Source organism: Aeromonas sp. 5HA1 (genome assembly GCF_029237245.1).
GTDB classification, from domain to species: domain Bacteria; phylum Pseudomonadota; class Gammaproteobacteria; order Enterobacterales; family Aeromonadaceae; genus Aeromonas; species Aeromonas salmonicida.
The window spans coordinates 1-98,591 of record NZ_JAACFW010000019.1 but is presented as its reverse complement, the minus strand read 5'-3'; the positions used below and the strand labels follow the sequence as shown (position 1 = coordinate 98,591).

General features: G+C 56.8%; 106 protein-coding genes, 1 rRNA gene, 1 other RNA gene and 1 riboswitch. Of the genes, 29 read left to right on the top strand and 79 right to left on the bottom strand.

From position 1 onward, the window contains the following. Positions 1 to 246: 246 nt before the first annotated feature. The 19 genes from mutT to GWQ27_RS16760 all read right to left on the bottom strand — a co-directional run bounded on the left by mutT (position 247) and on the right by GWQ27_RS16760 (position 21,971). On the bottom strand, positions 247 to 654 hold the full coding sequence (mutT, locus tag GWQ27_RS16850; RefSeq protein WP_275907823.1) for an 8-oxo-dGTP diphosphatase MutT: 408 nt from the start codon (positions 652 to 654) through the stop codon (positions 247 to 249). A 166-nt stretch (positions 655 to 820) separates the two neighbouring features. Further along, positions 821 to 3,541: a preprotein translocase subunit SecA gene (secA, locus tag GWQ27_RS16845; RefSeq protein WP_275907822.1), complete on the bottom strand. Its 2,721-nt coding sequence runs from the start codon at positions 3,539 to 3,541 to the stop codon at positions 821 to 823. Positions 3,542 to 3,600: 59 nt separating this feature from the next. Beyond that, positions 3,601 to 4,506 (bottom strand): M23 family metallopeptidase, encoded by a 906-nt coding sequence (locus tag GWQ27_RS16840; RefSeq protein WP_021140334.1) that lies wholly within the window; start codon positions 4,504 to 4,506, stop codon positions 3,601 to 3,603. A 143-nt stretch (positions 4,507 to 4,649) separates the two neighbouring features. Next, on the bottom strand, positions 4,650 to 5,573 hold the full coding sequence (gene lpxC, locus GWQ27_RS16835) for a UDP-3-O-acyl-N-acetylglucosamine deacetylase (protein ID WP_017412296.1): 924 nt from the start codon (positions 5,571 to 5,573) through the stop codon (positions 4,650 to 4,652). Between the two features lie 101 nt (positions 5,574 to 5,674). Next, complete coding sequence (gene ftsZ / locus GWQ27_RS16830) at positions 5,675 to 6,826, bottom strand: cell division protein FtsZ (protein WP_005305686.1); 1,152 nt, start codon at positions 6,824 to 6,826, stop codon at positions 5,675 to 5,677. A gap of 40 nt (positions 6,827 to 6,866) precedes the next feature. Next, positions 6,867 to 8,126, bottom strand: a complete 1,260-nt coding sequence (gene ftsA / locus GWQ27_RS16825) for a cell division protein FtsA (RefSeq protein WP_005314183.1) — start codon at positions 8,124 to 8,126, stop codon at positions 6,867 to 6,869. Then, the gene (locus GWQ27_RS16820) at positions 8,107 to 8,859 is read right to left on the bottom strand and encodes a cell division protein FtsQ/DivIB (RefSeq protein ID WP_275907821.1); all 753 of its coding nucleotides are present in this window, start codon (positions 8,857 to 8,859) and stop codon (positions 8,107 to 8,109) included. The genes ftsA and GWQ27_RS16820 overlap by 20 nt, the downstream gene beginning before the upstream one ends. Before the next feature lie 97 nt (positions 8,860 to 8,956). Continuing rightward, positions 8,957 to 10,411, bottom strand: a complete 1,455-nt coding sequence (murC, locus tag GWQ27_RS16815; RefSeq protein ID WP_017412295.1) for a UDP-N-acetylmuramate--L-alanine ligase — start codon at positions 10,409 to 10,411, stop codon at positions 8,957 to 8,959. Continuing rightward, the gene (gene murG / locus GWQ27_RS16810) at positions 10,408 to 11,493 is read right to left on the bottom strand and encodes an undecaprenyldiphospho-muramoylpentapeptide beta-N-acetylglucosaminyltransferase (RefSeq protein WP_059169184.1); all 1,086 of its coding nucleotides are present in this window, start codon (positions 11,491 to 11,493) and stop codon (positions 10,408 to 10,410) included. The genes murC and murG overlap by 4 nt, the downstream gene beginning before the upstream one ends. Continuing rightward, entirely contained in the window at positions 11,490 to 12,674 is a 1,185-nt protein-coding gene (gene ftsW, locus GWQ27_RS16805; RefSeq protein WP_005314192.1) for a cell division protein FtsW, read from the bottom strand. Before ftsW ends, murG begins: the two co-directional genes overlap by 4 nt. Continuing rightward, the gene (gene murD, locus GWQ27_RS16800; protein WP_265420981.1) at positions 12,671 to 13,954 is read right to left on the bottom strand and encodes a UDP-N-acetylmuramoyl-L-alanine--D-glutamate ligase; all 1,284 of its coding nucleotides are present in this window, start codon (positions 13,952 to 13,954) and stop codon (positions 12,671 to 12,673) included. Before murD ends, ftsW begins: the two co-directional genes overlap by 4 nt. Positions 13,955 to 13,957: 3 nt before the next feature. Further along, the gene (mraY, locus tag GWQ27_RS16795) at positions 13,958 to 15,040 is read right to left on the bottom strand and encodes a phospho-N-acetylmuramoyl-pentapeptide-transferase (protein WP_005314196.1); all 1,083 of its coding nucleotides are present in this window, start codon (positions 15,038 to 15,040) and stop codon (positions 13,958 to 13,960) included. Further along, positions 15,034 to 16,389 (bottom strand): UDP-N-acetylmuramoyl-tripeptide--D-alanyl-D-alanine ligase, encoded by a 1,356-nt coding sequence (murF, locus tag GWQ27_RS16790; protein ID WP_265420980.1) that lies wholly within the window; start codon positions 16,387 to 16,389, stop codon positions 15,034 to 15,036. The genes mraY and murF overlap by 7 nt, the downstream gene beginning before the upstream one ends. Further along, positions 16,386 to 17,870, bottom strand: coding sequence for a UDP-N-acetylmuramoyl-L-alanyl-D-glutamate--2,6-diaminopimelate ligase (gene murE, locus GWQ27_RS16785; RefSeq protein WP_265420979.1), 1,485 nt, complete (start codon positions 17,868 to 17,870; stop codon positions 16,386 to 16,388). The genes murF and murE overlap by 4 nt, the downstream gene beginning before the upstream one ends. Before the next feature lie 98 nt (positions 17,871 to 17,968). Further along, positions 17,969 to 19,723: a penicillin-binding transpeptidase domain-containing protein gene (locus GWQ27_RS16780; protein ID WP_219597965.1), complete on the bottom strand. Its 1,755-nt coding sequence runs from the start codon at positions 19,721 to 19,723 to the stop codon at positions 17,969 to 17,971. Continuing rightward, positions 19,720 to 20,034, bottom strand: a complete 315-nt coding sequence (gene ftsL, locus GWQ27_RS16775) for a cell division protein FtsL (protein WP_005314205.1) — start codon at positions 20,032 to 20,034, stop codon at positions 19,720 to 19,722. The genes GWQ27_RS16780 and ftsL overlap by 4 nt, the downstream gene beginning before the upstream one ends. Before the next feature lie 3 nt (positions 20,035 to 20,037). Beyond that, positions 20,038 to 20,976 (bottom strand): 16S rRNA (cytosine(1402)-N(4))-methyltransferase RsmH, encoded by a 939-nt coding sequence (gene rsmH, locus GWQ27_RS16770; protein ID WP_275907820.1) that lies wholly within the window; start codon positions 20,974 to 20,976, stop codon positions 20,038 to 20,040. Beyond that, entirely contained in the window at positions 20,977 to 21,435 is a 459-nt protein-coding gene (gene mraZ, locus GWQ27_RS16765; protein ID WP_021140324.1) for a division/cell wall cluster transcriptional repressor MraZ, read from the bottom strand. It lies immediately after the preceding gene. Positions 21,436 to 21,674: 239 nt separating this feature from the next. After that, a complete protein-coding gene (locus tag GWQ27_RS16760; RefSeq protein WP_059112819.1) occupies positions 21,675 to 21,971 on the bottom strand; it encodes a hypothetical protein in 297 nt (98 codons plus the stop codon). A gap of 257 nt (positions 21,972 to 22,228) precedes the next feature. Between GWQ27_RS16760 and GWQ27_RS16755 the strand changes: the two genes are divergently transcribed. Beyond that, positions 22,229 to 23,083: a lytic transglycosylase domain-containing protein gene (locus tag GWQ27_RS16755; RefSeq protein ID WP_059112827.1), complete on the top strand. Its 855-nt coding sequence runs from the start codon at positions 22,229 to 22,231 to the stop codon at positions 23,081 to 23,083. A 380-nt stretch (positions 23,084 to 23,463) separates the two neighbouring features. Here GWQ27_RS16755 and lafU read toward each other — a convergent pair whose 3' ends face one another. From lafU to lafA (GWQ27_RS16705), 10 genes are all read right to left on the bottom strand, one after another. Beyond that, positions 23,464 to 24,411: a lateral flagellar motor protein LafU gene (lafU, locus tag GWQ27_RS16750; protein WP_059112818.1), complete on the bottom strand. Its 948-nt coding sequence runs from the start codon at positions 24,409 to 24,411 to the stop codon at positions 23,464 to 23,466. Continuing rightward, on the bottom strand, positions 24,411 to 25,268 hold the full coding sequence (gene lafT / locus GWQ27_RS16745) for a lateral flagellar motor stator protein LafT (protein ID WP_059112817.1): 858 nt from the start codon (positions 25,266 to 25,268) through the stop codon (positions 24,411 to 24,413). The genes lafU and lafT overlap by 1 nt, the downstream gene beginning before the upstream one ends. Before the next feature lie 47 nt (positions 25,269 to 25,315). After that, entirely contained in the window at positions 25,316 to 26,029 is a 714-nt protein-coding gene (lafS, locus tag GWQ27_RS16740) for a lateral flagellar system RNA polymerase sigma factor LafS (RefSeq protein WP_059112816.1), read from the bottom strand. Positions 26,030 to 26,036: 7 nt separating this feature from the next. Further along, on the bottom strand, positions 26,037 to 26,495 hold the full coding sequence (lafF, locus tag GWQ27_RS16735; RefSeq protein WP_059112815.1) for a lateral flagellar basal body-associated protein LafF: 459 nt from the start codon (positions 26,493 to 26,495) through the stop codon (positions 26,037 to 26,039). A gap of 38 nt (positions 26,496 to 26,533) precedes the next feature. Continuing rightward, complete coding sequence (gene lafE / locus GWQ27_RS16730; RefSeq protein ID WP_265452033.1) at positions 26,534 to 27,685, bottom strand: lateral flagellar hook-length control protein LafE; 1,152 nt, start codon at positions 27,683 to 27,685, stop codon at positions 26,534 to 26,536. Continuing rightward, on the bottom strand, positions 27,676 to 28,014 hold the full coding sequence (locus tag GWQ27_RS16725) for a LafX (RefSeq protein WP_275907819.1): 339 nt from the start codon (positions 28,012 to 28,014) through the stop codon (positions 27,676 to 27,678). Before GWQ27_RS16725 ends, lafE begins: the two co-directional genes overlap by 10 nt. Before the next feature lie 122 nt (positions 28,015 to 28,136). After that, a complete protein-coding gene (gene lafC / locus GWQ27_RS16720) occupies positions 28,137 to 28,529 on the bottom strand; it encodes a lateral flagellar export chaperone LafC (protein ID WP_042867958.1) in 393 nt (130 codons plus the stop codon). Between the two features lie 54 nt (positions 28,530 to 28,583). Beyond that, entirely contained in the window at positions 28,584 to 29,867 is a 1,284-nt protein-coding gene (gene lafB, locus GWQ27_RS16715; RefSeq protein ID WP_275907825.1) for a lateral flagellar capping protein LafB, read from the bottom strand. 107 nt (positions 29,868 to 29,974) lie between these two features. Beyond that, positions 29,975 to 30,838, bottom strand: coding sequence for a lateral flagellin LafA (gene lafA / locus GWQ27_RS16710; protein WP_212539605.1), 864 nt, complete (start codon positions 30,836 to 30,838; stop codon positions 29,975 to 29,977). 179 nt (positions 30,839 to 31,017) lie between these two features. Further along, positions 31,018 to 31,881, bottom strand: coding sequence for a lateral flagellin LafA (gene lafA, locus GWQ27_RS16705; protein WP_212539604.1), 864 nt, complete (start codon positions 31,879 to 31,881; stop codon positions 31,018 to 31,020). 206 nt (positions 31,882 to 32,087) lie between these two features. Here lafA (GWQ27_RS16705) and fliB point away from each other — a divergent pair, with 206 nt between their 5' ends. Next, positions 32,088 to 33,251 carry a flagellin lysine-N-methylase gene (fliB, locus tag GWQ27_RS16700; RefSeq protein WP_275907818.1) on the top strand — a complete coding sequence of 388 codons (1,164 nt, stop codon included), beginning with the start codon at positions 32,088 to 32,090 and terminating at the stop codon, positions 33,249 to 33,251. Positions 33,252 to 33,308: 57 nt separating this feature from the next. Here the strand turns inward: fliB and GWQ27_RS16695 are convergent, their stop codons facing one another. From GWQ27_RS16695 to lfgB, 12 genes are all read right to left on the bottom strand, one after another. Then, the gene (locus GWQ27_RS16695; protein WP_275907817.1) at positions 33,309 to 34,310 is read right to left on the bottom strand and encodes a hypothetical protein; all 1,002 of its coding nucleotides are present in this window, start codon (positions 34,308 to 34,310) and stop codon (positions 33,309 to 33,311) included. A gap of 21 nt (positions 34,311 to 34,331) precedes the next feature. Further along, positions 34,332 to 35,231, bottom strand: a complete 900-nt coding sequence (lfgL, locus tag GWQ27_RS16690) for a lateral flagellar hook-associated protein LfgL (protein ID WP_212539602.1) — start codon at positions 35,229 to 35,231, stop codon at positions 34,332 to 34,334. Between the two features lie 10 nt (positions 35,232 to 35,241). Further along, on the bottom strand, positions 35,242 to 36,561 hold the full coding sequence (gene lfgK, locus GWQ27_RS16685) for a lateral flagellar hook-associated protein LfgK (RefSeq protein WP_275907816.1): 1,320 nt from the start codon (positions 36,559 to 36,561) through the stop codon (positions 35,242 to 35,244). Next, complete coding sequence (locus GWQ27_RS16680) at positions 36,561 to 36,959, bottom strand: rod-binding protein (RefSeq protein ID WP_275907815.1); 399 nt, start codon at positions 36,957 to 36,959, stop codon at positions 36,561 to 36,563. The genes lfgK and GWQ27_RS16680 overlap by 1 nt, the downstream gene beginning before the upstream one ends. 8 nt (positions 36,960 to 36,967) lie before the next feature. Beyond that, the gene (gene fgIL / locus GWQ27_RS16675; protein ID WP_275907814.1) at positions 36,968 to 38,074 is read right to left on the bottom strand and encodes a lateral flagellar basal body P-ring FlgIL; all 1,107 of its coding nucleotides are present in this window, start codon (positions 38,072 to 38,074) and stop codon (positions 36,968 to 36,970) included. 8 nt (positions 38,075 to 38,082) lie between these two features. Next, entirely contained in the window at positions 38,083 to 38,754 is a 672-nt protein-coding gene (flgH, locus tag GWQ27_RS16670; protein WP_131731526.1) for a flagellar basal body L-ring protein FlgH, read from the bottom strand. Beyond that, positions 38,754 to 39,539: a lateral flagellar basal-body rod protein LfgG gene (gene lfgG, locus GWQ27_RS16665; RefSeq protein WP_005314259.1), complete on the bottom strand. Its 786-nt coding sequence runs from the start codon at positions 39,537 to 39,539 to the stop codon at positions 38,754 to 38,756. Before lfgG ends, flgH begins: the two co-directional genes overlap by 1 nt. A gap of 64 nt (positions 39,540 to 39,603) precedes the next feature. Continuing rightward, a complete protein-coding gene (gene lfgF, locus GWQ27_RS16660; RefSeq protein ID WP_042867935.1) occupies positions 39,604 to 40,338 on the bottom strand; it encodes a lateral flagellar basal-body rod protein LfgF in 735 nt (244 codons plus the stop codon). 10 nt (positions 40,339 to 40,348) lie between these two features. Then, a complete protein-coding gene (gene flgEL, locus GWQ27_RS16655) occupies positions 40,349 to 41,584 on the bottom strand; it encodes a lateral flagellar hook protein FlgEL (protein ID WP_275907813.1) in 1,236 nt (411 codons plus the stop codon). 18 nt (positions 41,585 to 41,602) lie between these two features. Continuing rightward, positions 41,603 to 42,298 (bottom strand): flagellar hook capping FlgD N-terminal domain-containing protein, encoded by a 696-nt coding sequence (locus tag GWQ27_RS16650; protein ID WP_275907812.1) that lies wholly within the window; start codon positions 42,296 to 42,298, stop codon positions 41,603 to 41,605. A 3-nt stretch (positions 42,299 to 42,301) separates the two neighbouring features. Next, the gene (flgCL, locus tag GWQ27_RS16645; protein WP_155602501.1) at positions 42,302 to 42,727 is read right to left on the bottom strand and encodes a lateral flagellar basal body rod protein FlgCL; all 426 of its coding nucleotides are present in this window, start codon (positions 42,725 to 42,727) and stop codon (positions 42,302 to 42,304) included. 2 nt (positions 42,728 to 42,729) lie between these two features. Next, complete coding sequence (lfgB, locus tag GWQ27_RS16640; protein WP_155602502.1) at positions 42,730 to 43,119, bottom strand: lateral flagellar basal body rod protein LfgB; 390 nt, start codon at positions 43,117 to 43,119, stop codon at positions 42,730 to 42,732. A 57-nt stretch (positions 43,120 to 43,176) separates the two neighbouring features. On the opposite strand from lfgB, the gene lfgA reads away from it, so the two are divergent. From lfgA to lfgN, 3 genes are all read left to right on the top strand, one after another. Beyond that, a complete protein-coding gene (gene lfgA, locus GWQ27_RS16635) occupies positions 43,177 to 43,971 on the top strand; it encodes a lateral flagellar basal body P-ring formation protein LfgA (protein WP_275907811.1) in 795 nt (264 codons plus the stop codon). A 76-nt stretch (positions 43,972 to 44,047) separates the two neighbouring features. Then, a complete protein-coding gene (gene flgM / locus GWQ27_RS16630) occupies positions 44,048 to 44,323 on the top strand; it encodes a flagellar biosynthesis anti-sigma factor FlgM (protein WP_212539596.1) in 276 nt (91 codons plus the stop codon). Continuing rightward, a complete protein-coding gene (lfgN, locus tag GWQ27_RS16625) occupies positions 44,320 to 44,763 on the top strand; it encodes a lateral flagellar protein LfgN (protein WP_275907810.1) in 444 nt (147 codons plus the stop codon). Before flgM ends, lfgN begins: the two co-directional genes overlap by 4 nt. 3 nt (positions 44,764 to 44,766) lie before the next feature. Here lfgN and lfiJ read toward each other — a convergent pair whose 3' ends face one another. The 16 genes from lfiJ to rsmI all read right to left on the bottom strand — a co-directional run bounded on the left by lfiJ (position 44,767) and on the right by rsmI (position 59,905). After that, on the bottom strand, positions 44,767 to 45,183 hold the full coding sequence (lfiJ, locus tag GWQ27_RS16620) for a lateral flagellar protein LfiJ (RefSeq protein WP_212539594.1): 417 nt from the start codon (positions 45,181 to 45,183) through the stop codon (positions 44,767 to 44,769). A gap of 9 nt (positions 45,184 to 45,192) precedes the next feature. Further along, positions 45,193 to 46,524, bottom strand: coding sequence for a lateral flagellar FliI-like assembly ATPase LfiI (gene lfiI, locus GWQ27_RS16615; RefSeq protein WP_275907809.1), 1,332 nt, complete (start codon positions 46,522 to 46,524; stop codon positions 45,193 to 45,195). Beyond that, positions 46,517 to 47,209 carry a lateral flagellar assembly protein FliH gene (gene lfiH, locus GWQ27_RS16610; RefSeq protein ID WP_275907808.1) on the bottom strand — a complete coding sequence of 231 codons (693 nt, stop codon included), beginning with the start codon at positions 47,207 to 47,209 and terminating at the stop codon, positions 46,517 to 46,519. Before lfiH ends, lfiI begins: the two co-directional genes overlap by 8 nt. Before the next feature lie 12 nt (positions 47,210 to 47,221). Further along, positions 47,222 to 48,250: a lateral flagellar motor switch protein FliGL gene (gene fliGL, locus GWQ27_RS16605; RefSeq protein ID WP_125608544.1), complete on the bottom strand. Its 1,029-nt coding sequence runs from the start codon at positions 48,248 to 48,250 to the stop codon at positions 47,222 to 47,224. Next, the gene (gene fliFL / locus GWQ27_RS16600) at positions 48,237 to 49,979 is read right to left on the bottom strand and encodes a lateral flagellar M-ring protein FliFL (RefSeq protein WP_275907824.1); all 1,743 of its coding nucleotides are present in this window, start codon (positions 49,977 to 49,979) and stop codon (positions 48,237 to 48,239) included. Before fliFL ends, fliGL begins: the two co-directional genes overlap by 14 nt. 17 nt (positions 49,980 to 49,996) lie before the next feature. After that, positions 49,997 to 50,323: a lateral flagellar hook-basal body complex protein LfiE gene (gene lfiE / locus GWQ27_RS16595; protein ID WP_005314292.1), complete on the bottom strand. Its 327-nt coding sequence runs from the start codon at positions 50,321 to 50,323 to the stop codon at positions 49,997 to 49,999. Between the two features lie 12 nt (positions 50,324 to 50,335). Further along, positions 50,336 to 51,712, bottom strand: coding sequence for a lateral flagellar response regulator transcription factor LafK (gene lafK / locus GWQ27_RS16590; RefSeq protein ID WP_275907807.1), 1,377 nt, complete (start codon positions 51,710 to 51,712; stop codon positions 50,336 to 50,338). Between the two features lie 143 nt (positions 51,713 to 51,855). Further along, positions 51,856 to 51,943, bottom strand: a riboswitch (cyclic di-GMP riboswitch). A gap of 196 nt (positions 51,944 to 52,139) precedes the next feature. Then, on the bottom strand, positions 52,140 to 54,215 hold the full coding sequence (gene lfhA / locus GWQ27_RS16585) for a lateral flagellar biosynthesis protein LfhA (RefSeq protein ID WP_275907806.1): 2,076 nt from the start codon (positions 54,213 to 54,215) through the stop codon (positions 52,140 to 52,142). Positions 54,216 to 54,218: 3 nt separating this feature from the next. After that, entirely contained in the window at positions 54,219 to 55,355 is a 1,137-nt protein-coding gene (gene flhB / locus GWQ27_RS16580; RefSeq protein ID WP_059112788.1) for a flagellar biosynthesis protein FlhB, read from the bottom strand. Further along, positions 55,352 to 56,134, bottom strand: a complete 783-nt coding sequence (lfiR, locus tag GWQ27_RS16575) for a lateral flagellar biosynthetic protein LfiR (protein ID WP_275907805.1) — start codon at positions 56,132 to 56,134, stop codon at positions 55,352 to 55,354. Before lfiR ends, flhB begins: the two co-directional genes overlap by 4 nt. Continuing rightward, positions 56,131 to 56,400: a lateral flagellar biosynthetic protein LfiQ gene (gene lfiQ / locus GWQ27_RS16570; RefSeq protein ID WP_005314303.1), complete on the bottom strand. Its 270-nt coding sequence runs from the start codon at positions 56,398 to 56,400 to the stop codon at positions 56,131 to 56,133. Before lfiQ ends, lfiR begins: the two co-directional genes overlap by 4 nt. Before the next feature lies 1 nt (position 56,401). Then, positions 56,402 to 57,136, bottom strand: a complete 735-nt coding sequence (gene fliP, locus GWQ27_RS16565) for a flagellar type III secretion system pore protein FliP (protein WP_275907804.1) — start codon at positions 57,134 to 57,136, stop codon at positions 56,402 to 56,404. After that, positions 57,136 to 57,513, bottom strand: coding sequence for a lateral flagellar motor switch protein LfiN (gene lfiN / locus GWQ27_RS16560; protein WP_042867894.1), 378 nt, complete (start codon positions 57,511 to 57,513; stop codon positions 57,136 to 57,138). The genes fliP and lfiN overlap by 1 nt, the downstream gene beginning before the upstream one ends. A 7-nt stretch (positions 57,514 to 57,520) precedes the next feature. Continuing rightward, the gene (gene lfiM / locus GWQ27_RS16555; protein ID WP_212539586.1) at positions 57,521 to 58,396 is read right to left on the bottom strand and encodes a lateral flagellar motor switch protein LfiM; all 876 of its coding nucleotides are present in this window, start codon (positions 58,394 to 58,396) and stop codon (positions 57,521 to 57,523) included. Between the two features lie 227 nt (positions 58,397 to 58,623). Then, positions 58,624 to 59,010: RNase P RNA component class A (rnpB, locus tag GWQ27_RS16550), an RNA gene on the bottom strand. 61 nt (positions 59,011 to 59,071) lie between these two features. Beyond that, the gene (gene rsmI / locus GWQ27_RS16545; RefSeq protein ID WP_005314319.1) at positions 59,072 to 59,905 is read right to left on the bottom strand and encodes a 16S rRNA (cytidine(1402)-2'-O)-methyltransferase; all 834 of its coding nucleotides are present in this window, start codon (positions 59,903 to 59,905) and stop codon (positions 59,072 to 59,074) included. A 199-nt stretch (positions 59,906 to 60,104) separates the two neighbouring features. Here rsmI and GWQ27_RS16540 point away from each other — a divergent pair, with 199 nt between their 5' ends. The 4 genes from GWQ27_RS16540 to dolP are packed head-to-tail and all read left to right on the top strand — an operon-like array spanning position 60,105 to position 63,388. Continuing rightward, complete coding sequence (locus GWQ27_RS16540; protein ID WP_275907803.1) at positions 60,105 to 61,892, top strand: penicillin-binding protein activator; 1,788 nt, start codon at positions 60,105 to 60,107, stop codon at positions 61,890 to 61,892. Further along, complete coding sequence (locus tag GWQ27_RS16535) at positions 61,813 to 62,205, top strand: YraN family protein (RefSeq protein ID WP_131731516.1); 393 nt, start codon at positions 61,813 to 61,815, stop codon at positions 62,203 to 62,205. Before GWQ27_RS16540 ends, GWQ27_RS16535 begins: the two co-directional genes overlap by 80 nt. Before the next feature lie 9 nt (positions 62,206 to 62,214). Next, entirely contained in the window at positions 62,215 to 62,805 is a 591-nt protein-coding gene (locus GWQ27_RS16530) for an SIS domain-containing protein (protein ID WP_275907802.1), read from the top strand. Between the two features lie 4 nt (positions 62,806 to 62,809). Continuing rightward, positions 62,810 to 63,388 carry a division/outer membrane stress-associated lipid-binding lipoprotein gene (dolP, locus tag GWQ27_RS16525; protein ID WP_021140321.1) on the top strand — a complete coding sequence of 193 codons (579 nt, stop codon included), beginning with the start codon at positions 62,810 to 62,812 and terminating at the stop codon, positions 63,386 to 63,388. Between the two features lie 51 nt (positions 63,389 to 63,439). Here the strand turns inward: dolP and GWQ27_RS16520 are convergent, their stop codons facing one another. The 8 genes from GWQ27_RS16520 to zapE form a co-directional block, all read right to left on the bottom strand. Further along, complete coding sequence (locus GWQ27_RS16520; protein WP_017412546.1) at positions 63,440 to 63,865, bottom strand: ClpXP protease specificity-enhancing factor; 426 nt, start codon at positions 63,863 to 63,865, stop codon at positions 63,440 to 63,442. Continuing rightward, positions 63,862 to 64,491: a stringent starvation protein SspA gene (gene sspA / locus GWQ27_RS16515; protein ID WP_005314352.1), complete on the bottom strand. Its 630-nt coding sequence runs from the start codon at positions 64,489 to 64,491 to the stop codon at positions 63,862 to 63,864. Before sspA ends, GWQ27_RS16520 begins: the two co-directional genes overlap by 4 nt. Positions 64,492 to 64,578: 87 nt before the next feature. Further along, positions 64,579 to 65,313: a cytochrome c1 gene (locus GWQ27_RS16510; RefSeq protein ID WP_219597968.1), complete on the bottom strand. Its 735-nt coding sequence runs from the start codon at positions 65,311 to 65,313 to the stop codon at positions 64,579 to 64,581. Further along, positions 65,310 to 66,527 (bottom strand): cytochrome bc complex cytochrome b subunit, encoded by a 1,218-nt coding sequence (locus GWQ27_RS16505; RefSeq protein ID WP_005314360.1) that lies wholly within the window; start codon positions 66,525 to 66,527, stop codon positions 65,310 to 65,312. The genes GWQ27_RS16510 and GWQ27_RS16505 overlap by 4 nt, the downstream gene beginning before the upstream one ends. A 2-nt stretch (positions 66,528 to 66,529) precedes the next feature. Continuing rightward, positions 66,530 to 67,123: a ubiquinol-cytochrome c reductase iron-sulfur subunit gene (petA, locus tag GWQ27_RS16500; protein WP_005314362.1), complete on the bottom strand. Its 594-nt coding sequence runs from the start codon at positions 67,121 to 67,123 to the stop codon at positions 66,530 to 66,532. A 295-nt stretch (positions 67,124 to 67,418) separates the two neighbouring features. Beyond that, positions 67,419 to 67,811, bottom strand: a complete 393-nt coding sequence (gene rpsI / locus GWQ27_RS16495) for a 30S ribosomal protein S9 (protein WP_005314365.1) — start codon at positions 67,809 to 67,811, stop codon at positions 67,419 to 67,421. 15 nt (positions 67,812 to 67,826) lie between these two features. Beyond that, positions 67,827 to 68,255 carry a 50S ribosomal protein L13 gene (gene rplM, locus GWQ27_RS16490; RefSeq protein WP_005314367.1) on the bottom strand — a complete coding sequence of 143 codons (429 nt, stop codon included), beginning with the start codon at positions 68,253 to 68,255 and terminating at the stop codon, positions 67,827 to 67,829. A 266-nt stretch (positions 68,256 to 68,521) separates the two neighbouring features. Beyond that, positions 68,522 to 69,616, bottom strand: coding sequence for a cell division protein ZapE (gene zapE / locus GWQ27_RS16485; RefSeq protein WP_275907801.1), 1,095 nt, complete (start codon positions 69,614 to 69,616; stop codon positions 68,522 to 68,524). Positions 69,617 to 69,756: 140 nt separating this feature from the next. On the opposite strand from zapE, the gene GWQ27_RS16480 reads away from it, so the two are divergent. The 12 genes from GWQ27_RS16480 to GWQ27_RS16425 all read left to right on the top strand — a co-directional run bounded on the left by GWQ27_RS16480 (position 69,757) and on the right by GWQ27_RS16425 (position 80,772). Further along, complete coding sequence (locus GWQ27_RS16480) at positions 69,757 to 70,137, top strand: YhcB family protein (RefSeq protein WP_021140223.1); 381 nt, start codon at positions 69,757 to 69,759, stop codon at positions 70,135 to 70,137. Positions 70,138 to 70,218: 81 nt separating this feature from the next. After that, the gene (locus tag GWQ27_RS16475; RefSeq protein ID WP_275907800.1) at positions 70,219 to 71,580 is read left to right on the top strand and encodes a Do family serine endopeptidase; all 1,362 of its coding nucleotides are present in this window, start codon (positions 70,219 to 70,221) and stop codon (positions 71,578 to 71,580) included. A gap of 89 nt (positions 71,581 to 71,669) precedes the next feature. Further along, on the top strand, positions 71,670 to 72,800 hold the full coding sequence (degS, locus tag GWQ27_RS16470) for an outer membrane-stress sensor serine endopeptidase DegS (protein ID WP_111588915.1): 1,131 nt from the start codon (positions 71,670 to 71,672) through the stop codon (positions 72,798 to 72,800). A 316-nt stretch (positions 72,801 to 73,116) separates the two neighbouring features. Then, positions 73,117 to 73,476, top strand: coding sequence for a transcriptional regulator (locus GWQ27_RS16465; RefSeq protein WP_021140220.1), 360 nt, complete (start codon positions 73,117 to 73,119; stop codon positions 73,474 to 73,476). Between the two features lie 17 nt (positions 73,477 to 73,493). Then, positions 73,494 to 73,859 (top strand): glycine-rich SFCGS family protein, encoded by a 366-nt coding sequence (locus GWQ27_RS16460; RefSeq protein ID WP_275907799.1) that lies wholly within the window; start codon positions 73,494 to 73,496, stop codon positions 73,857 to 73,859. Next, positions 73,859 to 74,155, top strand: a complete 297-nt coding sequence (locus GWQ27_RS16455; RefSeq protein ID WP_275907798.1) for a DUF4312 family protein — start codon at positions 73,859 to 73,861, stop codon at positions 74,153 to 74,155. Before GWQ27_RS16460 ends, GWQ27_RS16455 begins: the two co-directional genes overlap by 1 nt. A 40-nt stretch (positions 74,156 to 74,195) precedes the next feature. Then, entirely contained in the window at positions 74,196 to 74,972 is a 777-nt protein-coding gene (locus GWQ27_RS16450; protein ID WP_005314394.1) for a DUF4311 domain-containing protein, read from the top strand. 11 nt (positions 74,973 to 74,983) lie between these two features. Continuing rightward, positions 74,984 to 75,634, top strand: coding sequence for a DUF4310 family protein (locus GWQ27_RS16445; protein ID WP_021140216.1), 651 nt, complete (start codon positions 74,984 to 74,986; stop codon positions 75,632 to 75,634). A 42-nt stretch (positions 75,635 to 75,676) separates the two neighbouring features. Then, the gene (locus tag GWQ27_RS16440) at positions 75,677 to 76,816 is read left to right on the top strand and encodes an amidohydrolase/deacetylase family metallohydrolase (RefSeq protein ID WP_275907797.1); all 1,140 of its coding nucleotides are present in this window, start codon (positions 75,677 to 75,679) and stop codon (positions 76,814 to 76,816) included. Then, a complete protein-coding gene (locus GWQ27_RS16435) occupies positions 76,800 to 77,915 on the top strand; it encodes a DgaE family pyridoxal phosphate-dependent ammonia lyase (protein WP_275907796.1) in 1,116 nt (371 codons plus the stop codon). Before GWQ27_RS16440 ends, GWQ27_RS16435 begins: the two co-directional genes overlap by 17 nt. A 108-nt stretch (positions 77,916 to 78,023) precedes the next feature. Beyond that, entirely contained in the window at positions 78,024 to 78,764 is a 741-nt protein-coding gene (locus tag GWQ27_RS16430; RefSeq protein WP_275907795.1) for a KDGP aldolase family protein, read from the top strand. Positions 78,765 to 78,867: 103 nt separating this feature from the next. Further along, positions 78,868 to 80,772, top strand: a complete 1,905-nt coding sequence (locus GWQ27_RS16425; protein ID WP_275907794.1) for a PRD domain-containing protein — start codon at positions 78,868 to 78,870, stop codon at positions 80,770 to 80,772. An 18-nt stretch (positions 80,773 to 80,790) separates the two neighbouring features. Here GWQ27_RS16425 and npr read toward each other — a convergent pair whose 3' ends face one another. From npr to GWQ27_RS16375, 10 genes are all read right to left on the bottom strand, one after another. After that, a complete protein-coding gene (npr, locus tag GWQ27_RS16420) occupies positions 80,791 to 81,063 on the bottom strand; it encodes a PTS phosphocarrier protein NPr (RefSeq protein ID WP_005314403.1) in 273 nt (90 codons plus the stop codon). A 20-nt stretch (positions 81,064 to 81,083) separates the two neighbouring features. Then, a complete protein-coding gene (rapZ, locus tag GWQ27_RS16415; RefSeq protein WP_005314405.1) occupies positions 81,084 to 81,950 on the bottom strand; it encodes an RNase adapter RapZ in 867 nt (288 codons plus the stop codon). 42 nt (positions 81,951 to 81,992) lie between these two features. Beyond that, entirely contained in the window at positions 81,993 to 82,439 is a 447-nt protein-coding gene (gene ptsN, locus GWQ27_RS16410) for a PTS IIA-like nitrogen regulatory protein PtsN (protein WP_005314406.1), read from the bottom strand. 2 nt (positions 82,440 to 82,441) lie between these two features. Beyond that, a complete protein-coding gene (gene hpf / locus GWQ27_RS16405) occupies positions 82,442 to 82,729 on the bottom strand; it encodes a ribosome hibernation promoting factor (RefSeq protein WP_005305957.1) in 288 nt (95 codons plus the stop codon). A gap of 21 nt (positions 82,730 to 82,750) precedes the next feature. Further along, entirely contained in the window at positions 82,751 to 84,190 is a 1,440-nt protein-coding gene (locus GWQ27_RS16400) for an RNA polymerase factor sigma-54 (RefSeq protein WP_096119772.1), read from the bottom strand. 65 nt (positions 84,191 to 84,255) lie between these two features. After that, positions 84,256 to 84,981, bottom strand: a complete 726-nt coding sequence (lptB, locus tag GWQ27_RS16395; protein WP_005314412.1) for an LPS export ABC transporter ATP-binding protein — start codon at positions 84,979 to 84,981, stop codon at positions 84,256 to 84,258. 3 nt (positions 84,982 to 84,984) lie between these two features. After that, positions 84,985 to 85,512 carry a lipopolysaccharide transport periplasmic protein LptA gene (lptA, locus tag GWQ27_RS16390; protein WP_005314414.1) on the bottom strand — a complete coding sequence of 176 codons (528 nt, stop codon included), beginning with the start codon at positions 85,510 to 85,512 and terminating at the stop codon, positions 84,985 to 84,987. Further along, entirely contained in the window at positions 85,499 to 86,059 is a 561-nt protein-coding gene (gene lptC, locus GWQ27_RS16385; protein WP_021140208.1) for an LPS export ABC transporter periplasmic protein LptC, read from the bottom strand. The genes lptA and lptC overlap by 14 nt, the downstream gene beginning before the upstream one ends. Further along, positions 86,056 to 86,610, bottom strand: coding sequence for a 3-deoxy-manno-octulosonate-8-phosphatase KdsC (kdsC, locus tag GWQ27_RS16380; protein ID WP_169046921.1), 555 nt, complete (start codon positions 86,608 to 86,610; stop codon positions 86,056 to 86,058). The genes lptC and kdsC overlap by 4 nt, the downstream gene beginning before the upstream one ends. After that, positions 86,610 to 87,605, bottom strand: a complete 996-nt coding sequence (locus GWQ27_RS16375; protein WP_099994512.1) for a KpsF/GutQ family sugar-phosphate isomerase — start codon at positions 87,603 to 87,605, stop codon at positions 86,610 to 86,612. Before GWQ27_RS16375 ends, kdsC begins: the two co-directional genes overlap by 1 nt. Before the next feature lie 207 nt (positions 87,606 to 87,812). On the opposite strand from GWQ27_RS16375, the gene mlaF reads away from it, so the two are divergent. The 7 genes from mlaF to murA are packed head-to-tail and all read left to right on the top strand — an operon-like array spanning position 87,813 to position 92,331. Then, positions 87,813 to 88,613, top strand: a complete 801-nt coding sequence (mlaF, locus tag GWQ27_RS16370; protein WP_011898278.1) for a phospholipid ABC transporter ATP-binding protein MlaF — start codon at positions 87,813 to 87,815, stop codon at positions 88,611 to 88,613. Next, positions 88,613 to 89,392, top strand: a complete 780-nt coding sequence (gene mlaE / locus GWQ27_RS16365) for a lipid asymmetry maintenance ABC transporter permease subunit MlaE (RefSeq protein WP_005314426.1) — start codon at positions 88,613 to 88,615, stop codon at positions 89,390 to 89,392. Before mlaF ends, mlaE begins: the two co-directional genes overlap by 1 nt. Before the next feature lie 7 nt (positions 89,393 to 89,399). Further along, complete coding sequence (mlaD, locus tag GWQ27_RS16360; protein ID WP_058394617.1) at positions 89,400 to 89,891, top strand: outer membrane lipid asymmetry maintenance protein MlaD; 492 nt, start codon at positions 89,400 to 89,402, stop codon at positions 89,889 to 89,891. Positions 89,892 to 89,900: 9 nt separating this feature from the next. Then, entirely contained in the window at positions 89,901 to 90,533 is a 633-nt protein-coding gene (mlaC, locus tag GWQ27_RS16355) for a phospholipid-binding protein MlaC (protein WP_005314430.1), read from the top strand. Then, a complete protein-coding gene (locus tag GWQ27_RS16350; RefSeq protein WP_275907793.1) occupies positions 90,530 to 90,802 on the top strand; it encodes an STAS domain-containing protein in 273 nt (90 codons plus the stop codon). The genes mlaC and GWQ27_RS16350 overlap by 4 nt, the downstream gene beginning before the upstream one ends. After that, a complete protein-coding gene (ibaG, locus tag GWQ27_RS16345) occupies positions 90,802 to 91,059 on the top strand; it encodes a BolA family iron metabolism protein IbaG (RefSeq protein WP_005306001.1) in 258 nt (85 codons plus the stop codon). Before GWQ27_RS16350 ends, ibaG begins: the two co-directional genes overlap by 1 nt. Before the next feature lie 15 nt (positions 91,060 to 91,074). Beyond that, a complete protein-coding gene (murA, locus tag GWQ27_RS16340; RefSeq protein WP_275907792.1) occupies positions 91,075 to 92,331 on the top strand; it encodes a UDP-N-acetylglucosamine 1-carboxyvinyltransferase in 1,257 nt (418 codons plus the stop codon). Positions 92,332 to 92,422: 91 nt separating this feature from the next. Here the strand turns inward: murA and pmbA are convergent, their stop codons facing one another. Further along, positions 92,423 to 93,766 carry a metalloprotease PmbA gene (gene pmbA, locus GWQ27_RS16335; protein ID WP_113722070.1) on the bottom strand — a complete coding sequence of 448 codons (1,344 nt, stop codon included), beginning with the start codon at positions 93,764 to 93,766 and terminating at the stop codon, positions 92,423 to 92,425. 112 nt (positions 93,767 to 93,878) lie between these two features. On the opposite strand from pmbA, the gene yjgA reads away from it, so the two are divergent. After that, a complete protein-coding gene (gene yjgA / locus GWQ27_RS16330) occupies positions 93,879 to 94,403 on the top strand; it encodes a ribosome biogenesis factor YjgA (RefSeq protein ID WP_275907791.1) in 525 nt (174 codons plus the stop codon). An 89-nt stretch (positions 94,404 to 94,492) separates the two neighbouring features. Here the strand turns inward: yjgA and GWQ27_RS16325 are convergent, their stop codons facing one another. From GWQ27_RS16325 to rrf, 3 genes are all read right to left on the bottom strand, one after another. Next, a complete protein-coding gene (locus GWQ27_RS16325; protein WP_275907790.1) occupies positions 94,493 to 97,576 on the bottom strand; it encodes a transglycosylase domain-containing protein in 3,084 nt (1,027 codons plus the stop codon). A 217-nt stretch (positions 97,577 to 97,793) separates the two neighbouring features. Next, positions 97,794 to 98,111 (bottom strand): PTS system regulator TmaR, encoded by a 318-nt coding sequence (tmaR, locus tag GWQ27_RS16320; protein ID WP_005314445.1) that lies wholly within the window; start codon positions 98,109 to 98,111, stop codon positions 97,794 to 97,796. Between the two features lie 359 nt (positions 98,112 to 98,470). Continuing rightward, a 5S ribosomal RNA gene (rrf, locus tag GWQ27_RS16315) occupies positions 98,471 to 98,585 on the bottom strand. Between the last annotated feature and the right edge of the window lie 6 nt (positions 98,586 to 98,591).

Genomic DNA, 98,591 nt, shown 5'->3' with positions numbered 1-98,591 from the left:
GCCATATCGGGCTTGTGCTTGCTGGCAACTGAGCTCGCCTTTTTCAATCTGCTCGACCAGCGCCAGTTTAAAAGTCAGCGAGTAATCGCGCTGTGTCCGTTTCACACCTTGTCCCATCGGGCTCTCCATTTATGTGGGGGAAAGGTGTAAACCATATTCAGGACGGGACACCGCACACAAAAAAGGGCCGACAAGGCCCTTTTTTAATTGCAGTCAATTCCGTAGCGATGACTTAGCCAGGGTCAATCAGACCGCCAGAGAGGCTTGCAGCCGCCCCACGATAGGACCGTTGGCATCCGGGAACTGGTATTCATGCAGTGATGCCAGCGGCACCCACAGGCACTCCTGCCCCTCCTTGCCAAACGGCTTGCCGCTAAAGCGGGTTACCTTCCAGATATCCAGCAACACCTGCTTCTCTGGGTAGTCATGATGCAACTCCATGAAGGGAGCGCAATCCAGCACCCGGATACCGATCTCTTCCCACAGCTCCCTGTCCAGCGCGGTGAGCAGGTCTTCCCCCGCCTCTACCTTGCCACCCGGGAACTCCCAGCGATCGCCCTGATGGCGGTCTGAAGAGCGCTTGGCGATGAAGATATCGCCCTGCTCATTCTCGATGACGCCAACCGCCACCCAGATCCGTTTTTTCTGTTCCATCTTGTTACCCCTGCGCCCTCGGCTTGATCGGACCACTCGATGATGCCCGGTATCCAAAGACACTTCGCCCATCGAACCAGTAAACCGAGGCTAGCGCCTCCTCGTCTTCACCTGTTTCATAAAAACAAGGCGGGCACCGGGCCCGCCTTGTCATCGCCTCATCCAATCAGGTCAACTGACCGTGGCAATGCTTGTATTTTTTGCCGGAGCCACAGGGGCAGGGATCGTTGCGACCGATCTTCTGCTCATCCCGCACGAAGGTGGTGTGACCCTCTTCGGCAGCGGCCTCTTCATCGGCCAACTGGCTCTCTGCGGTGGCATGAGTGTAAGTGCGGGGAGCGGCTTCGGACTGCTGGCGCTGCTGCTCTTCCAGGGCTTCCACATCACGCTCCTGCACCTGAACACGGCTCAGTATGCTGACCACGTCGCGTTTGAGGGTTTCCAGCATCTGGGTGAACAGATCGAAAGACTCGCGCTTGTACTCCTGCTTGGGGTTCTTCTGGGCGTAGCCGCGCAGATGGATGCCCTGACGCAGGTGATCCATGGCCGCCAGATGCTCCTTCCACAGGCCATCCAGGGTTTGCAGCATCACCGCCTTCTCGAAGTTGCGCAGCACATCGACACCGACCAGTTCCTGCTTGTGGGCATAGAGTTTGGTGGCTTCGTCCAAGATGCGCTCGCGCAGCTTCTCTTCATACAGCTTGTCATCTTCCGCCAGCCACTGCTGCAACGGCAGATCCAGCCCGAAATCGGCTTTCAGACGTGCTTCCAGACCCGGTACATCCCACATCTCTTCCAGAGACTGGGGCGGAATGTATTCGTCGATCACGGCGCCATAGACGTCGTCACGGATAACGTGGATGGTCTCGGAGATGTCGTTGGTATCCAGCAGCTCGTTGCGCTGCTCATAGACCACCTTGCGCTGGTCGTTGGCCACGTCATCAAACTCAAGCAAGCTCTTGCGGATATCGAAGTTGCGACCCTCCACCTTGCGCTGGGCATTTTCGATGGCCTTGGTCACCCAGGGGTGCTCGATGGCCTCGCCCTCTTCCATACCCAGCTTCTTCATCATGCCGGTCACGCGATCGGAGGCGAAGATCCGCATCAGGGTATCTTCCATGGAGAGATAGAAACGGGAGGAGCCCGGGTCACCCTGACGACCGGAACGGCCGCGCAGCTGGTTGTCGATACGACGGGACTCATGACGCTCGGTACCGATAATGTGCAGACCACCTGCGGCCAGCACTTCATCGTGACGCACCTGCCAGGCCGCTTTCAGCTCGGCGATTTGCTCGTCGGCCGGGTTATCCAGCTGGGCAATCTCTGCCTGCCAGTTGCCACCCAGCACTATGTCGGTACCACGACCGGCCATGTTGGTGGCGATAGTAACGGCGCCAAGCTGACCTGCCTGAGCCACGATTTCCGCTTCCATGGCGTGGAACTTGGCGTTCAGTACCTTATGCGGAATATTCTCCTTGGTCAGGATGCCGGAGAGCAGCTCGGAGTTTTCGATGGAGACAGTACCCACCAGCACCGGCTGACCACGGGAAACGCAACCGCGAATGTCTTCGACGATGGCGGCATATTTCTCCTGGGCGGTCAGATAGACCAGATCGCCCATGTCTTTACGCACCATCGGCTTGTTGGTCGGGATAACCACTGTATCCAGGCCGTAAATCTGCTGGAATTCAAAGGCTTCGGTATCTGCCGTGCCCGTCATGCCCGCCAGCTTGTCATAGAGACGGAAGTAGTTCTGGAAGGTGATAGAGGCCAGAGTCTGGTTCTCGTTCTGGATCTTGACCCCTTCCTTCGCCTCGACGGCCTGGTGCAGGCCATCAGACCAGCGACGACCCGGCATGGTACGGCCGGTGTGTTCGTCAACGATGACGATCTCGTCTTTTTGCACTATGTAGTCGACGTTGCGCTCAAACAGAGTGTGGGCACGCAGACCGGCGTTGACGTGGTGCAGCAGGCTGATGTTGGTCGCGGAGAACAGAGAGTCCTCTTCGGCCAGCAGCCCTTCTCGCTTGAGCAGCTCCTCCACGAAAATCTGACCATTTTCGGTCAACAGGGCCTGACGATTCTTCTCGTCTACCGTGTAGTGACCTTCGCCTGTGTACTCCTCGGTATCTTCCTTGTCCTGCTTGATCAGTTGCGGGATCAGCTTGTTGACCTGGATGTAGAGGGCGGAGCTGTCTTCGGCCGGGCCTGAGATAATCAGCGGGGTACGGGCTTCATCGATGAGCACGGAGTCGACTTCATCCACCAGCGCGTAGTTGAGCGGACGCTGGACACGCTGCTCGGGCGAGAACGCCATGTTGTCACGCAGGTAATCAAAACCGAATTCGTTGTTGGTACCGTAGGTAATATCTGCAGCATAAGCGTCACGCTTCTGGGACGCATCCATGCCGGGCACGTTGCAATCGACCGTCATGCCGAGGAAAGTGAACAGGGGGCGGTTAGCCTCGGCATCACGCTTGGCCAGATAGTCGTTCACCGTCACCACGTGCACACCACGACCGCTCAGGGCATTCAGATAAGCCGGCAAGGTAGCAGTCAGCGTCTTGCCCTCACCGGTTTTCATTTCAGCGATGCGGTTGGAGTCAAGCACCATGCCGCCAATCAGCTGGACGTCGAAGTGACGCATGCCAAACACCCGCTTGGAGGCCTCACGCACGGTCGCGAATGCTTCCGGCAGCAACTGATCCAGCGTCTCACCCTGCTCCAGACGCTGACGATATTCAGCTGTCTTGGCCTGCAACTCGCTATCGGACAAAGCCTCGAACTGAGGCTCCATCGCATTGATCTGTTTTACAATTTTGCGCAAAGCCTTGAGCGTTCTGTCGTTCCGGCTGCCGATAATCTTGGTAAGCAGTGTGCTAATCATGGGTACCAACTATTTCTGGTTATATAAGTGTTCCGTCACTGGAACCTGGAGAAAAAAACCTAACCCCGTCTGGCGTTGAGAAAGCGTGCGGGGTTGACCTGACGACCGTCTTTCAATACTTCGTAATGCAAATGGACCCCGGTCGCGCGACCGGTGCGTCCCATCAAGGCAATCTTCTGACCCTGATCGACTAGCGTGCCCACTTCAACCAGCAACTTGGAGTTGTGGGCATAGCGGGTCACCAAACCATTGCCATGGTTCACTTCCACCATGTTGCCAAATTCCGGATGGCGGCCTGCCCAGCTGATGATGCCCGGGCCCGTCGCCAAAATAGGGGTACCGGGCTTGCCACGGAAATCGACCCCTTTATGCATCTTGGCGCGACCGTTGAACGGGTCGACCCGACCACCAAAGCCTGACGAGATCCAGACCCGCTCCTGTTTGACAGGCGAGCCTGAAATAAAGCCGGCATCGGCTATATGGTGATTCATGATGAAAGATTCAAGTACCGACAGCTGCTCTTCACGACTGCTGAGCTGCTGGCTGAGATGCTTCATGGAATCCTGCAATTCATTCAGGTTGACTTCCAGATCCACATCATAGGAAGGACCGCCCATAGGGGGCAGTTCCTTGAAATTGAACTCCTCGGGATCGAGGTCTGCCTGCTCGGTCAAGCGTTCACCGAGCGCATTGATACGACCCAACTGCCCCTGCATGGTGCCCACCTGGGCGGCCAGCATGGCAAGCTGTTCGCGGGCTTCATCTGCCCCTTGAGTGGATGTCTGTTGTTCGGCCATGGCCAGCGCCACTTCGAGCGCATCCATTTTCTGGTGCCAGCTCTGCCAGAGCCAGCCGCCACCCAGGGCCAATACAGAGAAGAGGATTCCGCCGACCCAGGCCAGACGTTGTTTGGGCAAATGCAACTTGCGTCGCTGCTTGCCGTTGAGGATCAGGGTAATGCTCATAGAAATCTGTCTGCTCGGTCAGGTGAGGCCAGGAGCCTGCACGGGAAATAAAACCGGGAGATAATCGGTATCGGTATCAGGATGGAAAAATGAATGACAGGACGTCGGTGCGGAGAGATGACCGACGTCCTGTTGCACAGCTATCAGGCCAGAACCAGACCGTTATCGTAGTAAGCGATAGGCGCTTTGGCACCCTCACCCTCGAAGGTGACCAGTTCCCAGGCCTCCTGCTTGGCCAGCAAGGCACGCAGCAGCTTGTTGTTCAGAGCATGGCCGGTCTTGTAGGCACGGAATTCGCCGATGATGCTGCGGTTACACATATAAAGGTCACCGATAGCATCCAACATTTTGTGTTTGACGAATTCATCTTCATAACGCAAGCCATCTTCGTTCAGTACCCGGTAGTCATCCAGCACAACGGCATTTTCCAGGCTTCCGCCCAATGCCAGGTTCTGGGAACGCAGGTACTCGATGTCACGCATGAAGCCAAAAGTACGGGCGCGACTGATCTCTTTCACGAAAGAAGCACCGGAGAAGTCCAGCACGCAACGCTGATTGCGTCCTTCAAATACCGGATGCTGGAAGTCGATCTCGAGATCCATTTTGAAGCCGTTGCGATAGGGGTGGAATTCCGCCCATTTGTCGCCGTCTTCAACCCGGATGCTCTGCTTGATCCGCACAAACTGCTTGGCAGCATTTTGCTCGCGGATACCGACTTCTTGCAGCAGGTAGATAAAGGGGTGCGCACTGCCGTCCATCACCGGGATCTCGGGTGCGTCAACCTCGACATAGAGGTTGTCGATCCCCATCCCGGCCAGCGCGGCAGAGAGGTGCTCAATGGTAGAGACACGGACACCGGCTTCGTTGACCAAAGCGGTACAAAGCACGGTATCGCGCACCTGATCGGCATTGGCTGGCAGCGCTACCACAGGATCAAGATCGGTACGCAAGTAAACGATCCCTGTGTTAACAGGCGCCGGACGGAACGTCATTGTGACTTTCCGGCCCGAATGCAGGCCAACACCAGTGGCCTGGACACTCGTTTTCAAGGTTCTTTGTCTAATCATGGGCGTATCCGCTTAACAGCTCATATTCCGGACCAGATGGTCGTTGGCAGGCCATCTTAGCACATTCCTTAAGCAACAAACAAACTAGTGCCATTAGAGGCTTAGTCAGCTTGCTTGCGCAGGAACGCAGGAATATCGAGATAATCCGGTTCACGACGAGCTTGCGGCTCGGCGTTGACCACCTTGGCCGGGGCCTCTTCCATCACGCGAGACTGCAGGGCTTCGCTGATCAGGGGCTGACGGGCCGGACGCTCTTGTACCATGTTGTTTTTGACCAGCGTGATGTCGGGCTTGCGCTCGGCACCGATACCGGTAGCCACCACGGTCACACGCAGTTCGTCGTGCATTTCCGGGTCGATTACGGTACCCACCACCACAGTGGCGTTCTCGGAAGCGAAGGCCTTGACCGCGTTACCCACGGTTTCGAACTCTTCGATGGTCATGTCCATGCCGGCGGTGATGTTGACCAGGATGCCACGGGCACCGGCCAGATCCACGTCTTCCAGCAGCGGGCTGGAGATGGCTTTCTCGGCCGCTTCTTCGGCACGATCATCACCGGAGGCGGAACCGGTACCCATCATGGCGGTACCCATTTCACGCATCACGGTACGCACGTCCGCGAAGTCGACGTTAATCAGGCCCGGACGGGTGATCAGCTCGGCGATCCCCTGTACCGCACCCAGCAGCACATCGTTGGCTGCCTTGAAGGCGTCCAGCAGGGAGATGCCACGACCCAGCACCTTCAGCAACTTGTCGTTGGGGATGGTGATCAGGGAGTCGACGTTCTTGGACAGCTCTTCGATGCCGTGGGCGGCGAAGCCCATCCGTTTTTTCCCTTCGAAGGAGAACGGCTTGGTTACGACAGCAACTGTCAGTATACCCATCTCGCGGGCCACTTCGGCCACGATCGGTGCAGCACCGGTACCGGTACCACCACCCATGCCGGCGGCGATGAACACCATGTCGGAACCGGTCAGCAGCTCACGCAGCGCTTCCCTGTCTTCCATGGCCGCATCACGACCCACTTCCGGATTGGCGCCGGCACCCAGACCCTTGGTGATGCCACCACCGATCTGCAGAGTTGTGTTGGCGCTGGAGTTACGCAGAGCCTGGGCGTCGGTGTTGACGGTAATAAATTCGACACCTTCGATGTTTTGACGAACCATGTGCTCGACTGCGTTACCGCCGCCGCCACCCACACCAATCACTTTAATGACGGCTTCGTCAGTGTGGCTATCCATAAATTCAAACATGTTGTCTCTCCGCTTTATTTGCCTGACTCAGCAAAATCTTTTAGAACTCGCCACGCAACCAGTTGCTGACCCGTTTGACCAGCCCACCTACGCTTGCCTTGGCGGCATATTCCTTGCTACTGCCTGAAGATTGATGGGTGCGGCCGTACTGCAGCAACCCGACCGCGGTCGAGTACACAGGTGCCTGCACATAATCACTCAATCCCCGTATATTCATGGGCTCTCCCACCCGGACCTGGCTCTGGAAGATCTGCTCTGCGCACTCCACAATGCCTTCGATCTGGGCAGCGCCGCCGGTCAAGACCACACCGGCTGCCAGCTGATGCTTGACCCCCTGCGCTTTCAACTCGCTTTGTACCCGCACCAGCTCATCATTCACCATGGAGAGCAACTCGGTGTAACGGGGTTCAATCACTTCAGCCAGTGTCTGCCGTTGCAGGCTACGCGCCGGACGACCGCCGACACTGGGTACTTCAATATTGTCTTCCTTGCTGACCAGACGGCCGAGGGCACAGCCATAGCGCACCTTGATCGCTTCTGCGTCAAGCGGCGGTGTGCCGAAGGCGTAGGCGATATCGCTGGTCACTGTGCTGCCGGCGTACGGGATCACCTTGGTGTGGCGCAGGGCACCGCCGGTAAACAGCGACATGTCCATGGTACCGCCACCTATGTCCACCACGCAGACACCCAGCTCCTTCTCGTCTTCGGTCAGCACGGCATAGCTGGAAGCCAGCGCGGAGAAGATCAGCTGATCCACTCGCAAGCCGACCTTCTCCACACATTTTTCAATGTTGCGGGCCATGTCGTTGTGGCAGGTGATCAGGTGCACCTTGGCCGCCATCCGCACACCGGACAGACCAACCGGGTTCTTGATCCCTTCCTGGTAGTCGATGGCAAACTCCTGGGGCAGCACATGCAGCACCCGCAGCTCATCGGACAAACGTACCGACTTGGCGGTGTGGATGACGTTGTCCACGTCCTCCTGGGTCACCTCCTCATCGGAGATGGGCACCATGCCGGTTTCGTTGCGGCAATCGATATGCTTGCCGGACAGCCCCAGATACACAGAGCTGATCTGGCAGTCGGCCATCATCTCTGCTTCTTCCACCGCACGACGCAGGGACTTGACCACGGAATCGAGATCGTTGACCCCGCCCTTATCCATGCCACGCGAGGCGTGACTGCCCATGCCGATGACATTGAGCTCACCGTCTGGCAGCACTTCGCCGACCAGAACCGCCACCTTGGTTGTGCCGATATCCAGTCCGACAATCAGATTTCTATCTGCGGTTTTGGTCATTCACTTTCTCTTCGTTCTTCTTCCAGCCAACTGCCATTCCGGTGTCATATCGAAGATCCACATAAGCAACCCGCTCACGGGGTTCGATGACCGGAAAAGCATCGATAAACCGCTGCAGTCGGAGCGCAATATCCGCGCGCCCCAAAAACAGCTGAATGTTGCCATCCAGGGTCAATTCCCAGGCATGGCGGGGAGTCAGATTCACCCCCAGCAACTTGTATCCTCTGGCCGCCAGCTGCGCCTCGTACTGACGGCTGGCTTCCAGCACCTTGGCGGCCTGGTCTTCAGGCCCGGATAGCTGCATCAGGGGGGTCTTCACCCTGTCCGGCGCACTGAACACCTCACCCTTGGTGTTGACGAAGCGGTTGCTATTCCAGCGTGCCGCTACCGCCTGTTCGGTGAGATAGACCTTGATCTTGTTTGGCCACTTCTTGCGTACAGAGACCTGGGCCACCCAAGGCAAGGCGTTCAACCGCGCCTGTAATTCGTTAACGTCCAACTCGAAGAAGTTACGCAGCTCGACACCATCCAGCACGGCGCTACGCAACTCGTCGGTTTGCAAATACTGGTGTTGCCCCTGCAGCAAGAGCTCGCTCATGGGCAACCGGTTGGCATCCGTCAGCCAACCTTTAACATCCAGCGCAGTCTGGTAGAGACCCCACATGACCAGGATGAAAAATGTCACCCCTGCAATGAAGCCACCCTTGGTGCGCCCTTGTGCACTTGCCTCCACCCGATCTTTCCCCGTTTAACGCGCCACTTTGGCCCTTTGCAGACCGGCTCGCCATTATATAGGCGCCGGCTTGGCGGTCAAAATACTCATTGGGCCCTCAGGCGCCGGATTTCATGCTGTCGATGCTCAATTTCATCTCACCGAGGCGACGGGACAAGGCACCTACATTCCCGGCCCCCTGGGTCAGCACCAAATCCCCCTCGCCAATCAGGTCCGCCAGTATTGCAGGGACATCGTCCGGAGTAGCGGCAAAGATGGGTTCCAGGCTGCCACGGGAACGGATGGAGCGGCACAACGCTCGACCATCAGCCCCGGGGATTGGCTCTTCGCCGGCGGCATAGACTTCCAGCATCACCAGCACATCCACCTTGGAGAGCACGTCCGAGAAGTCTTCATAGAGATCGCGGGTTCGGGTGTAGCGGTGTGGCTGGAACACCATGACCAGGCGCTTGTCCGGCCAACCGGCGCGTGCGGCATTGATGGTCACCTTGACTTCGCTCGGGTGGTGACCGTAGTCATCCACCAGCATGGCCTTGCCACGACCTGTCTCGAATTCACCATATTGCTGGAAGCGGCGTCCAACCCCTTCAAACTTGGCCAGCGCACATATGATGGCATCATCGCCGATCCCGTCTTCGGTAGCGACAGCAATCGCTGCGGCAGCATTTAGCGCATTGTGGATGCCAGGCAGGTTCAAGGTCACTGCCAGCTCGCCTGCATCCTTGCGACGCACCCGGAAACAGCTGCGATTGCTGGTCTGCACGAAGTCCAGTACCTGCACATCGGCGTCGTCGCTCAGACCGTAGGTGATGGTCGGGCGAGCGATCTCGGGCAACATGCCACGGATCACGGGGTCATCCACACACACCACGGCCAGACCGTAAAACGGCAGGTTGTGCAAAAAGTCGATGAAGGTGGCCTTCAGCTTGGAAAAGTCGCCACCGTAGGTTTCCATGTGATCCGCTTCGATGTTGGTCACGATGGAAACCATGGGCTGCAGATGCAGGAAGGAGGCATCGCTCTCGTCCGCTTCTGCAATCAGGTAACGGCTGCTGCCCAGACGCGCATTGGTACCGGCGCTGTTGAGCAGACCGCCAATGACGAAGGTCGGATCCCGGTCCGCTTCGGCATAGATGCTCGCCACCAGACTGGTGGTGGTGGTCTTGCCATGCGTCCCCGCTATGGCGATACCATGACGAAAACGCATCAACTCGGCCAGCATCTCGGCGCGGCGCACCACGGGTATGCGCAACTCGCGGGCAGCCAGCAACTCGGGGTTATCCTGCTTGATGGCGGTAGAGACCACCACCACGCTCGCCTCGCTCACGTGTTCGGCACTGTGCCCCACGAAGATATGGGCACCCAGCGACGCCAGTCGCTCAGTCACCGCATTTCGGGCCAGATCAGAACCGGTCACCTGATACCCTTCGTTGGCAAGCACCTCGGCGATCCCGCCCATACCGGCGCCACCTATGCCGATAAAGTGGATGCGACGCACCCGACGCATTTCAGGGATCATGGTACGCAGTTTTGCCAGTTCAACCTTGGTCATAGTTCTCTCTCATTCTGCCCGGTTGCAAGTCGCTTGCATTCATCGGCAACCCGCTCGGCGGCATCGGTAATAGCTACGCGACGGGCGGCCTGGGCCATGTTCAATAGGGTTTCCCTGCGCCCGGCAAGCCAGGAGAGACGCGCAGCCAGCGAGGCCGTGGTCAGCTCGGATTGGGGCAGGAATTCAGCAGCGCCACCATCGACCAGGGTCAGGGCGTTGCGGGTCTGGTGATCATCCACCGCATGGGGCAGTGGCACAAAAATGGCGGCGACGCCGGCAGCGGCCACTTCGGAGACGGTCAGGGCCCCCGCGCGACACACCACCAGATCGGCCCAGGCATAGGCATCGGCCATGTCCTTGATAAACTCGCTCACCTCGGCCTCGACGCCCTGTTTGGCATACGCCTGTGCGACAGATTCACGGTTGCCCTTGCCACACTGGTGACGCACTTCAATTGGCACGCCGGCAGCCGCAACCGCCGCTGGCACCTGTTCGTTGAGCACCCGGGCTCCCAGGCTGCCACCGACGATCAGCAGATGCAGCGGCTCTGTGCTGCTGCTTCGCTGCGGATCCGGCAAGGCGACCACTTCGGGTCGAACCGGGTTGCCCACCACAGCGGTGCGACGACTCGGCGCAAATGCCCCCGGGAAGGCCATCAGCACCCGTTTGGCGAGGCGCGCCAGCAGTTTGTTGGTCAGGCCGGCCGCCGCATTCTGTTCGTGCAGCAGCAGAGGAATACCGGACAGCCAGGCCGCCACGCCGCCAGGGCCTGAGGCAAAGCCGCCCATGCCGAGCACAACGTCGGGCCGTATAGTCTTGAGCACGCGGCGAGCCTGCAGCACCGACTTGACGATGCGATAGGGTGCAGCCAGCAGACGCTTGATGCCGTTGCCACGCACTCCCTGAATGTCGATGAAGGAGATGGGATAACCGTGGGCGGGCACCAGCTCGGCCTCCATACGGTCGGCGGTGCCGAGCCAGTGGATGGTCCAGCCCTGGGCCTTGAGGCGATCGGCCACGGCCAGGCCAGGGAACACATGGCCCCCGGTACCGCCTGCCATCACCAGCAGTGTCTTGCTCACGAAACCTCCCGCACTCGCGCCTGGGCACTGGCCTGACGCAACTCGAAATCGATACGAACCAGCATGCTCACCGCCACCATCATGATGATGAGACTGGAACCGCCATAACTGACCAGCGGCAGGGTCAGCCCCTTGGTGGGCATCATGCCGCTGGCGGCCCCGACGTTGACGAAGGTCTGGAAGCTGAACCAGATGCCGATGCCAATGGCCAGATAGCCTTCATACAAGCGCTCGGCAACCAGAGCCTGGTGACCCAGCTTGAGCGCCTTGAACGAGAGCGCAAAAATGAGAAACAGCGCGCCCAGCACGCCGGCATAACCCAGCTCTTCACCCAGGATCGCAAACACGAAGTCGGTATGGGCCTCCGGCAGGTACTCCATCTTCTGGATGGAGTTGCCAAGCCCCTCACCAAACCAGCTACCACGACCAAACGCCATCAACGACTGGGTCAGCTGGTAACCGCTGCCGAACGGATCGGCCCAGGGGTCAAGGAAGGAGGTTACCCGCCGCATCCGGTACGGCTCGGCGATAACCAGAGTCACTACGGCGCTCACCCCCACCAGGATAAGACCGATGAACTGGCCCAGGCGCGCCCCCGCCAGAAACAACATCCCCAGAGAGGTGACAAACATCACGACCACAGAACCCAGATCAGGCTGTGCCAGCAGCAGGATAGCCACCACGAACAGCACGGCCATCGGCTTCATGAAACCGATGAAGCGCTCGCGCACCTCGCTCTGGCGGCGCACCAGGTAGCCCGCCAGATAGACAAACAGCGCCAGCTTGCCAAACTCCGCCGGTTGCAGGTTGAAGGGGCCAAGGGGCAGCCAGCGGATAGAACCGTTGACGCTGCGCCCCACCAGCAACACCAGTACCAGCATCAGGATGGCGAGTACCAGCATGGGACCGTTGTAATGCTGCCAGCGTGCCATGGGCACCTGCAGCACAAACCAGGAGATGCCAAGGGCCATCACCAGAAACAGGCCGTGACGCTTCACGAACATGAAGGGATCGTTGTTGATGGCGATCCCCTCCGGGATCGAGGCCGAGGCCACTATCACCAGCCCCACCGCCATCAATGCCAGCGCCAGCACCACCAGCTGCCGATCGTAGAGACCCGCAGGGCGCGCCGGTAACAACCAGCGTTGCAGCAATCCTGCGACGGAGCGAAGGGCGCTCATAGTGCCAGCACCATTTTGGTGAAGTGATCACCACGGGCTTCGAACGACTTGAATTGATCCAGGCTGGCGCAGGCGGGCGCCAGCAACACCCAGTCACCCGGTCTGGCATCGGCCGCGGCCTTGGCCACGGCGGCATCGAGGTCAGATACCCGCTCGGTTTGCTCACCGAGGGCGAGCAGTATGTCTGCATCCTGACCGAAGCAATACATGTGATCAATCTGGTAACCAAGCAGTGCCTGCAGCGGACCAAAATCCTGTCCCTTGCCCTGACCACCGGCCAGCAGCAACAGGCGTCCCTTGACCGCTTCCCGCACACCGGCCACGGCAGCCAGAGTGGCGCCCACATTGGTGGCCTTGGAATCGTTGATCCAGCGCACTCCGTTCACCTCCCGCACGAAGCGGGCGCGGTGGGGCAGGCCTTCAAAACGGCGCAGCACGGCGAGTTGCGGCTCGCGGGGAATACCGACCGCATCGCACAGGGCCATGGCGGCCAGAGCATTCGCCTGATTGTGGGCACCTACGATCTTCATTTCGTCCACGGGGAGCAGCGGCTCACCGTGCAGGGTCAACCAGTGACGGCCATCCAGCAGGCAGCGGCCATAGCCGTTGCAGTCGAGACCGAAGCTCTGCCATACCTGACCCACGTCGGGCTGGGTCTGGGCATCGTCCCGGTTGACCAGAATGTGTTTGGAATGCTGGTGGATCTCCATCTTGGCGGCACGGTAATCGGCCATGCCCTGATAACGATCCATATGGTCTTCAGACAGGTTCAGCACCACGGAGGCGGCGGCACGCAGGCTGTGCGTGGTCTCCAGCTGGAAGCTGGAAAGCTCCAGCACGCAGAGATCCATCGGCTGCTTGAGCAGCTCCAGCGCTGGCGTGCCTATGTTGCCACCGACGCCAACCTTGAGGCCGGCCTCGGCAATCATCTCGCCGACCAGGGTGGTGACGGTACTCTTGCCGTTGGAACCCGTGATGGCGATCACCGGCACCTGGGTCTCGCGCACGAACAGCTCGATATCGCCAACGATACTCACCCCGAACTCGGCCGCAGCTTTCAGTTCGGGAGTGGCCAGGGCAATGCCCGGGCTCGCCACTATCATGTGCGCCTGCTTGAGCAGATCGCCATCCAGCCCATGGATCAGTTCTACCTCGGCGGGCAGTTGATCCTTGCCAGGTGGATTGGCGCGGGTATCCATCACCAGAGGCGTGACGCCACGGCCGAGGAAGTAATCGACGCAGGAGAGTCCGGTTTTACCGAGTCCTATGATGATGACCATGGCTTACCTCACCTTCAGGGTGGCGAGGCCAAGCAGCACCAGCATGAGAGTGATGATCCAGAAACGCACGATAACGCGCGGCTCCGGCCAGCCTTTCTTCTCATAATGGTGATGGATTGGCGCCATGCGGAAGATGCGCACGCCGCGCAGCTTGTAGGATCCCACCTGCAGGATCACGGAGACGGTCTCCATCACAAAGACCCCCCCCATGATCACCAGCAGAAACTCCTGGCGCACCAGCACGGCTATGGTGCCAAGCGCACCGCCGAGGGCCAGGGAACCGACGTCCCCCATGAAGACCTGGGCCGGATAGGTGTTGAACCAGAGAAAGCCCAGGCCCGCCCCGACGATGGCGGTGCAGACGATCACCAGCTCGGAGGTATAGGGCACGTAGGGAATATGCAGGTAGTTGGCAAAGTTGACGTTGCCGGTCGCCCAGGCGATCAGGGCAAAGCCCCCTGCCACCATCACGGTCGGCATGATGGCCAGCCCATCCAGACCGTCGGTCAGATTGACCGCGTTGGAGGTGCCGACGATGACGAAGTAGGTCAGCACTATGAACATCAGTCCCAGCTGCGGCATCACATCCTTGAGGAAGGGCACCACCAGCTGGGTCTGGCCGTCGTGGGTGGCCGTGGTATAGAGGAACACAGCCACCAGCAGCGCAACGGCGGATTGCCAGAAGTACTTCCAGCGGGCGATCAGGCCGTCGGTATTCTTGCGCACCACCTTGAGGTAGTCATCGGCAAAGCCGATGGCACCGTAGGCACCGAGCACGAACAGCACCAGCCAGACATAGGGGTTGTCGAGACGGCTCCAGAGCAGCACAGAGATGAAGATGGCCGCTATGATCATCAGCCCCCCCATGGTCGGGGTGCCCCGCTTGCTCAGATGAGATTCGGGGCCGTCGTTGCGGATCACTTGGCCGAATTTCAGGATCTGCAGGCGACGGATGAGGTGAGGCCCCATCCAGAGCGCCACCACCAGACCCGTGATGATCGACAAAATGGCCCGAAACGTCAGGTAGGAGAAGACGTTGAAGAAGGTGAAGTGCGGGGTGAGCAGTTCCGCCAGCCAGACTAGCATGTGGCTGACTCCTGACGGTCAACGACCATCTTGACGATATCTTCCATGCGGGAGCCGCGGGCACCTTTGACCAGAATCGAAATTTCTTGATGTGTATTTATCATTTGCGCAAGCACTTCAAACAACGACGCCTTGTTATCGAAATGTCGACCAGCCGCGGCATCTGCGGTGTGGCGACTCTGTTCCCCTACTGTCAGCACGGCGTCCAGACCGCACTCACTGGCATGGCGTCCGACCCGGGCGTGTTGCTCGGCAGACTCCTCACCCAACTCCTTCATGTCACCGAATACCAGCACCTTGTAGCCGCCCATGGCAGTCAGGGCATCGATACCCGCCAGCACGGATTCCACGCTGGCGTTATAGGTGTCATCCACCAGTGTGAGCCCACCCCAGCGCTGTACGCAAAAGCGTCCCTTGACCGGCGCCATCTGCTCCAGCCCCGCCTTGACGGAGGCAAGCGAGGCACCAAGTGCCAGACAGCCGGCAGCAGCAGCCAGGGCGTTGGCCACGTTGTGGCGACCTGGAATGGCCAGAGTCAGGCTCAATTCCCCGTTCGGCGTCACCATCACGAATTCGGCGCAGCCCTGCCCGTTGAGCGCTATGCCACAGGCATGGAAAGGCTGGTTCTGATCCTCGATGGAGAAGGCACAGTGGATCCCGGCTGCCTGCCACTTGGGCCAGAAGGCGCTATCGGCGTTGACGATGGCGGTTCCCTGCTCGCTCAGACCTTCAAAAATCTCGCTCTTGGCGTGAAAGACACCCTCAAGGGAGCCGAAGCCCTCCAGATGGGCCGCCGCCACGTTATTGATGAGGGCGGCATCGGGTCGGGCCAGCGACGTGGTCCAGGCGATCTCGCCCGGGTGGTTGGCACCCAGCTCCATCACCGCAAACTGGTGCTGCGGTTCGAGCCGCAACAGGGTCAGCGGCACGCCCACTTCATTGTTGAAGTTGCCAGCGGTGGCCAGCACTTCCCCTTCGTGCCGCAAGATGGCGGTCGCCATCTCTTTCACCGTTGTCTTGCCACAGCTACCGGTAATGGCCAGCACTTTCGGATTGATGCGCTCGCGCACCAGCTTGCCGATATGCCCCAGCCCCTTGAGGCTGTCGGTCACGACAAGCTGTGGAATGGCCAATGGCAGCTCGCGCTCCACCAGCAGGGCAGAAGCCCCTGCGGCAACGGCCTGATCGCAAAAATCGTGGGCATCGAAACGCTCACCGCGCAGCGCAACAAACAAGGCGCCCTTCCCCAAGGTGCGGGTGTCGGTACTGACAGTCGTGATCTCGCCGTCTTCACCAATTAGACGGGCATCGAGCACCTGCGCCAGGTCGGCAAGCCTGAGGGTCATCATGTGAATGACTCCAATAATGTGTGCAAGGCGGCGACGACAGTTTCCCGGTCGCTGTAGTGCCGCTTGTCGGTTCCAATGATCTGATAATCCTCGTGGCCCTTACCGGCCACCAGGATGATGTCCTGTTTGCTCGCCTGACCGAGGGCCAGTGCAATCGCCTTGACCCTGTCGTGCTCGATCTGCACGGCAGCAGGATCGCGAAGGCCCGCCACCATGTCCGCCATGATCTGGGCCGGCTCCTCGGTACGGGGGTTGTCGTCGGTGAGGATCACGCGATCCGCATGTTGCTCTGCCATGGCCGCCATCATGGGGCGCTTGCCGCGATCCCGGTCGCCACCGCACCCTACCAGACACCAGAGCTGGCCTTCGCAGTGCACCCGCAGGGCCTGCAACGCCTTCTCCAGCGCGTCTGGGGTATGGGCATAATCGACCACGGCGAGCGGTGCATTGCCGCCACCGAAGCACTCCATGCGACCGGTCACCGGCTGCAATTGAGGCGCGGTTGCCAGCAGCGCGTTGAAGTCATAACCGAGCACCAGCATGGCGCCCATGGCGGCCAGCACATTGCTGACGTTGAAGCGCCCGAGCAAGGGGGCGGATAATACACCATTCCCCCAACTGGAGTTAATCTGTGTGCGAAAACCTTGTTGGTGGAAGTGGGGATCCTGCGCCGTCAGCTGTCGACCCGGATGGTCTGCAATCGGGCCGTTTACGCTGAATGCCACCGCAGCGGGATAGGCCGCCAGCCACTGGCACCCCAGCCGGTCATCGGCATTGATGACGGCGCAAGGTTCATCGACCAGTTTGAGCAGCTCTTCCTTGGCGGCGCCATAGGCTTCCATGGTGCCGTGGTAGTCAAGATGATCCCGGCTCAGGTTGGTGAAAACGGCGGCGGCAAACGGCAGCGCCGCAACGCGATGCTGTACCAGACCATGGCTGGACACCTCCATCGCCACCAGATCCGCCCCCTGCTGTTGCAGGTCTGCAAGATTGGCCTGCACCTGCACGGCACTGCCGGTGGTGTTTTCTGCTTCAACCAGCTCACCGAACAGGCCATTGCCTATGGTGCCCATCACGCCGGCCTTGCCACCCAGCAGGGTGCGCCAGTTGGCAACCAGCAGCGCAGTGGTGCTCTTGCCGTTGGTACCAGTGATGCCCACCAGATCCAGCTTGTTGGCTGGTTGCCCGTAAAAATAGCCAGCCAGCTCGGAGAGCCTGGCTGGCAGATCACGGATCCCGATGCAGGGAATGGTCAGAGGCGGCGCGACAAATTCCCCGTCCTCCTCAAACACAATGGCGGTAGCTCCCTGAGCCACCGCCTGTTCGATAAACCTTCTGCCATCCATCTGATGCCCGCGGATAGCGATAAAGAGACAGCCTGGCCCGACCCGCCGACTGTCCAGCTGGATATCGGTGAGGCTGAGCGCCGGAGCACTGATGCCGAAGGGGCGCAGCAGTGAATCAAGTGCGCGGTGCAACATGGGAAGCCTCCGTACGGGCGAGAAGGCGGGTGCTCAAACGGTAAAGCGACATGGAAAAGGCCCCGAAAACAACAGAAACAAACAAGAAATGCAGCAGATCAAGTACGTGGCGCAGCATGGGTGGCCTCCGTACGGGCAAGTTTGGGCGGTACCGAAGGCGGTATTGCATCGGGACGAATATTGAAAAGTTGCAGCACCCCACCCATGGCCTCGGCAAACGGTGGCGTCGCCACGGCACCGCCATAGTAAGCGCTGCCCTTTGGCTCGTTGATCACCACCACCATGACGAAACGGGGATTGCTGGCCGGGGCGAAACCGGCAAACCAGGCCATGTAGTCCTTGCCGTAACCGCCGGCGACGGCGACTTTGGCGGTACCACTCTTGCCACCAACCCGATAGCCAGGGATCTGTGCTTTCGGGATGGCATTGCTGACCACATACTCCAGCGCCTGCAGCATGGCAGTGGCATTGTTGTGGTCGATGACCTGCTCACCCTTGGGCGGCGTGGTTACCTTGACGATGGAAAGCGGCACCCGCTTGCCCTTGTTGGCCAGAGTGGCATAGGCAGACGCCAGTTGCAGCGGGGTGACCCGCAGACCATAGCCAAACGAGAGGGTTGCCCGCTCGATATCGGACCAGCGGCGGCGCTGGGGCAGCATGCCGCCGCTCTCGCCCATCAGACCACTGCCCGTATCCATGCCGAAGCCAACCATGCTGAGGGTATTGATCATCTCCTGCGCCGGCATCCGCAGCGCGATGCGCGACATGCCGATGTTGGAGGAGTAGCGCAATATGTCATACAGGTTGGTCGCTTTATGGATACTCACGTCGCGGATTTGCTTGGCCCCGATAAACAGGGGCCCACCCGGAATAATGTCCTTCCAACTAGTGACCCCCGCCTGCAGGGCGCTCAACAGGATCAGGGGCTTGATGGTCGAACCCGGCTCATAGGTATCTGTCACTACACGATTGCGCACCCGAAAACTCTGGTACTGACCACGGTTGTTCGGGTTGTAGGAGGGGGTGTTGACCATGGCGAGCACCTCGCCGGTCTTGATATCCAGCATCACCATGGAGCCGGACGTCGCCTTGTTCTCGTCGGTGGCACGCTTGAGGGCACGATAGGCTAGCGCCTGTACCCGTTGGTCGATGCTCAGCTGCAGATCGTTGGCGTTCTTGCCCTCTTTGACCAGCCCGAGTCGCTCTATGACTCTGCCCTGGCGGTCTTTGCGCACCCGCATCTCGCCCGGCGTCGCCGTCAACCACTCGTTGTAGCTGCGCTCGATCCCCTCGATGCCACTGCCATCTATGTTGGTGACCCCCACCAGATGGGCGCTGATCTCGCCGGTCGGATAGAAGCGACGCGCCTCGGGACGCAGATAAATGCCGCCCAGCTTGAGGCCCTTGATGTATTCCGCCACCGCCGGTGTCACCTGCCGCTGCAGGTAGACGAAGCGCTTGCTCGGGTTGGAGATGCGGTGCTTGAGGGTATTGATGTCGAGCTTGAGCACGGCAGAGAGCGCGAGCCAGGCGCGCTCATTATGGATGGCGCCAGATTCGTGCACGGTTTTGGGGTCGGCCCAGACCGCTTCTACCGGTACTGACACCGCCAACTGTTCGCCGTTGCGATCCGTGATCATGCCACGCACAGCCTGGGTGGAGGTGGTTCGCAGGGAACGCATATCCCCTTCTTGGCGCAGTCGATCCGGGTCAATTACCTGGATCCAGGCCAGCCGCAGGATCAGGCCGGCAAACGCAATGCCGATAAAGAACACCAGCGTGCGAAAGCGCCACGGATAGAGTGACGGCGCTTTGGCTTTGGGTGGAGTCTTGGCAGATGCCTTGCGTTTCATGGTTGTGTAATTACCTTCTCGGTGGTCACCAGCGGGCGAGCCATCTGCAACTTGTCCATGGCCAGACTCGCCACTCGGGAATGCTCAGCCAGGGTGCCCTGTTCCAGCAGCAGGTGGCGCCATTCGATGTTGAGTCGATCCTCCTCGGCCATCAGATCGTTCTGCTTGGCTGTCAGACCGCGAGTCATGTTGGTCACCAGGATCACGCCAAAGGCGGTGATCAGCACGGCAAAGGCCAGTACAACCGGCAACTTGTGCCGCCAGAGATCAGCGAGGATCTCTTTGGCCAGATGAACACGCACCTCGCTCATGACTTACTCCGCCAGACGCTGGGCGACCCGCAGCACAGAGCTGCGGGATCGGCTGTTTTCGGTGACTTCGTGCTCGGAAGGCTTGAGCGCCTTGCCGACCGACTTCAATTTGCGACCACCGGCCAGTTGAGCTTCGGTCAAGGGGATGCCGCGCGGCACTTCGGGGCCTTTCTCGTGCTTGCGGATGAAGTGTTTCACCAACCGGTCTTCCAGCGAGTGGAAGCTGATGACGGAGAGGCGCCCTTCTGGCGCCAACGCCTGCAGGGCACCGTCCAGCGCTGTCTCTATCTCATCCAGTTCGCTGTTGATATAGATACGGATCGCCTGGAAGCTGCGTGTGGCGGCGTGCTTGCCCTTCTCCTTGCTCGGATTGACCCGGGCAATCATCTCAGCCAGCTGGCGGGTCCGTACGTAGGGCTCGGTGACCCGATCGTGGACGATAGCCCGGGCTATCTTCTTGGCAAAGCGCTCCTCACCGAAGGTCTTCAAGACCCAGGCGATATCATCCACATCGGCACGGGCCAGCCACTGCGCGGCACTCTGACCGGAGGTGGGATCCATGCGCATGTCGAGCGGGCCGTCCTTCATGAAACTGAAACCACGTTCGGCATCATCCAGCTGGGGTGAAGAGACACCGAGATCCAGCAGGAAGCCATCCACGTTGCCCAGCAAACCGCGCTCATCCAGATAGGAAACGATACCGGAGAAGGGACCATGCACTATTTCAAAACGCGGATCCTGGATCTTGGCCGCCTCGGCAATGGCTTGGGGATCCCGATCGATGGCGATCAACCGGCCATTGGGGCCAAGGTGCTGGAGAATGAGACGAGAGTGACCACCACGGCCAAAAGTACCGTCCACGTAGATGCCGTCCGGCTTGATGGCCAGCCCTTCAACGGCTTCGTGCAACAGCACTGTGATGTGTTCAGCGGCTTGGGTCATTTATAAAGAAAAATCCTGTAGTCGTGGCGAGCTTGCCCAGTCATCCTCAGGCAGGCCCTGAATGTCATCATTGACCTGTTGTTGCCAGCGGGCTTCATCCCACAGCTCAAACTTGTTGAGCTGGCCCACCAGCATGATCTTCTTGTCCAGCCCTGCGTGGCTGCGCAGTGGCTGGCTGAGCAGCAGACGGCCATTGCCGTCCAGCTCGCATTCGGTCGCATGGCCGAGCAACAACCGCTGCAAGCGGCGTTCTACGGGATTCATGCTGGAGAGCATCTTGAGCTTGCGCTCGATCTCTTCCCATTCGTTCAGGGGGTAAAGCAGCAGACAAGGATGGGCAATATCTATGGTGCAGACCAGCTGGCCGTCGCTTTCGTCGCGCAGCCAATCACGGTACTTGGTCGGAATCGCCAGTCGCCCTTTACTGTCCAGGCTGATGGCATGTGCACCACGCAACAAATTGCAGTCCCTGAAAATGAGTTAAGGGGGCAAATCGCCCGATAAAAACCACTTTGATCCACTTTTCCCCACCTTGAAGTTTAAGGACGTGCTGAGGGCTTTTCAAGCGAGGATATCGGGCATGGGGAACATATTGACGCAGCGTTTGGTCACTAAGGATTAAATGAGTTGATTTTCCACAGGTTATTTGTTCAGAAATAAAATCGATTAATTATGGCATGGTGTATAAACCACCATAATCAGGGAGAAATTATGAAGCGATACAGTACCACAGCACACAAAATGATGCTGACGCCTACCACAGGGTAAATAATGTAGTCATCGCCTGCTCGCCGCGCACGCAAGCAAACCAGCTGGCAAAGCAGCAGATTGTAGATGATCAGCAAAAATGTCAGCAGGAGATTCGCACCAAAGGTCAGCTCCCCAGCATGCATGACATAGAGTCCCATCAACACAAAATTGGCGAGAATCAAATAAAGTAAAAACTTCTGGATCGCCTTGCCCGATTTTGGGGTCTTTTTTACTCGTGCTATCATGCTTATCACGTCCTGGATACCACATGAACAGTCGACAGGAACTGTTAAAAACTGTTGAGATATATCATGTTTTTATTGTTCAGCTCTCCTTGCATCACCCTGGAATCATGACTCGGGCACTCTATTGGCTAGTCGGCACACTGTTACTGACTTCACCCTATTGTTATTCCTATCATAACTATCATTGGCAGGCTGGTTTTCCTACCCCTATACAAGGAAGAGGGGTCGAACTAGTTACTCAACAGACTCAGTTTTTACTGCGGCAACGCGACCATCTGCAAAAACGGATTACTCAGTCACAACCTATGATCCGATGGGTCGAGCAACAGGTTCGTGAGCGCAAGCTGCCTACCATGCTCGTTTTCCTTCCTTTAATTGAGAGCAGTTATCGACTGGATGTGGTATCTGCTGCAGGAGCTGCTGGGCCTTGGCAGTTGATGCCTGCTACCGCTGCTCGCTTCTCCATTCCCATGATTGCAGGTTTCGATGGACGCTACTCGCTACCACTCGCAACAGATGCGGCACTAACCTATCTCAGTTGGCTCTATCAATTTTTTGGTCAAGATTGGCTGCTGGCTCTGGCGGCTTATAACGCGGGCGAGGGACGAGTACTGAAAGCTATACTCGATGCTGGAACTCGCAATGTGTGGGAGCTATCGCTTCCAACAGAAACACGGCTATATGTAGCCCGGTTCATCGCGCTATCTCAACTGCTGGATCGTGCAGAACAATACCAATTCGTTTTACCATCTTGGCAGGAAGGGGAAAATTTGCAGGTAATACGGCACCCGAATGGGTGTTCATTACTCGATTGGGCAATGGCAAAAGGCGTGGCCATGAATGAGGCAAGCCGCTGGAATCCAGCCTGGCAGCTACCCAGTGCACCCGGAGTAACCAACTGTCCCATCGTCTATAGCCGTGGAAAGGTTACTCTACCACCCACAAAACATGGGTCGACTCTCCTTCAAAAAGCTATTTCGTTGGAAAGCTTGCATGATCCCTTGCTGCTGAAGGCAGCAAGGGGGCTGGATATGAGCCGTGAGGCGATCAGACTGGAGTCGTTACCGGATCCACTGGGACTGGAGACGAAGCGACCCCTCCTGACACCATGAAGCAATGTCGCCAATGGCTAAGCACTGGCGACAAGTCTACTGATTCTGGCTCTGACCAACGGGCACCATAAAAGCTCAAATATTGGCCGATTGGGCGCCGATGAGTTATCTGGCAATCAAGTACAATACGCGGGGAGAGCGACAGACTGACAATCTCGGGCAGGATAAAACGCGCAGGAGCCAGAAAACCAACGCCCCCTGGCCCTATATCCTTGATCACGGCCCTACCGATGCTCTTATCGAACAGAAGACCCGACACCATAAGACGTGCAGCAATACCGCAGCTTTGTGACTCCAGCGGAGTACTACCATCATGCAAATACCAACGGGGGACCTTACGCCGAGGATCGCTCAGCACATCTGATCCAGGCAGATCCATTTCAAGGTTTTCCATGAGAAGTGTCGTCCTTGGCTTGCTTCACTGCAGCTTGCGTTTGCGCGCTGAATAACTGTTCCAGATTTTTTTCCGCCTGGCTTGTCATTACCAACAGTTCGATGCGGCGGTTTTGGCTGCCTCGTGGATCAGCTGTATTTTCAAGCATGGTATCTGACATGGCAACGACCTGCCCCACCCGCTCGGGGGGCATGCCTCCGGCAAGCAAGACCCGCCTTGCCATCATGGCGCGATCGGACGAAAGCTCCCAGTTGCTATAGTTGTCACCCGCAAAGGGGGTACTATCGGTGTGGCCCGAGATCATGACCCGGTTCTCAACTCGCTGAAATATGGGAGCCAACGCCATCAGCATATGCCGGAAAAAGGGGCTGATCCGTGCGCTCCCACGACTGTACATCTCGCGCTCATCATCATCACGAATGAGAATCCTCAATCCTTGCGGCACCAATTGAAGCTCGAGGTTGTTTTTGGCTTGCATCTGGTCCGCCAACGAGCCAATGAACCCGGCCAGTTGCTTCATCTGCGCCTCACCTTCAATTTTCCCCACCAGCAGGTTCTCGTAACCTCCGCTGACTCCGTCAGAAAAGATGCTGCGATTTCGCTCCATATGCTTCGGCATCCGCTGCCCTTCTTCTACAAACTTGGGACTGAGCTCTTCCAGTACGGATGGGTTTCCTCCCAGATCCACTGGGTAGGGACTATTGCTGATATCGAACGGGTTCGCTTCACTGTCCATGATGCTGTAGTCACGTAAACGACTGGCCACCGCTTCACGCTCCTCCTGGCTGGAAACCGCCAAGATCCATAACACCATAAAAAATGCCATCATCGCCAAAGTGAAGTCAGCAAAGGCCACTTTCCAGGCTCCACCACCTTTAGGGGCACTACTGCGCCGTTGCTGGCGTTTGATGATGATCTGTTCGTGGTTACGCATTACATGGCCCTGTTCGTCACCCATTCTTCCAATTCAAGGAAGCTGGGTTTGACGTCTGGTTCCAGCATCTTGCGACCCGAGTCGACCGAGATGAGCGGGGTTTTGCCACGAAGCTGGGCAATCAGAATAGATTTTATGCACATCAGCAGTCCGATCCGACGCTTGACCATCTCTTCCATGGCATTGCTGATGGGCTCCAGCAAGCAGTAACAAAGGAAGATACCAATGAAGGTTCCCACTAACGCGGCAGCTACATGCACACCGATATTGCTCAAGGGACCATCCAGCTGCTGCATGGTAATGATGATCCCCATCACCGCAGCCAGGATACCGAAACCCGGGCAAGCCTCACCTGTCTTGTGCAGGGCATGTGCCGGTTTGAGCATATCCTCTTCGATGGCCATGATCTCCTGTTCCAGCATGGTATCCAGCTCATGGGGCGTAATCTTGCCCATTCCCAGTAAACGCAAGTTATCAATGATGAAACCGAGCAGTTGAGGATCTTCCGATATCTGGGGGTACATTAAAAATACTGAGCTTTGTTGCGGGTTTTCGATATGCTCATCTAGTGCCTTCATGCCCTTATTGCGAGTCTCCTCCAGCAATTGGTGCATCAAGGTCAGCAGCTCGCGGTAGATCTCTTTTTCATCCTTGTTGGATTTGAAGCACTGCTTCATCTGGTGCCACATCTCATGCATCACCTCTTTCGAGTTACCAAGAAACATGGAGCCGACCGCAGCGCCTATGATGATGATGAGCTCAGCTGGCTGCCACAAGGCAATCGGTTTGCCGCCCGCCATCATGAACCCCCCCAGCACACAAATGAAAATGACGCCAAGACCTATCTGTTTTTGCATGAACGCTCCCGCAGAATTCAAAGAGCTCCACCACAAGTGGTGAAGCATTAATATATGGAGTCGACCAAACGCTGTTTGAGCTGAAGGACGCACTGTTTGTGCAATTGGCAGACACGTGATTCAGTCAGGCCCAACACCAGCGCGATCTCCTTCATATTCAACTCTTGCTGGTAATAGAGTGAGAGCAGCAGTTGCTCCCGCTTGTCCAATGAGGTGAGAACCTTGCTGATGGTCATGGCCATATCGACATCATCAGACTCAGTGGCCGGCGCCTTGCCTCCATTCTCCAACCACTCTTCCAGACTCTGTAACGCTTCGGCTTGACTGGCATATGCCAGTTGGCGCACTTCCTCCACGGTACAATTCAGAGATACAGCCAGTTCCTGCTCAGTCGGAGCTCGTCCCAAACGGTTATACAGTTCTCGTTGGGCTTGATTGTGGCTGTGCACCTGCTGGCGTAGTTGACGGGGCCGCCAATCCAGACGCCGAAGCTCATCAAGCATGGCACCACGGATACGCTTGAAGGCGTAGCTTTCAAATTGGGGGTCCGGTTCACTATCGTAACGACGCCAGGCCTCCAGCAACCCCATCATGCCAACCTGCTCCATATCCTCCTGATCGAAGCAGGCAGAAACCTGGCTACGCAGGTGGCTGGCAGCCCGTTTCACTAACGGCAAATAACGAGTCAATATTGCCTGCTCACCCGTGCGAGGGGGCGAATGGGTAAGCTCAGGCGGTGTATCCCAATCGGCATCCATCATGTCGTTGTTATTGCACCAATACCTTGGTAATCAACACTTCATCCAGATAGGTTTTGTACCCATAGCCCTGTAGTGTCGCAACCAGTTTGCCGAGCAAAGAGCTTTGCAATGCCGTGATATTCTGCAACTCTTTTTTCACATCATCGTGTGTGCGATGACTGAAATACTGCACCATCGCATTGCGGATGAGCGGAGTCAGCTCATTGAGGGTATTAAGTTGTGCCGGATTATGAGTAACCAGAGCCAATTCCAGCACGAGATAATGAGACTCTGCCCCCCCTTCCAGACTGATGACAAAGCGCTCCATCGGTTTGAACAATGGAGTTGCACTCAACTCTGGCTTGGGTTCGGCCAGCCCCAGCCACACGGCGACCAAATCACGCTTTAGATAAACGCCATAGGCCAACACGGCTAATAGACACAGGGCCATCACGACCACCATCAACCACTTCATGACACGCCGCATAATATGAAATCACTCTTGCTATTGCCGGATAATAAAAATCAGACCAGGGTATTCAACCAATCCCGCATAGTGCTGTCAGTTGGTTCGATATCCTCTTGCCACTGCCGCCTGCCGGCCATAATTTGCTGTTGCTGCCATTTTTCCTGCTGCCCCTGCTCGCCTCCCTGACCAACATTGACCTCGACACCACCAGCATGATGGGGGGCCAAACTCATTCGCAGTCGCTCCATTGACTGGATCAATGCATCTCGCACAGCGGGATTGGTTACATTGAGCTGAACGTTGAGACGGTCACCATCGACCCGAACTGTCAGTTCAAGCCGCCCCAGCTCAGGCGGGTCAAGACGAATATGTGCTTGCTTGATCTGTTGATTGACCTGGAGCTCAACCTTGTCCTTCAACACATCTACCAGTTGCTGGCCCCAATGCGCCGGATTATCGGCCAACTTGGTGGGGGCCCATTGATACTCTGAGGGCCTGGAAAGAGGCGATGACAAGAGGTTTCCCATACCCCCCTTGAGCTCAGGCACACCAGAATCATGCTCGACTGGAACCTCAGCGCCCAGCAAGGGTTGCAAACTTGCTATCAGCTTGTCGCGTAATGGCAAGTCGCCAGTCTGGGCTGCTTGCTGCCCCACCATCATTCGTGAGAAATCGGTCACAGATAACGCAGGTTTATCCTTGCCCAACGTGGTCTGTTCAACAATATGCGGCACTTCCGTCTCCGACCGCCCATAGGCCGACAACGAACGCAATGCCACCGATATGGATGGGGCACGATCTTGAACGGCTCCTCCCTCCTTCCCGCTATGATCCGGTTGAGCAAGTATGGATGGGGCACGATCTTGAACGGCGCCGCCCTCCTTCCCGCTATTCATCTCCGCATCGGGCTGAGCAAGTCGTGCAGATGATAACCTCACAACTTCATCATTCAGGATGAAGACGGGTGGCATGTTGGTGAAGGACTCCAATTGTTCAGTCGCATCTTCTGGCGCCGTATCAACCACATCGGTGCCAGCATGAGCGTCGTCAACAACCTCTGCTGGCAGTGCAGTGAGTTCTTCTGTAAACGGGAGATCCAGGGGTTGGTACATTTCGCCTTGCTCGTCAGGCTGACGGGCAAGACGGTTGAACCCGCTCGATTCAAGGTTAGCTACGCTGTCGACACCGGAAAACTGGATCATGCCCATTCTTGTACCTCACCATAAGCCTGCAACCCCTCACGTTTCCGAGACAGATCGTGCCATTCCTGCTCACGCAGGGCCGTTTCTTGCTGACATAACAACAGGGCCTCCTGTTGCCAGTTGCGTACCTGTGCCCGGGCTGGCTCCAATGATGACCACAAGTCCGGTTGCTTGAGCATGTGTTGAATGAATTGAGCCAGACGGCTATCGGTCAGACGCACAGCTTCCCATTGACCAGCACGCGCCTGTTGCAAGATCAGGCGACCCAGCCCCAACAGCTGACGCTGGCGAGTCTCTAATTCTGTGCTGAGCGGCTTAGACCCGGTCATCGACATGATAATGGCCCCTAATTAAGATGACCTTACCGACTAGCAAGGAGCAAGCCAGATATGGAATTGAGGAATTTCAGATAATGGCTGCGGTATTGAGTTGAAACAGGGGAAGAATAACTTCCGCATTAGCGAGGATGCTGCGCCATCGCTTCCCAACCTTCCTTCAATTCCAGCAGAATACGACGAACCTCGGCAAACCCGGCGACATCGTTGGATACACTGATCTCAAACAAACGCTGACCACAGTAGTCATAAAGACGGTGCAGGTTGGCTGCAAGCTCCCCGCCCTTCTCCATGTCCAGAGCACTATCAAGTCCCCCCAAGATTTGCAGGCACTTGTTGATAGTCTGCCCCTTGCGCTCAAACTGCTTGGCAAGAATATGGCCTTCCGCCCTGGCCATCTCATCAAGCAGACCATCCATCAGCATCAGCACCAGCTGATGGGGATCGGCACTGGCAGCCTTGGCCTGAGTAGCAGCAAACTGGTAGGCATCGTAGCCATCTTGGTGTTCAAACATGTACAACTCGCTTGTTCGGGATAAGAAGCAACGAATGGTGGGACTGACTCTGGCTTAGAGTGAGCCCATCGTCTGCAACATTTGGTTCATGGTGGTGAACTGGTTGAGATAGCGCTTATACGCGGAATCCATACGACGATCCAGTGCTTCCATACGCTCATTTACACGCTTTTCACTGGCCTCCAATCCGCTCTTGCGTCCCTTCAAGGCACCATCACGTTTGGTATAAGGATCCAGAGAGTCAGTCATCCGCTTGAGCAAACCATCATCCCCCATCAGCGCCTTGCCGAGTATCTCGGGGTCCTTCTCCAGTACTTTGTTGAAATCAGTTTCACTGAAGGAGAGCTTGCCGGTCTTGTCGGTCTTGATCCCGAGACTACTGAGGCTCAAACCATTGGGCAGGTCTCGCACGCTGTTGGACAACATACTCTTGAGGCTACGCACACCACTGTCAGAGGAGAGCGCCCCCGGCGCCTTGGGATCGCTGGAGGTCATCTTGGCCAGCTCATCGACCAGTTCGTTATAACTGTCGACGAACTTCTTGAGAGAGCCAGTGACGGCCTCTTTGTCCTGATCCACTGTCACCAGCAAGGGGGCATCACCGCTCTTCTGGGCCTTGGTCAGCTGAAACGTCAGCCCATCAACCACATTTTCAATCTTGTTGCTGGCGGAGGTAATGGTCAGCGGTTTATCTCCCCCCATTTGCAACTTGGCGTCTTGTGCCTGCGTGATATTGGTCTTGCCGGCGACGGCAACCCCCAGCGCATTGGAGGCATCTCCGCTATAGTTGAGAGTGATGGCATTTTCCACCCCGCTATCCTTGCTGGTCAGCACCATACTGACCTTGCCATCGGTTCGCACCAGGGTTGCCTTCACGCCAGGATTGTCCTTGGCATTGTTGATCTCAGAGACCAGATCCTTGGCGGTAGCACCTGCCGGCAGGCTTGACAGATCGATGTCGATGGCCTTGCCCTTGACGGTCAGAGAGAGCACTCCATCTGCTGGCAGGAGAGCAGTATCACTGTCCAGTTGCAATCCGACCTGATGGGACTGTGCCAGTTGCTCCACGAAGAAGTTGTACTGGCCCGAGCTGGCCTTGCCATTACTCGTCACTGTCATGATTCCGTCTTGGGACATGGTAGCTTTCTGGGCCTGCAGGTTGGTCGCCTTGTTCAAATCCTTGAGCATGGTCTGGAAGCTAGACAACTTGGTGTTGAGCGCACTGATGGCGCTCTGCTGCCCCTTGACACTGTCCATCTGCTTCTTCAACAGCTTATCCATGTTCTGGCGCTCAATAGCTACCAGTTGCATCGCCATGCTGGCCGGATCTACTTGCATCATCACATCCTTTTATCTGTGGCATGCCTGTTGAAAACGGACGAGAGAATCACTTTTCGACAAACACGCGAAACAAGAGGCTGCCCATACGGGCAGCCAAGGAACCATCAACGCAGCAGGGAAGTGACCATGCCGGTCATCTGGTTGGAGTTGGACAGCACGGACATGCCAGCCTGCATAAGCATCTGGTTCTTGGTCATGTTGGTGCTCTCCTGGGCAAAATCGGCATCCATGATACGGCCGTTCGCCAAGTCGGTATTCTCTTTCATGTTGGAGAGGTTGTTGACGGTGTGTTCCAGACGGTTGATGTTGGCACCGAACGCGGAGCGGGCTTCACCTATTCCCTTGGAGAAGGTGTCCAGCTCGGCCATAGCTGCAGTGGCCTTAGTCTGATCATCGATCCCGGCAGCAACCGCGGTACCTTTGGTGCCTTTATCGTCGGCAATAACTCCCTTAAGGGCGGTCGCCAGGGTGCCATCGTCTTTAAGTTCCAGCTTCTCGGCGGCGGAGCCACCAATCTGGAAGGTCACGGCCTTCTGGAAACCTTGATCCTTGGCCAGCAGGGTTTGGCCACCGAAAGTAGTGTTGCTGGTGATGTTGTCCAGCTCGGCGCGCAGCTCGCCAAATTCGGCATTCATGGCCTTGCGATCGTCAGCAGTACTGGTACCGTTCGCAGACTGGGTTGCCAGATCCTTCATGCGCTGAACGATATTGCTCATCTCGTCCATGGCACCTTCGCCAGTCTGCATCATGGAGATGGCATCCTGAGCATTGCGCATGCCCACCTTCTGGCCACTGGATTGGGCTTGCAGACGGGTAGCCATCTGAAGACCGGCTGCATCATCGGCAGCAGAGTTGATACGCAGACCGGTACCCAGACGCTGCATGGCAGTGCCCAGCATCTTGTTGGTGGAATTCAGCTGGCTTTGGGTGGTCAGCGAAGCGAAATTAGTATGAATGGACAAACCCATGATCTACTCCTCAAAAGGCTGCAACGCAGCGGGTAACTCTACACAGAATGTAAAGCGACAGGTGCTAGCGAAGACTTGAATGGAGAACGAAAAATATGAGGAGGAGATGAAAAATGGAAAAAAGGGGGAGAGGGACAGTAAGAAGATGGCACTCACCCCAAGGATGAGTGCCACTGAGATTAGCGTAGCAGGGAAGTGACCATACCAGTCATCTGATTGGAGTTGGATAGCACAGACATACCAGCCTGCATCAGCATCTGGTTCTTGGTCATGTTTGTACTCTCCTGGGCGAAGTCGGCATCCATGATGCGACCGTTCGCCAGGTCGGTGTTCTCTTTCATGTTGGAGAGGTTGTTGACGGTGTGCTCCAGACGGTTGATGTTGGCACCGAAGGCGGAACGGGACTCACCGATCTTCTGGGAGAAGGTGTCCAGCTCAGCCATGGAGGCAGTTGCCTTGGCCTGATCATCGATACCAGCCTTGACGGCTGCGCCATCGGTACCCTTGCCGGTACCCACAACTTCAGCCAGCGCCTTGGCCAAGGTGCCAGTTTTTTTCAGCTCCAGCTTCTCGGCACCAGTACCACCAATCTGGAAGGTCACATCTTCCTGGAAGCCCTTGCCAGTCTTCAGCAGCTCTTGTCCGCCGAAGGTGGTGTTGTTGCTGATGTTATCCAGCTCGGCGCGTAGTTCGGTGAATTCGGCATCCATGGCTTTACGATCTTCAGCTGTGCTGGTGCCGTTCGCAGACTGAGTAGCCAGATCCTTCATGCGCTGAACGATGTTGCTCATCTCGTCCATGGCACCTTCACCGGTCTGCATCATGGAAATGGCATCCTGGGCGTTGCGCATGCCCACTTTCTGGCCGCTGGACTGGGATTGTAGACGGGTCGCCATCTGCAGACCGGCTGCGTCATCGGCGGCGGAGTTTATGCGCAGACCGGTACCCAGACGCTGCATGGCGGTACCCAGCATCTTGTTGGTGGTATTAAGCTGGCTCTGGGTGGTCAGAGACGCAAAATTGGTGTGAATGGACAAGCCCATGATGTATTCCTCGATATGTCGCTGCACTGCAGCCTGTTAGGTTGACATCAGATATAGGCGACACCTTTCTCGCAGAAATGTAGACTGGTCACTGCATATTTTTGTCTCACCGCTCTTCCGCCGTGAGCCAGCTCACCGCCGTAGAGCTGGGGTACTCGGCATGGTTATTGCTTAGAAAGCGCCATCTTCCATCACCGGACAGCGACATGGCAGCTTTCCTCTATACCCCTCACTTCGTTCAACATTTCCAGTGCATCGGCGATCGCTGCGAGGATAACTGCTGTCATAGCTGGACCATCAGCATCGACAAGAATACCTTCCGCAACTACGAGCAACACCCAGATCCTACCGTCAAATCTCTGAGTAAATTGCATATCCGCAAGGTGAAACAGAGCAACGAGCACTGGGGGGAAATCTTGCTCGATGAACAGGGAGCTTGCCCCTTCCTTGACGAGAACCGTCTGTGCCACATCCACAGCAAGGCCGGTGCGGAAGCACTGAGCCATACCTGCAAGACCTATCCCAGATCCCATTCGCGCATCGGCAACCAGGTCAGGAAGTCCCTGATGCTCTCCTGCCCCGAGGTCTGTCGGCAGCTATTACTCGACCCCATCGCGATGCAGACCGAGGTGACCGCGCTGGATCAGCGTCTACCATTCACTTCCCCGCCTTCCGCCGCAATGGCAACCCTGCACAGTCTGAGCATCCATGTGCTGGCAGCCACCGATATCCCCGTCGAAATACGACTGTGGCTGATCGGCATGCTGATCCACCGGGATCCTGCGCAGCTGTCACACGAAGACTTCCTGGATCAGGTGGCCATGCTGGCCGAGGGGGGGGAACTGCTCACCATATTCGAGCAACTGCCGGTCTTGCCGCGGCTACAGTGGTGGGGACTACGCACAATCACCCATCAGCTGCTGGCCTATTCACAGGGACGGCGGGGGCGGCAGACCATGCAGCGCTGCCTTGACAAGATCAATCTCTTGCTGGAGGGGGTATATGATGAGGAGAAACTCGTACAGCTGCAGCAAGCCTGGTACGACAAGGTCTCGCCCTTCCTAGCGGCTCGCCCCCAGATCATGAACAACTACCTACTCTACTACGTCTATCACCACAACTTTCCTCAGCAGCAGCACGCCCCGTCCCAGGCCTATCAATTTTTGGTGATCGACTACTTCCTGCTACGCAACTACCTCTGCCTGCTGGCCCTGGAGAAGGAGCTGGAAGAACAGGATGTCGTTAACTTGTTTTACAGCTACCACACCATACGTCAGCACAATGTGGGTTTTCTCAAGACCATAGAGCAAGGGTTGAGTAAATCGAGCCTCGCCTCGGATCTCAGCCTCTATGCCTTACTGAAACCCTAAAGCAAAACCGCCAGCATATCGCTGGCGGTTTCTTTATCTAGGGTCACACTCCCCGCTTCAGGTCAGCAAGGCGACCACATTCTGGCGAGAAATATTTGCCTGAGCCAGTAGGCCTGACATAGTCCCCATAAAACCGCCGTCCTTGAGCTGCTGGCTGAGCTTGACTTGCAACTGCTCCAGCTCTTCCTGTTTAAGGTTCTGACTACGCGCCTTTACTCGAACGAGCTGCTTGACCATTTTCTGGCGAAACTGTTTGAGCTCACGCACGGACTGTTCAATCTCGCCAAGCAGCCGCTTTAGGCGCTGCTGTTCCTGCTTGAGCTCACCCTTGTCGATGCCCTCGCCAAGTTGAGTCAGTTGCCCTGGTTTGGGTTTGAATTGAACCGGGATAGGATTTCCCGCAGGAATCCGGATGCCTTCTCCACTCAACAACACGGGTTCATCAAGTTTACGTCTGTGCTGGTCAGGCACACTCAATTCAAGCTTTCCGAGTTCGTTTAACCGTACCTGGATATTTTCTTTGCGCAGAGCCCGATCCAGCATGGAGACCACTTCAGCCTCATTGGCTCCGGCAGGTAATATAACTTCAGCTGCACTACTGGTTTGTGGAAAAGAGAAAACAAGACGCTCGGCACTCGCCTTGGGGGTAAGCAAATCGAGTCGCTCGGAACTGTAATGAACGCGGCTATCCGTAACAGAGGCCAGCAGGCGCGGCCTCAGCTCTGAGGTCAAGGGGGACTTAGGTTGGGTCAACTTCTCTTCTAACAATTTCAGGCGCGATACCAGATCGCCACTCACAGTACGATTTTGGCCGAGTTGCTGCTCTAGACGTTTCAACTCACCCCACACCTGGCTCAAGGCTTGTTCCCCCCCCTGGGCATGGGCAATTCGCTGCTGAGCCGTGCCGATTAGAGCCCAGCGATCCAGCCGGACAATATTGGGGTGACGTTCCGTTTTGCTGGCTGACTGGGACGTAGTTTGAGCAGTCACGCGCCCGCGCAGTCGGGGCTGAGGAGGTGTTTCGGCCACTCCGCCCAAACGGGTTTGTTGGATCTGCATCATGGCTCCCTGAACCTGAATTTATGGCATGTAGTTGAACAGGCTCAAACCGTTGACCTTGGCAAATGCCTGTTGTTGCACTTGCAAGGCCATCAGCACATGAGCTTGCTGGGTGACGGCACTGGCATAATCGAGGGACTCTATCTGATTACTCACTTCCTTGCTATAGACACCCTTCTCTGCATGCCCTTCATCCACTTGATCAAGCAAATTAATACGAGCACCAATAGAACTAACCATCTGGCTGATATCGTCCTGTAATGTCTTGCTTCTATCCAGCATGTTCCGAGCTTGATCCGCTGCATCGGGAGCACCGCTTTCCATGGCATTTACCATAGCATCCAGCTGCTTGAAGAAGTCTCCATTCTGGGTGAACAGCTGGTCTGCCGTCTGATTGAGCCCCACGGTCACGCCTTTGGCGATACTGACTTCCCGGATCAGGGCATCTCCCTGATATTGGTAATCACCAGCAGGGGTTTTAACGATCGCAGTCTGGTTCACCTGGCTGCCAGCAAAAAGGCTCGAACCACTCTCGTTTCTGGCATTGGCCAGATCCAGCAAACCATCCTTGATAACGGCAGTCTCACTGGCCACCGCGCGGCGATCATCTCCGGACAGCGAGCCAGTAGCCGCGGTTTGGGTCAGCTCACGTAATCGCATCAGCATGTTGGTCATGGATTCAAGCTGAATCTCCCCTTGGGAGAGCTGGCTCTTGGCGTTGGCAATATTTTTCTGATATTGCTCCATGGCAACCTGCTCTTTCTTCAACCCGAGCAGCCGTACGCTCCCCACGGGATCATCCGAGGGTTGCAGGATACGTTTGTTAGCCGATATCTGGCGATCAAGCCGGGCATATTCACCGAAACCATGTTGCAGATTGTCGAGCATGCTGAGTTGGATCTGGTTAGTGCTGATGCGCATGGTCACTCCGTCAGAACATGTTCAGGATGGAATTGAAGAGCTGATCGGAAGTACTGATCACTTTGGCATTGGCCTGATATGCCTTGGTATAGGCCATGATCTTGACCCCTTCTTCATCGGTGTTGACCCCACTGACACTGCTCAGTTTGGTGGCCAGCTGTTTCTCCATATTGGCATCCGCCTCCATGGTGGCCTTGGCTTGGCCACTTTGTACCGCCATCCGGCCAAGCAAGGCACTGTAGGCATCATATTGGCTATCTTTGATGGTCAGCAGCTCTTGCAAGTTGCGGTTGTCACCGCTACCGCCGCCCGCCTTGGCAAAAGCCAGATCATCGCCAGTGAAGCCATCCGCAATCTTCAGGGTTCCAGACGGATTGAGTGGATCGTACGTGAAGAGAGATTTCCCCGGGTTACCATGCAGATCGACCCCTCCGCTCTGCTTGGCATTAAAATCATCTGCCAGTTTCTTTGCTATCTGATTAAGCTCGTCACGGAGCGGGCGCAAGACTGTCGTCCTGTATTCGAGCACCCCGGCCAGACTGCCACCATGCAGCTTGGGGACATCAAAGGACTGAGGTCCAAAGCTGAGGCTGAGCGAATCACCAGCCAAAGAGAGAGTACTGCTACTACCAGCCAATACCAGTGGCTGTCCCTGAGGCAAACTTAACGAGAATGAACCGTCACTTTGTCGGTTGACCCTAACTTCCATGAAGGTCGACAACTCACGCACAATTTGCTCGCGACTATCTTCCAGTACCGAGGTGTTGACCCCCTTGGAAGCCTGCTCGCTAATCTGGGTATTCAGCTCGGCCACTTGTTTCAGGTAGCTGTTGACCTGAGAGACAGTGCTGTTCAGTTGATCGTCGATCTGTTTCTCTTGTGTCAGCATGCTCTCATTCAACTGGCCAAATCTGTTGGCCAACGCACCGGCAGAACTGACGATCTGGCTGCGCTGTGCTGGCGTTTCCGGGCTATCGAGTGCAGCACTCAAGGAGGCAAAAAAACTGTCCAGTCCCTTGGCGATATTCATCGACTCACTACCCAACAACTGCTCGGTAGTATTGATGTACTGATGAAAGGAATAAGAAGCGCCAGTGGAAGAGCGACTGCGCCAATGCTGTGAAACCAGGTAGTCATCCGTGATCCTGCGAACACCGGTTACCTCTACCCCCATACCGTTGTCCAGTCGACCAAAGCCGGACAAACTGCCCATCATGGCTTCCTGGCGGCTATAGCCTATGGTATTGACGTTGGCGATATTCTGGGCGGTGACGTTCAACGCGATCTGGGCCGCGTTAAGTCCGCTAAAACCGATATTGAGCATCGACATCAGTCAACTTTCCTCATTTTTGCCGAATTCAGAGGCTGACTGAAGGCAGCCAGGGTATGTGGTTCTGAAGCGACCACAGACTCGGCATTCTTTAATGTCGGTGCTAATTGACTGACCATCTGCTCTTTCAACCCCATACCACCACGCTTGACAAGACTCATCGCCAACTGACTGTCATACATGTCGCGGTATAGCTCCTCTCCTTTAATGATCTTGTCATCCTCATCCTGCATGGCGTCAGAGGCTGAACGCATATGTTTGAGCACTGTCTGTAAAAAGCTCACTTCAAATTGGCCCGCTGCAGCATCCAGCGCAGCACGTTGATCCGGATTGCTCTTTATCTGCTGCAATTCATTGAGATCCTGATAAAAACCAGGCTCTGACGTTATTCTGGTCATAACGATCCTTAGATGACCACCAATTCTCCCTCGAGGGCACCGGCCTCATCGAGAGCTTGTAAAATGGCCATTACATCATCTGGAGTTGCCCCGAGTGAATTAACTGCCTTGACGATCACCTCTAACGAAGTGCCATCCGGCCAGACAAACATGTTGTTTCGCTCTCTATCCACCTGGATCTTCGAGTTCGGTGTCGTCGTCGTTTGTCCATTGGAGAAAGCATTGGGTTGACTGACATTCTGGCTCTCGCCGATGGTCACGGTCAAACTACCATGGCTAACCGCAGCCTTGTGTACCTTGACCCCTTGCCCCATCACAACTGTCCCGGTCCGGCTGTTAAACACCACCCTGGGCCGCTCCTTGCCCATGTCGACCTGAATGTCTTGCAGTAGCGCCATGAAAGAGATCCGCTGACTCTCATCCTTGGGAGCCGTGACCTGGATCCGCCCCGCACTCACCGCTCTGGCTACTGGACCAAGCTGGCGGTTGATTTCCCGCTCAACATTGCGGGCCGTTTTAAAATTGGGTTGGCGCAGATTGAGCGTCACCTCGGGTTTATCCGCAAAGTTGCTGACTGCCTCGCGCTCAATGATGGCGCCATTGGGAATAATGCCTGCCGTCGGCACATTGATGGTCACAGAGGAACCGGATTGCCCCTCAGCCTTGACGCCGGCGACCACTAGATTCCCTTGAGCAACTGCGTACACGTCCCCATCGATACCACGCAATGGTGTCAACAGCAGTGAACCACCGCGCAGGCTCTTGGCATCCCCGATTGAGGTCACGGTTACATCCACCAGCTGTCCCTTGCCAGCCAAGGCTGGTAGCGTCGCCTGTACCGATACGGCAGCGACGTTCTTAAGCTTGGGATCGAGATCATCGGGTAACTGCACGCCAAACTGCTTTAGCATGTTGGCCATGGATTGGCCGGTAAATTTGACCTGGCTACGATCTCCCGTACCCGACAGGCCGACGACCAGGCCATAGCCCACCAGCTGGTTGGTTCGCATTCCCTGCACATCGGCAATATCCAGCAAAGCCCGCTTGGCAGGAGGCGCGGCATTAGCCCACCAGGGCAGGCTCAGGAAGAGCAAGGTAATAAACCATTTGTTCATGTAAACCCTCAAAAAGGTGCGAATGCGGAACTAAAGAAACGCCCCAGCCACCCCATCTGATTACTGTCGGCAAGTGCGCCCCGCCCAGCATAGGTAATGCGGGCATCAGCAATGCGCTGGGAAGAAATGCGGTTGCTCTGATCGATATCTTCCACCCTCACCATGCCACCCAGACGAATATATTCGTCTCCTTGATTAAGACGGATCCACTTTTCGCCCCTGATCCCCAGCACCCCATTTGGCATCACTTCGGCAACAGTTACCGTAATGGAACCGGCTAGCGTGTTTTGCTGGCTGGAAGTAGCGCCACCATCGAAGTCACGATCAGCACTCAAGCTCGCGCCCCAGTCGGAACGCAGTTTTCCACCAATCGAGGGCGCAGGCACGTTCATGCTGCTGTTCTTGCTCATGCTGGTGTTTGCTTTCTTGCTCGACTGAGTACGCTCTTCCAGCACCACGGTCAGAATATCGCCGATACGATAGGCTCGACGATCCTGAAACAGAGTCATCATGTAGTCGCCACGATAGAGGCTACCGTCTTCTCCCCGAGCAGAGACGGATAGCTTGGGTCGAGAAGGAGCCCACTTTTCGTCACCAGGCTCAGGGGCCTTGAGCTCATAAGTGGCACAGCCACCCAGCAGCAATACCACCCAAAGATAACGCCACATCGCCTTCATCATCACAGTGCCTGAGTGACAAACTTGAGCATCTGATCTGCGGCGGAGACTACCTTGGCATTCATCTCATAGGCGCGTTGAGTAGTGATCATGTCAACCATCTCCTCCACCACGTTGACGTTGGAACTTTCCAACGTGAACTGCTTGATGGCGCCCATCGCCTCCTCACCCGGCACCCCTTCAATGGCTTCACCTGATGCACCAGTCGCACGGTAAAGGTTGCCCCCCAGAGCTTCCAACCCAGCGGGATTCGTGAAATTGGTCAAGGTAATACGCCCCAGCTCCACGTTTTCTTGCTGGCCTGGCAGCGTCGCACTCACGGTCCCATCAGTACCGATGGAAACCTTGGTCGCATTGTCGGGGATCTGGATCTGCGGCAACATGGGCAGCCCATCCGAATTCACCAGCAAACCTTCGGCATTGCGGTGCCACTGACCATTACGGGTATAGGCCGTTTCTCCATCAGGACGTTCGACACCAAAGAAACCGGCACCGACAACCGCCATATCCAATTCCTGATTGGTATTCTGAAACTGCCCAGGGGTAAACACTTTCTGTGTGCCGACCACACGCACACCATTACCCATCTGAATGCCAATGGGTGACAGGTTTTGCTGATCCTGCTGAGCGCCCGGCTGGCGTTGTACCTGATAGAACAAGTCTTCAAAGGCCACGCGATCGCGCTTGAAGCCAACCGTATTCACGTTGGCCAAGTTGTTGGAAATGCTGGCCATCTTGGCATCTTGTGCCGACAGACCCGTTTTACTCACCCAAAGTGCTGCATGCATTTTTGCTTCTCCACCTGATTCGTTGGTGCGCTACCAAGCTGCAAGCTCGCCACGCATCTCTTTGCTAGCCCTGACCGGAAATAAGTCTGGCCCCCTGCCGGGCCTGATCATCTGCGGTTTTCATCAACTTGACCTGAAGCTCGAAATTGCGGGTCAATGACATACTGCTGATCAGCTCATCGACCGCATTGACATTGGCTCCTTCAAGAAAACCTGAGGCCAGTACCACCTGCTCACTGGTCTCGGCATCCCCCCCTTGGCGCAAGCGGAAGAGTCCATCTGGACCTTTTACCAGTTCAACCGGATCCGGGTTGACCAGCTTGAGGCGACCCACATCCAATCGGGCACCACCACCCGGTGGCGTGATACTCAGGGAGCCATCCTTGCCGAAGCTCAAATCACGATAGGCAGGCAGTACCATTTCCCCACCATCTCCCAGCACAGGGCGGCCATTGAGAGTCAATAGCCCTTCAGCATCCACTTCCAGGTTACCTGCCCGGGTATAGGCTTCTTTGCCATCGGCAGTTTGCACTGTGATAAAACCTTCACCACGTACAGCCACATCCAGTTTGCGACCCGTTTGCATCAGAGCGCCCGCCTTAAAATCCGTGCCGGCCATCTCTTCGCGCGCCATGACCCGGCTTGGATAACCATCACCGGTCAGTGCATAGGCTGAGACCCGCTCAAAATCGGCCCGAAAACCGGCGGTATTGACGTTAGCCAGGTTATTCGCCCGAATCTGCTGGGCCATCAGGGTATGTTGCGCCCCCGACATGGCGGTATAGATAAGCTTTTCCACGCATCAAGCCTTAGAAGGAGTTGAAGAGAACCTGAGTCATCTTGTCAGCTGAGCTGATGGTTTTGGCGTTGGCCTGATAGTTACGCTGGGAAGTCATCAGGCTGACCAGCTCACCGGTCAAGTCCACGTTGGAGCTTTCATAAGCCCCCGCGGTAAGTGAGCCCATGGTCCCGGTTCCTGGCGCTCCCAACACTGGCTGACCTGAGCTGAAGGATTGTTGCCAAGTGGTGTTGTTGGTTTGCATCAAGCCATTCGGGTTGGTGAAATTGGCCATCACCACCTGCCCTTGCAGCAAACTCTGACCATTGGTGAAGGTGGCATACACGCCACCATCGGTATCTACCTTGACCCCGGTCAGATCTCCGGCAGCATACCCATTGGATTGGTTGCGGGTTGCGTTGAAGTCGGAGGCATACTGGCTGACACGTGCGACATCGACGGTGAGAGTAATATCATCTGCTCCTGGCGCGGCCAACGCCAGCTTGGGCATAACGGTAGGCGACTCCAGCATGCCGTTGGACTTGAACTTTAGTGTTGTAATGGCTTCTGGTGTTGGCGCAGGTGTTGGTGCCAGAGACCCATCTTTATTTAGAAGCTGACCATCAAAAGTCCCATACACATTCCATGTGTTCTCACCGGTTTTGACAAAATACTGAGAGACTGTGTGTTCAACCCCCAGCGAATCATAAACCTTGCTGGATTGTGAATAGCTGAAACTGTCTGATTTGGCAGGATCAAAGGGATGGGCGGCCTGATCAATGACACTGGCATCTGCCTTGAGATTGGCGACGAACTCCAGCTGGTCAGATGCCTTGGCTGGCAAGCTGCCTGCCTTGACCTGAATATCGCCAACCACGCCGGATTGCAGCTCACCTGCATCATTGGTGGTATATCCTTGCAGACGAGTGCCATTGGCTGTGGTCAAATAGTTGCTGGCATCCCGTTGAAACATACCCGCACGGGTGTAGGAAGTCTGGCCATTGCTATCTTTCAGCACAAAAAAACCACTACCAGAGATGGCCAGATCCAATCCTTTACCGGTACGCATCACATCGCCATTGCGGTCAAAATTCTGGGAAACGTTGTTCATCTCGACACCACCAGCCTGCCCGCCACCATAGATGGCGGCAAACTCGGCACGGCTCGACTTGAAACCAGCCGTGCTGGCGTTAGCCACGTTGTTACTGATAACACTCAATTCCTGGTTCACGGCGCGCAGGCCGCTCAATCCGATACTGAAAGACACAATTTCGCTCCTATCTGATTACGCCGACTTACCAAACTGGATGGCACTGAAGAGAGGCACATCACCCACTCCAGCCACCTGTAACATGATCTCACCCGTGCCGGGCAAGGTGACACGCTCGACCTTGCTGGCCACAAAATTCTTGGATGTGGTCACCACACCATCGAGAGAGGCTTTTACCTCGAAGCTGTATTCACCGGCAGGCAAGGGAGGCAATTCATAATCGAGCCCCCCAGCCTTGCTATCACCCCAATTCTTGGTCGCAACCAGGGTCCCATGTTCGTCATACACCTTAAGCTCAACTTGATCCGCAGCGCCGGCCAGCTCAATCTGCCCACGAATCCCCTTTTCGGCGCTCTGGGTCAGCGTCTTGCTGGGAACCATTACTTCCTTGTCGATCAGATCCGTACTCTGCAATACCTGCTGGGTGTCCATCATATTGATCGACTTCTGCTGCAGGACTTTGAGGCTCTCAACCCCTTCCACCATGCTGAACTGCGCCAGTTGGGTGACGTACTGGGCACCATCCAGTGGATTGGTCGGGTCCTGGTTCTGGATCTGGGCAACCATCATCTGCAAGAATTCGTTGCGCAATTGCATGCCACCCTGGGGGTTCTGGCCTGCAGCCGCACTGTTGGGGGCGATATCGGGTGTAGCAACACGCTGACTGGTGCTACGTGCAGTATCCAGGCTACTCACCTGAGGCAGGCTCATGACTTATACTCCCTGGCCCAAGCGCAGCAGACCTTGCTGCATGCTATTGATACGATTGATCACTTCGACCGAGGTTTCAAAACCGCGCGAGGCGCTCATCATGTCGGCCATCTCTTCAACTGCATTGACGTTGGAGTAGTAGACGAAGCCATCCTGATCGGCCAAGGGATTGGTCGGCTCCAGGCGTTTATCCACCTGGCGATCAGACTGCACGATTCCGGCGATCTGTACCTGAGCTGCCCCTAGCGAATCAGCATCCTGTATGCGTTGATACAGCGTGGAGAACACCGGCTTGATGGCACGAAACGCGGCATCTTCACTGCCCGCTGCACTGTCCACGTTTGCCAGATTGGAGGCCACCGTATCCAGACGTACGGTTTGTGCACGCATGGCACTGCCTGCGATGTCATAGATTCGATTAAACGACATGATTAACGGCCCTCGATCGCTTTGGCGATCCCGGTAATTTTCATATTCAGGAAGGTGAGACTGGTCTGAAAGTCGGTAGCATTATTGGCAAACTTGCTTTGTTCAACACTGAGTTCGGCGGTATTGCCATCCATGGAAACCTGATAGGGAATACGGTATAGAGGATGTTGCATATCATTGGCCATGATGCCCTGACTGATGGCGGCACTCGCATCTCCCGTCGCAACTTGCTGCGCGACACGCCCCAAGATCGTCTTATAATCGACATCTCGGGCCAGATAGCCAGGGGTATCCACATTGGCCAAGTTCCCTGCCAGAATGCGTGCCCTATCCGCCCGCACATCCAGGGCATAAGGGTGTACACCAAGAGCGCTGTCAAATGAGATACTCATGCTTCATCCTTCTATGAATCTGTCAGACCAGTGCATCCTTTATCAAGACTCATGCCAATGATGAATATCCTTTATTCCCGCTGGTTACAGCATCAACAGTGGCTGATGACACTGATAAAAGGGGAAGTATTGTTTCCTGTATGGAAGCGTATTGGCCTACTGGGCCTGCTGATGCTGTCATACCCGCTGCAAGCCGTACCAACTGACTTGTCACGGTATTTAGAGACCCGACTGAAAGAGGATGCCAGTGACGCGCTGAATAGCTATTTGCAGCAACAAGGCTGGTCAGCACCTGAGGCCGACTACCAAGTCTGGATCTCCCCAGCGGTGACCCATTTGCCACCCTGTAGGCAAGCCATTCGTCTACAAGCAGGAGGTCAATATCGGCAACCCTGGGGGCGGCGTCCCTATCTGGCTGAATGCACGGAACCCGCATGGCAACTAAGGGCTCGTGTCGAAGTGACGCTCATGTTGCCAGTGTGGGTGACGGCACAAGAGATCCAGAAAGGCCAAGCCATTCGTGCCGGAGATCTCGTCGAGAAATCTCTTGATATCAGTCGATTGCAACGCGGCTTTGTTCCAAGCTCCGAATCTCTTGTGGGGAGCAAGAGCACTCGGAATCTCAGGATGGGTCAGTTGATTGGTGAACTGGATTTACAAAAGGCTTGGGCCGTTCGGGAAGGGGAGGGAGTACTGATCAGAGCCGGCCTCGACGGTTTTTCCGCAACCACCCGCGGCAAAGCATTGGCAAACGGCGCCATTGGTGACGGCATTAAGGTAAGAAATATCAGCTCAGGCAAAGAGATTCAGGCCTGGGTGATTGAGAAAGGTGAAGTCGAAACCCGTTTTTAACCCAAAGAGCTGGTTCGATTTAAGTTAGGCTGGCCTTGGGTCGCTTGTCAGAGATAGACCATCAGGAATTGACGTTATGAAAATCACACGCACCGACCCGCTCTATGTTCAAACCCAGTTGCAACGAAAGCCGGAGTCTACGACCACACAGCCACAAGCACGCGCCAGCCAGGCTGATGCCCAGATAAGCACCACTGCGCAGTTTGTAAACCAAGCAAGGGCGCAGCTTGCAACGACATCGGATGTGGATATGGAGAAGGTGAACCAGATCCGCCAAGCCATCAGCGACGGAAAGCTCGAACTCGATATGGATGCGCTGAGCCAAGCCATCCTGGATATGCATCGTCGATGAGCATGGATCCCAAGCTGCGGGTCAAGCAGTTGATCATCGGTGTCCAGCAAGATTGTGGTCGCTACACCGAGCTGCAACAACAGCTGCTACGCCAACACAGCCTGCTGGCCGCTCATGATGTCAACGGGCTGGCTGAACACAATCAGCGGCAAACCCAGCTGATGGCAGCAGTTCAGCAGCAGGCACAACAACGCTGTCAACATCTGCTCGCGTTGGGATTGAAACCGGACGAAAAAGGGATGGCGACACTGATCGCAAAACTGCCAGTCAATTTGCAAAAAAACGTTGCCAGCCAATGGCAACAGCTTGAGCAGCTGCTTCAGCAATGCTTGCGCCAGAATGAACTCAATGGTCGCCTGCTGGCCGGGCAGATCGAGACAATCAATACGCTATTGGGACAAGAACAACCCTATGGCAAACTGGAAAGCTTCCCAGACTAATTCTTATCCTTCTCTCAGCACGCGATGACGCAGACTGGATAACTCATCCAGCTGTCGCTGTTCCCGTGATTCCTGCTGCTGACGCTGGGCCAAGTTACGCTTATCCAGCAACAGTTCCAATCCTTTGACCCGACCAAATTGCTTGAGTACCTGACCTTCGTGGTGCTCCAAATCCAATCTGGCCAAGGCAGACTGCTGTACTTGGTGAACCAGCAGATGGCGCAACTGCCCCTCCATCTGCTGCTTGTTCTGCCACAGCAGGGGATGAAATGTTGCCGAACCGGTACTCAGAGAGCTGATCACATCTTGCAACCTCAGTGCCCTCTTCTCTTCTCGCATGGCCTCTTCTCGCAGACGTTGGCGCTCCTTGCCCATCACCTCCAACGCATCCTGCTGCAAACCAAGATAGGATTTCAACATGGCGGATCCTTAAGACTTTCCGAGCACTTGCTTCAGCCCTGTCATCACCTGGACAAAAGGCGTCTCCTCATGGATACCCTGTTGCAGGAAGGCTGCGATGGCAGGGTAACGCTGTACCGCCTCATCCATCTGGGGGTCAGCTCCTGGCTGATAACCGCCCAATGGCAGCAGCTCACGCACCTGTTGATAACGCCCCCACAACTGCCGCAGTGTCACCGCCAGCGTCTGCCATTCGGCCGGGACAACCTGTGGCATGACTCGGCTCACGGAGGAACCTATATCGATAGCAGGGTAATGTCCCTCCTCCGCCAAGCGGCGAGTCAGAACAATATGGCCATCAAGAATGGCGCGGGCCGCATCCACCACTGGATCCTGCTGGTCATCCCCTTCTGCCAAGACTGTGTAGAAAGCGCTCAGAGAACCGTCCTGGTGTATGCCATTACCCGCTCGCTCAACCAGCTGGGTCAGCATGCTGAACACTGACGGTGGGTAGCCACGGGTAGCAGGCGCCTCCCCTATTGCCAGCGCAATTTCGCGCTGAGCCTGCGCATAACGGGTCAAGGAGTCCATAAGCAACAACACATCCCGCCCCTGCTCACGGAAGTACTCGGCGATACGGTGACACAATTGTGCCGCACGCAGACGCATCAGCGGAGATTGATCCGCAGGGGCCGCCACGACGACAGCGCGTGCCAACCCTTCCGAGCCCAGGCTGTGCTCGATAAATTCGCGCACCTCCCGCCCTCGCTCACCAATCAGTCCCACCACCACTATCTGCGCGGTCGTATTACGGGTCATCATGCCCAACAGCATACTTTTGCCAACTCCGGAACCCGCAAACAGGCCCAGGCGCTGTCCCTTGCCGACCGTCAACAGACCATTGATGGCACGTATGCCCACATCAAGCGGCTCGCGCACTGGCGTGCGCAGCAGCGGATTGGGAGGTGAGGCGAACAGAGCAACACGCTCACCTTCATCTCGTAACGGACGGCCATCCAGGGGTTGCAACAGACCATCGACCACACGTCCCAAGAGATGCTCACCGACCTGTATTGTCTCTTCACCATCAATGGGAAGCACACGTGCACCGGCATAGAGGCCACTCATGGGTTGCAACGGCATCAGGTAGGAAATATCCCGGTTGAACCCGACTACTTCGGCCAGCAGTGGTGTCCCTGTTGCCGTATCAACTCGGCAACGCTGGCCCATCACCAGCTGACAGCCAACCACCTCCAGCGTCAAACCTGTGACTCGAACCAGCCGGCCATAACGGCGGAAACTGGGAACATCCTCAAAACTGTCCAGCGCTGAAGTGAGCGCCTGTTGCAGTGCTTCATGCATCCTGTGGCAATTCCAGCGTACTGTTTAGCTGCTCGATACAAGAGGCGAGGCGCTCGCCTGTATTGACCTCGATTACCGCAGCCCGCGTCTCTATACGGGCATCACCCACACTCAGTGCGCTATCCACCTGCAATGGCCATCCCTCACAACGGGTAACGCCTTGCTCAGCCAAACGCTGGCGATCTCCCTCACTGAGATAAATCACCAGCTCTTCTGATGCAGCTGGCAGACTCGCCAAGGCTTGCTCCACCTGATTGAGTACCTGCTGGGGATTGAGGGTAAATTCAGCCTGGATCACTCGTTTCGCAACCTGTGTCACCAGCTGGGCAACCAGCTCTTTTTGTTCCTGCATACGAGAACTGGTCAAGGACTCCCATTGCGCCTGCAGCTTGGCAAAGGGAACCAGCGCCTGATCGAACGAGGCACGCCCTTCGGCCAGTCCCTGTGAAAAACCCCGAGTTTGCCCCTGCTGCAGCCCCCTGGCTTCCCCTTCAACGAGACCACTGGTCAACCCTTGCTGATAGCCAGTCTGATACCCTTCATCATGGCCTTGCTCCAAACCCTGTTGATAGCCGAATTCGAACTGCTCCTGCTGACTCTGCGCCTCTTCTCCGCTTTGCCCCAACGAAGGAAAACGGTAAAGACGAGTGGCGCCCGTCGCCAACTTGCGGACATTGTGACTCATGAACGCCTCCTGTTAATTGACGGTAGGCTCTTCGAACAGCTGGAATTCAACTTCACCCTGCTCCACCAATTCGCGGACAAGTTGCATGACCTCTTCCCTAGCCTGCTCAACCTTGCGCAAGGAAACGCTGCCCTGCCCCTGGATTTGAACATCCAGAGCCTGGGCCATTCGTTTCGGCATGGCCCCCAACACCACTTTGCGGAAGCTGGCTTCGGTATTTTTCAGCGCCAACGCCAACAGATCGCTGGGCAGTTCCTGTACCAGACGCTGTAGAGTTTCATCAGATTGACGACGCAACGCCATGAAATCGAACATGTTCTTCTCGATTTCCAGCGCCATGTCGCCATCGTGCTCCCGTAACAGGGAGAGCATCTGCTCCTTATCGCCCTGATAACGGTTCAAGATGTCGGCAACCTGTCGTACGCCATTTACCTTGGCTCCGGACTGATCCGCCACATAGGCTAGGCAGCGGTCCAAGGTCAGGCGTAGCTCACCCAACACGTGTTCACTGACACTATTCAGGCTGGCAACCCGCACCAATAGATCGTCGTGGACAGAGCCAGGCAGAGCATCCAGTACGGCGGATGCAGTTTGAGGTGGCAAGAACGCCAGCAGAACTGCCTGCATTTGCGGATGTTCATTACGGAAGAAGCGGGCCAGCACATCGGCAGGAACCCATTGCAAACGCTGGATATCCTGGCTCATCACATCGCCATACAGACTGTCAAGCAGGCTGCGGGATAGCCGCTGTCCCAGTGCGAGATCCAGCGTCTGTTCCAGATACTCCCGGGAAGCGCTGCCAATCCCGCTCTGCTCACGGTACTGATTGAAGAACTGCTGCAAAGTCCACTTTGCCTCCATCGAGGTGACGCCAGACAGACCCGCCATCTTGGAGATGAGTCGCTGCACTTCGTCACGGGAGAGTTTCTGCATGACCTTGGCTGCCGCCTCTGTGCCCATGCTCAACAGCAAAATCGCTGCTTTTTCCAGATTATCGATGTCGATATCGACGGCATTTTGGTTCAGATTAACGTTGTTCATTGCCACTCACCCATGATCTGACCACTTCAGCTACCCGAGCGGTGTCCTTCTCAACCAGCAACTGCAGATGCTGAAGCTGTACTTCCAGTTCGGAACCCGGCTCTGGCAATGCCTCCAGATTCAAGGAGGAGAACTGGGGTTCCATCTGATTATCTGCACGGATCAGACCATTATTCATCATCGGTGCCGTCAGGGCGGCATCGTCATCACGCCGCATGGAGAGACCCACAGTTGGTTCTTGCGGTTCGTCCTGCTCTTCGGTTGGTTCCTCATCAGGCAACTGCTGGGTACGCACCAAATGCTTCACCAATGGACGAATCCCGAAGAACACCAACGTCAGGCCAAGCAGGCCACCGACCAGATAACGTAATGAGTCTTGCCAATAAGGTGTTTCCCACCAACCCGATTCAGGAGGAACAATCGGCACAGCACCGGTAAAGTCGAAGACTTGCAGGCTGATCTGATCGCCCCGCGCGTTATCAAATCCGACCGAGCGCTCCACCATCTGACGGATTTGCTCCAGTTGTTCTGCACTCCAGCCATCCTTGGGCGCACTTTGCTGATTTAGCAAAATGGATACATTCATCTTCTCCAGCCGGCCCTGTTGATAGCGGGTATGTACTATGGTCCGGCTGTTTTCATACTGTTTGCTGACCTCTTGCCGCTCGGTACGAGAGTCATTTTTCTGGGTATCCGTGTTTGCTTCTGCCTGATTCTGAGCGGGTTGCTCATTCTTGGGGGTAGTCTCAGGTGGGCGATTCGACAAGGCACCAGGAATCCCAAGTGCCAGTGCGTCTATGGTTTTATCCGACTTGGTGGACTCTTTGGTAACCACCCCTTGCGGATCCAGCTGCTGCTGGGTCTCTTCTACTGCATTGAAGTTTACATCGGCAGCAATCTGTACTCTGAAATTGCCCGTACCCAGCATGGGATAGAGCATGTCGCTGGCACGCTGGCGGATGTATTGCTCAAGCTTGCGCACATACTCCATCTGCTGCACGCTTTGCTTGCCGAAACCAGCCTTGTCACCCAGCTCGGCGCTGAGCAGCTGACCCGCCTGATCTACGATTGTCACAGCGCCCGGCTTCATGCCCGAGATGCTGCCGGCCACCAAATTGGCGATTGCCTCTACCTGCCCAGGTTCCATTGTCTGACCCGGCTGCAGATCCATCATCACAGAGGCACTGGGTTTTTCTTCATCACGACCAACAAAGAGGGTTCGCTTCGGGATCGCCAGATGAACGCGAGCGCTACGTACCGCATCAAGCGAAATAATGGTTCTCGCCAGTTCCCCTTCAAGAGCATGCCGATAGCGAGCACCCTCCATAAACTCGCTGGTACCAAGGCCGGTGACAGTATCCAGCCCTTCCAGACCAGAAGGCATGGCGGCCCTGACACCTCTGGCCGCCAGCGCCATGCGCACATGGGCAAGTTGGCTCTCGGGAACCAAGATTTGACCCGAGCTTTTTTCCAGACGGAATGGCACTTGTTCTTTCTCCAACATCTCCATGATGTTGGCAGTATCGTAAAGCTCCTGTTTTCCATATAGAGGCATGTAATTCTTGCTGGAAGTCCACAGGATCACGACGATCGTACCCGCCACAATGGCCGCTAACAGCGCGATAGTCAGAATGGATTTATTGTCGCGAGAAAGACTACGCCAATTGCGCAAGCCTTCCTGGACTCGTGTTCTGAAGGAATCCGAAGCCCCTTGTGGGGACGTTACCAGTTCAGTCATCACTTACCTCAGAGTGGCATACGCATAATGTCGTCAAAACCGGTCATCAGCTTGTTTCGTACCTGCATCAGGGCTGAAAAGCTGAGGCCCGCTTTTTGGCTGGCCACCATGGCACCAACCAGATCATCGCTCTGACCCGCATCGACGGCCGTCATCAGTTTTGAGGCTATGTTCTGCTGCTCGTTGACTCGACCGACGACATCGCGCATGGCATCGGTGAATGACACATTCGATGCATCATTTAATTCGATGGAAGGGGCTTGGTTGGCGACTCGCTGCATCTCCTGCATCTGCTGCAGGAGCGTCACCTGTGATGACATCATTTCAATCTTCACTCGGTTATCCCTTTAGTTTTGAATCTGCTGCTCAATATCTATGCCCTGCTCACGCATGGCCGCCAGCTTGTATCTCAATGCCCTGGTCGTCATTCCAAGGGCCTCTGCTGTGCGGGTCCGATGGCCGCGAAAGCGGCGCAGGGTCTCTAGTACAAATTGAAATTCTGCATACCGACGCGTCTCACTCAGTCCTTCCGGGGAGGAAAACGCTTCCGGTAACGCATCGTCTGACTCAATGGTGTAACTGGGTAGCATCAAATCGACTGCCTGAATATGCAATCCGCGAGCCATGATTAATGAACGTTGCATGACATTATCCAGCTCCCGGACATTACCAGGCCAACCATACGCCAACAGCTGCTTACGGGCATTTTCACTCAAACGATAGCCTTGCTGAGGTGCGTGCCGCTCGATGAAATATTCGGCCAGTGGCAGTATGTCATCCGGGCGCTCCCGTAGCGCAGGCCAACTCATGGGAAGCACGTCGAGGCGATAAAACAGATCTTCCCGAAAATGGCCCATGGCAACGAGAGTCCGTATATCCTTGTTGCTGGCAGCGATAATCCGCACATCCAGCGTAATAGTTTGGTGACTACCGAGCCGCTCGACTTCCTTCTCTTGCAAAACACGCAGCAGTTTGGCCTGAAGCGACAACGGCAACTCAGAAATTTCATCGAGTAGCAGCGTCCCCCCCTGTGCCAGCTCAAATTTGCCCGGTTGAGTACCTGTCGCCCCAGTGAACGCCCCCTTGTTATGGCCAAACAAGATGGACTCGAGCATGGATTCCGGAATAGCGGCGCAGTTAATAGCGATAAAAGGCTTGCCAGCACGATTGGACATATCGTGGATATAGCGAGCCAGTCGCTCCTTGCCCGTTCCCGATTCCCCACCAATGAGGATGGTGGCGGACGTCTTGGCTGCACGACGGGCAAGTTGCAGCACCTGCAGGCTCATGGCGGAGGTCGCAATCAGATTGGGAATGGATTGGCGCAGGCGCAACGCTCCCCTCACCGCATCGAGCATTTGCTGGCAGCCAAATGGTTTGACTATATAGTCAATAGCCCCTGCCCGCATGGCTTCTGCCGCGAGATAAGCCTGCTGTTCATTCACCAGAATGACGCAGTCGACATCGCAGAATTCATGCACTAATTGGGGACCAGCCTCGGTCATGACATCCATATCGAGCAAGATCAGAGCAACTGAGTTATTGGCGAGAATTAATTTAGACTTCTTGATCGAATCAACGCAGGAGACAGCGTATCCCTGCGCCAACAATATCCCCTCAATATCGTTTCCATTTGATAACGAAGGTCTGATCAATAACAAATGAGGAGTGCTCTCAATACCAATAGGTCTTGAGTTTTTCTTGATAGATAAATCCGAAAGCATATGAACCCGAACCCGTGATTGTTGACAAACCAACCAACCAACAGAACTGATGTGTCAAAAATAAAAGCGCACCATGCTAGAAATGGCACCTCTAATGGGCGTCTCATTTATGCAGAGAGTGGTATCAAGGCGGTAACAATCGCCTTGGTAACCCCGCTATCATTAGCATTACTGCTATTAGACCGGAGGCTTTGCGTCCTGACTTTTCAGTTCAGTTTGCCTTTATCATGCGACTGTCCGTATTGGGACAAGACAGCTCCACCTATCCGGTGATAGCTGTCTAACACATGTGAATTGTTATATTTGTTATTTATTTTTAACACTTTATGCGTCAAAAACAGTCACATCATAACGGCTTCCAATGACAATTCAAGTAGATATGCGGAATATCAACTTCCCGTCACCCCATAAACATGGCAGTTCAGCTTCAGCCTAATGTTCCAATAACCTCCACCCTCAGATCTTCTGGAATTTCATTATAAGAGAGCACTTTGAGACCCTTTGAAAAGGAGCGAGCATATCGTGCTATCAAGGGCCTGAGCTGCGGCATCACAACCAATACCGGAGCATGGCCTTGCTGTTGCAACTGCTCTTTCACCAACGGCATATTTTGCTGCAACTGTGCCAGCAATTGAGGATCAACCGGGAAGCTGTCTAGCTGGATCTTGCCCTGCTGCTGGGACTGGTTCATGGCGGCCAACAAAGTCTGCTCCAAACGGTCATCCAGGGTAAACGCGGCCAAAATATCGCGCGAACCTATTGCCTGTCTGACAATCTGGCGTTTCAAGGCACATCTGACATCAGATGCCAACAAGACAGGATCCTTGGTCAATTCGCTCGCATCCAGCAAGGTGGTAGCAATGGTTCGAATATCGGTGAGGCTTATCTGCTCCTTGAGCAATTGTCGGAAAACCCTCAGTTGCTGCATCTGGGTCAGCGCCAGATTAAGTTCTTCTGCCAGACGGGGTGACTGGGTAGCCAGATATTGGCCCAACTTGCCCACCTCATCATGGCCAAACAGAGAATCAAGCTGCTCTCTCAACAGCTTGCTGGCATGAGTGGCGATAACTGTCGCGGAATCGACCACGGAATAACCTAGGTTCAAGGCCTTGGCCTTGTTCTCCGGCGAGATCCAGACTGCATTCATACCATAGGCGGGATCCTGGGTCAGCTCACCATCCAAGACTCCATACGTATCTCCACTGCTGATGGCCATCAGTCGCTGACAGTCGACGTTACCAGCCGCAAGTGCCACACCGGACAACTTGATCCGGTATTGATCGGGTTGTAACTGCAAGTTGTCACGCACCCGGATCTCGGGTAACAGGAAGCCATATTGCTCGGACAGGGTCTTGCGAATACCCCTTACCCGGGCAAGCAGTTCGGCCCCCTTGTCCGCTTCTGCCAAGGGCACCAGCCGATAGCCCAGCTCAATGGCGACCGCATCGACAGGAGGCAGGTCCTGCCACTCCAGTCCCTGTGGCTCGGACTGCACCATCTGGCGTGTCAGCTCCTGGGCTGCATCAAGGTCAGGATCATTGACCCGACGCTTGCTGACACTCCAACCTGCCCATGCCAGCACTGCGGCAAAGCTGAGAAAAGCCAGCATAGGCATGCCAGGGACCAGACCCAGGATCAGCATGATGGCCGCGGCGGTATAGATAACCCGCGGCGATGCCAAGATCTGCTGACCCACCTGATCCGACATCTCGCCTTCATCGCTGACTCGAGTCACTATGATGGCGGCGGCGGTAGACATCAGCAAAGAAGGGATCTGGGCGACCAGGCCGTCACCTATGGTGAGCAGGGCATAACTCTGGAAGGCCTCGGCAACCGGTAGCGAGTGCTGGAAGATACCGATCGCCAAACCACCGAGCAGGTTGATGATCAACACCAACAAGCCGGCGATGGCATCCCCTCGCACGAACTTGGACGCGCCGTCCATCGCACCGTAAAAATCAGCCTCCCTGGCTATCTCCTCCCGCCGCGCACGTGCCTGATGCTGATCCATGGTGCCGGCATTGAGATCCGCATCGATCGCCATCTGTTTACCAGGCATAGCATCCAGGGTGAAACGAGCGGATACCTCGGATATCCGCTCGCCACCCTTGGTGATCACCACGAAGTTGATGATCATCAGGATCACGAAGACCACCAGACCGACGACATAGTTACCGCCGATGACCACTTCCCCGAAGGCCTGAATAACCTTACCGGCAGCCTCATGCCCCTCGTGACCATGCAACAAGACGACGCGGGTAGAGGCAACGTTGAGCGACAACCGCATCAGGGTTGCCACCAGCAACACTGTGGGGAAGACGGAGAAATCGAGTGGGCGACGGGCCGAGACCGAAACCAGCAGTACCAGAACCGCCAACACTATGTTGAACGTGAACAACGCATCCAGCAGCCAACCGGGCAGAGGCAAGATCATCATGGCCAGTATGGCCAGGAGCAGCATGGGGATCGCGGTATAGGATTGGGTCAATACACGCCAGTTCACAACTTACCTCTCAGGTTGACGTAACTCGGGCGGCACATGCAAAGGGGCAAGAGGAGTAGGTTTTTTCCCCTTGCCTGCCGCATAGGCCCGTAACTGCAATACATGGTTCAGCACATAAGCCACTGCGGTATAAAGACCCGCAGGCACTTCTTGGTCGACCCGGGTGGAGTAATAGATGGCCCGGGTCAGATCCGGCAGACTCATGACCATTTTGTCGTGCTGCTTTGCGACCTGGCGGATCCGTTCCGCCATGCCGTCAACCCCTTTGGCAATCACGTAAGGGGCATTTGCCCGCTCCGGATCATATTTAATGGCCACCGCATAGTGGGTCGGGTTGACGATAATCACATCTGCCTGTGGTACACGCTGTTCGATACGAGCCCGGGCAAGCATCCCTTGTACCTGGCGGATCTTGGCCTTTATCTCAGGCCGCCCTTCACTGTTTTTGTGCTCATCCTTGACCTCTTGCTTGGTCATTCGCAGTTGCTTGCTCAAGGACCAACGCTGATACGGCACGTCCAGTACTGCAATCAGCATCTGCACACTGCCAAGCAAAATAAATGCCTGAGAGAGGATCCGCAGCGCTTGCTCCATCGCGGCCTGGGGAGGCATGCGGTTCATCATCATCAGCAAGGGCCATTGGTGTTGCAGCATCAGTGCCAACGTTGAGCCAATCAGCAGGATTTTGAGCACTGACTTCAGCAGTTCCATCAGGCTGTGAGTTGAGAACATCCGCTTGAGCCCCTTGAGCGGATTGAGCTTCTCTGCGCTGGGTAGTAATTTCTTCCAAGTCAGCACCATGCCACCTGGCACTATGCTGAGCAGTACCAGCAACAACGCCAGAAAACCGAACAGAGGTAGCAGCACCCACAACATGCTGAGCAGGGCTTCAGCCGTCCAGTGAATCATCATTTGCGGATCACGGGCACCTTGCCAGTCAAAGCGTTGAGGACGTTTCATCAACTCAGCAAAGAAGTGGCCAAAGCTGGGCACCATCCATTGCATAGCTAGGCCCCCCAGCAGCAACAGCCCGGCGGAGCTCAGCTCCTTGGAGCGCGCTATCTGTCCCTCTTCCCGCGCCTTGCGCAGTTTCTGGGAAGAGGCCTCTTCAGTTTTATCCTGGGCGCTATTCTGACTCATAACGGGGTCAGAGCCCTGAGTTGCTCCAGCACATGCGTCACCAAGTCAAGATAGCGGGCCGGTACTCCACTGATGGAAATAGCCATGGTCACCAACCCGAGCAACAAGGTCATGGGAAAACCCAGCGAAAAGATGTTCAGGGATGGCGCAGTGCGGTTCATGACCCCGAAGGTCAGGTTGACCATCAACATGGCCACCACCGCTGGCAAGGTCAGGATCAATGCGGCACCGATACACCAGCCAAACAAACCTATGACCCCCTTCATATCCAGCAAGTCGAGCGAAGATCCAGGTGGCCAACTGCGCAAACTCTGTACCAGCACATCCAGAGTGACCAGATGACCATTGAGCCCGAGAAACAACAGTGAGCAGAAGATAAGCATCAGCTGGCTGACGATAGGAGCAGAATCCCCGTTGCTGGGATCATTCATCACTGCCATCGCAAGGCCCATCTGCATGGAGAGGATCTGCCCAGCCATGGTCATGATCATGAACAACATCTGGACACAGAGTCCGAACAGCAGCCCGAACAACAGTTGCTCCACAGTCAGCACCAGGGCGCCGGTGCTGAAAGGATCGACCACTGGCATATCTTTTAACATGGGAGCGATCAACAGGCTGACAATGAAGGCGAAGAGCAAACGCACTTGTGGCGGGATCCGACCATCACCAAATACCGGCATAACCCAAAATGCGGTGGCAATCCGGATGAATGGCCACCACCACTGCCCCAGCCAAGCCGTCAGGTCGGCAGCACTGAGAGACAGCAGGGAATTCATCCAATAAGCCCGGGTATCTTCAGAAACAGATCGTGGAACAGGGTCGTGATTTGGGAGAGCAACCAGTTGCCGGTGAAGATGAGCGTCATCAAGGTAACCAGAAAACGTGGCAAGAAGCTGAGTGTTTGCTCCTGGATCTGGGTAGCCGCCTGAAACACGCTGACGACCAGACCGACGATCAGGCTCGGTACAATCAGTACCGAAACCATCACCACCACCAGGTTAACGGCACCACCAATGAGCGCCACACTCTGCTCTGGTGTCACGTCAGCCTCCACTACCAAAGCTAGCTGCGAGGGTACCTACCGTCATGGACCAGCCATCCACCAGCACGAACACCATCAGCTTGAATGGTAACGAGATGATCAGAGGCGAAAGCATCATCATCCCCATCGCCATCAGTACGCTGGCAACGACCAGATCTATCACCAGAAAGGGGATAAACAACATAAATCCTATCTGGAAGGCCGTATTCAGTTCACTCAGCACAAAAGCAGGCAACAAGACCCCAAACGGGACCTCGGCCTTGGTGAGGGAGGTGGGCTCACCGGAGATCCGCAGCATCTGTTCCAGATCCGGTTCGCGGGTCTGCGCCAGCATAAAATGACGCAAGGGCTTTTCAGCCCGAGCAATCCCCTCCGACAGGCTAATTTCATTCTGGTCGTAAGGGATGAATGCATGCTGATACATGTCAGTCCACACAGGGCGCATGATCACTATCGTCAATATCAAGCTGATGCCTATCAGTACACGATTGGGAGGGCTCTGCTGCAAGCCCATCGCCTGGCGCAGAATCGCCAGCACTATGATGATCCGGGTAAAGCTGGTCATCATGAGCAATAGCGTCGGAAGGAGTCCCAAAAGGGTCATAAAGAACAGGATCTGCAACTTGATGTTGTAGTCCTCCCCACCTTCCGCCCCCGGTAAAACCGAGAACAATGTCATGTCTGCCCCCCAACTGGGCAGCGCACACAACAGCAGAGCAAACAGCAGGTGGCGCATCAGTCGTCCATGCCACCCAGCAGATTGGTGTCGATCACATCCACCAGACGCAGACCATATTTACCATTGACCACAACGACTTCTCCCTTGGCCAGCAGGCGGCCATTTACCCGGACGTCAAGCGGCTCACCAGCCAATTTATCGAGCTCGATAACAGCCCCTTCTTCTACTCGCATCAATTCCCCCAGCGAGACCTCGGTACTGGCCACTTCCAGCGTTACCTTGACCGGGATCTGGCGAAAGAAGGAGAGATCCCGCTGCTTGCTGCTACTGGTGGGAGCCATATAGTCTGCCGCACTCGGCATGCTGATATCATCACCAAACAGTTGATCCAGCCCATCCAAATCCAGCGGGTCATTCATAGTGTGCTCGTTCATAATTCGATTATTCCTCTACGACCGTCGCGACCTGATAAACCAGGCTGCCTTTATGTTCAGCGATACGTCCACTAAAGCAGGGACGGTTACCAATCAGGGCTGGCATCACTTCCGGTAAATCCAGCGAAAGCACATCGCCCACCTTGAGACACTCCAGATCGGCCAGCGTCATGGACAACTGCCCCATCACCACGCGCAAACGTGTGGGAATGTGTGTCAGTGCCTGCTCCAAGGCGCCATCTTGCAAGGTGTGCCCTGCCGCAGGACCTGTACTCTCAGCGGGTGGAACCAGCCACAACTGCCAACCATGGGAAAAGCTCCCCACCGTCAGGGTGGCAGCGGCCATCCACAGTCGTGACGCCGGGAGTACATCACGTGTAATCAAAGTCAATTGCCACTCGAGATCACCCAGCCCCAGGCAGGAAGACCAGATGTCGACCTGATATTGGCAAAGACGCAACACCAGGCGTTGCTCGGTATCCGTCAATCCTTTGCTATGAGAGGCGGTTTCTCCCTGATTGCGTAAAGAGCCGCCGAAGAAAAGCACAGCCAAACGATAGATAACTGAAGGGGATATGGAGAAATAAGCGACCCGTTGGGTATCAAGCGGACTACGGGCCTCAACCCAGATCAAGCCATCATCATGTTCCGGGGATTCAACGGCGATGAACTCCTGATAAGCAAGCTCGCAGTCAGCGCTATTAAACAACTGAGCCATGCACCCGGCAGCCTGCTGGGAAAAGGTCCCCAACTGGGCATTTACTTGTTTGAGTCGCTCCCGGTCTGCTCGTTCGCCCCCCAGAAGATCATAATGGGGAAGGGTTTTGCCCCGCTCAGCACAAAGCAACCGAGAAGGTGTGAGCATTACGCCGCTTGATGACATTAAGAATCCACCTTAGCCATTTTTATCTCGCCTTACTGCCACAGAGACATCTATCAGGCCAGCCATGTGATCGGTACAAATAGTCCAGCCGACATAGAGCGACCAGAATGGGCGAGAACTTTATTACAAAACCCTGAAAGGCGCCACGAGACAGTCTGGCAACCCAAAAATAAAAATCCCGGCACCTGTTGGTGCCGGGATTTTAAGGTACTTGCATACCTTGAAGAGGTCGGAGTCGGCCTGTAAGCCGGGTTCTGTACCGGGTTGCCCCGGGTAGCAATCATTCCTCTAGGCCAGCAATCGCTTGCTGGCTCAAGCAACCTACCCGCCCCCAACGCGGGCCGCGCCAATAGGGGCCTATTTGGTCTTGCTTCGGGTGGAGTTTACCGTGCCACGAACTGTTACCAGACGCGCGGTGCGCTCTTACCGCACCCTTTCACCCTTACCTGATCCCTTGCGGGCCATCGGCGGTTTGCTCTCTGTTGCACTGGTCGTGGGCTCACGCCCCCCAGGCGTTACCTGGCACCCTGCCCTATGAAGCCCGGACTTTCCTCCCCTCCGCCCGTCTGTCCCGAGGGACACAACGACGAAGCAGCGATTGCCCAGCCGACTCCGAGGCGCGGATTATAGCCTCGTGACACTGTGGGGTAAACCGGCAATTCCCGTTTACAGCAATTAATAGTGCTCTAATCCGTACTTGTAGAGGGCATTTTTCTTCACACCATGGATTTCTGCGGTGAGCGCCGCCGCTTTTTTCAGTGGCAACTCGGTCACCAGCAACCCTAGGGTACGGATCGCCTCGGCAGGCAGCTCTTCTTCCGTTTTGCTGGCTCCCGCGACCACCAACACTATCTCGCCACGGCAGCGATTATCATCCTGACCAAGCCAGGTCAGCATCTCGGAAGCGGGCAGACCATGGATGGATTCAAAGGTCTTGGTCAATTCGCGACACACCACCACCTGACGCTCGCCCAGAATGCGAGCAATCGCTTCTACCGTATCCTGCACCCGACGTGGGGATTCATAAAATACCAGTGAGCGAGTGTCTTCGATCACGGCCTGCAATCTGTCATCACGCCCTTTGCTTTTGGCGGGCAAAAATCCTTCGAAGGCGAAGCGGTCGGTCGGCAAACCGGCTGCGCTCAGGGCCGTGATGGCGGCACAAGGACCAGGCAGTGGTACCACCTTGACGCCTGCTTCTCGACAGCGGGTGACCAAGTGGTAGCCTGGGTCGCTGATGAGCGGAGTCCCCGCATCGGAGACCAGGGCGACGGTCTTGCCTTCCTTGATCCGGCCGATCAGCACATCGGCTTTCTGCTGCTCGTTATGATCGTGCAGCGCGAAGGTGGGTACCGAGATTTGGTAGTGGCTCAGCAGGATACCGGTATGACGCGTATCCTCGGCAGCCACCAGATCGACACTGCGTAAAATGTCCAATGCACGCTGGGTAATGTCCGCCAGATTACCGATCGGAGTGGGGACTATATACAGGGTTGGGATGTCACTCATGGGATCTCCGAGTGTCCCGACAATTGTGTCGCCATATTGGCCCGTTTACACTATGGGGAACTTCAACACTGGTCGGGGAATGAACTTGAACCGGGTTACAAAGCAGCTAAGTGTATCACGACTCTTCGGCATCATACTCGCGGCAGCACTGCTCGCCGCCTGTGCGTCGGGGCCCAATCAACCTTCCGGGCAGCCAGGTATGCCGTCGGCCTTCTCGGATCTGACCAAAAATGCCCAGTGGTATCTGGAACAGGTGGATCCTGTCAAACCTGCCGAAGCCTTTACCTGGCAGGTGATGGCGGCACGCAGCTACTTGGCACTCGGCCAGGCCAAGCCGGCATCGGCGCTATACCAGCAACTACAGAAGCAGGCCCAGAGCGCGGAGCAGAAAGCGCAGCTGCAACTGTTGCAGGCACATCTGTTGCTCGCCCAGGGCAACGCCAACCAGGCGCTGATCCTGCTGGAGGGCAAACCGGACGTGCCGCTGGATGCGGATACGCAGAAAAATTGGTATCGCCAGCGGGTAGTTCTGCAGCTGGATATCAACAACAAGTTTGGTGCAGCCAAGTCGCTGATCTTGATGGAGCCCTATCTGGCCCAGAATGAGCTGGCGACCAACCATCAGCAAATCTGGTCTCTGCTGAAGAGCATGACACCCTCCACCTTGCAGGCACTGGAAGAGGCGCCGGCCCCTGACGTGACCACAGGTTGGCTGCGACTGGCGGCACTGGTTAACGAGTTCGGTGCCCAGCCCAGTCAGCTGGCCCGTCAGCTGGCAGGATGGAAACAGGCTTTCCCTGACCACCCGGCCCAGAAAGACATGCCAGCCGGTCTGGGGGATCTCGCCACCAGCCACATCAATGCGCTGCAGCAGATCGCCGTGTTCCTGCCGCTCTCGGGCAATCTCGAGCCGCAGGGCGCCGCCATTCGCAACGGTATGTTGATGTCTTACAAGGAGAATCAGAGCCAATTTACCCTGAACTTCTACGACACCCAGACCAAGGCGATGGGCGAACTCTACAAGCAAGCCATCCAGGAAGGGGCCAACATGATCATTGGTCCGCTGCTCAAGGACAGAGTCGAGGAGCTGCTCAAGGCCAATCCGACCGTGCCCGTGCTGGCGCTGAACGAGTTGGACAAACCTATCGTCAACGACAGCACCTTCTACTTCTCGCTCTCTGCCGCTGCCGATGCAGCCCAGGCAGCGCAATATCTCTACGGTCAGGGTTACCGAAAACCGCTGCTGATCGCTGCACAGGGCCGAATTGGCTACAGCAGTATCAAGGCATTCGAGCAGGCATGGGCCACAGTGAGTCAGGACAAGCCTGTCGTGGCCACCTTTGGTGCTCGTAACGAAGTGCAGGGCATGGTCAAGAATGCTCTGAGTGGTCGCTCGACCTCACGGGCCGGGGAGGTGGTACAACTATCCGCAGCCGCGCCACGCAGCATAGATGTGGTCTACGTGGTCGCCAATAGCCTGGAGACCCGGATGATCAAGCCCTACGTGGATATCTCGGTCAATCCAATGGGCAGCCTGCCCATCTACAGCAGCTCACGCAGCTACGACAGCGCCACCACAGAGGTCGCTTCCGAGCTCAATGGTATGCACATCTCAGACATGCCGCTGCTGCTGGGTGGCTACGAGCAGCAACGGGAGCAGATCGCACTGCTCTGGCCGCAGACCCAGGGTGACCTAATGCGCCTGTTCGCACTGGGCTACGATGCCGTCAGCCTGGCAGAAAACCTGCAGCAGATGCGCAAGGTCAATGCCATGCAGCAACCAGGCATGAGCGGACAGCTGAGCGTGGATGCCAATGGCAACATTGTGCGGGTACTGGATTGGGCCACCTACCAGAATGGTGCACTGGTCAGCGACAGTGCAGCACCTCAGCTTGAGGGAGCCCCCAATGAAGGATCTATTGGCACGGATGAGCCAGCAGTGGCAAAACCTGTTTCCGTCACCGACGAGCAAGGGACAACACTTTGAGCAAGTAGCGGAACGTTGGTTGCAGGCTCGCGGCCTGCAACCCGTGACTCGCAACTACCGCTGCCGCGGCGGCGAAATCGATCTCATCATGCGCCAGGGGAATACCCTGGTGTTTGTTGAGGTCAGATACCGCGCTCATGCCAGCCATGGCGGGGCCGCCAGCTCTGTCACCCCGCGCAAACAGCACAAGATCGTGCTGGCAGCGCGCCACTATTTAACGCAACATGCCATCAACGAGGCCAGTCAGGCCTGCCGATTCGATGTAATCGCGTTTGAGGATGACCAGCCAAACTGGATCCAGAACGCATTTTAAGAGGACCCTATGACTGACCGCATCAAAGAAAACTACACCGAAAGCATCCAGACCAAAATTGCCGCCGCCGAGGCGCTGCCGGACGCTATCCATACTGCGGCCCAGATGCTGACCATCTGTCTGCTCAATGGCCACAAGGTGATGGCATGCGGTAATGGTCCCTCTGCTGCGCTGGCCCAGCTGTTCATCTCCGAGCTGGTCAACTGTTACGAGACCGAGCGCCCTTCCCTGCCCGGCATGGCACTGACCCCAGACATGGCCACCATCAGCGCCATCGCCACCGATCATGGCTTCGAAGAGATCTATGCCAAACAGATCAGAGCCCTGGGACAAGCCGGCGACATCCTGGTGGTCATCACCACCACAGGCAACAGCCGCAGCCTGATCAAGGCCGCAGAGGCCGCTCTTTCACGGGATATGACCATAGTGGTGCTCGGCGGGGGAGACGGTGGGGAAATCGCCGGGCTGCTCGGTCCCAACGATGTGGAGATCCGGGTACCATCCGCCCGACGCCCCCGTATTCTGGAGGTTAACCTGTTGACCCTGCACTGCCTGTGTGATCTCATCGACCAGACACTTTTCCCGCAACAGGAAGATTGAAACCATGAAAAAGCAAACTCTCCTGCTTGGCCTGCTGGCTGGTACCCTGCTGCTGCAAGGCTGCGCAGCCGTGGTGGTAGGCGGTGCCGCAGGTACTGCCAAGGCCTCCGGCGATCGCCGCACTCTGGGTGCCCAGTGGGATGATCAAGCCATCGAACTGAAAGCTGCCAATCTGTTGGCCGACAACAAACCCTTGAGTGCAGCCAGCAAGATCAGCGTCTACAGCAACAACGGTCGCGTACTGCTGGTCGGCCAGACACCTTCTGACGCTTACAAGCTCGAGGCTGGCAAAATAGTTGCCCGCATCGATGGCGTACGGCACGTCTACAATGAGCTGCGACTCGGCCAGCCAGTCAGCATAGGGGTACGCAGCAATGACTCCTGGATCACCTCCAAGGTCCGTGCAGACATGCTGGGGGCCAAGAACTTTGACAGCGCCAAGGTCAAGGTGGTCACCGAGAACGGCGAGGTGTTCCTGATTGGCCTGGTGACTCGCCAGGAAGGGGACCACGCCGTTGAAATAGCCCGTCACGTCAGTGGTGTGAAGCGCGTGATCAAAGCGTTCGAGTTCGCCCAGAACTGACACGCAGGTAGCAAACAGATATAAAAAACGCAGCCAGTTGGCTGCGTTTTTTTATTTGATGACTTTCAGCGTCGGCCGACCGGTCGGCCGCGGTGGTTCCGGCTCGGGCTCCACCGGTGCTTCAGCCTGCTCCAGCCAGAGGTCGTACCCTGGCTCGGGCGGGAACAGGGTACCCACGCCGTTCTCCCTGGCATGAATCGCCAGTATGGCAGCCATAGGGATATAAACCTGCTGGGAGACACCGCCAAAACGGGCGCTGAAGCTGACTGCTTCATTGTCCATGTGGAACTGCCCCACAGCACGCGGCGCTATGTTCAGGACTATCTGTCCATCCTGAACAAACTGCATCGGCACCATCACATGGGGGATATTGACGTTGACCACCAGATGCGGTGTCAGCTCGTTATCCAGCAACCAGTCAAAGAACGCCCGTAACAGATACGGGCGACTGGGTGTCATTGTTGGTTCCATGCTCATACGCCAGCGCGGATCTCACGTTCAGCTTCAGTCAATGAAGCCTGGAAGGATTCACGCTCGAACAGACGAACCATATAGGCTTTCAGCTCTTTGGCACCGCGACCGGCGAAATCGATCCCTAGACTGGGCAGACGCCACAACAGCGGTGCCATGTAGCAATCGACCAGACCGAACTCTTCGCTCATGAAATACGGCATTTCACCGAAGATAGGCGCGATGGCCAGCAGGTTGTCACGCAACTCGGCACGCGCCGCATCGACATCGGTACCTGCCATGATCTTGTCGGCCAGGGAGTACCAGTCCAGCTCGATGCGATGCATCATCAGACGGCTGTTACCACGGGCAACCGGGTAAACCGGCATCAGGGGCGGGTGCGGGAAGCGCTCGTCCAGATACTCCATGATGATGCGTGAGGTGTACAGTGCCAGCTCACGATCGACCAGAGTCGGTACAGTGTTGTACGGGTTCAGCTCGGCCAGCTCATCTGGCAAGTTGCTTGGGTCAACCTGGCAAATATCTACGCTAACACCCTTCTCCGCCAGGACAATACGCACCTGATGGCTGAACATATCGTTGGCACCGGAAAACAGCGTCATTACCGAACGCTTATTGGCAGCTACAGCCATTGAACCCTCCCGTCATTAAAAAGCAGAAACGGCAATGAAGCATCTTGGTCTTCATTGCCGTGCATTATATTACCCGGATCTGGTCGCTTAGTGAACGTCGCGCCAGAATTCCTTCTTCAACAGCACAGTGAAGATGAAGAAGATTACGATGAATCCAAGTACCCAGAAGCCCATGCGTTCGCGCTCCTGTTGTACCGGTTCAGCCGAGTAGACCAAGAAGTTTACCAGATCCAGTACCGTCTGATCATACTCTTCGTTATTCATTTCACCGTTGCCGTCAGATTTGACACTGACAACCTGCTGTACGTCCACCCCATCCACAGTGTGAGTCGCAAACTCGGCACGGGGCGTGCCTTGCAGCGGCTCCAGCACATGAGGCATGCCCACGGACGGGAAAACAGCGTTGTTCACGCCAAACGGACGAGTCTCATCCACATAGAAAGAGCGCAAATAGGTATAAACCCAGTCAGCCCCGCGCACCCTCGCTACCAGCGTCAGGTCGGGAGGCGGTGCACCAAACCACTTGGCCGCATCCTTCTCCGACATGGAGATTTTCATCAGATCGCCGATTTGGGCTCCCGTGAAGATAAGATTTTCCCTCATCAGCTCATCAGGAATCCCCAGGTCTTGCGCAACGCGGTTGTAGCGCTGGTACTGGGTAGAGTGACAACCGGCACAGTAGTTCATGAAGGTCGTGGCACCACGCTGCAGAGACGCCTTGTCACTCAAGTCATAGTCGGCCTTGTCCAGCGGGAAAGTACCGCCAGCAGCAAGCGCCAGGCTGGGCAGCAGGGCCAGCACTGCAAACATTATTCTTTTCATTTGAATGTCACCCTCTCCGGCAGCGGCTTGGTACGCTCATTCTTGCTGTAGAAGAACAGCAGGACAAAGAACCCGAAATACCCCAGCGAGCAGAACTGGGCAACCAGGGTCAAGGTCGGGGTCGATGGCAAGACGCCGAGGATACCGAGAATGACGAAGCAGACCACGAACTGGGCGATATTCAGCTTGTGCAGCGTACTGCGATAGCGAACGGAGCGCACCTTGCAGCGATCCAGCCAAGGCAGCAGGAACAGCACTACGATGGAGAGACCCATCATGATGACACCGAGCAACTTGTCCGGCACAGCCCGCAGGATGGCGTAGAAAGGAGTGAAGTACCACACAGGAGCGATATGCGCCGGCGTCTTCAGACCATTGGCCACTTCAAAGTTCGGCTTCTCGAGGAAGTAGCCCCACATATCCGGCTTAAAGAAGATGATGGCGCAGAAGAAGAACAGGAAACCGGCCACGCCGATCATGTCCTTGACGGTGAAGTAAGGGTGGAAAGCCACCGCATCCAGCGGCCAGCCGTTAGCATCCTTGTGCTTCTTGATGTCGATGCCGTCAGGGTTGTTGGAGCCCACTTCGTGCAGCGCCAATATATGCATGGCCACCAGCATCACCAGCACCAGCGGCAACGCTATGACATGGAGCGCGAAGAAGCGGTTCAGGGTCGCCCCCGAGATGACATAGTCACCACGGATCCACAGAGTCAGATCCTCTCCGATCACCGGAATGGCGCCAAACAGCGAGATGATGACCTGAGCCCCCCAGAATGACATCTGGCCCCAGGGCAGCAGATAGCCCATGAAGGCTTCCGCCATCAGCACCAGGAAGATCAGCATGCCGAAGATCCAGAGCAGCTCACGCGGCTTCTGATAAGAGCCATAGATCATGCCACGGAACATGTGCAGATACACAACGACAAAGAACGCTGAGGCCCCGGTGGAGTGCATGTAGCGCAGCAGCCAGCCGTAGTCCACATCCCGCATTATGTATTCGACTGAGGCAAAGGCGCCCTCAGCCGACGGGTTGTAGTTCATGGTCAGCCAGATGCCGGTGATGATCTGATTGACCAGTACCAACATGGCCAGCGAGCCAAAGAAGTACCAGAAATTCAGGTTCTTTGGTGCCGGGTACTTGGCCATATGGTCGTTGTACATGGCCGTGAGCGGAAAGCGATAGTCAATCCAGCCCATCAGTTTGGAAAACATGGTCAGGCCTCCTTGCCATCATCGGCACCGACCAGGATGGTGGTGTCGCTAAGATATTGGTACGGCGGAATGACCAGGTTCAAGGGTGCAGGCACCCCCTGGAACACTCGACCAGCCATGTCGAACTTGGAGCCATGGCACGGGCAGAAGAATCCGGAGGTCACGCCTTGAACCTGCTCACCGAAGTTATCCGGCAGGTAGGAAGGAGAGCATCCCAGATGGGTACAAATGCCGACCGCAACAAAGATTTCGGGTTTGATGGATCTGTAGCCGTTATGGGCATAATCCGGCTGCTGTGGTTCGTCAGATGCGGGATCCCGCAGCTGGCCATCGTGAGCCGCCAGTGCATCCAGCGTCTGCTTGGTGCGTTTCACCACCCAGACCGGTTTGCCTCGCCACTCAACACGGATGAGCTGGCCTGGTTCCAACTTACTGATATCCACTTCTACCGGAGCGCCCGCCGCTTTGGCCTTGGCACTCGGGTTCCATGACTTTATAAACGGCACTGCGGTAAAAGCAGCTCCTACCCCACCAACGGCAACCGTTGACCAGGTAAGAAATCTGCGGCGACCGGTATCAACTGGCGCATTGCTCATCCAAAAACTCTCCCATGTGGACTCCGCACATTCTTATTGTGTCCCTGTTCCCCTTTCTTCCGTGACAACAGCGGCGGAAGCGGAGTTACAATTGTCACAGAAAAACCGAGGGAATTTTAAAGAAAAGATAACAACTTGACAAGAAAGACCAGCGAAGGGCAAAAACAATAAATATACATTTTTTTGTCTTTTGTGACGTGGTGTTAGCATTGGCGTAGGTAATATTACCAATAAAAAAAGCCTGGCACATGGCCAGGCTTTTTTGACACTCGTGAGAGTGAGTACAAAAAGCGAATTAACGCTTGGAGTACTGCGGACGCTTACGAGCTTTGTGCAGACCGACTTTCTTACGCTCAACCTTACGGGCATCGCGAGTAACAAAGCCTGCTTTACGCAGTTCGGCGCGCAGGGTTTCATCGTACTGCATCAGAGCACGAGTGATACCGTGACGGATCGCACCAGCTTGACCGGAGATGCCACCACCATTAACGGTGATGTACAGATCCAGTTTCTCGGTCATCTCAACCAGTTCCAGCGGCTGACGAACTACCATGCGGGCAGTCGGACGGCCAAAGTACTGCTCCAGGGAGCGCTGGTTGATTACGATTTTACCGCTACCCGCTTTGATAAACACGCGAGCAGTGGAGCTTTTGCGACGGCCGGTACCGTAGTATTGATTTTCTGCCATGTTGCCAGTTCCCGATTAGATATCCAGTACTTGAGGTTGCTGAGCAGCATGAGCATGCTCGGCGCCTGCGTAAACTTTCAGTTTACGGAACATGGCACGGCCCAGAGGACCCTTCGGCAGCATACCTTTGACAGCAGCTTCGATTACCATTTCCGGCTTACGCTTGATCAGCTTGTCGAAGCTGATTGACTTGATACCACCCGGGAAACCGGAGTGAGAATGGTAGATTTTATCGGTAAATTTCTTACCGGTTACATGTACCTTCTCAGCGTTTACAACGATGATGTAATCACCGGTGTCAACGTGCGGAGTATATTCAGCTTTGTGCTTACCACGCAGACGAGAAGCGATCTCGGTTGCGATACGACCCAGAGTTTTACCCTCTGCGTCCACAATGTACCAGTCACGTTTTACGGTTTCTGGCTTGGCAACGAAAGTTTTCATTAAGTTAAACCCAATTACCTGTTACAGACCCAATTGCTTATGGGGGCTCTCCCACAAACAACAAACGATGGCCTACCTGTACCCCTTCGAATACAAGTAAAGCTTAAAGTGTCGCTGTCTTATCGACAGCTGTAACGTGGGCCGGGCGATTATAAGTGAAGTTGCCTTGAATATCACCTGCTAATTTCACTGCCATGAAGCTAGCAAATGTCGCCCGGCCCTACCTGCCGCAGATGCCCATCCGACTGGCAGGCGCGGTATTGTGACTAAGGAAGGTGCACTCTGGCAAGGTATTCGTGCGATTGCATTTCCTGAAGCCGTGAAAGACAACGTTTGAATTCGAAATTCAACAGCCCGTTCCCGTAGAGTTCTGTCATGGGGAGAGCCGCCGACATGATGAGTTTGACGTGCCGTTCATAGAACTCGTCCACCATGGCGATGAAGCGGCGAGCCGCGTCATCCGTGCCAGCCCCCATGGGTTGAACATTGGCAAGCAGCACAGTATGAAACAGGCGGGCCAACTCTATATAGTCGCCCTGTGAGCGAGGAGTACAGCAAAGTTGCTCGAACTCCATGTACAGCACACCTTCCCCCATTCCCAGCGACGTCAATTGACGATGATTGATCTCGACACTGCCAGCGTTGACCTGCTCCAGACCCGTTAACTGTTGGAAATATCGGTCCAGATTGGATTTTGCCTGCTGATCCAGCGGAAAGTGATATATCTCTGCCTGCTCCAGGGTACGCAAGCGATAGTCGATGCCACCATCCACGTTAAGTACCTCGCAATGACGCTCGATGAGCTCGATTGCTGGCAGAAAACGGGCTCGTTGCAGACCATTGCGATAAAGATCCTGTGGCGGGATGTTGGAGGTCGCCACCAGCACAACGCCATGACCAAACAGCTCCTGGAACAGAGTGCCAAGCAGCATGGCATCCGTGATGTCGGAGACAAAAAATTCATCGAAACAGATGACATCTGTCTCGCTGGCGAGCTTGCTGGCGATGAGCTTGAGCGGATCGGCCTGGCCGGTCAGCCCCCTGAGTTCGTCGTGCACCCTGTGCATGAAACGGTGGAAGTGGATACGCAGTTTTCGCGTCCTCGGCAGGCTCTCGAAAAAAGTATCCATCAGCCAGGTCTTGCCTCTGCCCACTCCGCCCCACATATATAGTCCGAGGACAAGCTCCTTGGCCTTGGGCTTTTGCAACCAGCCCAACAGGCCGCGGGATCTGGTCGGAGTCGGGCTTTGGCACAAATCCTGATAGAGTCGCTCCAGGCGGGTCACGGCCATCGCCTGAGCCGGGTCGGCCACAAAGCCGGGGCGCTGCAAATCCTGCTGATATTTTTGCTGCGGGGTCATCCTGTCAACCGCCTCCAAGTCCCTGAATGAAGGACAAAATGGTATCACGCTCTCGGGGTGCACGGTATAGTGCCATCAAGGCGTAGCGGCCATCCAGGCCGCCTCAACACACATTGATTTAGCTGTAACAAGGAGCATCTATGAGTCTGTTAAACGGGATCCTGCTGGCTGTCGCCGCCTTGATTATCGGTATCATCATCGGTCGCTTCACGGTGCGCAGCCGGGATGCCGGACGTCTGGAACAAGAGCTGAAAAAAGCGCACACGGAGCTGGAAAGCTACCAGGGCCAGATCAACACCCACTTTGCCGACAGCGCAGCTCTGATGGAGCAGCTTGCCGAGCAGTATCAGACCCTCTATCGCCACATGGCAGAGCAGAGCAAATTCCTGGCCAAGGCACAGGAGCCGCTGTTCCGTGAAGCACTGCTTGAAGAAAGTGCCGATACTCCGGCCAACGAAGAACCGGGCATTCCGCCCCGTGACTATGCCGGCGCCTCCGGTCTGCTCAAGCAGTCCAGTTAGTTCCCCGCGGAACTAATTGCGCTGTGTTGTGGTCAGACCTTGACGATTGCATTGCAACTTTTTCTGGGAGCTGTTTTTCATATGCGTAAACCTCTTTCTGTGCTCAGTGTGCTAGCCCTCAGTGTCGGTATCGCCATGTCTGCGGCCCCTGTGCAGGCTGCACTGCCCTCTTTGCTGGTGAACAATCAGGAGATGCCGAGCCTGGCGCCGGTTCTCGAACAGGTCACGCCTGCCGTGGTCAATATCTCCGTCTCTGGCAAGAAAATCACTCGCCAGCGTCTACCTGAACAATTCCGCTTCTTCTTCGGCCCCAACATGCCTGATGAGCAGGTGAGCGAGCAGCCCTTCCAGGCGCTGGGCTCCGGCGTCATCATAGATGCCAAGAAAGGCTACGTGATCACCAACGCCCACGTCGTGCACGAGGCAGACGAGATCAAGGTCAACCTGAAAGATGGTCGTGAATATGCGGCCAAGAAGATAGGCGAAGACAAACAGTCCGATATCGCCCTGCTGCAAATCAAGGCCGAGGATCTGGTGCAGATCAAATTTGCCGATTCAGACGAACTGAGGGTCGGCGACTATGCACTGGCCATCGGCAACCCGTTTGGCCTGGGCCAGACAGTCACCTCCGGCATCGTCAGCGCCCTGGGACGCAGTGGCCTCAACATCGAAAATCTGGAAAACTTCATCCAGACCGATGCGGCCATCAACTCCGGCAACTCGGGCGGCGCCCTGCTCAACCTGCGTGGTGAGCTGATCGGCATCAATACCGCCATTTTGGGCCCCAACGGTGGCAACATAGGTATCGGCTTCGCCATTCCGTCAAACATGGTGCGTGACCTGTCGGAACAGATCGTCAAGTACGGTGAGGTTCGCCGCGGCCAGCTGGGGATCACTGGCTCTGAACTGACCTCGGATATCGCCAAAACCTTCGGTTACAACAAGAAGGATGGCGCCTTCGTCAACCAGGTCATGCCTGACTCCGCCGCCGCCAAGGCCGGTATCAAGCCAGGCGACATCATCGTCAGCATAGATGGCAAGGCAATCCGCTCGTTTGGCGAACTGCGAGCCAAGATAGCGACCATGGGTGCCGACAAGCAGGTCGCGCTGGGCCTCATCCGCGACGGCAAAGAAGAAACCGTCAAGGTCATGCTGAAGAAGGCCGATGACAGCGAGATCCTGGCCAGCGTCCTGCACCCTGCACTGGAAGGGGCCAAGCTCAGCACCACCTCGGAGCCGGTGACAGGTGTGGCTGTCTCCGATATAGCGGCTCGCTCCCCTGCTGCGGCCTCCGGTCTGCAGAAAGGCGACATCATCATTGGTGTCAACCGCCTGCGGGTAAACTCGCTGGCCGAGCTGACCAAGGCATTGAAAAACAAGCCGGATGTGCTGGCGCTGAACATACAGCGCGGAGAGTCTTCTCTCTATCTGGTGATCCGTTAATAACCTCACACCCGCGGCCCTCGCCGCGGGTGATTTTTATCCACCGATAGTGTTATTCTCTGCCCGCTGCATGTACGGATGAGAATGACATGAAAATCCCACCTTTGATCAGTTACTTGGGCAAGTCTGTCGGCTTCGGTCTCACCGTTGCGGCTCTCCTGTTGCTGCTGTTTCCCGATTTCCGTGGCGGTGCCCAACTCCCCGGCATCATCACCAATGCCCGTGAACTGAGCTTCTCTTACGCTGCTCATAGAGCCGGCCCTGCCGTCGTCAATATCTACACCCGCAGTTTCTCCCGCAATCAGGGCAACCAGGCTGAACTCAGACCCCAGGGGCTGGGCTCGGGAGTCATCATGAACCAGCGCGGCCATGTGCTGACCAACTATCACGTCATCGCCGATGCGGACCAAATCATAGTCGCACTGCAGGATGGGCGGGTGTTCAGTGCCGAGCTGGTCGGCACCGATCAGTTAACTGATCTGGCGGTGCTCTACATAGAATCGGACAACCTGCCAGTGATCCCCCAGGATCCCGACAGGCAGCCGGATGTGGGGGACGTTGTGCTCGCCATCGGCAACCCTTACAACGTCGGCCAGACCATCACCCAGGGCATCATCAGTGCAACCGGTCGCCTTGGTCTCTCCAGCATGGGACCGGACGGCAACGGGCGGCAGGACCTGCTTCAAACCGATGCGGCCATCAACGAAGGCAACTCGGGGGGCGCCCTGGTCAACGGCCGCGGCGATCTGGTGGGCATCAACACCGCCGCCTATCACCTCAACGGCAATCAGGAGAGCTACGGCATCAGCTTCGCCATCCCTTACCGGTTGGCAAAACGGATCATGGATGAGCTGATCACCAACGGCCGTGTCATTCGCGGCTACCTCGGCATCTCCAGCGTTGAACTCAACCCCATAGTGGCGCGCATGATGAACCTTGGTGATTTGCGCGGACTGGTGATCGAGAGTCTGGATCCTGACGGCCCAGCTACCAAGGGCGGTCTGAAGCGGGGGGATGTGCTGCTCAAGATCAATGGGGAAGCGCTCAGCGGCGTGCGCTCCGCCATGGACAAGATTGTCGAGAGTCGTCCCGGCACCAAACTCACCATATCGGTGTTTCGTGATGGCAAGCCGCTGGAAGTGGAGGTCACCATAGAGGAAGACCTGCGCTACCAGCAGGGCAAGGCCAATACGAATGTCAGTGGCGCTAACGCCAGCTGACCCTCTTGTCTCTTCATATCACAAGGGCGGGTAACCGCCCTTTGTCATTTCTGCGGATCCTCGTTCCCCTCATACGTGAGACGACTCACAGTTTCAGCCTGTGCGGCTCTGGGGCCATCTGCCAGAGAAGTGCGCCATCGATCACACTAATCCAGCCCCGATAAGCTCCCTTTCCCCTGCTGGTACACAAAAATGGGCCTTTTAAGCCGCTTCGCACAGGAATTTCCGCTTCGAATCGGAAAAACGCTGCCTCCTCTGCACGCCCCTGCGGGCTTAGGGTAAGCCCATACCTTCTGCCAGCCTTGGAGAGCAGACATTGCACACAGAGACTCATGACCAGAACCTGACCCCGGACAGCCCGGCGTTGCTGCACCAGACCGACCTGATCCTGGCACGCATCCACACCCTGCTCGGCGATCAGGGCATACGTCCCAACGAGGTGCAAAAGCAGATGCTGGCCTCCCATGTCAAAGCCATGGTGTGGCGTTCCCATAGCGGGGAATCCCTGCCGGAGGTCGATCTCAGCCTGTTTGACGAGATCTCCCCCCTTTCCCTGCGCCTGGCCGAACAGGTCGTCGCCTGGCTGGACAAGTTGGCCTATGAAGAGGCTCACCTCTTGTCCGTCCATTTCGAAGTCGCCAAAGAAAATGAACTCAGCTCAGTGCTGAATCAATAACAAAAGGAGATATCCAGATGTCAGCCATCAAACTCGTGATTGGAGATCGTCTCGGCAAGGGTCAGAAAGTGGGGGCAGGGGCAGAAGCCGCCGGCGCCAGCGTGACCGTGATACCCGGCATGGCCGCCGATATGAAGCTCGGTGATGTGATGAACAAGGAGCAGGCGGATCTCGGCATCTCCTTCTGCGGCAGCGGTGGCGCCGGTGCCATCACGGCCCAGACCAAGTACGGCTACAAGTGCCGCTACGGCATGCGCTCCGTCGAGGAGGGTGTCACCGCCATCAATGACGGCTGCGTGGTGCTGGGTTTTGGTTTCATGGACAAGGAAGAGCTTGGCCAGAAGCTGGTAGAAGCCTTCGTCAAGAAACACAGACGCGCCTGATGAAAGAGGACTTCACCACCCAGGTCATCGTCAACGGCAAGGGGGCGACCCGCCAGCAGGCGTTCGCCGCCGCCCTCAGCCAGGTGCAGCACACTCTGCTCAAGGACAACCCGCGCGTCATGCTGCGGATCGAACCGGTCGAGGTGCAGGTGCTCAACGCCGAGGAGTCGGTCCGGGTGGAGAAGTTCCTGTTCTTCTTCCTGCCGCGCCAGCGCCGCGAATTCCGCGTCCAGTTGGAGATCACGGTCAAGGTCACCAGCCTGGACGCTGACAAGGTGACGTTCACCCTGGTGTGACACCACCCGCAGCGACAACCCCACAAGAAGGATACATTGGATGTTTCTAATCATATTTATCAAGTCACTCATCATCGGCGGCCTGGTGGGCGTTGGTGTGGGGGCCGGCGCGGCGCGGATGTTTCACGCCCCGACCGTGCAGGGCATGGGTGCTTTTCGTACTCTGGGTGAGCTCAATTCATGCGAAGGGGATCCCGCCTCCCACTTCTCTTTCGGTCTGGGCTTCTTCTTCAACGCCTGGGCCTCGACCGTGGCAGCGGGTGCCTTCACCCAGGACGTGGATCACCGCATCCTGCCGAACTGGGGGGCGGCGGCCCTGATGATCCGCAACCGGGATCTCGCCAGCACTCTGCACGACCCGAAAAAGATGGCCATCGCCTGCGGCATCATTGGCGCCATAGTGGTGGCCTTCCTCAACAGCACGGCTGCCGCTGTACCCGCCGCCCTGCAGGTGACAGCAGTCAAGGTGCTGGTGCCTGCCGCCAACCTGCTGGTCAACACCGTCATGCCGGTGATCTTCTGGCTGGCCGCCATCGAAGCGGGCAAAAAGTCCGGTTTCTGGGCCACCATCTTCGGCGGTCTGGCGCAGCTCATCATGGGCAACGCAGTACCAGGTCTGGTGCTCGGCATCCTGATCGGCAAGGGGGTCGAAGAAAGCGGCTGGAACCATGTAACCAAGGTGATGATGAGTGCCATCGTCCTGCTGTTCGTGCTGAGCGGCTTCTTCCGCGGCTTTGACCTCAAGCTGATTGAATCCTTCCACATGGGCATTCCCCTGTGGCTGGAAAACGTCCATAACCTGCTTGCCAATAAATAAGGGGCCACACCATGGATGAGAAACTGAGAAACAACTTCTGGTACGCAGACTGGTCCTTCCCCATCTTCGTCGGCCTGCTGTCGGCCGGGGTCTTTGCCGGAACCCACATGTACTACCTGTACGGTGTCGGCGCCTTCAACGAGGTGGCCTTCGTCGCCATGCTGAAAGCCGGCATGGACACAGGGGCCTACGGCGCGGTAGCGGCTTTCGGTGCCAGCTTCCTGTTTGCCCGCATCATAGAGGGCTCCCTGGTGGGGATCCTGGATATAGGCGGCGCCATTCAGACCGGGGTCGGCCTGGGCGTGCCTGCATTGCTGCTGGGGGCCGGCATTCTCTATCCAGTGGAGAACTTCGGCGCCTCCCTGGTGACCGGCATGGTGATTGGTCTGGCGATTGGCTACATCATCATCCTGGCGCGCAAGTTCACCATCAACCAGAGCAACTCCACCTACGGTGCGGACGTCATGATGGGGGCAGGCAACAGCTCGGGCCGCTTCCTGGGCCCCCTGATCATCCTCTCCGCCATGGGTGCCTCCATCCCTATAGGACTGGGTTCCCTGCTGGGGGCACTGCTGTTCTATGTATGGAGCAAGCCCATCACAGGGGGCGCCATCCTGGGTGCCATGTTGCTCGGCACCTTCTTCCCGGTCGCCCTTGCATAAGCACTCGCCGCCCTGCGGGGCGGCCTCTTCGAGGTCATCACCATGCATGACATGATCATCAGAGCGGGACACCTGGGAAATGGCGAGCTCATCGATATCGCCATCCGGGACGGCAAGATAGCGGCCCTCGGCCAGCTGCCGACAAAGACCGAGGCGAAGCAAACCCTGGACCTCGCCGGTCGTATTCATGTGAGCGCAGGCTGGATCGACGGCCACACCCACTGCTATCCCGCCTCCCCCCTCTATCATGATGAGCCGGACAAGGTGGGCGTGGAGTCCGGTGTCACCACAGTCATTGACGCGGGCAGCACAGGCGCCGACGACGTGGACGACTTCCAGCGCCTCGCTTCAGGCTGCAAGACCCGGGTGCATGCCCTGCTCAACATCTCCCGCATCGGCCTGCTGCGCCAGAACGAGCTGGCGGATAGCCGGGATCTGGATGCCGATCTCGCGTCCGCCGCCATTGCCCGCCACCCCCACTTCATCGTCGGCATCAAGGCGCGCATGAGCGGCAGCGTGGTGGGCAAAAATGGCCTGCAACCACTGCGCATGGCCAAGGCGCTGCAACAGGCCCACGGCCAGCTGCCGCTGATGGTGCATGTAGGCAACACGCCACCAGACCTGGACGAGATAGTCGCCCTGCTGGGGGATGGCGACCTGCTGACCCACTGCTTCAACGGCAAACCCAACCGCATCCTGACCCCGGCTGGCGAGCTGCGGGTTGCGGTACGCGAGGCGATGAAACGGGGCATGTTGCTCGACATTGGTCACGGCGGCGCCAGCTTCAGCTTCGAGGTGGCGGAGCTTGCCATCCGTCAGGGGATACTGCCCCACACCATCAGCTCGGATATCTACTGCAAAAACCGCATCAAGGGACCCGTCTACAGCCTGGCCCACGTCATGTCCAAGTTTCTCGCCATCGGCATGACGCTGGAGCAGGTGATCGCCTGCGTCACCGAACAGGCCGCCGATGCCCTGCGCCTGGCCGGAAAGGGACGGCTCGAGGTGGGCGCCGATGCCGATCTGACCCTGTTCGAACTGGCCAGCGGCCCGACCCTGTTTATGGATACCGAGGCACAGTCGCGCAGCGGCGACCTGCAACTGCTTCCCCTCGCCGCCCTGGTGGGTGGTGACCTGGTTCTGACTCACTATGGGAAATCACACCATGCCTTCTGTTTATGAGAAATATCAGCTCAAACCCGTGATCAACGCCTCCGGGCGCATGACCATTCTCGGCGTCTCCACCCCCGAGCAGGAGGTGGTCGATGCGGTCAACTTCGGCCTGGGCCACTACTTCGAGGTGAAGGATCTGGTCAACAAGACAGGCGCCTACCTGGCAGGCTTGCTGGATGTGGAAGATGCTCTGGTGGTCTCCTGCGCCAGCGCCGGCATAGCCCAGTCGGTGGCCGCCGTGATAGTGCGTGGCGACCCCTACCGGCTGGAGCAGCTGCACGCCCATGCCCACGGGGTGCCGAGTGAAATCGTGCTGCCCAAGGGGCACAACGTCAACTTCGGCGCGCCGGTCGGCACCATGGTCAACCTGGGTGGCGGCAAGGTGGTGGAGGCCGGTTATGCCAACGAGTGCTCCCCTGCCCAGTTGGCCGCCGCCATCAATCCCAACACAGCTGCCATTCTCTATATCAAGTCCCACCACTGCGTGCAGAAAAGCATTCTGTCGGTGGCAGAGGCGGCAGAAGTGGCCAAGGCTCGCCAGCTGCCACTGATCGTCGATGCGGCAGCGGAAGAGGACCTGCGTCTCTATTACAACCAGGGGGCGGATCTGGTGATCTACAGTGGCGCCAAGGCCATCGAAGGCCCCACCAGCGGGTTGGTGCTCGGCAAACGTCAGTATGTGGAATGGGTCAAGCAGCAGGCCAACGGCATAGGCCGCGCCATGAAGGTGGGCAAGGAGGGGATCCTCGGCCTGACCCGCGCCATCGAGCGCTACCTGGAAAAAGAGAAGGAGAGCGGTGCCGCCATGGTCGCCAAGATGGCCCCCTTCATCGAGCGCCTCAACCAGCTTCCGGGCGTCAGCGCAAAAGTGGTATGGGACAGTGCGGGGCGCGACATTGCCCGCACCGATATCGCTTTTGACCACCAGCAGATCGGTATGACCACAGTCCAACTGGTGGCCCGACTGCAACAGGGCACGCCTGCCATCTACTGCCGTGGCTACAAGGCCAACGAAGGCCACATCGAGATCGACGTGCGCAGCGTCACCGCCCCCCAGCTCGACCAGATCCATGCCGCCATTGCCAACCTCGTTCAGGAGAATCGTTGATGTCCCTTGTTCCCAATGACTGCCGCAACCGCGTCTGCCTCAATGTATTAGCGGGTTCCAAACAGCAAGCCGTCATCGAAGACCATATCTAATTCAGGAGGATCACTGATGTCCCTAACTCCCAATTACTACCGCAACCGTGTCTGCCTCAATGTATTAGCGGGCTCCAAACAGAATGCTGTCGACATTTATGAGGCGGCCGAAGGCCATGTACTGGTCGGCGTGCTCTCCAAGAATTATCCGGATGTGCCCTCCGCGGTCGCCGATATGCGCGATTATGCGAAGCTCATCGACAACGCTCTCTCCATCGGGCTGGGGGCGGGCGATCCACGCCAGTCCGCCATGGTAGCTGAGCTGGCCTGCCAGCTGCAGCCCCAGCACGTCAATCAGGTCTTCACTGGGGTGGGTGCCAGCCGGGCGCTGCTGGGCCAGCCAGAGACGCTGGTCAATGGCCTCATTTCCCCCACCGGCACACCGGGTCTGGTGAAGATCTCCACCGGGCCCCTCAGTGCCCAGCAACCGGACGGGATTGTGCCCATCGACACTGCCATCGCCCTGCTCAAGGACATGGGCGGCAGCTCGGTCAAGTTCTTCCCCATGGGAGGGCTGGACTGTCGTGCCGAGTATCAGGCGGTGGCCGAGGCCTGTGCCCGCCACGGCTTCTGGCTGGAGCCCACAGGTGGCATCGATCTCGACAATTTCGAAGAGATAGTGCGGATCGCGCTGGACGCCGGGGTCGAAAAGGTTATCCCCCACGTCTACAGCTCCATCATCGACAGCGAGAGCGGCCAGACCCGCCCCCAGGATGTACGCACCCTGCTCGCCACGGTGAAACGACTGCTGGCGTGATGAAAGATGGCACCGGTCCGATCACTGGCCGGTGCCTGGCTTGTTAATGACCCGCTTGTTAACATCGACCCTTTATTTCGCGACAGGAGTCCCGTCCCCCCTCATGACCAAGCTGCCCCACCCCAGACTCCATCAACTGCTGACCCAGCTCCATGCCGAACCGCTGCCACAGGAGGAACTGGCTCGCCGCCTCCATGTCTCCACCCGCACGGTGCGCACCGACGTGGCGACCCTCAACGAGCTGATTGCCACCCACGGCGCCCACCTGATCCACCAGCGTGGCAGCGGCTACCAGCTCAAGATTTACAATCAGGGGCTGTTTGATGAGTTGCTGGCGGCCCAGGAGCAGGAGAGCAGCCTGCCGCGCACCAGTCGTGAGCGGGTGCTGCACCTGCAGATCTTGCTGCTGACGGCGGAACAGGGGATCAAGCTCGACGAACTGGCGGATACCTGGTATCTGAGCCGGGCGGCGCTGCAGGGGGATATGGCGGAAGTGCGGGAGCGGCTCGCCCACTTTGGCTTGCTCATCGACAGCAAGCCACGGCTGGGCATGCGCATCCAGGGGAGCGAGACGGCGATCAGGGCCTGCCTCACCCAGTTGCTCTATCAGGAGCTGCTCCACAACAACCAGTTGCAGAGCCTGCTGCCCAACCTTTGCCCCAGCAAGACGCTGGAGGTAGTGGGCAATCACATCCATGCCCAGCTCAGCCGCCATCAGCTGCGCCTCGCCGACGAGAGCCTGCAACAGCTCACCATCTACTGCGCCGTCGCCCTGCTGCGGCAGGCTGCGGGGCACGAGCTGCGCCAGTTTGCCAGCGAAGACATCACAGAGACGCTGGCCGCCGTAGCCAGTGACATTTATGCAGAGCTGCCGACCCTGATGCCACCGGGAGAGGAGGAGATCGCCTGCCTCGCCATCCAGATCCAGGCCCGCCTCACCGCCGACACGCCCAGGCTCAGCCCGGCCATGGCCGCCGAGAGCGAGCAGTTGGTCGAGCATCTGCTTGCCTATATCCATCAGCACTATCCCTATGATCTGCGCGGCGACCTGCAGTTGCGAGCGGATCTGCAGACCCATATCAGCGCCATGCTGCTGCGGGTCAAATACCAGATCGGCAGCCACAATCCGCTGGCGGATCACATCAAGCAGTACTATCCCCTCGCCTACGACATCACGCTGGCCGCCATTTCGGAGTGGATAAAACAGACACCTTACCGGCTGACCCACCACGAGATCGGCTACCTGGTAATCCATATCGGGGTAGGGCTGGAGCGCCACTACGACATCGGCTACACCCGCCGTCCCCAGGCACTGTTGCTGTGCGATGCCGGCAACGCCACCTTCCGGGTTCTGGAGGCGCGCATCAAGCGGGAATATCCCCAGCTGCAACTGGCCAGCCTGGAGTCGGTGCGAGATTACGAGGGATTGACGCGGATCGAGCAGGATTTTGTCATCAGCACTGTCAAGGTGAGCGAGAAGAACGTGCCCGTGGTGCAGGTGGCACCTTTCCCGACCCAGTATCAGCTGGAGCAGCTCGGCAAACTGGTGCTGATCGACCGCACCCGCCCCTACCTGCTCGACAAATACTTCGATGCCGACCACTTCATGGTGGTCAATGAGCCACTCAACCAGAGTCAGCTGTTCGCCCGCATCTGCGATCAGCTGGAACAGGAAGACCTGGTGGAAGCGGGGTTCAGAAGTTCACTCCACGAACGGGAGCACATCGTCTCCACCCTGCTGGGAGAAGGCATAGCCCTGCCCCACTCCCTCGGCCTGCTGGCGCGGCGCACCCTGGTCTATACAGTGCTGGCACCACAGGGGATCGACTGGGGCAATGGCGAGACAGCCACCCTCATCTTCGTGCTGGCCATCAGCAAGGCTGACTACGAAGAAGCGATGGGGCTCTACGATCTGTTTCTGGCGCTGATGAACGAAAAAGCCAGCAAGAATCTGCTGGCTTGTCGGGATTTTGCCAGCTTCAAGGGGCTGGCGCGCACCGGTTCCTGAACCCGGGCGGGGAGTGAGTCACTCCTCGTTGAAGCCGGAGGTGAACAGCGCCACCACGGCGGCCAGCGCCTCCACTTCTTCGGGGCCCTCCACCTGTACTTCCACCTGCTTGCCCTGGGCTGAATCCAGCATCAGCAGGCCGATCACGCTGTCTGCATCGGCCTCGATGCCGTCCTCATTGCGCAGCAGCACGTGGGCATCGAAGCCCTGTACCAGCTCGAACAGCATCATGGCCGGTCTGGCATGCATACCCAGTTTGTTCTTCACTTCCACCGAGGCTGAGACGGTCATCTGATCTTCCTATTGGTCCATCAATGTTGCGGCGTACTTTTGTCGAGGGTGCGGTGGCGGATCTGGACGTTCTTGCCGAGCAAGCGGAACGCGCCAGCCAGCTGCTCTGCGATGAACACGGACCTGTGCTGACCACCGGTGCAACCAATTCCCACAGTGACATAGCTACGATTGTTGCGCTCCAGATGAGGCAACCAGGTCGCCAGCATGTTTTCAATCTGCAGGATGAACTGCATCACGTCTGGCTGGCTGGAAAGGTAGCGGGCCACAGGCTCGTCCTTGCCGGTAAAGGGTTTGAGCTCGGGGATCCAGTGTGGATTCGGCAGAAAGCGGGCGTCGAACACGAAGTCGGCGTCCTTGGGGATGCCGTACTTGAAGCCGAATGACTCGAACACCAGCACCAACTCATTCTCTTTCTTGCCGAGCACCCGGGTCTTGATGAGCTCACTCAGGTCATGAATGCTGAGGCTGGTGGTGTCGATACGCAAATCGGCAGTCGAGGAGAGCGGCGCCAGCAGATTGGTCTCTTCACGGATCGCCTCATCCAGCGAGAGCTGCTTGCGGGACAAGGGGTGCAGCCGGCGGCTCTCGCCGTAGCGCTTGAGCAGGGTGGAGTTCTCCGCATCGAAGAAGAAGCTGGAAAATTCCACCCGGCCTTCATTGCGAACCTGGGCCAGCAGGGTCTCCAGCTTGTCTGCGCTCACCGGCAGGTTGCGCACGTCGATACTGACCGCCAGCTTGTCATACTGGCTCTCGACCGACACGATCAACTGGGGCAGCAGGTTGACCGGCAGGTTATCCACACAGTAATAACCCAGATCCTCCAGCACGCGCAGAGCAACTGTCTTGCCCGAGCCGGAGCGCCCACTTACCACTATTAATTGCATCTTGTTGCCTCACCGCTTGGGGTCATCACGAGGGCCCGAATATCAGGCCGACGTCATGATCTGATAGAGATCTTCATCGCTGGTTGCCTGGCGCAACTGGCGGCAAACCGCCTTGTCGCCCAGTTTGGATGCCATCAGGGAAAGGGTCTTGAGGTGCTGTTTGCACTCACTTTCCGGCACCAGCAGGGCAAAGAGCAGGTCAACAGGTTGATTGTCGATGGAGTCGAAGGGGATAGGCTCTGCGAAGGTCATCAGGATGGCGGTCGGCGGAAACTCGTCACCGATACGGCCGTGGGGAATGGCGATACCGGCACCGATCCCGGTACTGCCCATTTTTTCTCGTGCCAGCAAACACTCGAACAGTGTCTGGCGAGAAGTCCCCAAGCGCTCAGCGGCTAATTCACTGATGATCTCGAGGGCGCGTTTCTTGCTGGTACAAGGGACCGCACTTTTGGTGCAGTCCCGACTCAGTATGTGTTCAAGTTGCATAGTTATTTTTGATTTAACTTATCTTTGTGCTTGATGATCTGCCGATCCAGCTTGTCCAGCAGGGTATCAATCGCAGCATACATATCAGCATGCTGTGAATTGGCGAACACCTCACCGCCGCTGACATGCAGCTTGGCTTCGGCGATCTGGTTCAGTTTTTCTACGCTCAACACCACATGAACATTGTTGATGTGGTCAAAGTGACGCTCGAGTTTGGCAAATTTGTTATTCACATAATCACGCAGAGCTTCGGTGATCTCGACATGGTGTCCGGTCAGGTTAATTTGCATAACGTCTTCCTTTTGTTTTGCCTAAACCAGGCGTTTGCGCTGATTGGATGGCGGGATCAACAAGGATTCACGGTACTTTGCGATCGTGCGTCTCGCCACCATAATACCCTGTTCGGCCAGCAAATCCGCGATCTTGCTATCACTTAGCGGCTTGGCGGGATTCTCCGCCGTCACCAGCTTCTTGATCAGCGCGCGAATTGCGGTCGATGAGCACTCTCCTCCTCCTTCTGTGTTCACATGACTGGAGAAAAAAAACTTCAGTTCGAAGATGCCGCGGGGGGTATGCATGTATTTCTGGGTCGTTACCCTGGAAATGGTCGACTCATGCATCTCCACCGCCTCGGCGATATCGTTGAGCACCATAGGCTTCATGGCTTCTTCACCATACTCGAAAAAGCCCTGTTGTTGCTCGACAATACAGGTCGCCACCTTGAGCAGGGTGTCGTTGCGACTCTCCAGACTCTTGATGAACCACTTGGCTTCTTGCAAGTGGGAGCGAATGAACTGGGTATCCTGGCTGGTACGCGCCTGACGGGCCATGGCGGCATAGGTCTCGTTGACCCGGATGCGCGGTGCAGAATCAGGGTTGAGCTCTACGACCCATTTGTTGCCCTTCTTGACGACGGTGACATCCGGGATCACGTATTGGGAGTCACTCTGTATGATGCCGTTACCTGGCCTGGGCTCCAGCTGCTGGATAAGGTCCAGCACCTCCTTGAGGTCACTCTCCTTGAGCTTGGTCTTGCGGGCCAGGGTGCGGTAATCACGGTTGCCGAGCAAGTCCATGTGCTCCTTGATCACCTCCCTGGCCTCATTGAGCCAGGGCAGTTCAGGAGCGTACTGGCCAAGCTGGATCAGCAGACACTCCTGCACCGAGCGCGCTGCGATGCCGACCGGATCGAAATGCTGCACCCGCTTGAGCACGGCCTCGACCTCGTCGAGTTCCACCTCGACATCCTCGCTGCTCACCGCCACCTGTATATCTTCGAGAGAGACGGTCAGATAACCGGAGTCATCGATGGCATCTATGATGGCCAGCGCAATGGCAGCATCCAGATCGCTGAACGGGGTGAGGCGCATCTGCCACAGCAGATAGTCCTGCAGGTTCTCGGTGGTTTCCCCCTGATAGACGCTGTCCTCCCCATCGTGGATGGGGCCTGCGCTCTGGGCTGTGCCAGCTGAATAGACATCTTCCCAAGTGGTATCTACCGGCAGTTCGTCCGGCATCTGATCCTGGGCCATGGCATCGCTGGAATCGAGCTGACTGTCGTCGACGGGCTCTTCCGGGCTGGTCTCCTGAACCTCATTCTCCTCTTGCTCAAGCAAAGGATTGTTATCGAGCGCTTGCTGAATTTCCTGCTGGAGTTCCAGGGTGGAGAGCTGGAGCAGACGAATCGCTTGTTGTAATTGCGGCGTCATGGTCAGGGACTGACCGAGACGCAACTGTAATGTCGGCTTCATCTACGTCGGGATATCCTTATGTTCAGCGAGGCAGTCGTCAAAGGAAATGAAGAGATGCCCCCTTACTATAGACTGAATTGATCGCCCAAATAGACGCGCTTGACCTGTTCATCGGCAAGGATCTCGGCCGGTGCACCTTCGGCGATCATCTTGCCGTGGCTGACGATATAAGCCTTCTCACATACGTCCAGAGTCTCCCTGACGTTGTGGTCGGTGATCAAGACACCAAGGCCTCTATCTTTCAGATGCTGGATGATCTTCTTGATGTCTATCACAGAAATGGGGTCGACCCCGGCAAACGGCTCATCCAGCAGAATAAAGCGCGGCTCGGCCGCCAGCGCGCGGGCGATCTCGACCCGGCGTCGCTCCCCCCCTGACAGACTCTGACCCAGGTTGTCACGGATATGGGTGATGTTGAACTCTTCCAGCAGTTGTTCGACCTTGTCTTCACGCTCTTCGCGGCTCAGCCCCTTGCGGGTCTGCATGACCCCCATCAGGTTGTCGAACACGGACAGACGACGGAAGATGGAGGCCTCCTGCGGCAGATAGCCGATGCCGTTACGGGCACGGATATGCATGGGCTGCTGGCTGATGTCCTGATCGTCGATGGTGATGAGGCCGGCATCGCTCTGCACCAGCCCCACTATCATGTAGAAGGAGGTGGTCTTGCCTGCACCGTTCGGGCCGAGCAGGCCGACGATCTGGCCGGTACCCACCTCCAGACTCACGTCACTGACCACCATGCGACGCTTGTAACTTTTTTGCAGGCCGGCTGCTTTCAACACTGCCATGGTTTATTTTCCCTGCTTCTTCTGGTCGGCGGGCTTGTCGAAGTTCTCTACCTGATCAGGCAGGAACACCGTCTTGACCCGCTGGGTCGGCCCCTTGCTCTCGGCGATCATCTTCTGTTTGACGATGTCGTAGCGGATCAGGTCACCGTTGACCTGGCTGTCTTCCTGTTTGAGCTGACCGTTACCGGTAATAGTCACCAGGCGATTTTTCAGCTCGTAGCGAATGCTGTTGCCGTGGGCGTTGACCGGTTTGCCGTTGTCCAGGATCTGGAAGAAGGTGGCAGGCTTGCCATAGGCCGTCATGACCTCGGCACCTTTGTCACCGGAACGGATCACCACCACCTTGTCAGCCTTAATCTTGATGGTGCCCTGAGTGATGATGACATCGTCACTGAAGGTGATGCGGTTGTCCTGCATCTCGGCCACCTGTCTGACCGCATCCACATAGACCTTTTCGGCAAAGTCGGACTCTTTGGCACTCACGGTGCCGCACAGCAGCAAAGCCGCGAGGGCCAGATTAGCGTTTTTCATTGAAATAGATGGCATGGCCCTGATCCAGTAATTCAAAATATTTGCGTTCCAGATGACCCTTCAGGCCAACGCCTTCGGTCTGGAATTCCTTACCCACTATGCTGACATGCTGATTGCTTCTCACATTCTGAGTCACCAGATCCAGCTCCAGATAGGGGGTATCCAGTGTGGAGATGAAGGAGGTGGGCAGCAGGCCATCCAGATGTACCTTGTCGCGCAGGATCACGTTGTCATCTGTATTGAGGACACCTGTGTCGGCCGTGACTTTCCACTCGGCCTCACCCTGCTTGTCAAACATGTAGACCACCGGCTTGTTGAAGGTAGCCTGCTCGATGATCTGGTAATACTCCGCATACTCGGACTCCAGCCGTTCTGTGCGTCGACCGTTGACATCAAAACGGGTGGTCACCAGGTTCCTGGCGGTGAAGTCCGGCTGGTAGTTTTCTGCCTTGGTGGTCGGCTCCGGCGTCAGGTCGATGTCACCAATCTGCCAGGCGGCCAGCGCCACCAGAAACAGCAGGGCGAACAACAGCGTCTGTCTGCTCATACCGAGGCCTCTGGCTGATAATCGCCATGCCCTTGCGCCTGCAGTATGAGGTCACACACCTCGCGCACCGCGCCCATGCCACCGCCAAGCCGGGTCACCATATCGGCACGACTCAGCACCAGCGGATGAGCATCAGCCACGGCAATGCCGAGCCCGCAGGCCTGCATCACCGGCAGATCTATGGTGTCATCCCCCATATAGGCGGCTTGTGACGCTTCCAGACCCAGCCTGGTCAGCAGCGCCTCGAAGTGGGGCAGCTTCTGATCTGCCCCCTGTACCAGATGCTGCACTCCCAGGCTCTTCATCCGATCGCTGACGATGCGGGAGTTGCGCCCGGTGATGATGGCTATTTCAATCCCGGCGTTGAGCAGGGCCCGCATACCGGCGCCATCGCGGGTACAGAAGGTCTTCAGCTCTTCGCCGTCATTGCCCATATAGATGAGGCCGTTGGAGAGCACCCCATCCACATCGCACACCAGCAGGCGGATTTGCGCCGCCCTGTCGTATTGGCTGCGCGTCACCGGACCATAAAGGGTCGGTACGTTTTGCATCAAATTACTCCGGCTTTCAGCAGGTCATGCATGTTGAAGGCCCCCAGCGGGCGCTTGTCACCATCCACCACCAGTAATCCGTTGATCTTTTTCGTTTCCATCAGTTTGACAGCTTCTGCCGCCATCATCTCGGGGCCAACGGTAACACAGTTGGTCGTCATCACCTTGGCGATCGAGGTGTGATGGATATCCACCTGCAGATCCAGGATCCGGCGCAAGTCACCATCGGTGAACAGTCCGGCCAGCAGACCCTCTTCGTTGACGACCGCCGTCATACCCAGACCTTTGCGACTCACTTCCAGCAGCGCCTGGCTGATGGTGGCATCTATCCCCACCTGGGGCAACAGATCGCCACTATGCATCAGGTCACCGACCCGCAGCAGCAACCGCTTGCCAAGGGAGCCACCAGGGTGGGAAAGCGCGAAGTCATCGGCGGTGAAGCCACGGGCTTCCAGCAGAGCAACCGCCAGTGCATCGCCCATCACCAGGGTAGCCGTGGTGCTGGAGGTCGGCGCCAGGCCCAGCGGGCAGGCCTCTTTATCCACCTTGATGCACAGATGCACATTGGCCTCTTTGGCCATGGTGGAGGCCGGATTGCCGGTCATGCAGATCAACTGGATGCCACGACGTTTGAGCACCGGCAGCAGGGCCAGGATCTCGTCGCTCTCACCGGAGTTGGAGATGGCGATGATGAGGTCACCGCTGGAGATCATCCCCAGATCCCCGTGGCTGGCTTCACCCGGGTGGAGGAAGAAGGCAGGGGTGCCAGTGCTGGCCAGGGTGGCAGCAATCTTGCTCCCGATGTGACCTGACTTACCCATGCCGGTGACCACTATCTTGCCACTGCAGCGCAGCACCAGCTCGCATGCCTTGTCAAAGGCATCGTTCAGGTACTGATAGAGTCCATCAATCGCTTGTTTTTCAATGTCCAGCACAGTACGGGCGCTGCGACGAAAATCGAACAGTTCAGACACTTTCTCAGGCTTTACAGACATAAAGGCACAGCTCCGGGCGGAAATTTGCTGCGGGATTATAAAAAAGTCTGTCGAGATAAGCGAATCGGATACTTCTCGGTCCCAAAAGAGAGACAATCGGTGACGCAAAACTGTCGCGCTTTTGAGGAAGCAGGCTGTTCAATAGTTGTTCCTTGCTGTTGCTTAGACCTAGACTAGCCCATAAAATTCGCTCTTCATTTACACCGGATGGACAATTGTTTGAACAATGACCTTATCACCATCTCCGATCTGACCTTCAGTCACGGAGATCGGCTGTTATACGACGGGATCAACCTGACCATTCCCCGTGGCAAGGTCACTGCGGTCATGGGCCCGAGCGGCATCGGCAAGACCACATTGCTGCGGCTGATCGGTGGCCAGATCAAGCCGGAGTCCGGTCATATCCTGTTTGACGGGGAAGATATCCCCACCCTATCCCGCTCTCGTCTGTACGAAGTGCGCAAGCGGATGAGCATGCTGTTCCAGAGCGGCGCCCTGTTTACCGGCATGACGGTCTACGACAACGTGGCCTTCCCGCTGCGGGAGCACTCAGGCCTGCCGGAGGAGCTGATCCACACCATCGTCATGATGAAGCTGCAGGCCGTGGGTCTGCGCGGGGCCGCTCAGCTGATGCCGTCCGAGCTCTCCGGTGGCATGGCACGCCGTGCCGCACTGGCCAGATCCATAGCGCTGGATCCGGACCTCATCATGTATGACGAACCGTTTGTCGGCCAGGACCCCATCACGATGGCGGTACTGGTCAAGCTGATCAAGGAGCTGAACAGCGCCCTCGGCATTACCTCCGTCATCGTGACCCACGACGTGAACGAGGTACTGACCATCGCCGATTACGCCTATATCATCGCCAACCGCAAGGTGGTGGCGCACGGTACGCCGGCGCAGCTGCGCGAAGAGCATAATCCCGAAGTCGAGCAATTCCTGCTTGGATTGCCCGACGGTCCTGTCCCGTTTCATTTTCCGGCAGGCGACCTGCTACAGGATCTGTGATGTTGATAAGCCAAGTAAGCAAGCTGGGCCGGGTTGGCGTGCGCGTCATCAGCTCCATCGGCCGTGCCACCATAATGCTGTTTCATGCGCTGGCGGGCAAACCCGAGCCACGCAAGCACTTCCCTCTGCTGCTTCAGCAGTTGTATGTCGTGGGTGTGCAGTCCGTTGCCATCATTCTGGTCTCCGGCCTGTTCATCGGCATGGTGCTCTCGTTGCAGGGTTACAACGTATTGAAAGACTTCGGCGCCGAGCAGAGCCTGGGCCCGCTGGTTTCCCTCTCCCTGTTGCGGGAGCTGGGTCCCGTGGTGACCGGCCTGCTGTTTGCCGGCCGCGCCGGCTCTGCACTGACCGCCGAGATCGGCCTGATGAAGGCCACAGAACAGCTCTCCAGTCTGGAGATGATGGCGGTCGACCCGCTGCGCCGGGTAGTGGCCCCTCGCTTCTGGGCCGGCGTCATCAGCATGCCGCTGCTGGCCTTCATGTTCAGCCTGATCGGCATCTTCGGTGGCAAACTGGTCGGTGTGGATCTGCTGGGGGTGGACGAAGGCAGCTTCTGGTCCGCCATGCAGGCATCCGTCGACTGGCAGGATGACATCATGCAAGGTGCAATCAAGAGCCTGATCTTCGCTCTGGTAGTCACCTGGATTGCGCTCTTTAACGGTTATGATGCCAAGCCGACCTCGGCCGGGATCAGTCAGGCCACAACCCGTACCGTGGTCCACTCCTCCCTGGCCGTGCTCGGCCTGGATTTTATACTCACCGCAGTCATGTTTGGATAAGGTAAAGATGAAGTTCAGCAAAGTAGAATTCCTGGTTGGCGCCTTCATGCTGGCCGGCATCGGTGCCATTCTGGCGTTGGCACTGCAAGTAGCAGGGTTGAGTTTCAAACCGGAAGGAGAAACCTATACCCTGCGCGCCCATTTCGATAATATCGGCGGCCTGAAAGTACGCTCACCGGTCAAGGTTGGTGGCGTCGTCGTCGGTCGGGTCAGCGACATCAGCCTGGATGCCAAGAGCCAGGTGCCGGTCGTCTCCCTGCTGATGCAAAAGAGCGCCGGCGAGTTTTCCGAAACCAGCACCCTCTCCATCCTGACTTCAGGCCTGCTCGGCGAGCAGTACATCGGCCTGATGCCCGGCTTCAGCGATGAGGAGATGGGTACCAGCATGCTCAAGGATGGCGACATGATTGAAGACACCAAATCAGCCATTGTGCTGGAAGACCTGATTGGCAAGTTCCTCTATAGCCAGTCTTCCGACACCAAATCCGACAGCAAGTAAGGAGTAACCATGTTCAAGAAGATCGCCCTGTTGCTGGGTCTGATGACCAGCATGCTGTTTTCCCTGGTGGCTCACGCCACCAATGCTGCCGACCCCTATGCCCTGGTGGACGAAGCGGCCAAGCAGACCTTTGCCCGCCTGAAGGCGGACAAGTCCCAGGTGAAGAGCAATCCGGATCACCTGCGGGTCATCATCCGTGAAGAGTTGCTGCCCTACGTGGACAACCGCTTCGCTGCCTACAAGGTGCTCGGCAACCAGATCAAGCAGACCACCCCGGCTCAGCGTGACGCCTTCGTCGAGGTGTTCACAGAGTACATGGTGAGTTCCTATGCCGATGCGCTGGCCCATTTCGACAAGCAAACCGTCAAAGTCGAGCCGGGCAAGGCGCCGGGTGACAGCAATATCACCGCCGTCAACGTCAGCGTGAAAGAGGCCGGCAAGCCGGATATCTTCCTCGAGTTCAAGCTGCGCAAGAACAACAAGACCGGCGAATGGAAGGCCTTCGACATGGTCGCCGAAGGGATCAGCCTGCTCTCCGCCAAGCAGAACGAGCTGGGTGGCCTCATTCGCCAGAATGGCATAGATGCAGTGATCGCCCAGCTGCGCGCTCACAACGCCAAGCCGTTGGTCATCAAGTCATGAAATTTAGCGGTGATCTGCAGGCACCACAGGTCAATGCCCTGTGGCAACGCCGCGCCGACTGGTGGCAGGAAGATCGGCTCGAGCTAAGCGGTGTCACCACCCTGGACTCCGCCGGGCTGGCACTGCTGGTCAAATGGGCCAAAGCCGTATTGGTACGAGGCGCCACACCGCAACTGGTGGGCGCCTCCACTGATTTTTATACCCTGGCCAACCTGTATGGAGTGGCCAGTCTGTTTCAGTCAACTCCGATCACAACCGAGGACGCATAATGCAAGTCTCTGAAATTGAAGCGATACTCCTTGAGGCTCTGCCATTGTCCGAAGTCCATGTCAAAGGAGACGGCAGTCACTATCAAGTGATCGCCGTCGGTGACATGTTTGACGGCATGAGCCGGGTCAAGAAGCAGCAGGCCATCTATGCCCCGCTGATGGACAAGATCGCCAGCAACGCCATCCACGCACTCTCCATCAAGGCCTTTACCGATGCCGAGTGGAAACGCGAACGTAAATTCCTACTGCCCTCCTGATTGGTATCTAAGTAAATGGACAAATTCAAGATCGATGGTCGTTGTACTCTCAACGGCGAAGTGACCATCTCTGGCGCCAAAAATGCCGCCCTGCCGATCCTGTTCGCCACCCTGCTGTGTGATGAGGAGATCCACCTCTCCAACGTACCGCGCCTGAAAGACGTGGGTACCACCCTCAAGCTGCTGGAGATGCTGGGCGCCACCACCAAGGTCAACGGCAACGTGACAGTGCTGACCGGTGCGGTGAACAACCACGTCGCCCCCTACGAGCTGGTGAAGACCATGCGCGCATCCATACTGGCGCTCGGCCCGCTTGCTGCCCGTTTCGGGGCTGCCGACGTCTCCTTGCCCGGTGGCTGCGCCATCGGTGCCCGTCCGGTGAACCTGCACGTCCACGGCCTGGAGCTGATGGGCGCCAAGATTGCCATCGAGGATGGTTACATCAAGGCCCGTGTCGATGGCCGCCTCAAGGGCGCTCATATCCTGATGGACATGGTTTCCGTCACAGGTACCGAGAACCTGATGATGGCCGCTACCCTGGCCGACGGTCGCACCGTGATCGAGAACGCCGCCCGTGAACCGGAGGTAGTCGATCTGGCCAACTTCCTCAACGCCCTTGGCGCCAAGGTTCAGGGCGCGGGCACCGACACTCTGACCATCGACGGTGTCGAGCGTCTGCACGGTGGCAGCTACAGCGTGCAGCCTGACCGTATCGAAACCGGTACCTTCCTGGTTGGCGCAGCGGTTACCGGTGGCAAAGTCACCTGTCGCAAGACAGATCCTTCCCTGCTGGAGGCGGTACTGGTCAAGCTGGAAGAGGCAGGCGCCTTGATCGAGAAAGGGGCTGACTGGATCACCCTCGACATGACAGGCCGCACTCTCAAGCCGGTCACCATCAAGACAGCTCCCTACCCGGCCTTCCCGACCGACATGCAGGCACAGTTCACCGTGCTGAACACCGTCGCCAAGGGCACCGGCATGGTCACAGAGACCATCTTCGAGAACCGCTTCATGCACGTACCGGAACTGGTGCGAATGGGTGCGGACATAGAGCTGCAGGGCAATGTCGCCATCTGCCGTGACACCGAGCAACTCAAGGGTGCCCAGGTGATGGCCACAGACCTGCGCGCCTCCGCCAGTCTGGTGCTGGCCGGCTTCGTCGCCGAAGGCTCCACCATAGTCGACCGTATCTATCACATCGACCGTGGCTACGAAGATATCGAGCACAAGCTGCAAGGTCTGGGCGGGCGCATCGAACGTATCAAGGGCTGACTGACAACCCTTGAACATATCTGTTAAAAAGGCCCCCTCGCGTTGGCGAGGGGGCCTTTTTCATATCATGGATTCAAAGTGAGTACGGGTATTAATGCCCCGCCAGCTTCATGTTCTCCACCAGTACGGAACCGGTCTTGAGGCTGGAGCGCTCATCTTCATCACACCCCACCGCCACGATATGGTTAAACATCTCGCTCAGGTTGCCTGCTATGGTGATCTCTTCCACCGGGTAGGCAATCTCGCCATTCTCGACCCAGAAGCCGGCTGCGCCACGGGAGTAGTCGCCATTGACGATGTTGACCCCCTGCCCCATCAGCTCGGTCACCAGCAGACCAGTCCCCATCTCCTTGAGCATCCCCTGGAAATCCTGACCCGTGTTGGAAACCTGCCAGTTATGGATGCCACCGGCATGCCCCGTGGTGGTCAGTCCCAGCTTGCGGGCGGAGTAGGAGGTAAGCAGCCAGCTCATCAGCTCGCCGTTGCGCACTATGTCCATATTCCGGGTAAGTACCCCTTCCCCGTCAAACGGCGTACTGGCCAGTCCGCCCAGCAGGTGGGGAAACTCTTGGATAGTGAGCCACTGGGGCAGGATCTGCTTGCCCAATTTGTCGAGCAGGAAGCTCGACTTGCGATAGAGGTTGCCGCCGCTGATGGCCATCACCAGATGGCCCCACAGGCCGGCGGCTGTGTCCGGGTGAAACAGCACGGGCGCATGTCGAGTGGAGATCTTGCGGGCACCCAGGCGGGAGACGGTGCGTTCCACCGCCTCATCGGCGATGCGCTGCGGACTCCAGAGCCCACCCAGGTCACGACTCGAGGAGTAGCCGTAGTCCCGTTGCATGTCGCCATCCAGCTCGCCAATCAGCACGCAGCTCAGGGAGTTGCGTGACGCAGCATAGCCTTTGACGAAGCCGTGGCTGTTGCCATAGACCTTGATGCCGAGGTGGCTGGAGAAACCGGCCCCATCGGAGTGTTTGATGCGTGCATCGCGACCCAGCGCCAGCCGCTCACACTCGATGGCCAGCTCGATCCCGCGCTGGGGATCCAGTTCGATTTGGTGGCACAGTTGCAGATCGGGGGCATCCCAGGCCAGCAGCTCGGCATTTGCCAGACCGGCACAATCATCGGCAGAGGTATGGCGGGCGATTTCCATGGCCGCTTCGACGGCGGCGCGGATAGCTGGCTTGCCCAGATCCGTGGTGGAAGATGAACCCTTGCAACCATCGCGATAAACCGCGATGCCCAGAGCACCATCCTTGTTGAATTCGATACTTTCCAGTTCACAACCCCGGGTGTTCACCGACAACCCGGTCTGTTTGCTGATGGAGACTTCGGCCAGCGAGGCGCCCAGTCCTTTGGCTATCTCCAGTGCCTCGGCAACGACGGCCTCGAGATGGGCTTGATCCTGGCGAATTTGGTCTTGCTGATCCATAACTCACATCTATATGAAGGAAGGAAAGGGGCTAAGCATATCAGACCCCTGCGCCCAGCGGGAGAAGCTGGTAACATATCCACCAATGTGAATGACAGGAATCAAGAGACCGATGAGTCAATATCAAGACGACAACGAGTTGGAAGACTGGGGCCCCAGCAAGACTCAGCTCAAGCGTGATGCAGAGGCGCTACAAAAGCTGGGCGCAGAGATAGTATCTCTAAGCCACAGTGAGCTGGAAAAAATCCCGTTGGATGAAGAGCTTGCCGATGCTGTCGAGCTGGGCCGCAAACTCAAACCCAAGAAAGATGAGTCCTTCCGTCGCCATTTGCAGTTCATCGGCCGCTTGATGCGCAGCCGTGATATCGAGCCGATCGAAGAAGCGCTCTCCATCATCAAGAACCGCCACTCCACCGTGAATGCCCGCTTGCATCGCCTGGAACAGTGGCGTGAACGCCTGATCAACGAAGGCGACAGCGCACTCAACGAGTTGATGTCCCAGTTCCACGAGCTGGATCGCCAGAAGCTGCGCCAGCTGATCCGCTCCGCCAACAAGGAACGGGAACTGAACAAGCCGCCGGTCGCCTATCGCGAAATGTACCAATACCTGCGTGGCGAAATCGAAGACCTGCTGTAAGTGATGGCTCACGCCTCATGGCGAGCAGCAAGCGACACAGTGTAAAACGGGGCCAACATATGGCCCCGTTCTTTATCCTGGCTTGCGAGCTAATTGCCCGCCATACACTGTGTATGAGTACCGGGTTGCAGATAAGGCATCAGCAGTGGAGCCATCCCCTTGAGCACCTGCACTGGCAGGGCTGAGGTGAAGCGGAACTTGTCAGACTGGCTGCCCGGCACATAGGCGGTCAGGGTACCGAAGTGGTCCTCTCCCAGGAAGAAGACAAAGGTCGCGGTCCGGTTGCGCGCCAGCGAACTGGTGACATTGCCATAACGACCCACTGTCTCGATCCGGTTGTCGCCAGTCCCCGTCTTGCCCCCCATCGGCAGCACAGTGCCATCCGGCAGAGCAAAAGCACCGGCGATACGCCTTGCAGTTCCCCCTTCCACCACCTTGGAGAGTGCATTGCGCAAAGCAGTCGCTACTTCTGCGGGCAGCACCCGGGTGCCCTCGGTGTGAACGGGCTCAAAGTTGGTCTCAAATGGTGTGCCCTTGGCAAACGAGAGATGTTCGATACGCAGGGTGGGAGCCCGAATGCCACCGTTCTGAATGATCCCCATCAACTCGGCCAGCGCGGCGGGTCTATCCCCCGAGCTACCCAGAGCCGTTGCCAGCGATGGTACCAAATGGTCAAACGGATAACCCAGCTTGGCCCAACGCTGATGGATGTCGAGGAAGGCCTCGACCTCCAGCATGGTACGGATACGGCTGTCACGGGCACTGCGGTGACGAGTTTTGAACAACCAGCTATATACCTCTTGTCGTTCATCCCGGCTGGCTTCAACCGCATCGGCAAAGGTCGCCTTGTCGAACTCCTTGAGATAGGCAAGCAACCACAGCTCCAGCGGATGAACCCGCGCGATGTAACCCTGATCCGGCAAGGAATACTTGCCTGGGCCATAGCTGGTGTAAAGCTGCTCAATGCGTCTGTCGCTGAGCTTGTCACGCGGCAACCGTTTGGCCAGGAAGGCGGCAAAGGTCTCCTGCGAGGCATCCGGCATCAGATAGCGATGCACGGCAGCAAGCCGTACAGCGCTGGGCTTGAGGCCATCCAGGAAGGTGTCGAGCTGCTCATCCGCCGTCTTGCCGCGATACTTGCGCCAGAAGCGCAGCAGATAGGTTTGCCCCTCCTTATCGGCAAACTTGGCCAGATACTCGGTACGACGGGGATCCTTGTCATCCTTGAGCAGCTGGGCGCGGTTGCCCTCCCGATAGAGGCTGTAGCGCACTATGTCCCGCATCAGACGCACGAACGGCAAGTTGATTGACTCGCGCAGCGCATCTCGTATTGCAGGAATGCGTCCGTTATCCTCACGGCGGAAGTTGTTGAAGGTGTGCATACCGCCCCCGGTGAAGAAGCCTTCGTTCGGACTGGCTGAGTATTGGCGATCAAGTGCGGCCTCCAGCATCAGCGGCAGGCTCTTGTCCTTGGCCGTCATCAGATAGGAGACGGCCCAGCGACTGAGGTTGTCCTGACCCGAGACCTCAATCTTGCGCAGGCTCTCTGCTGGCATATCGGAATAGTTGTCGTGCAGCTCTGCAATGATTTCCAGATAGGTGGTCAATACCCGCAACTTGGCAGTGGAACCCAGCTCCAGCTTGCTGCCTTCGTTGATGTCGAATGGCTGATCCGTGTTGTCCGTCTGCACTCGTACCTTGAAACCTTCCGGTGATTTCTCGAACAGAGTGAAACTGTAACGCACATCCCCTGTCTTCTCCGGCGAGAGCAGGCGCTCACCAAACAGGCCGACCTGAGCAGCAAACGCGGGATCGGCAAGCTGTTGCAGATAACGGGAGATCTCGTTTTGCAGCGGCATATTGAGGCTGGTATCCGCGCTCATATCCATCCGGTCGAGGTCATACAGCTGCACCCCGAGCTGGCGGCTCAGGCGAGTGCGCGCGACCTGCAAACCCTTGTTGTTGTTGACTCGGGTCATAGCGGGGGACTGGAGGAAGTCGCGGAAACCAAGTTTGGCCTTGAGCGCAGCCTCCATCAGTGGCGGCGTGATCATGCCCTCCTGCACGAACAGTCGCAGATAACTGTCCGTCAGGGTCGCCAGTGCATCCCGTCCCTGCGCCAGATAATAGGAAGGGCGACGGTGTGCGATCATCAGCGAAACAATCTGCCGCAAGGCAAGTCCTTGATCTTCAAGTGCCGCATCCTGGTTACGAGCCGGATCCAGCAGCCGATTGACCTCGTTCACATTGGCGCCAAACCAGACCCACAAGCCATCACCCAGCCCATGTACCTCGCCATAACCAGGGGCAGCCGAGAGTGGCACAGAGTTGAGATAAGCCCAGGCAACCAGCTTGCGCGCCTCCAGGGTTTCCGGCCCCAATCGATACGCCCGCACACTGGCTGACGCCATCTGGCGGATCTTCTCGGTCGGTGACAGCGTCAGACCATCGGGAGAGTGGCGGTACTTCTCGACCTGAGTCGCCAGTGTACTGCCCCCTGCGGACTGATCCTGCATGTCCAGTGCCTTGCCCACCTGTGACATTGCTGCCTTGGCAAAGCGGGGCCAATCTACCGCCGGGTTTGCCAACGGCTGCTCGTTGCTCAGCAGATCGCGGTTCTCGATAAACAACAGCGACTGGATGACCAGGGGAGGAATGGAAGCAAAATCCGGGTAATAGTGAGTCGGATACTTGAATTGATAGAAGGGCTCGGCACGGCAGTCATGCAGGGTCAGACCGGCCTGCACTTTCTCGGTATAGGGAACAAAGAAACCACGGCTGGCATAGTCATAGAGCGCATCGGAAAAATGTGTCTGCTCGCTGACCTGATAACCCCGTTGCAGCAGACGCTCCTGCATCATGGGCAGCAGCACATAGCCGAGCCGCTTGTCGAAGGGGCCATCCTCAGGGAAGATTATTTGCTTGCTGGGGCCAGCTTCGACCTGATAGGTCAGCTTGGCCGCATAGCGGGAGATCTCCTGCGACTGCAGCCGGGAGGTCTGCATCTCATAGCCAACCAGGGCAATCGCAGCCGCCAGGCACAGCAAAAAGAGAAAGCAGAACAACCAACGCCACCAGGGACGACGCTTGCGCTTGTACTTGCCGTCCGCGCTTGGGACAGATGAATCTTGAGATGCCACTTTGTTCAAATCCGTCTGTTCTGATGCGCCCATATCAGCCCCGCCATGGTTGCGCAATTTATTGTGTTTCACTCAAGCTTAGTCTTTTCAAGTCAATGGCTTGAAAACTGTTGACCGCTTTGTAGCGATGGTAACAGGGCGATCAAAAAAAGGGGAGCCGATTGTTGCAGCTTGATGAGAGATCCGAGCTGATGGCAGAAAACAAAACACCGGCCTAAAGCCGGTGTTTTCAGGTAGCAAAGAGACTTGCTTACTTGCTGGAGCTCATGGCTTTGAGCTTGGCACTCAGGTCTTTACGCTCTTTGGACAGCTCGGCATTCTTGATGATGTGATCATCAACGCGCTCTTCATAGTCGGTACGCATGTTGGCGATGATGGCCTGAACCTCATCGATACTCATACCGGGCTTGATGTAGTCACTCAGGTTGTCGAGCAGCAATACACGCTTCTGGTTGTCACGGATCTTCTTCTCGTTGTCCGCGATTTCACGCTTGAGTTTGTTCTGGCGACGGGACATACGCACATATTCCAGTACATCGCTGAAGGTGGACTTGTTTACTTGTTCCATATCGATACCACTGACTTAAGGTTGATAAAAGCAGGCCAAGCATTACCGGTACAAGAGAGAAAAAAGAGAGTGTACAGGTAAACCCGAGATGCCCTTACTCTACCGAGTTATGAGGCATATACAACCCTAATTGCAGGCTTGGCAGCGGGTTTTGGCAGGAGAACATCAATAGGAACACTAAAACTCAAGAGCCATGATAGCGCACGAAACGGTCACGTCAGGAGGCAAGACGCTGGCAGTGCTTTGGTGCCTGAGCTAATGCCATATGGAATGTGCCGTCATAAGGTGATAGCCGACCAAAACTTGAATTTCAGGTAATAAAAAACCCCGCTCGATGAGCGGGGTTTTTCGTGTTGGGTGCCTGGCAGTGTCCTACTCTCGCATGGCGAATGCCACACTACCATCGGCGCTACCGCGTTTCACTTCTGAGTTCGGCATGGGATCAGGTGGTTCCACGGCGCTATGGCCGCCAGGCAAATT

What these genes read in the sequence shown, in the direction of transcription:
- flgH (WP_131731526.1), bottom strand. Translation starts at nt 38,754, where the DNA reads ATGATGAAGGCGATGTGGCGTTATCTTTGGGTGGTATTGCTGCTGGGT.
- ftsL (WP_005314205.1), bottom strand. Translation starts at nt 20,034, where the DNA reads ATGAGCGAGGTGCGTGTTCATCTGGCCAAAGAGATCCTCGCTGATCTC.
- lafB (WP_275907825.1), bottom strand. Translation starts at nt 29,867, where the DNA reads ATGCAAGTAGATCCGGCCAGCATGGCGATGCAACTGGTAGCTATTGAG.
- rpsI (WP_005314365.1), bottom strand. Translation starts at nt 67,811, where the DNA reads ATGGCAGAAAATCAATACTACGGTACCGGCCGTCGCAAAAGCTCCACT.
- lptB (WP_005314412.1), bottom strand. Translation starts at nt 84,981, where the DNA reads ATGGCAGTGTTGAAAGCAGCCGGCCTGCAAAAAAGTTACAAGCGTCGC.
- GWQ27_RS16695 (WP_275907817.1), bottom strand. Translation starts at nt 34,310, where the DNA reads ATGCAGATCCAACAAACCCGTTTGGGCGGAGTGGCCGAAACACCTCCT.
- secA (WP_275907822.1), bottom strand. Translation starts at nt 3,541, where the DNA reads ATGATTAGCACACTGCTTACCAAGATTATCGGCAGCCGGAACGACAGA.
- GWQ27_RS16760 (WP_059112819.1), bottom strand. Translation starts at nt 21,971, where the DNA reads ATGATAGCACGAGTAAAAAAGACCCCAAAATCGGGCAAGGCGATCCAG.
- GWQ27_RS16425 (WP_275907794.1), top strand. Translation starts at nt 78,868, where the DNA reads ATGACCAAGCTGCCCCACCCCAGACTCCATCAACTGCTGACCCAGCTC.
- zapE (WP_275907801.1), bottom strand. Translation starts at nt 69,616, where the DNA reads ATGACCCCGCAGCAAAAATATCAGCAGGATTTGCAGCGCCCCGGCTTT.
- GWQ27_RS16510 (WP_219597968.1), bottom strand. Translation starts at nt 65,313, where the DNA reads ATGAAAAGAATAATGTTTGCAGTGCTGGCCCTGCTGCCCAGCCTGGCG.
- murE (WP_265420979.1), bottom strand. Translation starts at nt 17,870, where the DNA reads ATGTTGCACCGCGCACTTGATTCACTGCTGCGCCCCTTCGGCATCAGT.
- GWQ27_RS16435 (WP_275907796.1), top strand. Translation starts at nt 76,800, where the DNA reads ATGCCTTCTGTTTATGAGAAATATCAGCTCAAACCCGTGATCAACGCC.
- GWQ27_RS16650 (WP_275907812.1), bottom strand. Translation starts at nt 42,298, where the DNA reads ATGAGCCTGCCTCAGGTGAGTAGCCTGGATACTGCACGTAGCACCAGT.
- rsmI (WP_005314319.1), bottom strand. Translation starts at nt 59,905, where the DNA reads ATGAGTGACATCCCAACCCTGTATATAGTCCCCACTCCGATCGGTAAT.
- GWQ27_RS16440 (WP_275907797.1), top strand. Translation starts at nt 75,677, where the DNA reads ATGCATGACATGATCATCAGAGCGGGACACCTGGGAAATGGCGAGCTC.
- murA (WP_275907792.1), top strand. Translation starts at nt 91,075, where the DNA reads ATGGACAAATTCAAGATCGATGGTCGTTGTACTCTCAACGGCGAAGTG.
- GWQ27_RS16840 (WP_021140334.1), bottom strand. Translation starts at nt 4,506, where the DNA reads ATGAGCATTACCCTGATCCTCAACGGCAAGCAGCGACGCAAGTTGCAT.
- ibaG (WP_005306001.1), top strand. Translation starts at nt 90,802, where the DNA reads ATGCAAGTCTCTGAAATTGAAGCGATACTCCTTGAGGCTCTGCCATTG.
- lafK (WP_275907807.1), bottom strand. Translation starts at nt 51,712, where the DNA reads ATGCTTTCGGATTTATCTATCAAGAAAAACTCAAGACCTATTGGTATT.
- lfiM (WP_212539586.1), bottom strand. Translation starts at nt 58,396, where the DNA reads ATGTCATCAAGCGGCGTAATGCTCACACCTTCTCGGTTGCTTTGTGCT.
- rplM (WP_005314367.1), bottom strand. Translation starts at nt 68,255, where the DNA reads ATGAAAACTTTCGTTGCCAAGCCAGAAACCGTAAAACGTGACTGGTAC.
- sspA (WP_005314352.1), bottom strand. Translation starts at nt 64,491, where the DNA reads ATGGCTGTAGCTGCCAATAAGCGTTCGGTAATGACGCTGTTTTCCGGT.
- lafF (WP_059112815.1), bottom strand. Translation starts at nt 26,495, where the DNA reads ATGCGGCGTGTCATGAAGTGGTTGATGGTGGTCGTGATGGCCCTGTGT.
- lfiR (WP_275907805.1), bottom strand. Translation starts at nt 56,134, where the DNA reads ATGAATTCCCTGCTGTCTCTCAGTGCTGCCGACCTGACGGCTTGGCTG.
- fliGL (WP_125608544.1), bottom strand. Translation starts at nt 48,250, where the DNA reads ATGAACAACGTTAATCTGAACCAAAATGCCGTCGATATCGACATCGAT.
- GWQ27_RS16450 (WP_005314394.1), top strand. Translation starts at nt 74,196, where the DNA reads ATGTTTCTAATCATATTTATCAAGTCACTCATCATCGGCGGCCTGGTG.
- GWQ27_RS16505 (WP_005314360.1), bottom strand. Translation starts at nt 66,527, where the DNA reads ATGTTTTCCAAACTGATGGGCTGGATTGACTATCGCTTTCCGCTCACG.
- npr (WP_005314403.1), bottom strand. Translation starts at nt 81,063, where the DNA reads ATGACCGTCTCAGCCTCGGTGGAAGTGAAGAACAAACTGGGTATGCAT.
- GWQ27_RS16460 (WP_275907799.1), top strand. Translation starts at nt 73,494, where the DNA reads ATGTCAGCCATCAAACTCGTGATTGGAGATCGTCTCGGCAAGGGTCAG.
- kdsC (WP_169046921.1), bottom strand. Translation starts at nt 86,610, where the DNA reads ATGCAAAACGTACCGACCCTTTATGGTCCGGTGACGCGCAGCCAATAC.
- lafU (WP_059112818.1), bottom strand. Translation starts at nt 24,411, where the DNA reads ATGCGTAACCACGAACAGATCATCATCAAACGCCAGCAACGGCGCAGT.
- lfiJ (WP_212539594.1), bottom strand. Translation starts at nt 45,183, where the DNA reads ATGTTGAAATCCTATCTTGGTTTGCAGCAGGATGCGTTGGAGGTGATG.
- hpf (WP_005305957.1), bottom strand. Translation starts at nt 82,729, where the DNA reads ATGCAAATTAACCTGACCGGACACCATGTCGAGATCACCGAAGCTCTG.
- fliB (WP_275907818.1), top strand. Translation starts at nt 32,088, where the DNA reads ATGGCAGCTTTCCTCTATACCCCTCACTTCGTTCAACATTTCCAGTGC.
- lptC (WP_021140208.1), bottom strand. Translation starts at nt 86,059, where the DNA reads ATGAGCAGACAGACGCTGTTGTTCGCCCTGCTGTTTCTGGTGGCGCTG.
- mraY (WP_005314196.1), bottom strand. Translation starts at nt 15,040, where the DNA reads ATGCTAGTCTGGCTGGCGGAACTGCTCACCCCGCACTTCACCTTCTTC.
- lafC (WP_042867958.1), bottom strand. Translation starts at nt 28,529, where the DNA reads ATGTTTGAACACCAAGATGGCTACGATGCCTACCAGTTTGCTGCTACT.
- GWQ27_RS16520 (WP_017412546.1), bottom strand. Translation starts at nt 63,865, where the DNA reads ATGAGCATGGAACCAACAATGACACCCAGTCGCCCGTATCTGTTACGG.
- GWQ27_RS16680 (WP_275907815.1), bottom strand. Translation starts at nt 36,959, where the DNA reads ATGACCAGAATAACGTCAGAGCCTGGTTTTTATCAGGATCTCAATGAA.
- fliP (WP_275907804.1), bottom strand. Translation starts at nt 57,136, where the DNA reads ATGCGCCACCTGCTGTTTGCTCTGCTGTTGTGTGCGCTGCCCAGTTGG.
- murD (WP_265420981.1), bottom strand. Translation starts at nt 13,954, where the DNA reads ATGGTCATCATCATAGGACTCGGTAAAACCGGACTCTCCTGCGTCGAT.
- petA (WP_005314362.1), bottom strand. Translation starts at nt 67,123, where the DNA reads ATGAGCAATGCGCCAGTTGATACCGGTCGCCGCAGATTTCTTACCTGG.
- lfiI (WP_275907809.1), bottom strand. Translation starts at nt 46,524, where the DNA reads ATGCATGAAGCACTGCAACAGGCGCTCACTTCAGCGCTGGACAGTTTT.
- lfgG (WP_005314259.1), bottom strand. Translation starts at nt 39,539, where the DNA reads ATGCATGCAGCACTTTGGGTGAGTAAAACGGGTCTGTCGGCACAAGAT.
- GWQ27_RS16350 (WP_275907793.1), top strand. Translation starts at nt 90,530, where the DNA reads ATGAAATTTAGCGGTGATCTGCAGGCACCACAGGTCAATGCCCTGTGG.
- degS (WP_111588915.1), top strand. Translation starts at nt 71,670, where the DNA reads ATGAAAATCCCACCTTTGATCAGTTACTTGGGCAAGTCTGTCGGCTTC.
- GWQ27_RS16780 (WP_219597965.1), bottom strand. Translation starts at nt 19,723, where the DNA reads ATGAAACGCAAGGCATCTGCCAAGACTCCACCCAAAGCCAAAGCGCCG.
- GWQ27_RS16375 (WP_099994512.1), bottom strand. Translation starts at nt 87,605, where the DNA reads ATGTCTGTAAAGCCTGAGAAAGTGTCTGAACTGTTCGATTTTCGTCGC.
- GWQ27_RS16475 (WP_275907800.1), top strand. Translation starts at nt 70,219, where the DNA reads ATGCGTAAACCTCTTTCTGTGCTCAGTGTGCTAGCCCTCAGTGTCGGT.
- murF (WP_265420980.1), bottom strand. Translation starts at nt 16,389, where the DNA reads ATGATGACCCTCAGGCTTGCCGACCTGGCGCAGGTGCTCGATGCCCGT.
- ptsN (WP_005314406.1), bottom strand. Translation starts at nt 82,439, where the DNA reads ATGCAACTTGAACACATACTGAGTCGGGACTGCACCAAAAGTGCGGTC.
- lpxC (WP_017412296.1), bottom strand. Translation starts at nt 5,573, where the DNA reads ATGATTAGACAAAGAACCTTGAAAACGAGTGTCCAGGCCACTGGTGTT.
- GWQ27_RS16430 (WP_275907795.1), top strand. Translation starts at nt 78,024, where the DNA reads ATGTCCCTAACTCCCAATTACTACCGCAACCGTGTCTGCCTCAATGTA.
- rsmH (WP_275907820.1), bottom strand. Translation starts at nt 20,976, where the DNA reads ATGACCCAAGCCGCTGAACACATCACAGTGCTGTTGCACGAAGCCGTT.
- ftsW (WP_005314192.1), bottom strand. Translation starts at nt 12,674, where the DNA reads ATGAGCGCCCTTCGCTCCGTCGCAGGATTGCTGCAACGCTGGTTGTTA.
- lfiN (WP_042867894.1), bottom strand. Translation starts at nt 57,513, where the DNA reads ATGAACGAGCACACTATGAATGACCCGCTGGATTTGGATGGGCTGGAT.
- GWQ27_RS16455 (WP_275907798.1), top strand. Translation starts at nt 73,859, where the DNA reads ATGAAAGAGGACTTCACCACCCAGGTCATCGTCAACGGCAAGGGGGCG.
- pmbA (WP_113722070.1), bottom strand. Translation starts at nt 93,766, where the DNA reads ATGGATCAGCAAGACCAAATTCGCCAGGATCAAGCCCATCTCGAGGCC.
- fgIL (WP_275907814.1), bottom strand. Translation starts at nt 38,074, where the DNA reads ATGAACAAATGGTTTATTACCTTGCTCTTCCTGAGCCTGCCCTGGTGG.
- murC (WP_017412295.1), bottom strand. Translation starts at nt 10,411, where the DNA reads ATGACCAAGGTTGAACTGGCAAAACTGCGTACCATGATCCCTGAAATG.
- lfgB (WP_155602502.1), bottom strand. Translation starts at nt 43,119, where the DNA reads ATGAGTATCTCATTTGACAGCGCTCTTGGTGTACACCCTTATGCCCTG.
- lfgN (WP_275907810.1), top strand. Translation starts at nt 44,320, where the DNA reads ATGAGCATGGATCCCAAGCTGCGGGTCAAGCAGTTGATCATCGGTGTC.
- GWQ27_RS16725 (WP_275907819.1), bottom strand. Translation starts at nt 28,014, where the DNA reads ATGTCGATGACCGGGTCTAAGCCGCTCAGCACAGAATTAGAGACTCGC.
- lafA (WP_212539605.1), bottom strand. Translation starts at nt 30,838, where the DNA reads ATGGGTTTGTCCATTCATACTAATTTCGCTTCGCTGACCACCCAAAGC.
- mlaD (WP_058394617.1), top strand. Translation starts at nt 89,400, where the DNA reads ATGAAGTTCAGCAAAGTAGAATTCCTGGTTGGCGCCTTCATGCTGGCC.
- lafE (WP_265452033.1), bottom strand. Translation starts at nt 27,685, where the DNA reads ATGGGCATGATCCAGTTTTCCGGTGTCGACAGCGTAGCTAACCTTGAA.
- lfgA (WP_275907811.1), top strand. Translation starts at nt 43,177, where the DNA reads ATGATGAATATCCTTTATTCCCGCTGGTTACAGCATCAACAGTGGCTG.
- rapZ (WP_005314405.1), bottom strand. Translation starts at nt 81,950, where the DNA reads ATGCAATTAATAGTGGTAAGTGGGCGCTCCGGCTCGGGCAAGACAGTT.
- GWQ27_RS16530 (WP_275907802.1), top strand. Translation starts at nt 62,215, where the DNA reads ATGACTGACCGCATCAAAGAAAACTACACCGAAAGCATCCAGACCAAA.
- tmaR (WP_005314445.1), bottom strand. Translation starts at nt 98,111, where the DNA reads ATGGAACAAGTAAACAAGTCCACCTTCAGCGATGTACTGGAATATGTG.
- dolP (WP_021140321.1), top strand. Translation starts at nt 62,810, where the DNA reads ATGAAAAAGCAAACTCTCCTGCTTGGCCTGCTGGCTGGTACCCTGCTG.
- GWQ27_RS16400 (WP_096119772.1), bottom strand. Translation starts at nt 84,190, where the DNA reads ATGAAGCCGACATTACAGTTGCGTCTCGGTCAGTCCCTGACCATGACG.
- yjgA (WP_275907791.1), top strand. Translation starts at nt 93,879, where the DNA reads ATGAGTCAATATCAAGACGACAACGAGTTGGAAGACTGGGGCCCCAGC.
- mutT (WP_275907823.1), bottom strand. Translation starts at nt 654, where the DNA reads ATGGAACAGAAAAAACGGATCTGGGTGGCGGTTGGCGTCATCGAGAAT.
- lfiH (WP_275907808.1), bottom strand. Translation starts at nt 47,209, where the DNA reads ATGAGTCACAATGTCCGCAAGTTGGCGACGGGCGCCACTCGTCTTTAC.
- ftsZ (WP_005305686.1), bottom strand. Translation starts at nt 6,826, where the DNA reads ATGTTTGAATTTATGGATAGCCACACTGACGAAGCCGTCATTAAAGTG.
- lptA (WP_005314414.1), bottom strand. Translation starts at nt 85,512, where the DNA reads ATGAAAAACGCTAATCTGGCCCTCGCGGCTTTGCTGCTGTGCGGCACC.
- lfgL (WP_212539602.1), bottom strand. Translation starts at nt 35,231, where the DNA reads ATGCGCATCAGCACTAACCAGATCCAACTCAGCATGCTCGACAATCTG.
- flgM (WP_212539596.1), top strand. Translation starts at nt 44,048, where the DNA reads ATGAAAATCACACGCACCGACCCGCTCTATGTTCAAACCCAGTTGCAA.
- GWQ27_RS16445 (WP_021140216.1), top strand. Translation starts at nt 74,984, where the DNA reads ATGGATGAGAAACTGAGAAACAACTTCTGGTACGCAGACTGGTCCTTC.
- lafS (WP_059112816.1), bottom strand. Translation starts at nt 26,029, where the DNA reads ATGATGGATGCCGATTGGGATACACCGCCTGAGCTTACCCATTCGCCC.
- GWQ27_RS16540 (WP_275907803.1), top strand. Translation starts at nt 60,105, where the DNA reads ATGCCGTCGGCCTTCTCGGATCTGACCAAAAATGCCCAGTGGTATCTG.
- GWQ27_RS16535 (WP_131731516.1), top strand. Translation starts at nt 61,813, where the DNA reads ATGAAGGATCTATTGGCACGGATGAGCCAGCAGTGGCAAAACCTGTTT.
- ftsA (WP_005314183.1), bottom strand. Translation starts at nt 8,126, where the DNA reads ATGACCAAAACCGCAGATAGAAATCTGATTGTCGGACTGGATATCGGC.
- lfgK (WP_275907816.1), bottom strand. Translation starts at nt 36,561, where the DNA reads ATGTCGATGCTCAATATCGGTTTTAGCGGACTTAACGCGGCCCAGATC.
- GWQ27_RS16480 (WP_021140223.1), top strand. Translation starts at nt 69,757, where the DNA reads ATGAGTCTGTTAAACGGGATCCTGCTGGCTGTCGCCGCCTTGATTATC.
- lafT (WP_059112817.1), bottom strand. Translation starts at nt 25,268, where the DNA reads ATGCAAAAACAGATAGGTCTTGGCGTCATTTTCATTTGTGTGCTGGGG.
- mlaF (WP_011898278.1), top strand. Translation starts at nt 87,813, where the DNA reads ATGGACAATTGTTTGAACAATGACCTTATCACCATCTCCGATCTGACC.
- GWQ27_RS16325 (WP_275907790.1), bottom strand. Translation starts at nt 97,576, where the DNA reads ATGGGCGCATCAGAACAGACGGATTTGAACAAAGTGGCATCTCAAGAT.
- lafA (WP_212539604.1), bottom strand. Translation starts at nt 31,881, where the DNA reads ATGGGCTTGTCCATTCACACCAATTTTGCGTCTCTGACCACCCAGAGC.
- mlaE (WP_005314426.1), top strand. Translation starts at nt 88,613, where the DNA reads ATGTTGATAAGCCAAGTAAGCAAGCTGGGCCGGGTTGGCGTGCGCGTC.
- flgCL (WP_155602501.1), bottom strand. Translation starts at nt 42,727, where the DNA reads ATGTCGTTTAATCGAATCTATGACATCGCAGGCAGTGCCATGCGTGCA.
- flhB (WP_059112788.1), bottom strand. Translation starts at nt 55,355, where the DNA reads ATGAGTCAGAATAGCGCCCAGGATAAAACTGAAGAGGCCTCTTCCCAG.
- mlaC (WP_005314430.1), top strand. Translation starts at nt 89,901, where the DNA reads ATGTTCAAGAAGATCGCCCTGTTGCTGGGTCTGATGACCAGCATGCTG.